The organism is Dyella sp. OK004, assembly GCF_900114495.1.
Classification (GTDB): Bacteria; Pseudomonadota; Gammaproteobacteria; order Xanthomonadales; family Rhodanobacteraceae; genus Dyella_D.
This window is the reverse complement of the sequence record NZ_FOZI01000007.1, coordinates 6,606-121,829: the sequence shown is the minus strand read 5'-3', so window position 1 is coordinate 121,829 and position 115,224 is coordinate 6,606. Positions and strand designations below refer to the sequence as shown.

The 115,224-nt window shown below is 62.8% G+C and carries 85 protein-coding genes; 56 read left to right on the top strand and 29 right to left on the bottom strand.

The annotated features are described in order from the left end of the window. Window positions 1-390 precede the first annotated feature (390 nt). On the bottom strand, window positions 391-1,797 hold the full coding sequence (locus BM338_RS21215) for an ATP-binding protein (RefSeq protein ID WP_177229438.1): 1,407 nt from the start codon (window positions 1,795-1,797) through the stop codon (window positions 391-393). Continuing rightward, complete coding sequence (locus BM338_RS21210; RefSeq protein WP_090454733.1) at window positions 1,797-2,462, bottom strand: response regulator transcription factor; 666 nt, start codon at window positions 2,460-2,462, stop codon at window positions 1,797-1,799. The genes BM338_RS21215 and BM338_RS21210 overlap by 1 nt, the downstream gene beginning before the upstream one ends. Window positions 2,463-2,646: 184 nt before the next feature. On the opposite strand from BM338_RS21210, the gene BM338_RS21205 reads away from it, so the two are divergent. Together BM338_RS21205 and BM338_RS21200 are read left to right on the top strand one after the other, a co-directional pair. Continuing rightward, window positions 2,647-3,246, top strand: a complete 600-nt coding sequence (locus BM338_RS21205) for a (2Fe-2S)-binding protein (RefSeq protein WP_218156411.1) — start codon at window positions 2,647-2,649, stop codon at window positions 3,244-3,246. A gap of 80 nt (window positions 3,247-3,326) precedes the next feature. Next, window positions 3,327-4,154: a MipA/OmpV family protein gene (locus BM338_RS21200; RefSeq protein WP_090454731.1), complete on the top strand. Its 828-nt coding sequence runs from the start codon at window positions 3,327-3,329 to the stop codon at window positions 4,152-4,154. Here BM338_RS21200 and BM338_RS21195 read toward each other — a convergent pair. Beyond that, window positions 4,142-5,644, bottom strand: coding sequence for a MocR-like pyridoxine biosynthesis transcription factor PdxR (locus BM338_RS21195; RefSeq protein WP_090454728.1), 1,503 nt, complete (start codon window positions 5,642-5,644; stop codon window positions 4,142-4,144). The genes BM338_RS21200 and BM338_RS21195 overlap by 13 nt on opposite strands. A gap of 536 nt (window positions 5,645-6,180) precedes the next feature. On the opposite strand from BM338_RS21195, the gene fabV reads away from it, so the two are divergent. Together fabV and BM338_RS21185 are read left to right on the top strand one after the other, a co-directional pair. Continuing rightward, entirely contained in the window at window positions 6,181-7,380 is a 1,200-nt protein-coding gene (gene fabV, locus BM338_RS21190) for an enoyl-ACP reductase FabV (RefSeq protein WP_090454726.1), read from the top strand. Between the two features lie 382 nt (window positions 7,381-7,762). After that, window positions 7,763-11,335, top strand: a complete 3,573-nt coding sequence (locus BM338_RS21185) for a two-component regulator propeller domain-containing protein (RefSeq protein WP_218156410.1) — start codon at window positions 7,763-7,765, stop codon at window positions 11,333-11,335. 38 nt (window positions 11,336-11,373) lie between these two features. Here BM338_RS21185 and BM338_RS21180 read toward each other — a convergent pair whose 3' ends face one another. Beyond that, window positions 11,374-12,294 (bottom strand): LysR family transcriptional regulator, encoded by a 921-nt coding sequence (locus BM338_RS21180; RefSeq protein ID WP_177229437.1) that lies wholly within the window; start codon window positions 12,292-12,294, stop codon window positions 11,374-11,376. A gap of 207 nt (window positions 12,295-12,501) precedes the next feature. Here BM338_RS21180 and BM338_RS21175 point away from each other — a divergent pair, with 207 nt between their 5' ends. The 6 genes from BM338_RS21175 (at window position 12,502) to BM338_RS21150 (ending at window position 35,470) form a co-directional block, all read left to right on the top strand. After that, on the top strand, window positions 12,502-13,278 hold the full coding sequence (locus BM338_RS21175; protein WP_090454718.1) for a response regulator transcription factor: 777 nt from the start codon (window positions 12,502-12,504) through the stop codon (window positions 13,276-13,278). A gap of 1,285 nt (window positions 13,279-14,563) precedes the next feature. After that, complete coding sequence (locus BM338_RS21170) at window positions 14,564-20,119, top strand: DUF11 domain-containing protein (protein ID WP_177229436.1); 5,556 nt, start codon at window positions 14,564-14,566, stop codon at window positions 20,117-20,119. After that, window positions 20,116-23,703, top strand: coding sequence for a hypothetical protein (locus BM338_RS21165; protein WP_090454712.1), 3,588 nt, complete (start codon window positions 20,116-20,118; stop codon window positions 23,701-23,703). The genes BM338_RS21170 and BM338_RS21165 overlap by 4 nt, the downstream gene beginning before the upstream one ends. A 1,056-nt stretch (window positions 23,704-24,759) precedes the next feature. Next, window positions 24,760-25,743 carry a helix-turn-helix transcriptional regulator gene (locus tag BM338_RS21160; RefSeq protein ID WP_177229435.1) on the top strand — a complete coding sequence of 328 codons (984 nt, stop codon included), beginning with the start codon at window positions 24,760-24,762 and terminating at the stop codon, window positions 25,741-25,743. A gap of 539 nt (window positions 25,744-26,282) precedes the next feature. Continuing rightward, window positions 26,283-34,613, top strand: coding sequence for an ESPR-type extended signal peptide-containing protein (locus BM338_RS21670; RefSeq protein WP_090454708.1), 8,331 nt, complete (start codon window positions 26,283-26,285; stop codon window positions 34,611-34,613). 35 nt (window positions 34,614-34,648) lie between these two features. Then, window positions 34,649-35,470 (top strand): OmpA family protein, encoded by an 822-nt coding sequence (locus BM338_RS21150; RefSeq protein ID WP_090454706.1) that lies wholly within the window; start codon window positions 34,649-34,651, stop codon window positions 35,468-35,470. A 411-nt stretch (window positions 35,471-35,881) separates the two neighbouring features. Here BM338_RS21150 and BM338_RS21145 read toward each other — a convergent pair whose 3' ends face one another. Beyond that, the gene (locus BM338_RS21145; RefSeq protein WP_090454704.1) at window positions 35,882-36,460 is read right to left on the bottom strand and encodes a TetR/AcrR family transcriptional regulator; all 579 of its coding nucleotides are present in this window, start codon (window positions 36,458-36,460) and stop codon (window positions 35,882-35,884) included. Window positions 36,461-36,613: 153 nt separating this feature from the next. On the opposite strand from BM338_RS21145, the gene BM338_RS21140 reads away from it, so the two are divergent. Together BM338_RS21140 and BM338_RS21135 are read left to right on the top strand one after the other, a co-directional pair. Next, window positions 36,614-37,348, top strand: a complete 735-nt coding sequence (locus BM338_RS21140; protein ID WP_090454702.1) for an SDR family NAD(P)-dependent oxidoreductase — start codon at window positions 36,614-36,616, stop codon at window positions 37,346-37,348. Between the two features lie 18 nt (window positions 37,349-37,366). Beyond that, window positions 37,367-38,041: an NADPH-dependent F420 reductase gene (locus BM338_RS21135; protein WP_255367414.1), complete on the top strand. Its 675-nt coding sequence runs from the start codon at window positions 37,367-37,369 to the stop codon at window positions 38,039-38,041. Between the two features lie 246 nt (window positions 38,042-38,287). Here the strand turns inward: BM338_RS21135 and BM338_RS21130 are convergent, their stop codons facing one another. Then, window positions 38,288-41,059: a TonB-dependent receptor gene (locus BM338_RS21130; RefSeq protein ID WP_255367413.1), complete on the bottom strand. Its 2,772-nt coding sequence runs from the start codon at window positions 41,057-41,059 to the stop codon at window positions 38,288-38,290. Window positions 41,060-41,336: 277 nt separating this feature from the next. On the opposite strand from BM338_RS21130, the gene BM338_RS21125 reads away from it, so the two are divergent. From BM338_RS21125 to BM338_RS21085, 9 genes are all read left to right on the top strand, one after another. Further along, on the top strand, window positions 41,337-42,458 hold the full coding sequence (locus BM338_RS21125) for a phosphatidylinositol-specific phospholipase C1-like protein (protein ID WP_090454700.1): 1,122 nt from the start codon (window positions 41,337-41,339) through the stop codon (window positions 42,456-42,458). Between the two features lie 68 nt (window positions 42,459-42,526). Then, entirely contained in the window at window positions 42,527-43,780 is a 1,254-nt protein-coding gene (locus BM338_RS21120; protein ID WP_143109355.1) for a histidine-type phosphatase, read from the top strand. A gap of 178 nt (window positions 43,781-43,958) precedes the next feature. Next, complete coding sequence (locus tag BM338_RS21115) at window positions 43,959-44,390, top strand: hypothetical protein (RefSeq protein WP_090454695.1); 432 nt, start codon at window positions 43,959-43,961, stop codon at window positions 44,388-44,390. 244 nt (window positions 44,391-44,634) lie between these two features. Next, window positions 44,635-45,048, top strand: coding sequence for a VOC family protein (locus tag BM338_RS21110; protein ID WP_090454693.1), 414 nt, complete (start codon window positions 44,635-44,637; stop codon window positions 45,046-45,048). 370 nt (window positions 45,049-45,418) lie between these two features. Beyond that, window positions 45,419-47,095, top strand: coding sequence for an FAD-dependent oxidoreductase (locus BM338_RS21105; protein WP_090454691.1), 1,677 nt, complete (start codon window positions 45,419-45,421; stop codon window positions 47,093-47,095). Window positions 47,096-47,132: 37 nt separating this feature from the next. Continuing rightward, window positions 47,133-48,509, top strand: a complete 1,377-nt coding sequence (locus BM338_RS21100; protein WP_090454689.1) for an FAD-containing oxidoreductase — start codon at window positions 47,133-47,135, stop codon at window positions 48,507-48,509. 25 nt (window positions 48,510-48,534) lie between these two features. After that, window positions 48,535-50,142, top strand: coding sequence for an MFS transporter (locus tag BM338_RS21095; RefSeq protein WP_090454687.1), 1,608 nt, complete (start codon window positions 48,535-48,537; stop codon window positions 50,140-50,142). 113 nt (window positions 50,143-50,255) lie between these two features. Further along, window positions 50,256-50,711: a TraR/DksA family transcriptional regulator gene (locus tag BM338_RS21090; RefSeq protein ID WP_218156409.1), complete on the top strand. Its 456-nt coding sequence runs from the start codon at window positions 50,256-50,258 to the stop codon at window positions 50,709-50,711. Window positions 50,712-50,732: 21 nt separating this feature from the next. Beyond that, window positions 50,733-51,404, top strand: a complete 672-nt coding sequence (locus BM338_RS21085; RefSeq protein WP_255367412.1) for a hydrolase — start codon at window positions 50,733-50,735, stop codon at window positions 51,402-51,404. A gap of 33 nt (window positions 51,405-51,437) precedes the next feature. Here the strand turns inward: BM338_RS21085 and BM338_RS21080 are convergent, their stop codons facing one another. The 3 genes from BM338_RS21080 to BM338_RS21070 all read right to left on the bottom strand — a co-directional run bounded on the left by BM338_RS21080 (window position 51,438) and on the right by BM338_RS21070 (window position 54,497). Further along, window positions 51,438-52,571 (bottom strand): FAD binding domain-containing protein, encoded by a 1,134-nt coding sequence (locus BM338_RS21080; RefSeq protein WP_090454680.1) that lies wholly within the window; start codon window positions 52,569-52,571, stop codon window positions 51,438-51,440. A 13-nt stretch (window positions 52,572-52,584) separates the two neighbouring features. After that, window positions 52,585-53,778: an MFS transporter gene (locus tag BM338_RS21075; RefSeq protein WP_255367411.1), complete on the bottom strand. Its 1,194-nt coding sequence runs from the start codon at window positions 53,776-53,778 to the stop codon at window positions 52,585-52,587. A 161-nt stretch (window positions 53,779-53,939) separates the two neighbouring features. After that, the gene (locus BM338_RS21070; protein WP_218156408.1) at window positions 53,940-54,497 is read right to left on the bottom strand and encodes a MarR family winged helix-turn-helix transcriptional regulator; all 558 of its coding nucleotides are present in this window, start codon (window positions 54,495-54,497) and stop codon (window positions 53,940-53,942) included. Between the two features lie 247 nt (window positions 54,498-54,744). On the opposite strand from BM338_RS21070, the gene BM338_RS21065 reads away from it, so the two are divergent. The 14 genes from BM338_RS21065 to BM338_RS21000 all read left to right on the top strand — a co-directional run bounded on the left by BM338_RS21065 (window position 54,745) and on the right by BM338_RS21000 (window position 76,362). Beyond that, window positions 54,745-56,097 carry an MFS transporter gene (locus BM338_RS21065; protein WP_090454676.1) on the top strand — a complete coding sequence of 451 codons (1,353 nt, stop codon included), beginning with the start codon at window positions 54,745-54,747 and terminating at the stop codon, window positions 56,095-56,097. Window positions 56,098-56,118: 21 nt separating this feature from the next. Continuing rightward, complete coding sequence (nirB, locus tag BM338_RS21060) at window positions 56,119-58,689, top strand: nitrite reductase large subunit NirB (protein ID WP_177229434.1); 2,571 nt, start codon at window positions 56,119-56,121, stop codon at window positions 58,687-58,689. 20 nt (window positions 58,690-58,709) lie between these two features. Continuing rightward, window positions 58,710-59,045 (top strand): nitrite reductase small subunit NirD, encoded by a 336-nt coding sequence (nirD, locus tag BM338_RS21055; protein WP_177229433.1) that lies wholly within the window; start codon window positions 58,710-58,712, stop codon window positions 59,043-59,045. Between the two features lie 277 nt (window positions 59,046-59,322). After that, window positions 59,323-60,579, top strand: coding sequence for an NAD(P)/FAD-dependent oxidoreductase (locus BM338_RS21050; RefSeq protein ID WP_090454672.1), 1,257 nt, complete (start codon window positions 59,323-59,325; stop codon window positions 60,577-60,579). Next, window positions 60,576-63,287: a nitrate reductase gene (locus tag BM338_RS21045; RefSeq protein WP_090454669.1), complete on the top strand. Its 2,712-nt coding sequence runs from the start codon at window positions 60,576-60,578 to the stop codon at window positions 63,285-63,287. The genes BM338_RS21050 and BM338_RS21045 overlap by 4 nt, the downstream gene beginning before the upstream one ends. A 22-nt stretch (window positions 63,288-63,309) precedes the next feature. Beyond that, window positions 63,310-64,749, top strand: coding sequence for a siroheme synthase CysG (gene cysG, locus BM338_RS21040; RefSeq protein WP_090454667.1), 1,440 nt, complete (start codon window positions 63,310-63,312; stop codon window positions 64,747-64,749). A 36-nt stretch (window positions 64,750-64,785) separates the two neighbouring features. After that, on the top strand, window positions 64,786-65,625 hold the full coding sequence (locus tag BM338_RS21035; RefSeq protein WP_090454665.1) for a uroporphyrinogen-III synthase: 840 nt from the start codon (window positions 64,786-64,788) through the stop codon (window positions 65,623-65,625). Between the two features lie 204 nt (window positions 65,626-65,829). Then, window positions 65,830-66,183, top strand: coding sequence for an antibiotic biosynthesis monooxygenase family protein (locus BM338_RS21030; RefSeq protein WP_090454754.1), 354 nt, complete (start codon window positions 65,830-65,832; stop codon window positions 66,181-66,183). 107 nt (window positions 66,184-66,290) lie between these two features. Beyond that, window positions 66,291-66,605, top strand: a complete 315-nt coding sequence (locus tag BM338_RS21025) for a hypothetical protein (protein ID WP_090454663.1) — start codon at window positions 66,291-66,293, stop codon at window positions 66,603-66,605. Between the two features lie 99 nt (window positions 66,606-66,704). Beyond that, window positions 66,705-67,172, top strand: coding sequence for an SRPBCC family protein (locus BM338_RS21020; RefSeq protein ID WP_090454660.1), 468 nt, complete (start codon window positions 66,705-66,707; stop codon window positions 67,170-67,172). 190 nt (window positions 67,173-67,362) lie between these two features. Beyond that, window positions 67,363-69,129, top strand: coding sequence for a chloride channel protein (locus tag BM338_RS21015; RefSeq protein WP_090454752.1), 1,767 nt, complete (start codon window positions 67,363-67,365; stop codon window positions 69,127-69,129). Window positions 69,130-69,207: 78 nt separating this feature from the next. Continuing rightward, on the top strand, window positions 69,208-70,107 hold the full coding sequence (locus BM338_RS21010) for a LysR family transcriptional regulator (protein ID WP_090454658.1): 900 nt from the start codon (window positions 69,208-69,210) through the stop codon (window positions 70,105-70,107). A gap of 166 nt (window positions 70,108-70,273) precedes the next feature. After that, entirely contained in the window at window positions 70,274-74,572 is a 4,299-nt protein-coding gene (locus BM338_RS21005; RefSeq protein WP_090454655.1) for an Ig-like domain-containing protein, read from the top strand. Between the two features lie 164 nt (window positions 74,573-74,736). Continuing rightward, complete coding sequence (locus BM338_RS21000; RefSeq protein ID WP_090454750.1) at window positions 74,737-76,362, top strand: family 43 glycosylhydrolase; 1,626 nt, start codon at window positions 74,737-74,739, stop codon at window positions 76,360-76,362. Here BM338_RS21000 and BM338_RS20995 read toward each other — a convergent pair. Next, window positions 76,359-77,024 carry a response regulator transcription factor gene (locus BM338_RS20995; RefSeq protein WP_090454653.1) on the bottom strand — a complete coding sequence of 222 codons (666 nt, stop codon included), beginning with the start codon at window positions 77,022-77,024 and terminating at the stop codon, window positions 76,359-76,361. The genes BM338_RS21000 and BM338_RS20995 overlap by 4 nt on opposite strands. After that, the gene (locus BM338_RS20990; protein WP_090454748.1) at window positions 77,000-78,136 is read right to left on the bottom strand and encodes a sensor histidine kinase; all 1,137 of its coding nucleotides are present in this window, start codon (window positions 78,134-78,136) and stop codon (window positions 77,000-77,002) included. Before BM338_RS20990 ends, BM338_RS20995 begins: the two co-directional genes overlap by 25 nt. Before the next feature lie 147 nt (window positions 78,137-78,283). Between BM338_RS20990 and BM338_RS20985 the strand changes: the two genes are divergently transcribed. After that, the gene (locus BM338_RS20985) at window positions 78,284-79,399 is read left to right on the top strand and encodes a serine hydrolase domain-containing protein (protein WP_090454651.1); all 1,116 of its coding nucleotides are present in this window, start codon (window positions 78,284-78,286) and stop codon (window positions 79,397-79,399) included. A gap of 42 nt (window positions 79,400-79,441) precedes the next feature. On the opposite strand, the gene BM338_RS20980 is transcribed toward BM338_RS20985, so the two are convergent. Beyond that, window positions 79,442-80,437, bottom strand: a complete 996-nt coding sequence (locus BM338_RS20980) for an AraC family transcriptional regulator (protein WP_177229432.1) — start codon at window positions 80,435-80,437, stop codon at window positions 79,442-79,444. A 79-nt stretch (window positions 80,438-80,516) separates the two neighbouring features. Here BM338_RS20980 and BM338_RS20975 point away from each other — a divergent pair, with 79 nt between their 5' ends. Next, entirely contained in the window at window positions 80,517-81,365 is an 849-nt protein-coding gene (locus tag BM338_RS20975; protein WP_090454647.1) for an SDR family oxidoreductase, read from the top strand. A 61-nt stretch (window positions 81,366-81,426) separates the two neighbouring features. Here the strand turns inward: BM338_RS20975 and BM338_RS20970 are convergent, their stop codons facing one another. The 3 genes from BM338_RS20970 to BM338_RS20960 form a co-directional block, all read right to left on the bottom strand. Next, window positions 81,427-81,801, bottom strand: coding sequence for a cupin domain-containing protein (locus BM338_RS20970; protein WP_090454645.1), 375 nt, complete (start codon window positions 81,799-81,801; stop codon window positions 81,427-81,429). A 77-nt stretch (window positions 81,802-81,878) separates the two neighbouring features. Then, a complete protein-coding gene (locus BM338_RS20965; protein ID WP_090454643.1) occupies window positions 81,879-82,880 on the bottom strand; it encodes an aldo/keto reductase in 1,002 nt (333 codons plus the stop codon). Between the two features lie 5 nt (window positions 82,881-82,885). Next, on the bottom strand, window positions 82,886-83,224 hold the full coding sequence (locus tag BM338_RS20960) for a carboxymuconolactone decarboxylase family protein (RefSeq protein ID WP_090454641.1): 339 nt from the start codon (window positions 83,222-83,224) through the stop codon (window positions 82,886-82,888). An 875-nt stretch (window positions 83,225-84,099) separates the two neighbouring features. On the opposite strand from BM338_RS20960, the gene BM338_RS20955 reads away from it, so the two are divergent. After that, a complete protein-coding gene (locus BM338_RS20955) occupies window positions 84,100-84,342 on the top strand; it encodes an XAC0095 family protein (RefSeq protein WP_090454639.1) in 243 nt (80 codons plus the stop codon). 35 nt (window positions 84,343-84,377) lie between these two features. Here BM338_RS20955 and speB read toward each other — a convergent pair whose 3' ends face one another. Next, window positions 84,378-85,238 carry an agmatinase gene (gene speB, locus BM338_RS20950; RefSeq protein WP_090454636.1) on the bottom strand — a complete coding sequence of 287 codons (861 nt, stop codon included), beginning with the start codon at window positions 85,236-85,238 and terminating at the stop codon, window positions 84,378-84,380. 95 nt (window positions 85,239-85,333) lie between these two features. Here speB and BM338_RS20945 point away from each other — a divergent pair, with 95 nt between their 5' ends. Then, window positions 85,334-86,224: a LysR substrate-binding domain-containing protein gene (locus tag BM338_RS20945; RefSeq protein WP_177229431.1), complete on the top strand. Its 891-nt coding sequence runs from the start codon at window positions 85,334-85,336 to the stop codon at window positions 86,222-86,224. A gap of 7 nt (window positions 86,225-86,231) precedes the next feature. Here the strand turns inward: BM338_RS20945 and BM338_RS20940 are convergent, their stop codons facing one another. After that, window positions 86,232-86,825 carry a class I SAM-dependent methyltransferase gene (locus BM338_RS20940; protein ID WP_090454631.1) on the bottom strand — a complete coding sequence of 198 codons (594 nt, stop codon included), beginning with the start codon at window positions 86,823-86,825 and terminating at the stop codon, window positions 86,232-86,234. After that, the gene (locus BM338_RS20935) at window positions 86,822-87,487 is read right to left on the bottom strand and encodes a DedA family protein (protein WP_177229430.1); all 666 of its coding nucleotides are present in this window, start codon (window positions 87,485-87,487) and stop codon (window positions 86,822-86,824) included. The genes BM338_RS20940 and BM338_RS20935 overlap by 4 nt, the downstream gene beginning before the upstream one ends. 158 nt (window positions 87,488-87,645) lie before the next feature. On the opposite strand from BM338_RS20935, the gene BM338_RS20930 reads away from it, so the two are divergent. Both BM338_RS20930 and BM338_RS20925 read left to right on the top strand, forming a co-directional pair. Beyond that, window positions 87,646-88,311 carry a response regulator gene (locus BM338_RS20930; protein ID WP_090454626.1) on the top strand — a complete coding sequence of 222 codons (666 nt, stop codon included), beginning with the start codon at window positions 87,646-87,648 and terminating at the stop codon, window positions 88,309-88,311. Beyond that, a complete protein-coding gene (locus BM338_RS20925; protein ID WP_090454623.1) occupies window positions 88,308-89,645 on the top strand; it encodes a sensor histidine kinase in 1,338 nt (445 codons plus the stop codon). The genes BM338_RS20930 and BM338_RS20925 overlap by 4 nt, the downstream gene beginning before the upstream one ends. Window positions 89,646-89,687: 42 nt before the next feature. Here the strand turns inward: BM338_RS20925 and BM338_RS20920 are convergent, their stop codons facing one another. The 11 genes from BM338_RS20920 to BM338_RS20870 all read right to left on the bottom strand — a co-directional run bounded on the left by BM338_RS20920 (window position 89,688) and on the right by BM338_RS20870 (window position 99,049). Beyond that, a complete protein-coding gene (locus BM338_RS20920) occupies window positions 89,688-89,909 on the bottom strand; it encodes a hypothetical protein (protein ID WP_090454621.1) in 222 nt (73 codons plus the stop codon). Between the two features lie 194 nt (window positions 89,910-90,103). After that, window positions 90,104-90,556 carry a fasciclin domain-containing protein gene (locus tag BM338_RS20915; RefSeq protein WP_090454619.1) on the bottom strand — a complete coding sequence of 151 codons (453 nt, stop codon included), beginning with the start codon at window positions 90,554-90,556 and terminating at the stop codon, window positions 90,104-90,106. 364 nt (window positions 90,557-90,920) lie between these two features. Further along, window positions 90,921-91,922: a YVTN family beta-propeller repeat protein gene (locus BM338_RS20910; protein WP_090454617.1), complete on the bottom strand. Its 1,002-nt coding sequence runs from the start codon at window positions 91,920-91,922 to the stop codon at window positions 90,921-90,923. A 304-nt stretch (window positions 91,923-92,226) separates the two neighbouring features. Next, the gene (locus tag BM338_RS21710; protein ID WP_090454615.1) at window positions 92,227-92,442 is read right to left on the bottom strand and encodes a hypothetical protein; all 216 of its coding nucleotides are present in this window, start codon (window positions 92,440-92,442) and stop codon (window positions 92,227-92,229) included. Between the two features lie 54 nt (window positions 92,443-92,496). Further along, entirely contained in the window at window positions 92,497-93,792 is a 1,296-nt protein-coding gene (locus BM338_RS20900; RefSeq protein ID WP_090454613.1) for a S8 family serine peptidase, read from the bottom strand. Then, window positions 93,789-94,427, bottom strand: coding sequence for an anti-sigma factor family protein (locus tag BM338_RS20895; protein WP_090454610.1), 639 nt, complete (start codon window positions 94,425-94,427; stop codon window positions 93,789-93,791). Before BM338_RS20895 ends, BM338_RS20900 begins: the two co-directional genes overlap by 4 nt. Further along, complete coding sequence (locus BM338_RS20890; RefSeq protein ID WP_090454608.1) at window positions 94,424-95,023, bottom strand: RNA polymerase sigma factor; 600 nt, start codon at window positions 95,021-95,023, stop codon at window positions 94,424-94,426. Before BM338_RS20890 ends, BM338_RS20895 begins: the two co-directional genes overlap by 4 nt. 730 nt (window positions 95,024-95,753) lie before the next feature. Further along, the gene (locus tag BM338_RS20885) at window positions 95,754-96,563 is read right to left on the bottom strand and encodes a TorF family putative porin (protein WP_255367410.1); all 810 of its coding nucleotides are present in this window, start codon (window positions 96,561-96,563) and stop codon (window positions 95,754-95,756) included. Window positions 96,564-96,674: 111 nt separating this feature from the next. Then, complete coding sequence (locus BM338_RS20880; protein WP_255367416.1) at window positions 96,675-97,025, bottom strand: c-type cytochrome; 351 nt, start codon at window positions 97,023-97,025, stop codon at window positions 96,675-96,677. Window positions 97,026-97,101: 76 nt separating this feature from the next. Then, the gene (locus BM338_RS20875) at window positions 97,102-98,394 is read right to left on the bottom strand and encodes a cytochrome C (protein ID WP_255367415.1); all 1,293 of its coding nucleotides are present in this window, start codon (window positions 98,392-98,394) and stop codon (window positions 97,102-97,104) included. Window positions 98,395-98,524: 130 nt separating this feature from the next. Beyond that, window positions 98,525-99,049: a cytochrome b gene (locus tag BM338_RS20870; RefSeq protein ID WP_255367409.1), complete on the bottom strand. Its 525-nt coding sequence runs from the start codon at window positions 99,047-99,049 to the stop codon at window positions 98,525-98,527. A gap of 489 nt (window positions 99,050-99,538) precedes the next feature. Here BM338_RS20870 and BM338_RS20865 point away from each other — a divergent pair, with 489 nt between their 5' ends. From BM338_RS20865 to BM338_RS20795, 15 genes are all read left to right on the top strand, one after another. Then, a complete protein-coding gene (locus BM338_RS20865) occupies window positions 99,539-99,982 on the top strand; it encodes a sugar 3,4-ketoisomerase (RefSeq protein ID WP_090454602.1) in 444 nt (147 codons plus the stop codon). After that, window positions 99,967-100,632, top strand: a complete 666-nt coding sequence (locus BM338_RS20860) for an acetyltransferase (protein WP_090454598.1) — start codon at window positions 99,967-99,969, stop codon at window positions 100,630-100,632. Before BM338_RS20865 ends, BM338_RS20860 begins: the two co-directional genes overlap by 16 nt. 7 nt (window positions 100,633-100,639) lie before the next feature. Further along, the gene (locus BM338_RS20855) at window positions 100,640-101,593 is read left to right on the top strand and encodes a glycoside hydrolase family protein (protein ID WP_090454596.1); all 954 of its coding nucleotides are present in this window, start codon (window positions 100,640-100,642) and stop codon (window positions 101,591-101,593) included. Further along, the gene (locus BM338_RS20850; RefSeq protein WP_090454594.1) at window positions 101,580-102,509 is read left to right on the top strand and encodes a GNAT family N-acetyltransferase; all 930 of its coding nucleotides are present in this window, start codon (window positions 101,580-101,582) and stop codon (window positions 102,507-102,509) included. Before BM338_RS20855 ends, BM338_RS20850 begins: the two co-directional genes overlap by 14 nt. After that, window positions 102,509-103,621, top strand: a complete 1,113-nt coding sequence (locus BM338_RS20845; RefSeq protein WP_090454591.1) for a DegT/DnrJ/EryC1/StrS family aminotransferase — start codon at window positions 102,509-102,511, stop codon at window positions 103,619-103,621. The genes BM338_RS20850 and BM338_RS20845 overlap by 1 nt, the downstream gene beginning before the upstream one ends. Further along, a complete protein-coding gene (locus BM338_RS20840) occupies window positions 103,618-104,892 on the top strand; it encodes an O-antigen translocase (protein WP_090454589.1) in 1,275 nt (424 codons plus the stop codon). Before BM338_RS20845 ends, BM338_RS20840 begins: the two co-directional genes overlap by 4 nt. Then, the gene (locus tag BM338_RS20835; RefSeq protein WP_255367408.1) at window positions 104,889-105,818 is read left to right on the top strand and encodes a glycosyltransferase family 2 protein; all 930 of its coding nucleotides are present in this window, start codon (window positions 104,889-104,891) and stop codon (window positions 105,816-105,818) included. The genes BM338_RS20840 and BM338_RS20835 overlap by 4 nt, the downstream gene beginning before the upstream one ends. After that, window positions 105,815-106,969 (top strand): hypothetical protein, encoded by a 1,155-nt coding sequence (locus tag BM338_RS20830; protein WP_090454585.1) that lies wholly within the window; start codon window positions 105,815-105,817, stop codon window positions 106,967-106,969. The genes BM338_RS20835 and BM338_RS20830 overlap by 4 nt, the downstream gene beginning before the upstream one ends. A gap of 18 nt (window positions 106,970-106,987) precedes the next feature. Next, the gene (locus BM338_RS20825) at window positions 106,988-107,827 is read left to right on the top strand and encodes a Wzz/FepE/Etk N-terminal domain-containing protein (protein WP_255367407.1); all 840 of its coding nucleotides are present in this window, start codon (window positions 106,988-106,990) and stop codon (window positions 107,825-107,827) included. 706 nt (window positions 107,828-108,533) lie between these two features. Further along, a complete protein-coding gene (locus tag BM338_RS20820) occupies window positions 108,534-109,337 on the top strand; it encodes a class I SAM-dependent methyltransferase (protein ID WP_255367406.1) in 804 nt (267 codons plus the stop codon). 3 nt (window positions 109,338-109,340) lie between these two features. Then, the gene (locus BM338_RS20815) at window positions 109,341-110,558 is read left to right on the top strand and encodes an amidohydrolase family protein (RefSeq protein WP_090454583.1); all 1,218 of its coding nucleotides are present in this window, start codon (window positions 109,341-109,343) and stop codon (window positions 110,556-110,558) included. After that, window positions 110,555-111,253, top strand: coding sequence for a class I SAM-dependent methyltransferase (locus BM338_RS20810; protein WP_090454581.1), 699 nt, complete (start codon window positions 110,555-110,557; stop codon window positions 111,251-111,253). Before BM338_RS20815 ends, BM338_RS20810 begins: the two co-directional genes overlap by 4 nt. Before the next feature lie 36 nt (window positions 111,254-111,289). After that, complete coding sequence (locus BM338_RS20805; RefSeq protein WP_090454579.1) at window positions 111,290-112,804, top strand: B12-binding domain-containing radical SAM protein; 1,515 nt, start codon at window positions 111,290-111,292, stop codon at window positions 112,802-112,804. Between the two features lie 12 nt (window positions 112,805-112,816). Next, the gene (locus BM338_RS20800) at window positions 112,817-113,932 is read left to right on the top strand and encodes a glycosyltransferase family 4 protein (protein ID WP_090454577.1); all 1,116 of its coding nucleotides are present in this window, start codon (window positions 112,817-112,819) and stop codon (window positions 113,930-113,932) included. Further along, window positions 113,929-115,041, top strand: coding sequence for a glycosyltransferase family 4 protein (locus BM338_RS20795; protein WP_090454575.1), 1,113 nt, complete (start codon window positions 113,929-113,931; stop codon window positions 115,039-115,041). The genes BM338_RS20800 and BM338_RS20795 overlap by 4 nt, the downstream gene beginning before the upstream one ends. Window positions 115,042-115,224: the final 183 nt, after the last annotated feature.

The following is a 115,224-nucleotide window of genomic DNA, read 5'->3' as shown; positions in this document are numbered from 1 at the left end:
TGAGGGGTGGGTGCTCGAGACAGTGTTGCTAGTGATCACGTCGTGATCACCCGACAGCCAAAGTAGGAAGCCGCGAACCAAGGGCTTACCCCTCCCCAACCCTCCCCTGTCCCACGGGACTAGCTTCGCGTCGCAAGCAGGGGAGGGAGCGAGGCGAAAGACCATCCCAACGTCTGACACTGGAAGAGGCGTAGCTACGAAGCACATCGCGCTCTTCCGACCATTTCTCTTTGGTTACTTTCTCTTTGGGTCAGCAAAGAGAAAGTGACTCGGGCGCCGGCAGGCGTCCGAAATGCCCGCTGCATAAGCGGCCAGGCCGCAGTAACGCATCGATTGTCGCGAACACAAAGCCCCCTCAGCACCACTCCATATCAGATTTCGAGCAGCCTCTCAGGCAGGCAGCAACGGCTTCGTCGACACCGCACCAGGCTCGCTGACACGCTCCTGCAGCGCAGGAAACACCACCGTAATGCCAAAGCCACGGCCATCGATGCCTTCACCGATCTCGATCGTCGCACCATGCGATTCGGCGATGCGCGCGACCAGCGACAGGCCGATGCCGCTGCCGCGCTCGTTGCTGCCGGCAACACGAAAGAAGCGGTCGAAGATGCGTGCATGATCGTCCCGCACCACGCCGGGACCATCGTCCAGCACTTGCAGCCGCACGACCTGCGCGACGCATACGCAGCACACCGCTAGACGCCCACCCGTGCCGGTATAGCGCACGGCGTTATCGATGAGGTTGCCAATCAGGATGCCGAGATCGTCGACGTTACCTTCGATCTGGCACGGCTCGGTATCGAGCGTGATCGACTGGCACTTGGCCGTCGCCGCGGTTTCGAATTCGTGGGTGATCACCGCGACGATGTCGGCCAGTTCGATCGGGCCGCGCTCACTGATGTGGCGTTCCGCATCGAGCCGCGCCGAATCGAGCAACTGCTGCGACAGGCGGGCGCTGCGCTCGACACCGCGCACTAGTTGCTGCAGTGGCGCCTTGGCTTCATCCAGGCTCTTCGAGCGCAGCGCGACTTGCGCGTGAGTCAGCAGGGCGGCGAGCGGCGTGCGCAGTTCATGCGCGGCTTCGGCCAGGAACTGCCGCTCGTTCTGCATGGCGCGATCGAGCCGGCCGAGCAGGCGGTTGAAGGATTCGACCAGCGGGCGCACTTCATCGGGCAGGCCCTGGCTGGGCAGGGGATCGAGATCGCGCGCGTCGCGCACGGTGATCGCTTCCTGCACCTTGGTCACCGGGCGCAGTGACCAGCGGATCACCAGCTTCATTGCGATGCCAAGGATGATCAGCAGCAGCGCGGTCGTGCCCAGGCCGATACGTACCCAGCGGCGCGTTTCGGCAACCAGTTCGGAGGTCGGCTTGGCGACCTGCACCTGCACTTCGTTCTGTACATCGGAGATAGCGTAAACACGCCATTCCTGGCCGTCGATCATGCGTGTCGCGTAGCCATCGACAAAGTCCGGCTTCAATGGCCCGGGACTGGAACCCGGCGAGCGCACGACGTTGTCGCGACGCGTCTTGATCCAGACCTGAAAGCTCAAGGTCCCGTGTTTGAGCGCACGGGGCGGATTGGCTTCGGCCAGATGCAAGTTCGACGCGCCCGACAGCTGGCGTATATCGCTGGGCATCGAAAGCAGGATCTCTCGTCCGATGTCGCCCAGGCTGCGATCCCATACACCGGTGCGCTCGCGCGCGAACTGCATGCCGAGGCAGATCAAGGTGATCGCCCAGGCGATCACGAAGACGCCAAGCAGCACGACAAACAGGCGCGAACGCAGGGAGTGCATCATCGTTCCTCGCCCAGCCGGTAACCGTAGCCATGCACGGTGGCGATCACATCATCGCCGAGCTTGCGGCGCAGCTGATGCACGTAGACCGCGATGGTGTTGCTTTCGATCGAGCCGGAGCCTCCATAGATCAGGTCTTCCAGCAGGTCGCGCGCCACGGCCCGGCCTTGCCGTTCCATCAGCGCGAGCAAGGTGCGGTACTCATGTGTGCCCAGGCGCACATTGACGCCATCGCGCGTCACGGTGCGCCGCGCCGGATCGATGGTGATGCCTTTCCAGTTGAGCACGGGGGTGACACGGCCTTCGCTGCGCCGGATCACCGCGCGCAGCCGGGCCAGCAATTCGTCGATCTGGAATGGCTTGACCAGATAGTCGTCGGCACCGGCATCGAGGCCGCGGATGCGGTCGCCCAATTGATCGCGCGCGGTGATGATCAGCGCCGGCGTGGTGTCGTAGCGCTCGCGCATGGCGCGCAGCACATCGAGGCCGGAACCCTGCGGCAGGCCGAGGTCGAGCAGGGCGGCGGTATAGGCATGGTCGGTCAGCGCAATGCGTGCGGCCGCTGCGTCGCGCGCGCAGTCGACTTGCCAGCCATCCTGCTGCAGCGCCGTGGCGATGGCGTCGGCGAGCATGCGGTCGTCTTCGACTAGCAGGATGTTGGGCAAGGCGACCTCGGTGGACCAATGTGGCTGTGGATGGCGTGCAGCCTACGTTTCGCGCTTTAAAGAATTCTTAAATTCGGCCGGCCAGACTGCCGGATGCCAGGTCATGCCTGTCGTCGCGAAACCCTCCGTGCCCGGCGCATGACCGGGTGCCGCTGGACTTGGCTCCGCTAGCAGAGGCGAAACCATGAGTGCTCCCACCCACAGCAAGTCCCTTCTTGCGCCGGCTTTTTCCGGCCATTCCTCGTCCGTGGCCCCGGCACCGGAGGTGCAGCTGCGGTTCTTTCCGTCTCCCGCCGGGCACCAGCCGCAGGCCATGAGTCTAAGCGTGAATGGCCGCAACCATGTGATTCATGCCGATCCCGAGACCACGCTGCTGCGCGTATTGCGCAAGGATTTGCAACTGACCGGCACCCATTTCGCCTGCACCAACGGCCGTTGCAGCGGCTGCACGGTGCATGTGAACGACCGGCCGACGCGCTCCTGCCGGATTCCCGTACACGTGGTGCTGGGTGCTGAGATCGTCACCATTGAAGGGCTCGCCGCGCGCGAAGGGCTTTCCTCGCGCGAGCTGCATGCGGTGCAACGCGCCTGGATCGACGAAGGTGTGCCAGCGTGCCCCTGCCAGGCCGGCATGATCATGGCTGCCGCCGCTCTGCTGATGGAAAACCCCGACCCGAGCGTGGCCGATATCGAGGCTGCGATCTTCCTCGATTGCCGCTGCGGCGTCCGTCCGCACGTGCTGCGCGCGATCTTTTCGCTGGCGGAGCGCCTGAAGTCCTGGTGATCGATCGCGGGTGATCCGCAACGCGTTCCTTGTCGCACGTAGTTACCGCCGTCAGACCCTTTCCCCCTTGGAGTCGCTTTATGCATCTGGCACGTCGTGGCGCACGCATTTCCTTGTTCACCTGTCTCTCCATCACCAGTGTGGCCGCCTATGCGGACGACACCTCCACGCAAAACCAGTCCCCGAAAAACTGGGCGGACGAGGGTTGGCACGTCGTCGTCGGTGGTGGTGCGGCGGACATCCCCAAATATCCGGGCAGTTCATCACGGCGCAGCGTGGTGGTGCCTGTGGTGAGCGCGACCTATGGCCGTTATTTCCTGGGCGGTGTGCCGGGTTCCGGTTCGCCGGCGGGGCTTGGCTTCTATATGCATCAGGACAGTCACTGGCGCCTGGGCATGTCCTTCGCCTACGACTTCGTGCAGCCGCGCAAGGCTTCCGATGACGCGCGTCTGCGTGGGCTCGGCGACATCAAGCGCACCGCGCACGCCACTGCGTTCGCCAGCTACACCGCTGGCTGGCTTACGGTGCGCGGCAATGTCGCCTCGGATATCGCGGGTAATCACCAGGGCACCACGGCCTCGCTGGATCTTGAAGGCAAATATCGGGTGACCGATAAGCTCACCTTGCAGGCAGGACCCGGCGTGACTTGGGCCAACAGCCAGTACAACCAGACCTTCTTCGGCGTCGACGCGACGCAGAGCCTCCACTCGGGCTATGCCATCTACACACCCAAGTCGGGCATTCAGTCGCTGCGCTTCTCCGTCGGCGCCGACTACCGCATCAGCGACCGCTGGAGCGCTGGCGTGCGCGCCACCGCGGCCCAGCTGCAGGGCGATGCGGCCGACAGCCCCATCGTCGAGAAGAAAATGCAGAACATCTACAGCGTGTACACGTTCTATCGGTTCTGAGCCGTGGGGCGAAGCGGCAGGGTAGCGAGCTTTTTTATACCCTCGCGAATGTCCGCCACGCTCGCGCCGCCGTAGCCAAGAATCAGCCCGCCTCGCACAGGCGGGCTGTGATAGCAGATAGACAGCGGCCGCGCCGATACACCGAGCGCGGCCGCCTGCACCGACACCGCTATGTCGTCGATGCCGGGCGGCAGCAAGGCGGTGACTTGCATGCCTGCTTCCGCGCCGATCACTTCGAGTGTTTCGCGTGCGTATTGGTCGATGGCTTCCTGCAACGCCTTGCGTCGTTCCATGTAGAGCATGCGCATGCCGCGGATATGCCGCGCAAAATGGCCCTCGCGGATAAAGTCCGCCATCACCCGCTGATACAGATTGGAGGAGAAGGTATCGCTGGCATCGCGCACCGCGGCGAACAGCGGCAGTAGATCCTTCGGCACCACCACGTAGCCGATGCGCAGCGAAGGAAACATGACTTTGCTGAGCGTGCCGACGTAGATCACACGGTGATCGGTATCCAGACCCTGCAACGAGGCGAGCGGACGGCCGCCGAAACGGAATTCGCTGTCGTAGTCGTCCTCGATGATCCACGCACCGCTGCGCATCGCCCAGCTCAGCAACTGCATGCGCCGCGCCGCACTCATCGTCACACCCAACGGAAACTGATGCGAAGGCGTGATGTACGCGATGCGCGCATCCGGCGCACGGCGAATACCTTCCGCGACATCCAGCCCTTCCTGATCGACCGGCACCGGCACCTGCAAAGCGCCGACCGCCGTTAGCGCCTGTCGCGCACCGGGATACCCGGGATCCTCCACCCACGCCTGCTCACCGACATCCAGCAACACCTGCGCCGCCAGTTGCAGCCCCTGCTGCGAACCCGTGGTTACCAGAATCTGCGACGCATCGCAGCGCACCGCCCGCACTGCACCGAGGTACTCGGCAATCGCCTCGCGGAACGGCAGATAGCCCATTGGACCGCCATAGACCATCGCTTCCAGCGGCGGCTTGCGCGCATGGCGATTCACCAGCTTCGACCACGTCGCCGCAGGAAAACGATCCAGCGCCGGCAAACCAACGCGAAACGCTCCCTGATTGGCCAGCCAGGTCGGCGCAGGCTGACAAAGCGCCGTTGCACGCTGAGCAACACGACGCGGCGCATCGACCATCGCAGGCTGGGCAGACCGGCGCCGCATAGCAGCGGACGGCTTCAAGGCATCATCCGGAATAGCCTGAGCAACGCGGGTGCCCGCACCCACAAAGGTCTCCAGATAACCCTCGGCACACAACTGCTCGTAAGCACTCAACACCGGAATACGCGACACCTTCAACTCACGCGCCAGCGTACGACTCGAAGGCACCGACTGCCCCGGCCGCAACTTACCCTCGGCAATAGCGCAGCGAAACCAGTCCGACAACTGCCGATACATCGGCGTCGCACTTTCAACATCAAGCGAAATCGGCAACACAAAACCGGCAGAACTGCGGGTCATCGCGGCGGGTCCGAGTGGTTGAGCCGCATCTTAGGGCAGAGCTCGCGAGCAAAGACTGCGGGCCCTCCAATAAAGTCGAATGCTGCGCAAAATGCTGCGACAGGTCAGGTCGAGGGCACAGCGCGATGCTCCGTGCGCTCTCGATCTCCAGGCCCCAGCGCGGCGATGAGTACTGGACAATCAGGCCGGAGAGAGCCATCCCAACGCCTGACACTGGAAAAGGCGCCGCTACAGAGCACACCGCCTGCTCTTCAGGCCATTTCTCTTTGGTTACTTTCTCTTTGGGCCAGCAAAGAGAAAGTGACTCGGACCGCGGCAGCGGTTCGAAAGCCCGCGGCAGGCGAGCCAGGGCACGCAGACGCGACAACCAGGCGATAACGCAACTGGATTCCGGCCTACGCCGGAATGACGAAGTAGGGGGCACCTTCATCAGCCGACCAGCATGGGCCACAGCCCCCACCCACCTCCCTGCGGAAGCGTATGGACCCCCAACCCCATTAGAATCCCTACCCTGTTCGCATCATCAGGGATTCTTCGTGATCATCCACCCCAAGGTTCGTGGCTTCATCTGCATTACTGCGCACCCGCTCGGCTGCGAGAAAAACGTCGCCGACCAGATCGCCGTCACCCAAGCCGCCGGCGTTTCCTCCACCGGACCCAAGCGCGTGCTGGTGATTGGTGCATCCACCGGCTACGGCCTGGCCTCGCGCATCACCGCGGCCTTCGGTTACGGCGCAGCGACCCTGGGCGTGTTCTTCGAAAAACCCTCCAGCGAAGCCAAACCCGGCACCGCCGGTTGGTACAACTCCGCCGCGTTCGACAAGCTGGCCAAGCAGGCCGGCCTGTACAGCCGCTCGATCAACGGCGACGCCTTTTCCAACGAAACCCGCGCCCGCGCGATCGAGATGATCAAACAGGACATGGGCGGCCCGATTGACCTGGTCGTTTATTCGCTGGCCTCGCCGGTGCGCAAGCTGCCGGACACCGGCGAAGTGGTGCGTTCCGCGCTCAAGACCATCGGCGAAACCTTCACCGCCTCCTCGGTCGACACCAACCGCGACATGGTGGTGCAGGCCACGGTGGAGCCGGCGACCGAGCAGGAGATCAAGGACACCGTCATCGTGATGGGTGGCGAAGACTGGGCGCTGTGGATCGACGCGCTGAGCAAGGCCGGCGTGCTCGCCGAGCATGCCAAGACCGTCGCCTATAGCTATGTCGGCACCGAGATCACCTGGCCGATCTACTGGCACGGGACGCTGGGCCAGGCCAAGCAGCATCTCGACAACACCGCCACGCAGCTGCGCGTGCGCCATCCCGGTCTCGAAGCCTACGTCGGCGTGATGAAGTCGGTGGTGACCCAGGCCAGTGCCGCGATTCCGGTGATCCCGCTCTACGTCTCCATGGTGTTCCGCATCATGAAGGAGAAGGGCGTCCACGAAGGCACCATCGAACAGATCAACCGCCTGTTCCACAGCGCCCTCTACCGCGAAGACGGCAAGGCCCCGCAGACCGACGGCGAAGGCCGCCTGCGCCTGGACGACTGGGAGCTGCGCGAAGACGTGCAGCAGGGCTGCAAGGCGCTGTGGCCGACGGTGACCACCGAGAACCTGCGCGAGCTGACCGACTACGCCGGCTACAAGCATGAGTTCCTGCGCCTGTTCGGCTTCGACCGCCAGGACGTGAACTACGAGGCGGAGGTCAATCCGGACGTCCATTTCGACGTGGTCGAACCCTGAGACTGCGGGCGCATAGTCGCCTGTAGCGATGGCTGAAACTCAAGCCCGGGACCGCAAGGTCTCGGGCTTTTTCGTGCTGTGCATGGAGGAAAGAGGTTTAGGCAATTCAGCCGAGCCTTGATGAATGGGCCGGGCCGCTACACGATTTAGATGTCTAAATCGTTATGGATGTCAGCGCTGTTTCGAGACCGCGAACCCATCCATCATTCAACAAGCAGACCCTGACTCGTGGCCCTGGCATTCCTGGGGCCGACGGTGTTGTACTGCGCGCTTGGGTTTGCCAAGAGCAGACTTGTTGAAAGCGTTGGCTAGATGGTCCGCGCTCAGGGGGCTCCATTCGTGGGCCAGGTGATTGCCGTTCACCGACGTAAGGCTCTCATTTGTGATTTCTATCAAGGGCAGGTCGCTGGCCTCGCATTTGCACTCATCCGGCAGTGAGGATCGTCTGCGGGCGGCGGACGTCCGCCGATACCGGCGCTGGTGCTCCTTGCTGTTTATGGGATGGCTGTCGCTGTGCGGACTGATCGCGCCGATGCCAGGGCAGGCGGCCCAGCTTCCGCTCACGGTGTATGACCAGGGCAGTGGTCTCACCAGTCTGTCGGTCGTGCGCATCTATCAGGATCGCGAAGGTTTCGTCTGGGCCGGTACGGAGAAGGGGCTGTATCGGTTCGATGGCGTGGCCTTCAGTCAGGTTGGTGCGGAGCAGGGCTTCCAGGTGTCCGAGGTGATCAGTTTCGCCGAGGATGCGAACGGACGCCTGTGGGTGGGTTCGCGCGCGGGTCTGCAGCGGCGCGAGAACGAACGCTTTGGCTGGGTGCGCCCGGATGACAAACCCTTGCTGGCCGATCGCGGGCAGACGCTGGCCGCGGACGAAGGCGGCGGCATGTGGCTGGTGAGTGGCAACCGCCTGTTGTTGCTCACTTCGAATGCGTCGGGTCATTGGCAGGCCAGGTCGCCTTTCAGCAGCGAACAGTTGCAAGCCTTCCCCGGACTCAGCCAGGTCAGCGCGGTGTTCCATCGCCACGGCTCCACCTGGTTTGGTTGCGGTACTGAACTATGTCGCCTGCGTGGTGGACAGTTGCGTCGCTACGGTCCGGACGCGGGTATCCCGGCGGACAAGTGGCTGGGCCTTCTAGGCGCCAGCGACGGCAGCCTGTGGGCGCGCGGCATCCACGCCGTGCGGATGCGCGTGGACGGTACGGACGCCTTCGTCGCGCGCGACATGCCAGGCAACAGTGCGGACGTGGCGGCCTCCAGTATCGATATCGCGCAGGACCGCCAAGGTCGCGTACTGACGCGCAGTTCGACCGGCCTCGCGCGCTGGAACGGTCAACGCTGGGAGCTGTTCGGTACCGACGATGGCCTGCCGAAAGTGGGCGTGTCGTCGTTGATCGCCGATCAGGACGGCACGATCTGGATCGGCACCTACGGCCGCGGCCTGCTGCATTGGAGCGGCCGCGATGCCGTCGAGAACTGGACGGAAGCGCAGGGCTTGAACGGTTCATTGATATGGTCGATCACGCGCGCAAGCTCGGGCTCGGTGTGGGTGGCCGACGACTGGGGCGGCAGCGTGATCGCGCCGTCCCGGGATCGCGCGCAATCCTGGCCACTGACCGTTGCGCTGCCGCACCAGACGCGCACCGTGCTGGCCGCGGCGGACGGCTCGGTGTGGTACTTCCTGTTCGACGGCCGTGTGTTGCGCTACGAACCCGCGAGCGGCCTCACCCGCGTGATGGCGACGCTGCCTTTCCTGGTCCGGGGTGCGTTTCAGGATAGCCATGGACAGTTCTGGGCTTACACGCTGGGCGGTTTGTATCAGGTGGACGCGCAGAGTGGCCGGATAGAACGCGCCGCGCCGGGTCTGATTCCCACCGCGATGTGTTCGGATCTGGCGGAGGACACCGCCGGCCGCCTGTGGCTGGCCTGTAGCACGGGCCTGTTTCGCTATGCCGCCGGGCGATGGAGCCAGGTGCACGTTCTGCCCCAGGAAAGCCTTGGTGGATTCGAGAACGTGGAAGCCACCGCCGACGGAAGGCTGTGGTTGAGTTCGCTGCAACCGGGTTTGCTGGTCGGCAACGTAAGCGATGCGGACAGCGTAAATCTCACGCCCGTCGCCGATCCGCTGTTGGCGGATTCGCGCGTCTACTTCCTGCGCTCCGATCGCCGCGGACGTCTGTGGGTGGGTGGCAACAACGGCGTGGACGTACTGGATGGGCAACGCTGGACACGCCTGACCACGCGCGACGGTTTGCTGTGGGACGAAACCAACCACGGCGCATTTTTTGCGGACGACGACGGGTCGGTGTGGATCGGCACGCCGGTCGGTCTCTCGCATTTGCTCAAGCCGGAGGAATTGCTGGCGCCGCGCCAGATCCATCCCTGGCTTGTTTCGGCGCAGTACGACGGACACGAACTCATCGGCCAGAACGCGCCGGTGGATTTCGACCTGGCCGGCGCGCTGGTGCTTCGCTTCGCTGTGCTCGGCAACAGTTCGGGCAGCCCGGTGCGCTTTCGTTATCGCTTGTCGGATATCGACAGTCATTGGGTGGAAGCGTCGACGCGGGAGCTGCGTTACGCCTCGCTGCCGCCCGGAAGCTATCGTTTTGAATTGCAGACCATCGACGAGAATCAGCGCCGCCAGTCCGCGCCGATCAGTCTGTCCTTCACCCTGAAGCCACCGTGGTGGCGCAGCGGAGCCGCTTATGCGGCCGCCGCAGCGCTGCTGCTGGCCGCGATCGTGATGGCCTGGCGCTGGCGGGTGCGCCTGCTGGTGAAGCATGCCCAGCGGCTGGAGCAGGCGGTGGCGGTACGCACCGGGCAGCTGCAGAACGCCATGCGTGCGCGCAGCATGTTGCTGGCGCGCATCAGCCACGATCTGCGTTCGCCGCTCGCCGGGATCATCGATGGCGTGCGGCAATGGCGCGCGGGCGATCGGCAGCGCGACTATCCGGGTCTTATCGAAAGCAGCGCGCACCAGCAATTGGACCTGATCGATGAGCTACTGGAATTCTCCAGAGACGAACTCGCCGAACTGGAACTGGTCGACGCGCCCGGCTATCTGCATGCCTTTTTGCAGGGTCTGGTCGAACATGCCGCCTTGCTCGCTGAAAAACGCGGCAACCGGTTCGAATACCGTCACGCCGACGATTTACCCGCACTGGTCAAGCTGGATTTCCGGCGACTGCGCCAGGTGTTGATGAACCTGATTGGCAATGCCGCCAAGTTCACCGACGACGGCTACATCCTGTTCGCGGTGACAGCGACACCGGCGGCGCACGGAAAGGTATCGCTTCATTTCATGATCGAAGACAGCGGCATCGGCATCGAGCCGTCCGAACAGGAACGCCTGTCGCTGCCGTTCGCGCGCGGCAGCAATGCCGCGCAATACAACGGCTACGGTCTGGGGCTGGCCATCGTCACTCAGATCCTGGAACGCATGGATAGCCGCCTGAATATCGAAGCCGCTCTCAGCGGCGGCAGCCGCTTCGGTTTCGTGCTGGAAGTGTCGCTGGCCGAGGAGGACGAGCTGGAGCCGGAGCTGTTTGAAGAGGAGGGCGCCGCTGGCGAGATCAGCGGTGCGGGTCAAACCATCCTGGTGGTTGACGACCATGCGCAGAGTCGCGAGATGCTGTGCGACCTGCTCGATGGTTTTGGTTTCGAGAGTATGTCCGCCGCTGATGGCGAACAGGCGCTCGCTTTGTTGCGCGAGCACGCCGTCGGCCTGATCGTGACCGACCAGGCGATGCCTGGTATGGATGGCTGGGAGCTGTTGCTGGCGGTACGGCGCGATCATCCTCGGCTGCCGGTGATGCTCTATTCGGCACTGCCGCCACGGCGCCCGCCAGGCTTCGAAGCGCTGGAATTCAACGATGCGTTGCTCAAGCCAGCCAGCGGAAAGCAGTTGCTGGTCCGCATCGGCCGTCTGTTGGTGCAGGCAACGGAGCTGAGTACCTGACAGGCTCGTTCGGCCATGCCAACGAGCCGTCTATCCGTCTATCCCTTGTCCACCACCACGCCAGGCAACCGGGTCAGCAGCAGCTGGTCCCGGATGCTGCGGATGACGCTGCGTGTGGTTGGGGTGAGAGCCAGCCCGGAGAGGCTGAGCAGATGCAAGCGCATCGGCTCGGGCTCGTAGGGCTGGAATACTTGTTGCAGCCGTTGTGCGTCGAGATCGTCGGCGCAGGCATGCAAGGGGAGCTGGGCGACACCGGCGCCTTCGCGGGCCGCGACAAGCAAGGTCGATAAGTGGCCGGTGCTTAGCGGGTTCGCGGGTTTGCGTACGCGCGCGCCGCGGAACGTCCAGTGACGCCGTCCGTCCGGACCGAGATACCCCAGGCAATGCCGCTCTTCGAGCTGATCGGGATGGGCAGGGGAGCCCAGCTTCCGGAACAGCTGCGGGCTGGCTACCGTAACCAGGCGCACGTGGCACAGCCGGTGTGCCACGACATCGCTGCGATCCGGCAGCTTGTCGTCCATGCACAGCGCCAGGTCGACGCGTTGTGCCAAGAGCGCCTCGACACCGCCATTCATGCTTAACGAGAGGTGCAGGTGCTCATGTTGGCCGGCCGCGGCGATCAGCGCCTGCGACAGCAAGTGACCCATCAGGTCGGGGGTGTCGACGCGTATCTGGCCACCCAGGTTGCCGCCCGCATCCTGCACGACACGGATAGCCTCCTCGGCGGCCTCGCACATGATCAAGGCATGGCGATAAACCTCATTGCCGAGCGGCGTCACCGCAAAGTGACGCGCGTTGCGCAGCAGCAGTTGCGCCCCCAGGCGTTGTTCGAGGCCAACGATGCGCCGGCTCAGCAGCGAGCGGGTCATGCCAGTCTGGCGGGCGGCCGCAGCAAACCCGCCCGCTTCGATCACGCGGGTGAGCAGATAGAGGTCGCTGAGGTTGTCAGTCAGATCCATAGCGAAGGCAGGGCTTAGGCGTGCCGATATCGGCAAGACAAGAGATGCGCGGAGCATAGGCCGGCCGGGAAGGCATGACTTTTGTCCGGGCGGATAGCTGTTTTGCTGGAGCGGACGGCGATCGAAAGCAGGGTTACAATCGGGCGCTTGCAATGCCGGAGTGGCCGCAAGTTGTACGCAGCGGCGATAGCCGCGACAGGGGGAACGATGCCTGCGAAAGAATCACCGCATGTCCTGGTGATAGATGACTCGCCGGAAGAGCTTCGCGCATTGCAGAACGTGCTGCGCGGGCATGGCTATCGCGTGACACTGGCCACTGACGGGCGTCAGGGTTTTCAACGCGCGCTGGCCCTGCAGCCGGACCTGATCCTGCTGGATGTGCGCATGCCGGCGCTGGATGGCTTCGCCACCTGCCGCCTGTTGAAGGAAGCGCCGCGCACGCAGGACATTCCTGTGATTTTCCTCAGTTCGGCCGGTGCGCTGGAAGAGCGCCTGGAAGGTCTCGGCCATGGCGGTGTCGACTACGTGCTCAAGCCATGCCATCCCGATGAAGTGTTGGCCCGCGTGCGCATCCATCTGCAACTGAGGCCGCGTCCGGCGGAGCCGGCGGCTGATGAGCCGGAAGCGTTTCTGTCCCAGGACGAGATCATGTTGCGGGCGGCGGTGCGCCTGATCAGCGAGCAATTGGCGTCTTTGCCGTCGCTGGAAGATATTGCCCGCAAGGTGGGCACGCATGACAAGCGGCTTTCGGCGGTTTTTCGGCAACACATGGGTACTACTGTGTTCGCCTGGATCCGCGAGGAGCGGTTGCGGAAGGGCCGCATGTTGTTGATGGAGACCTCGCTGAGTCTGCAGGACGTTGCGGAGAGCGTGGGCTTTCGCAGCGCCTGCAATTTCATTACGGCGTTCCGGGAGCGGATGGGTGTTACGCCTAATCAGTTTCGCAAGGCGTCTAGAGCTGATGCGCTGGAGACGGTGGGCTAGCGGAGTGCGCTCCTCTCCCTACGTGCAGGGAGGCAATTGTGTTGAGAGTTTGGGTCTTGAGCCATTCCCTCCTGCTTCGTCATTCCGGCGCAGGCCGGAGGCGCTTCACAACAGCGAAGCTGGTCATCCAGTGCCTTATCGCTCGGTTTTAGCGTCTGCGTGCGCTGGCTCGCCTGCCGCGGGCTTCCGAACCGCTGCCGCGGCTCGGGTCACTTTCTCTTTGCTGGCCCACGCACCCGCAGGAGCGGGTGCGAACAGCGCAGCTGGCCCGAAGGGCGGAGGGCATGGATGCCCGGAGTAAAGAGAAAGTAACCAAAGAGAAATGGCCTGAAGAGCAGGCGGTGTGCTCTGTAGCTGCGCCTTTTCCAGTGTCAGGCGTCGGGTGTGTTCTCTTCGGGGTTTTTCGTCCAGCCCACTACGCTCGATTTTCTCCTCCCCCTGCTCGCAGGGGGAGGCTGGGAGGGGGTAAGCCCTTGAGAAAACCTTACCCGAAACGCTTTCTCAAGTACTCACCCCTTCCCAACCCTCCCCTGCGAGCAGGGGAGGGAGCGGGTCGCTGACACTCCACGCCAAGCAGATGGTGTGATGCGTTTCTCCAGTTTTGACATCCGCAATGGCGCACATGACAGCCGCCTCAGCAAAACTGCTGCGTGGTTGCACTGACGCGGCCCGGCACTGTGAAAACCGCATCCTTTCTTCTTTCCACACCTGCTTTCCGTCACACCAAAGTTTTGCCGCAGCGATGCAGCGTCCTATTTTCTGACACGCAAATTCCTGTGGCGGCGGCTTCTGTATCGCCTGAGTCACACCTACCATCCTGCCCGCCAACGACACCTCATCGGCATCGATGGGAAATGCTGACATTGGTGTGGCCTTCTACGTGATGAATCGCGAGAAGGACATGCCAAAGGGGGACGGGTGTCGTTGGCATGGCTGGTCACACTGAGGCAGTGGTAGCAGGCGCAAGGATCGTCGCCGCCACGTTCTCGCCCATCTCAAGCCTACAGAAGGGTGCATCCGTCCTGCTTTCGGGCAGCGATGGCGCAGGCGTTTTTGTCGCGTACACGCGCCTCCCTGGGAACAGGGAGGCGGGTACGGCTGCGCCCCTTTTCAGGCGATTGCACATCGCCACCGAACGGGGTCGGCCTTGTTGCAACGAGGCGGCCTCCACCGGTTGTGCCTGCGGGACGCCGGTGTCACGCGTGTGAGAGCTAGGGATATGTCTGTACTACTGGATCGTTGTCGCGGGTATTTCGGAAGCGGCGCAGGGCGAACCCACAGAAAGGTGTTCGCGCTGCTGGCCCTGTTGCTGCTGGGGCTGGTCAAGCCCGCAGTGGCGGTGGCCAATGAGTGCCGTATGGCTGACCCAAATTCCAAGGGCCAGCATGTCGACGAAATCTGCTGGCTGCAGCTCGATGGTGTGACCTTGAACGCGGACGGCTCGACGCCGCTAACGTTCTCGCTGCCGGATGGCTCGAGCATGACGTTCACCGCCCAGGTGAGCAATGTGGGCAACAGCGCCGGCCTCAAGGGTGTGCAAGCGCCGAGTTGGAGCGGTTCGCAGTTCAGCGGCAGCACCGGCTACTACACCATCTACAAGCCGAATACCGCCGCGCTGTACACCAACAACGGTTCGGACAACCACACCACGGTCACGCTGAAGGACATCCATCTGTTCGGCCCCAACGGGGTCGAGAGCACTAATCCATTTGAGATGGTGGTAGCCGACGGCGAGAGCACCAACAGCAATGAGCTGCTCGATTTCGGCGTGGTTTCCGGCGGCAGCAAATTCAACCTGGTGGAATGGCTTGGCGCCTCGTCAGGCAACAACCTTGTCTTTGGCGCGCCGGGCAGCGCCGGCGTTCCTGCGGCGCCGACCTCAGGCTGTGCCGGCATGGTCGATTGCGTTCGCCTGGTAGGCAAGAGCGGCACGGCGAATGCCGGCGTGTTTTCCACCACGCGCACGGGCAGTCCGTTTTCCGTGATGGGGCAGGTGCACACCAATGGCACCAGTCTGCAGGGCTTTGCCTTTGGCGTGCGCTGGGGCGGTGTCCGTCTGCGCAAGGCGTTGCCCGCGGGGCGCATGGATAGCAGCGACCAGTTCACCTATCGCGTGATCAACGTGAAAGGCCAGGAGATCATCAATACCTCCACCAGCGGAGCTGTCGCGGGCAATTACCCGTACATCAGCGGCCAGGCGACGATGCCGGGCAACGTGCTCACGCTCAAGGAGGAGATGGCTACCGGCAGCAAGTCCAGCCTTCAGCAATACGACAGCACGATCACCTGCACCAACGGCAATGTGGGTTCCGCCACGGTATTGCCCAACGGCGCATTCAATCCCGCCAGCCTGCCAACGGTCGACCTGCAACAGCTGGGCGACCGCGTGGACTGCACGTTGACCAACGTGCCGCGCATCGTGGATCTGAAAATGGTGAAGTCCGGCCCCGCGACCGTGCAGGCCGGCCAGCCGCTGAGCTACACGCTGGCGATCAGCAACAACGGCACGCACACGGCGACCGGCGCGGTGTTTACCGACACGATGCCGGTCGGCGTCACGGGCGTTACCGCCGGTGGAGTCACTTGTGGCAGCGCCGCCAATGGCGCGGTATGCGGCGCGCTTGGCGTGAGCGTCACCGGCAGCGACAGCGCCGGCTATACGCTGACTGGCGCGGTGCAGAGCCTGCCGGCCAACAGCAGCGTCGTGATCACGATCAACGCGGTGGCGCCGGTCAACATCGCAGGCACCATCACCAATACCGCGACGGTGAAGCTCGCCACCTCCGACACCACCGTTGGCGAGCCCACCGCCAATACGGCGGACAACACATCGACCGCGCAGACCACCGTGCAGGGCACGCCCGCGCTCCAGGTGAACAAGACCGCCACGCTCAACGACGGCAATGCCAACGGCAAGGCCGATGTGGGCGAGAGCATTGCCTACGCCATTACCGCGACCAACAGCGGCAACATCGCACTGAGCGGATTGACGGTGTCTGATCCCATGGCGGGAAGCACGCCGCTGAGCTGCACGCCGACCACACTCGATCCGGGCAAGAGCGCCAATTGCGGCAGCTTTACCTACACCGTGACCCAGGCCGATGTCGACGCCGGTGTCGCCATCCACAACACCGCAACCGTAAGCGGCACGCCGCCCAGCGGCTCGCCGATCACCGCAACGGGAACCACCGATACACCGATCGGCGATGTCGCGATCGTCGCTAAAAACGACAGCTATAACGTCCCCAACGGCGCCGCCGGCGGCAGCACCGGCAACGTGGTGGCGAACGATCAGCTGGGCACCGTGACCGGCCCCGCTATCGGTACGGGCAAGGGCAACGTCACGTTGACTTGGGGCGCCGTCAGCACGGTGCCGGCGAGCGGTGGTTTCACCCTCAATGGCGACGGCACGATCACGGTGAAGCCCGGCACACCGGCTGGCACCTACAAAATTCCCTATACCTTGTGCGATGCCGTCCATCCGACGAACTGCGCCACGACCGAAGCCACCGTCACCGTGGGTGCGGCGGCGATCGCGGCGACGCCCGATGCTTACACCGGCATCGACGGCGGCACGGGCCACGCCAACGTCGGCAATGTGCTGGACAACGACACGCTCAATGGCGTGAAGACCACCCCATCCACCGTCAACGTGACGGTCACCACGCCAGCCAGCAACCCGAACGTCACGCTCGATCCGGCCACCGGCGAAGTATCGGTTGCCGCGGGCACGCCAGCCGGTACGTACACCATCGGCTATCAGATTTGCGAAAAGCTCAACCCGGCCAATTGCGCCACAACCACCGCCAGCGTGACGGTGGTCGCCGGCAAGATCGCCGCGACCAACGACAGCTATACCGGCATCAACAGCAGCGTCGGTAATACGCAGGTCGGCAACGTACTGGACAACGACACGCTCAACGGTGTGAAGCCGACGCCGTCGACGGTCACCGTCTCCGTCACTGCGCCTGCGAGCAACCCGAATGTGAAGCTCGATCCGGCCACCGGCGAAGTGTCGGTGGCGCCGGGCACACCGGCGGGTACGTACACCATCGGCTACCAGATCTGCGAAAAGCTCAACCCGTCCAACTGCGCCACGGCCACCGCCACGGCCACCGTCGTCGCCGGACCGATTACCGCAGGCAGCGACAGTTACACCGGCGTGTACGGTGCCGGTAATCCGCTCGTCGGCAATGCGTTGGATAACGACACGGTCAATGGTGTGAAGGCCACGCCGTCCACGGTCACCGTGACGGTCACCACGCCGGCCAGCAATCCGAACGTGAAACTCGACCCTGCTACCGGCGACGTATCGGTGGCACCCGGCACGCCAGCCGGCACTTACACCATTCAGTATCAGATCTGCGAAAAGCTCAATCCGACCAACTGCGCCACGGCTCCGATCAGCGTGACGGTGGCCGCCGGCAAGATCGTCGCGACCAATGACAGCTACACCGGCATCGATGGCGGCGCGGGCAATACGCAAGTCGGCAACGTGCTGGACAACGACACGCTCAACGGCGTGAAGACCACGCCGTCCACCGTCAACGTGACGGTCACTACGCCTGCCAGCAATCCGAACGTGAAGCTCGACCCGGCGACGGGTGAGCTGTCCGTAGCACCGGGTACGCCGGCCGGCACGTACACCGTCGGCTACCAGATCTGCGAAAAGCTCAACCCGACCAACTGCGCCATGGCGATGGCCAGCGTCACGGTGATCGCCGGCAAGATCGTTGCGAGCAACGACAGCTATACCGGCATCGATGGCGGCGCCGGCAACACGCAAGTCGGCAACGTGCTGGACAACGACACGCTCAATGGCGTGAAGACCACACCGTCCAGCGTCAATGTGACGGTCACCACACCGGCCAGCAACACCAACGTGAAGCTCGATCCGACCACCGGCGAAGTGTCGGTGGCACCAGGCACGCCGGCCGGCACGTACACCGTCGGCTACCAGATCTGCGAAAAGCTCAACCCGACCAACTGCGCCACGGCCACGGCCAGCGTGACGGTGACTGCCGGCAAGATTGTCGCCAGCAACGACAACTACAGCGGCATCGATGGCGGCGCTGGCAACACGCATGCCGGCAACGTGCTGGACAACGACACGCTCAATGGCGTGAAGACCACGCCATCCACCGTCAACCTGACGGTGACCTCGCCGGCCAGCAGCACGCATGTGACGCTCGACCCGACCACCGGCGAGGTATCGGTGGCGCCGGGCACGCCGGCTGGCACCTACACCATCGGCTACCAGATCTGCGAAAAGCTCAACCCGACCAATTGCGCCACGGCGACCGTCACCGTCACGGTGGTGTCGCTGCCGCTTCAGGCCGTGGACGACGATTACCGCCAGGTGCCGGTGAACGGCGCTACCGGCGGAACGCCGGGCAAGGTGCTCGGCAACGACATGCAGGGCGGGGTGGTCATCACCGACCCGAGCCGGGTCAGCATCACGCCGGTCAACAAGGGCGGCATCAACGGTGTGACGATCGCTCCCGACGGCAGCATCATCGTGCCGGCAGGAACGAGTCGCGGCACTTACACACTGACGTATCGCATCTGCGACACGCTGGCGCCCAGCAATTGCAGCACAGCATCGATCACGCTGGTGGTCAGCGACGACGCCTTGCTGCACGTCACCAAACAGGTCACACCGTTGACGGCCAAGGTCGGCGATGTGGTGCGCTACACGGTGACCATCCAGAACCCGGGCCAGGCAGACGTCCATAACGCCGTGCTGGCCGATACGCCGCCGGTCGGTTTCAACCTGGTGGCGAGTTCCCTGAGCGTGAGCGCGGCCAATGGCGGCCACTTGGCCGGCAGCAGCCCGATCCGTGTTGAAGGCATCGATGTCGCCGCCGGCAAGAGCGCCACCGTGGTTTACATGATGCGTGTCGGTCCGGGCGCATCGGCACGCGGCGAATACATCAATACCGCGCAGATGCTGTTGAACGGCATCCGCACCAGCAATGTGGCGCAGGTTAGCGTGCGGCGCGATGCCGATCCGTTGTTTGAAGACAGCCGCGTGTTCGGCACCGTGTTCGACGACCGCAACGGCGATGGCTGGCAGGCCAGCGCCACCGCTCATGATCTGCACGTGCAGGGCGGTTTTGCGCCGGCTGCTTACGTGGCCGGCTCCACCACGGTGGACCGTGGGCAGGGGCCGCAACCCGAAGCCGACGCCAGTGCGCCGCTGTTGCACGGCATCGCGCTGGGCGAATTGCGTGGCCGGAATAGCGTGGCGCAGCCGGAAGACACACAGCGCATCGTGATCTCGCAGCGCCTGCGTCGTGCCGACTTCACTGGCGATCTCGTACTGACCAGTGCGGGTGGTACCTCGGTGCGCATGCGTGCCGACGGAAGCAGCGAGACGGTGCTGGCGGGCGATGCCGCCAAGGGGCAGTCCGCCGAAGCGCTGAAGGTGGAACGCCACGTATCGCCGGAAGCGGATGGTGGTCTGCGTGTCGATTACGTGGTCATCAACCGCGGCATCGACGAGCGGGGCATTCCCGGCGTACGCATCGGCACGGTTGAAGGCAATGTCATTGAGACCGACGCCTTCGGCCGCTTCCATCTCGAAGGCATCGACGTGCCAAACATGGCGCGCGGCCACAACTTCATCATGAAGGTCGACCCCGCGACCTTGCCGCCCGGCAGCACCTTCACCACGCCCAGTCCGCAGGTGAAGCGCATCACGCAAGGCGTGCCGGCGCGTTTCGACTTCGGCGTGCAGCTGCCGGTGGCGGTGATACCGGTAGAGCAACCCGTTCCGCCACGCGCGGACGCGGAGGGTGCCGCCACCCATGGCGATGCAAAGAAGGAGGTGCAGCCATGAACGCGCGCCGCTCCCTCGCTCCGACCAAGGCAATCAGCATCATGCGAATCAGGACACTGGACGCCGCCATCCTCGGCGTTCTGATGATGGGCATCGGAATGCCCGCTTACGCACAGTCAACGTCGTCGGCTACATCCGTGACGACAGCGACTCGGTCGCCAAACACCGCGACGCCAGCCAGGTACAGCGTCGACCTGCCCAACGGCGGCCTGATCTGGGCTACTGAAGATCCGACCCTGACCACGCCCTTGCTCAACGTGCAAGGCAGCGCTGTCGCGGCGTTCGAGCACGGCCAGGTCACCGAGCCCGTGCACTTCCAGATCTACAGCAACTACGACGCCTTCATCCGCAAGATGCAGGTGACCATCTATCGCGGCGACGACACCGATCTGGTCACGCCGCTGGCGGTGGTCGACGTAACGCCGGGCGCCGTGGTGCAGGCCACGTGGGATGGCAAGCTGCCGGCAGGCATTGTGCTGCAGCCGGGCCAGCAGCTCAGTTATGTGCTGCGCGCGTGGGGCGAGGACGGCAGCGTCGACGAAACCTATCCGCGCAGCTTGCAGCTGGTGCGGCCGGTGGATCGTCAGCGTTCACTGGATCAGCTCCACCAGGGCGCCACCAGCGAGTTGCGCGCGTTGAGCGCCAGCGAGCTGGAGGATCGCGAACTGCTCGACAGCACCTTCGGCAACAATGCGCTGCGCCAGCAGAACATCACCATCCGCGGCTCGCGGGTGCGCGTGTTCGGCCAGAACGTGCCGGAGCAGTACACCGTCACCATCGCCGGCCAGAGCGTGCCGGTCGACCAGCAACGCAAGTTTGTCGCCGAGTATCTGCTGCCGACGGGATCGCACACGCTCAACGTCGGCCTGCGCGGCGCGGCGGGCAAACAGGTCGACTACCCGCTGGCCGTCAATGTGCGGGCGAACTATCTGTTCGCCATCGCCATCGCGGATATCACCGCCTCGAAGAGTTCGGTGAGCGGTAATGGTGCATCCGCGCTGACAACGGATTCGCGTTACCGCGAAGGTTTCCTCGATGAAGGGCGTCTGGCCTTCTATCTGAAAGGCAAGCTGGAGGGGCGCTACCTGTTGACCGCCCAGGCCGACACAACGGAGCGCACCACCGGCAGCCTGTTCAACGGCTTCTTCAAGGCTGACCCGAAGGATGTGTTCCGCCGCCTCGACCCGAACATGTATTACCCGGTCTACGGCGACGACTCGACGACCTATCGGGATATCGATACCCAGGGCAAGCTCTACGCCCGGCTCGACTGGGACAAGAGCCAGGCCTTGTGGGGCAACTACCAGACCGGCTTCACCGGCACCCAATACGCGCAATACGTACGCAGCCTTTACGGTGCAGCGCTGGATTGGCGCAGCCGCACCAGCACGCCGCTGGGCGATCCCAACACGCTGCTGAAGGCATTTGGTTCGGAAGCACAGACGGTGCTGGGCCATACCGAGTTTCTCGGCACCGGCGGCAGTCTGTATTACCTGCGCCACACCGACATCCTGCCGGGTTCGGATCAGGTGGTGCTGGAGATTCGCGACCCGACGACGGGCAGCGTGGTGTCGCGCGTCAACCTGGTGCGCGGCATCGACTACGACATCAACGAGATGCAGGGCCGCCTTCTGCTCACTCGCCCACTGGCGCAGATCGCCCAGGGCAATACCAGCACGCTGTTCCGCGACCGTCCGCAAGGCGGCTATGAAAACCATCTGCTGGCCGATTACGAGTACGTGCCCAGCGGCTTCGACAGCAACAACGTGACCGCCGGCGTGCGCGCCAAACATTGGTTCGGTGAGCATGTAGCGGTGGGCGGCACTTATGTCGATGAAGGACGCGCCAGCGACGACTACACGCTCAAGGGTGCGGACGTCACCTTGCAGGCGGGACGCGGCACCTACCTGAAGGTGGAGCGCTCGCACAGCGATGCGGCAGTAGCGCCGATCTTCTATTCGGATAACGGTGGCCTGAGCTTCATCCGCACCAACCCCGTGACGCAGGGCGCCCGCAGCGGCAATGCGACGGCGGTCGATGCGCGCGCGAACTTCCGTGAGCTGGGCTGGACCACCAGGGATTGGACCGTCGGTGCGTGGTGGCGCGATGTCGATGCCGGCTATTCGGTGGCACGCGCGGACCAGGGTCTCGCCATCCATGAATACGGCGCGGAGTTCTCCGGGCAACTGCGCGACGACCTGAAGTTGTCGGGTCGCTACAGCTACGCGGAACAAGGCCACGACGCGCTGGAGCAGGGGCAGGCGCAGCTGGACTGGCAGATCGCCGAGAAGTCCAACCTGATCGCCGAGATCCGCCGCGTTACAGAGCAGTATCAGCTACACACCGGCACCGGCACGCTGGGCGCTTTGGGCTATACGCAGCGCATCGGCAGCTCGCTGGATGTCTACACCACCGGGCAGCTCACGTTGGCCGATGACGGTGGCGCGTATCCGAAGAACAATGCCGCCACCGTCGGCGCCAAGTACCAGTTCGGCGACCTGTCCAGTGCGGGTGCGGAAGTCACCAAGGGTTCGCGTGGCGATGCGGCGCAGGTCAACGGCGAATACCGGCTCAGCCAGGATCACTCGCTGTACGGCGCCTACACCTACTCGGTCGATTCCACCGCCTTGTACAACGACTCCCGTCTGTTGTCGCAAACGCCGGACGGCTTGACCCTGGGCCAGCGCTGGCGCGTGTCCAACCGGGCGAATGTCTACAACGAAAGCCAATGGCTGAAGTCGGGCCCCGACACCGGCATTGGCCACACCTTCGGTATGGACTTCTATCCGAGCATGGGCTGGACGCTGGGTTTCACCCTGCAGGACGGCAAGCTCAATGCGGCCAGCGGGGCAGGCAGCGTCAATCGGCATGCCGCCAGCATCAATGGCGGACTGACCAATGCGTCGACGAGTTGGTCGAGCAAGCTGGAGTATCGCCGCGACAGCGGTGCGGAACAGCGCGACCAATGGGTCACCACCCATCGGCTCAGCTACAAGATCAACGATTCCTGGCAGATCGCCGGACGTATCAATTGGTCCAGGACGCGCGACCAGGTCGATCCGAGCAACAACGCGCGCTTCAACGAAACCAATGTCGGTTTCGCATGGCGTCCGTGGAACAGCGTGCGCTGGACGGTGCTGGGCAAATACACCTACCTCTACGACCTGTCTTCGCCGGGTCAGACCGAGTCCAACAGCTACTACGACCAGCGTTCCAGCGTGTTCTCGCTGGAGGGCGTGTATCGGCTGGATACGCAGTGGGAGTTCGCGGCGAAGCTGGCGACCCGTGAAGGCGAGGCCCGTGCTGGACGTGGCAGCGGCGACTGGTACGACAACCGAGCCACCATGATCGCCGGCCAGGCACGCCGCTACGTGATGGGCGGGCTGAGCCTGATGGGCGAATACCGCGTGCTGCGCGCTTCGCAAGGCGGTACCCGCAAGGGCTGGCTGGCCAGTGTCGACTACGACGTCAGCAAGCATTTCCGCATGGGCATTGGCTACAACTTCACCGAGTTCAATGACGACATGACCAAGCTTGGCTACCGCTACAAGGGCGTGTTTCTCAATGCGGTGGGGTACTACTGAGGTCCTGATTAGCGTCGAATCTCAGCTAAGCGCGCTTTTCTCCTCCCCCTGCTCCCGACGCGAAGCTAGTCCCGTGGGACAGGGGGAAGTCGGGAGGGGGTGAGCTCTTGTGAAAACCTCTCCTGGATCAGAGCATCCCTGATGGGCGCCCGAGCAAAATCGCAGCGCAATAGCCATGCTCGGCGCCAATCAGAAAAGCTTTGGCACGTCGGCACTACGTCCTATTTTTCTGCGTGCAATGTCCTGCGTGGCCACCTTTTTCACCGCCTGGGCCACATCTACCATCCAGGAGCGCCGACGATAGTCGTCGATGATTTGTGCTCCCCGGTTGACCCATCTTTCCAGATCAGCGCGTGGTGCGCGGATTGCGCGAAGCCAATGACGACGTAATTCCTTGAGTTGCTCAAGGCGGGCGAGCTTGCGCCAAGCTTTAGGAGGTGGCCAGGAACTGAATAATGGATCGAGTGAAATGTGCGTCGCTTCACGTTATTCCCGATCTCTGCCACTAACGCATTTTTTCTTTCGATGCCATTCTTTCGCCGCGATAAAACGATTTCATCGAGGCACGGATACGTCACTCAGCAAGGAGTGCATGGTGGCATCGCAGCCTTGAAACACAGAGGTATGGCGCAACCCCGGGCGAAGCAAACAGGGCCGGCTTCCATCGTCCCGTTCGTTCGCTGAGTCCCAACCTGAAAAGAGGGTCGGCACAGGGGGCAGTAGAGGCAGGGCACATGTTGGATGAGGTTTTAAACGTTCATGCCTGGGCATGAGCGCAAGACGGTTTTGTCCTGCGCTTGAGTCTCGCGGTATGCGCGGCGGGTTGTTGCGTCAAAAAATTGACGGCAGCCGACGACATGCCAAGAGGAAGAAATGAGAGTGCTTTACGGCCTTTCAAATTTCATAACTTTGAATGGTTGATATCGCAATTCATGCGGCACGCAATCGTCTGGTTTTGCCCATGGTGTTGACGTAATGAGCATGTCGAGATCCATAGGTTTTCATTTGCGCGACATCGCAAGTGTGAGCAATGCGTCGAATAAGAGGACACAGGGGATGGCGGTTTCAGTCGCCTTAGCAGATCGCAAATTTCCTTTGCCGGGCATCCATGTCCTGGGCAGGGTGTTTGATCTGTGCAAGCTGGAAGCCGTTTCCCTGCAAGAAGGCGGCATGAGCGGCATGGTGGGCAGCCATCAGCACGGCGATGCCACGTTATGCAGCTTCGTGGTCGACTTCGCCTTTCACGGGCGCTTTGTGCTTCCTGCGGGGCGCCAGTTGATCTGTCACTTTCATCGGGTGGCGCCAGGGAGTTGGTGCGCAGGCATGCCGCTGCATGCCGACACGGTGCTGATCGTGTTGCCGGAAAGCCCTTGCGAGCTGATGCTTGGCCCAGGGTCCAGCGTCAGCATGGTGATCGCGCCATTGCAGGCGGGCGCGTTGCGGGCTATCGAGAAAAACCGCGACTCGTATGGCCCTGCCGGAAAGCAGTTCTCGCTGTTCCGGCCCGAGGGTCATGCCGGCACGTTATGGAGCGCGCGTTATGGGGCGATGTTCGAGAGCCTCGCGGGCGATCCGGGGCGCGAGGCGGCCGGATTGGTGGGAAACGGTTTCGCGGACATGCTGACCGATGAAGGCAACCTGCATGACTTGTTCGCGCATGTCGTGCCGCATGTGAGGCATGCCAGCGCCCGCCGGCCGCATTACTCCACCTTTCGCAAGACGGGGTATTTCATGCGAACCCAGTTGCAGCGCGACATCTATGTCGAGGAAGTGGCAAAAGCCGCACAGGTGAGCGATCGCACGTTGCGCCATGTGTTCGATGATTTTCTCGGCGTGTCGCCAACACGCTACCTTTCGTTGCTCCGGTTGCACGAAGCAAGTCGCCAGCTCTCCATACGCAACATGGGCAAACTCTCCATCAAGTCGGTGGCGATGAGCTGCGGCTTGTGGGATCTGTCGCGGTTCGCGGCCAGTTACCGTCGAGCGTTCGACGAACTCCCCAGCGATACGCTGATGCGCGCCAGCGGTTGCGCCGCATAAACCTTTCATTCTTTCTTCACCTTCATGCTTTCGCGCCACCTGCTTTTCCGATTTTGCGCAGAGTTTGCCGGAGACGCTTGGTCTGCTTTCCGAATTTGTGCGTCGCTTGCTGCATATGATCGCTTCAATGGAAGCGTGGAGCTGTAGGACAAAAGCTTTTATGGCTTTGTTCCAGGACGACATTGCAGGGGCGGTTAATCATGTTCATCTGTCTTCCATCGCAAGGGCTGACATCCGGCTCTCCGCAGCAAGGACTTTCGCGCGAATGCACAAGAGCGTACGTGCCGCCGCGAAGATGTAGTTAGTGACATCCCCCGGCTGATGCGGCGATTCCCCGCGTACGCACTTTCAGCCATCGATCCCTTTGAGAAGTCTTCCCGCATGTCGCAGAGGCGTGTGCTGGCGCGCTTGTGCCGGCAGTTGATGGTTTCCCCTGGAGCACCTCGCTTTGACTGTTCTCCTGCCGGGATGTCGTGGCCATCGAGCAACGTTCTTTCTTCCCCGTATTTCGAGCCCGAGCGGTTTTTTTGGAGATCCCCATGAACAGGATTTACAGCAAAGTATGGAATGCCTCGCTTAACCAACTGGTGGTCGCTTCGGAGATAGCCACATGCCATCGCAGCGGCGTGGTCGACCGACGCGGGGGACGTCATCGGCTAGCCCCGAGCCGACTCAGCCTGGGCATTTTGACCGTGCTGATGGCACTGGGTGGGGCGGGATGGGTTGAGCGGGCGGATGCGCAGGCTGTGGACTGCAGCAATACGCCCTGGAACGTCTATAACGGCACCGCTTCGTGCATGGGCCTTCAGTCTGCGGCCAGCGGTACTGGAGCCACCGCGATAGGATCGCTTGCGCACGCCAACGTACTGGGTGCATTGGCGGTGGGCTACAACTCTCTTTCCACCGGGCAGAACGGCATAGCCCTGGGTTTCCAGGCCTATACCAGCGCCATCAATTCCGTCTACCTCGGCGCGCGTACCAGTCCTTCCACGGGCGCTACCGCGGGTGGCGCGATCGGCATTGGCACGGATGTCACGGCTTCCGGTGCCAATGCCCTTGCCATGGGATCTCTTTCGATCAGTGCCAGCACCAATAGCGTTGCTTTTGCCAACACCAGTTCGGTGGACGCGAACTCGGTCAACAGCATCGCCATCGGTTATCTGACCAAGGTCACCAACTCTAATAATGCCGTTGCCATCGGCTCGGGCTCGGTCGTGAGCGGCGGAACCCACGCGACAGCCGTGGGCTGGCAAGCCAATGCGTCCGCTCTGAACGCAATCTACCTGGGCGCGCGCACTATTGGTGTAGGTGCATCCGGCGCATCGGCCGTCGCGATCGGTACGGATGTGAGCGTTGCCGGCGACGAAGGCATCGGCATGGGATTGCAGGCGAATGCGAGCACTACGGATGCGATCGCCATCGGCACGTCGTCCGCTGCTTCAGGCAGCCAGTCGACCGCGGTAGGCAGGCAGACTTCGGCCACTGCGCAGTACGGCACGGCCCTGGGTAGCAATGCGGCCGCCTCGGCCGTGGGGGCAACAGCAGTGGGTGCCAATGCCCAGGCTTCGGGCATCTCCAGCGTCGCGGCAGGCCAGAACAACGTGGCCAACGGCGACCAGTCGATCGCCATCGGTGTTTCGACCCACGCCTCGGGGACAGCTGCCATCGCTATCGGCGGCAATACGACCGGGGGCGCTACATCGTCGAGCACCAACACCATTGCCGTAGGCGCTCAATCAACAGCAACGCAAGGCAGTGCCATTGCCGTCGGTCTGCTGGCGAACGCCACCGCGACCAATGCAGTCGCGATGGGCGCTGCGGCCAATGCGTCGGCCGTCCAGGCTGTTGCGCTGGGATATGGCACTGCCGCGAGCGGCACCAATGCGGTAGCCATCGGCCTCAATGCTGCCAGTAGTGGTGCGAATGCCGTTGCGGCGGGCAATGCGTCCAAGGCGCTGGCGGCATCCACGGTGGCCTTCGGCGACAGCAATACCGTCGCCGCCGCGTCCGGAACGGGCTCCATCGCCGGCGGCCACAACTCGCAGGTGAAGGGCGGCACCGGTGCCGTTGCGCTGGGTGAAGGCCAGACCGCCAACGGCAATGGCGCGGTGGCGATTGGCGATCCGAACACCGCACTCGGCACCGGCGCGGTGGCGATGGGTGCCAACAATCTCGCCGCAGGCGATGCCGCTGGGACAACGCAGGCGAACGGCGCCGTCGCCATCGGCAACAGCAATCAGGCCATTGGTCAGGGTTCGGTCGCGCTCGGCAATGCGAGCAAGGCGTTGGCTGCCGGTGCAGTGGCCTTTGGCGACACGGCCACGGCGAACAACGCGAAGGATGTGGCGCTGGGCTCAGGCTCCACCACGGCGGTCGCCGTCGGCACGCCGAACTACACCATCGGTGGCACCACTTATGCCTTTGCCGGCACCACGCCGACCAGCACGGTGAGCGTGGGCGCATTGAATAGCGAACGCACTATCACCAATGTCGCAGCGGGACGCATCAGCGGCAGCAGCACGGATGCGATCAACGGCAGCCAGCTCTACGCGACGAATCAAGCCATCCAGGCCATCGCGGCCAGCACGCCCACGCACTACATGAGCGTCAACGATGGCGGCTCACAGCAGGCGAACTACACCAACAACGGCGCCACGTCTCCTAATGCCATCGCGATAGGCCCGGGTGCCGGCGCTTCAGGCACCTATGCCACTGCCATCGGCATGAACGCAAAGGCAGGCGGCGATTGGGCCACGGCGCTCGGCCAGAACACCACGGCTACGGTGCAACAGGCAACAGCCCTCGGTGCAGGCAGCACGGCCACCGCCGGTTTCGCGCTCGCTACCGGCTTCCAGACCACTGCGAGCGGTGTGGGCGCCTCAGCGGTGGGTTTTCATGCCAACGCATCGGGCCAGAACGCGGTGGCGATGGGCAACGGTGCTGCCTCATCGGCGGTCGACAGCATCGCCATTGGTACGAGCGCTGTTTCCACAGGGCCATTGGGAGGCGCCATCGCCATTGGACCCAACGCCAATGCGTCGGGCTCTTTCACCACGGCGATCGGTACCGGTGCAGTGGCGAATGGCGATTGGGCAACGAGTCTCGGCCAAGGAGCGAATGCGTCAGTCCAGCAGGCAACTGCCCTTGGCTCGGGCAGTAGTGCTACCGCCAATTTCGCGCTCGCTACAGGTTTTCAAGCCTCTGCCACGCAAGTCGCCGCCACGGCGCTTGGCCTTCACGCCAACGCTTCTGCGCAGAACTCCATAGCGATCGGCAATGCGGCGACTTCGTCGGCGGCCAATGCGACCGCAATCGGTAACGCCTCGCAGGCACTGGCTGCTTCCACGGTAGCCTTCGGCGACAGCAACACGGTGGCGGCGGCTGCCGGCACCGGCTCCATCGCCGGCGGTCACAACTCGCAGGTGAAGGGAGGCACCGGTGCCGTCGCGCTGGGCGAGGGGCAGACCGTCACCGGCAACGGCGCGGTGGCGATCGGCGATCCGAATACCACCAACGGCAACGGCGCTGTGACGATGGGCGCCAACAATGTCGCGGCGGGCAATGCCGCCGGCACCACGGCGGCGAACGGCGCCGTAGCGATCGGCAACACCAACCAGGCCATTGGCCAGGGCTCGGTCGCGCTGGGCAATACCAGCAAGGCGCTCGCTGCCGGTGCGGTGGCGTTCGGCAATGCGGCAACCGCCAATAATGCGAACGATGTGGCGCTGGGTTCCGGCTCGACCACAGCGACCGCTGTTGGCACACCGAACTACGTCATCGCCGGCACCACCTATAACTTCGCCGGCACCACGCCGACCAGCACGGTGAGCGTCGGTGCATTGAACACCGAGCGCACCATCACCAACGTCGCGGCGGGCCGCATCAGCGGTGGCAGTACGGATGCGATCAACGGTTCGCAGCTCTACGCGGTGACGCAGGCGGTGCAATTGCTGGCGACCAATACGCCGCTCCATTACTACAGCGTCAACGATGGCGGCACGCAGCAGGCGAACTACCTCAACAACGGCGCGACCGGTAACAACTCCATGGCAGCTGGGGTCGCAGCGAGCGCATCCGGCAACAGTGCGACTGCGGTAGGCCAAAATACTTCGGCAACGGGCGAAGATACAGTAGCAATCGGCGGCAATTCGGTAGCAGGCAGCGCTGCTAAAGCTGCCGCCATAGGTTCAGTAGCAATCGGCGGCGGCAGCATATCCAGTGGTCAAAGCGGCGCTTCCGTTACCGCCGCTGGCGAGAATGGCATTGCTATTGGCACCCTCAGCTCCGTCTCCGCCAAAGGCGGTACCGCCATTGGCCAGCAGGCTGCGGTAACCGGGAACTCCTCGGTTGCGATTGGCGACATTGTCACCGCATCAGGTGTCGGCTCAGTCGCAATCGGTCCGAATGTTGTCGCCAGTGGCTTGTTTGCGACGGCCATGGGACAGGGCGCCGCCGCCACCGCAGCAAACTCGACCGCATTGGGCAACGGCTCAACGGCCAAGGCGGCCTCCACCGTCGCCTTCGGCGACAGCAATACTGTCGCAGCCGGCGCCGGCACAGGCTCCATCGCCGGCGGCCACAACTCGCAGGTGACCGGCGGCACCGGCGCAATCGCATTGGGCGAAGGACAGACAGCCAACGGCAATGGCGCGGTGGCGATCGGCGATCCCAACTCCGCTACCGGCAATGGTGCGGTCACGGTGGGTGCGAACAACACCGCCAATGGCGACGGCGCGGTGGCCTTGGGCAATACCAACAATGCGCAGGGTTTGGGTTCTGTCGCCATCGGCAACACCAGCAGCGCACTGGCCGCTGGCGCGGTGGCTTTCGGCAACGCGGCAAAGGCGAACAACGCAAACGATGTGGCGTTAGGCTCCGGCTCGACCACTGCGGTCGCCGTCGGCACACCGAACTACACCATCGCCGGCACCACCTATAACTTCGCTGGCACCACACCGACCAGCACGGTGAGCGTCGGTGCATTGAACACCGAGCGCACCGTCACCAACGTCGCGGCCGGTCGCATCAGCGGCAGCAGCACGGATGCGATCAACGGCTCGCAGCTGTACGCCACTAACCAGGCGGTGGACAACCTGAGCAGCGTGGTAACCGCCAACGCCACGCACTACTACAGCGTGAACGACAATGGGACACACGGCGGCAACTACACCAACAACGGTGCGACCGGTATCAATGCACTGGCAGCCGGCGTGGGTGCCGTGGCAACAGCGGACAACAGTACGTCGTTGGGTCAGAACACGAACGTATCGATACTGGGTGGTGTGGCGTTGGGTTCGGGCGCGGTATCCGATCGCCCGATCGCGCCGAGTTCCGGCTCGATCCTCGTGGGCACCAATGTGATTCCGTACAACACGACGGACCGCAACCTGCTTGGCGCCGTGTCGGTAGGCAACGCTGCCGACTTCCGCCAGATCACCAATGTGGCGGACGGCACGACGGATCAGGATGCGGTGACGCTGCGTCAGCTCAAGGGTGCGATGAGCTCGTTCTCGGTCACGCCGATCAAGTATTTCCACGCCAATTCCGCCGCTACCGATTCGGCGGCGATCGGTGCGGAGTCTGTCGCCATCGGTCCGCAGACCACGGTGAACGGTGACAACGGCATCGGCATGGGCAACGGCGCGATCGTGCAGCAGACAGCGCCGGGCGGCACGGCGATTGGCCAGAACGCCACGGTGAATCTGGCCGATGGTGTAGCACTTGGCACTAACGCTACGTCCAACGGCATTCAGGCGATGGCGCTAGGTGCGGGTACGCAGGCAGCGTTTGCAGGCAGTGTGGCGCTGGGTGCGGGATCGAAAACGGATGCGGCCGTAGGTACGCCCAGCACAGTTGTCGCTGGCACCACCTACAGCTTTGCCGGCACTACGCCGGGCTCGACCGTGAGCGTGGGCGCGGTGGGTACGGAACGCACCATCACCAACGTGGCGGCGGGGCGGATCAACGGCGGCAGCACTGATGCGATCAACGGTTCGCAGTTGTTCGCCACCAATCAGGCGGTGGACAACCTGAGCAACGTCGTCACCGCTGGCGCGATCCACTACTACAGCGTCAATGATGGCGGCACGCAGCAGTCGAACTACGCCAACAACGGTGCGACGGGAGTCAACTCCCTCGCAGCCGGTCCTGGCTCCTCGGCGGCTGGCGCCGGTTCGGTCGCCATCGGCCACAACTCGAAGGTACAGGGCGGCATCGGCGCGGTAGCGATCGGCGAAGGCCAGACGGTGAACGGCGATGGCGCGGTTGCTATCGGTGATCCGAACACCGTCATCGGCACGGGTGCGGTCGGCATGGGCGCCAACAACACCGCCAACGGCAATGGCGCGCTGGCGTTGGGCAACGGCAACAACGCGCAGGGGCAGGGCTCGGTGGCGTTGGGCAATGCCAGCAGTGCGCTGGCTGCTGGTGCCGTAGCCTTCGGCAACGCGGCCGCCGCCAACAACGCGAACGATGTTGCATTGGGCTCCGGTTCCACCACGGGCACCGCCGTAGGCACCCCGAACGCCGTCATCAACGGCACCACGTATGCCTTCGCGGGCACTACGCCGACAAGCACGGTAAGCGTCGGCGCATTGAACACGGAGCGCACCATCACCAACGTGGCCGCCGGCCGCATCAATGGTGGCAGCACCGACGCGATCAACGGTTCACAGTTGTTCGCCACCAACCAGGCGGTGGGCACGGTAGGCACCATCGTCACCAAGCTGGGTGACTCCATCGCCAACAGCTACGGCGGCAGCACCACCTACGACCCAACCACCGGCACGCTCAACACCAACATCACTTACGCAGGCAATACCTACAGCTCGCTGCAGCAGATCTTCAACCAGATCAGCGGCGTAGTGGACGGCGGCGGCATCAAGTACTTCCACGCCAACTCCACCCTGGCGGACTCCAATGCGGCCGGCACCAACAGCGTGGCGATCGGTCCGGTCTCCACCGCCAGCACGACTAACGCAGTGTCGATCGGCAACGGTGCTACCGCCGGCACGAACGCCGGTGACGTGGCACTGGGTGCAGGCAGCACCACCGGCGCCGTGGTGACCACTGCCGGCGGCACCATTGATGGTCATGCCTATACCTATGCCGGCACCACGCCGACCAGCACGGTGAGCGTGGGCACGGTGGGCGGCGAGCGCACCATCACCAACGTGGCGGCAGGCCAGGTGAATGGCAACAGCACCGATGCCATCAACGGCTCGCAGCTGTTCGCCACCAACCAGGCCGTGGACAACCTGAGCAGCACCGTCACCGCCAATGCGACGCACTACTACAGCGTGAACGACAACGGCACGCACGGCGGCAACTACACCAACAACGGCGCGACCGGTATCAACGCGCTGGCGGCAGGTGTGGGTGCTACGGCGACGGCGGACAACGGTACGTCGTTGGGCCAGAACACGGGCGTCTCGATAGTGGGCGGTGTGGCGCTGGGTTCGGGCGCGGTGTCTGATCGCCCGATCGCACCGACCTCGGGTTCGATCCTCGTGGGCACCAATGTGATTCCGTACAACACGACGGATCGCAATCTGCTCGGCGCGGTCTCAGTGGGTAACGCCACCGATTTCCGCCAGATCACCAACGTCGCGGACGGCACGCTCGATCAGGACGCAGTGACCTTGCGTCAGTTGAAGGGTGCGATGAGTTCGTTCTCGGTGACGCCGATCAAGTACTTCCACGCCAACTCCACCGCATCCGATTCATTGGCGGCGGGTGCGGAGTCGGTCGCCATCGGCCCCAAGACCACCGTCAATGGCGATAACGGCATCGGCATGGGTAACGGCGCCATCGTGCAGCAGACCGCACCAGGCGGCACCGCGATTGGTCAGAACGCCACGGTGAATCTGGCCGATGGTGTGGCGATGGGCACCAACGCTACGTCCAACGGCATTCAGGCGATGGCGCTGGGTGCAGGTACGCAGGCGGCCTTCGCAGGCAGTGTGGCGTTGGGTGCGGGGTCGAAGACGGACGCGGCAGTGGGTACGGCCAACACCACCATCGCTGGTACCACCTACAACTTCGCCGGCACGACACCGGGCTCGACAGTGAGCGTGGGCGCAGTGGGTGCGGAACGCACGCTCACCAACGTGGCGGCGGGGCGGATCAGCGGTAGCAGCACCGATGCGATCAACGGCTCGCAGTTGTATGCCACCAACCAGTCGCTGTCGGCGTTGTACACGCAGTTCAACAACCTCTCCACCGTCGTCAACAATCTGCCGAAGGGCGGTGGTGGCCCCACCACCGTCAACAACAACTTCCAGACCAGCACCGACAACACGACGCAGGCGACTGCCGCGGGCAATAACTCGACCGCGGGCGGCGCCGGTTCCAACGCGTCGGGCAACAACAGCACGGCGGTCGGTGCGAACTCCAGCGCGACGGGCGACAACAGCGTGGCGATCGGTGCGGGTTCGGTAGCATCGCAGGCCAACTCAGTATCGGTAGGTTCGGCAGGCCATGAGCGCACGGTCACCAACGTGGCCGCCGGCACGGCCACCACGGATGCGGTGAATGTGGGCCAGTTGAACGATGCCATCGAGTCCGCCAAGAACTGGTCCAAGGACTACGTGGATCAGCGCTTCCAGACGGTGAACCGCGATCTCAATCGCATCGGCAATCGCGCCAACGCTGGCGTCGCCTCGGCGATGGCGATGGCGAGCCTGCCACAGGCCTACCAGCCGAATCAGAGTTCGGCGGCGGTCGCGGTGGGCAGCTTCCACGGTGAGAACGGCATCGCGGTCGGTGTGTCCACCATCACCGAAAGCGGCCGCTACGTGTTCAAGCTCAATGCCACCACCAATTCGCGCGGCGACACCGGCGGTGGCGTGGGTGCGGGTGTGGTCTGGTAATGGGCGCCGTTCAAAAGCATCAAGGAGCTATCGATATGCGTAAGTCTTGGAAACAGATCACCGTGGCGGTCGCCGTCGCACTCGCACTCACTGCTTGCGGCAATGTCAGTCGCGATGTGGCTAAGGACGGCGGCTCGGCCAGCGAACTCGTATGGCCGACGCCCGATAGCGTCACCCCCATGCACAAGGGCGGCACCTTCCCCAACCTGGCCAATCTTCGGCAGATGAGGTCGGGGCTCAACAAGCCGCAAGTCTCCGATCTGATCGGCTACCCGCATTTCAGCGAAGGCGTGTGGGGCGTGCGCGAGTGGAACTATGTGTTCAACTTCCGCAAGCCCGGCAGCGACGAAGTGACGGTGTGTCAATACAAAGTGCTGTTCGACGACAACAAGCTGGCACGCAGCTTCTATTGGAAACCCGAGTCGTGCGCGGCCTTGCTTGCCGAACCGGCACCGGCCGCACCCGCAGTGGCGCCCGCGCCGAATAAGTCGCGGGTACTTTCCGCGGATGCGTTGTTCGCCTTCGACAAAGCAACGTTGACCCCGAATGGGCATCGGGCACTGGATGACCTGGCTGCGGAGCTTCACGACCAGGGTGACAAGCTGCACAGCGTGCGCATCGCGGGTTATACCGACCGCCTTGGTAGCGAGGCGTACAACCAGAAGTTGTCGCAACGTCGCGCCGATGCGGTGATGACCTACCTGGTGGAGCAGGGCGTGCCTGCCGGACGTATCCGCGCCGAAGGCCATGGTGCTTCCGAGCCAGTGAAGGACTGCCCGGACGGCCCGCGCGCACCACTCATCGCGTGCCTGGCACCGAACCGGCGTGTGGAAGTGAAGATCGATAGCGGGGATTGAGAGAGCAGTTTTCACTTTGCGGGGAGGTCGAAATCCAACGGCCTCCCCCGACATCGTGTAGGAGCCCACCCTGTGGGCGCCTTGCCTGCGTGGATCGCGCACAGGGTGCGCTCCTACGGGCGATGCGAAGCGAGCATGCCCTTGTGGACAGAACTCCAATAGTCCGTATGTTTTCGCTACCCAAAGTTTGTGCTTAGTAGGGCGCAAGGGCACAAACTATGAGTGCGAGCGAAGCACATAAGTTTGTGCTCAACGCTGAAACTCAGTCAGTTACTGTTCCGCGCAGTATGAAATATGAAGCCAAAAAGACCCCATAGTCTGTACCTCATCCCATCAAACGCTGCGCTCGAAGATCGCGCGGGTCATTCCGCAAGCTGACAATACCCTCGCGCATCCGATCGCCAATCTGATTCAACACGTCGCCTTCTTGACATCGTTGCTCGACGGGTTTGTCAGGATGGCGCTCGCGATAAGGTGAAAAAGATGATCAGCCCGCGGCGCGAATGCGGATTGGCCGGCGAGCCAGGCGAGCGCCGACATCAGGGCGAACAGGTCGTCCCCATCCATATCGGCGCGCGCCGTTCCCTCGGCCTGAGCACGGAGCAGTAGTCGCGCGCCCACTGCGTGCACCGCTGCGCATGAGGCATAAAGCGCGGAGGCCGGGTTCGCGTGGGCGCTCGCCATCAAGTCGACAACGCCGCGATAGCTATGGACGAATGCCACCCCTTCGCGGAACCAGGACACGAGTGCCTCGTCAGGTGGCTTCGCCGCTTCGAGTTCGTCTGCCTTCTGCGCCAGTGCGTCCAGATGCCTACACATCAACGCTTCGAACAAGGCTTCTCGCGTCGGGAAATGACGAAGCAATGTAGCCAACCCAACGTCAGCTCGGCGCGCGATATCTCGCATGGACGCATCGGCACCATGCTCGGTGACGACGTCGCGCGCGACTGCAAGTAGATGGTTGTAATTTTTTCTGGCGTCGGCTCGCATGAGTTGCCTTGACAAGCGGATCAGTGATCCATATATTTGGATCAGTGGTCCGGATGCTGAGAGTCAGGATCTGGATCGGTGATCCACAAGATACAGCGCCCTTGTACCAATGGGAACAGAGACGCTGTCCGACGCGACGAAAGGTGAAAAGTCATGGGAAAGCTTGAAGGTAAGGTGGCAGTCATCACGGGTGGATCGAGCGGCATGGCGCTGGCGAGCGCCAAGCGGTTCGTTGAAGAAGGCGCGTACGTTTTCATCACGGGCCGGAGGCAGGAGGCGCTCGATGAGGCCGTCAAGCAAATTGGCCGGAACGTGACCGGCGTGCGCGGCGACGCGGCCAATCTCGACGACCTCGACCGCCTGTTCGATACGGTCAAGCGGGAAAAGGGCAAGATCGACGTCCTGTACGCGAGCGCCGGCATGGGCGAGGCCGCCCTACTGGGTGAGATTACCGAGCAGCATTTCGATGCGGCCTTCGGCCTGAATGCGCGCGGCACGCTGTTTACGGTCCAGAAGGCGTTGCCGTTGTTCAACGATGGCGGTTCGATCTTCATGACCGGGTCAGTGGCTTCGATCAAAGGGTTTCCTGGTTACAGCGTCTATGCGGCGAGCAAGGCGACGCTGCACGCATTCGCACGCGGGTGGCTCAACGAACTCAAGGGCAGGAATATCCGAGTGAACGTGCTGCACCCAGGGCCGATCGCCACACCGATGCAGGACCAAGTTCTCACCGAGGAGGCGAAGCAGATGTTCGAATCCCTGATCCCGCGGGGAAAGATGGGGCGTCCTGAGGAAATCGCGACGGTCGCGCTGTTTCTTGCTTCAGACGATTCGAGCTTCGTGAATGGGGTGGAGTTGTCTGTCGACGGCGGCTTCTCGGCCATCTGAAATCGCGCTGAAAAACGTGTGGGTGCCTGGCACTCCGGGAAGACGCTTATCTCGTCTGGATCATTCCGGGCGACCAACTTCAACACCGATCGGAAAGACAACATGAGCTACGCAATTGTAGGTTTCGGTGCGATCGGCCAAGCGCTGGCCCGCATGTTCGCCCGTAAGGGCATCGAAGTGGCTGTAGCAAGCAGGCATCCGCCTGAAGCGCTCGCACTGCAGGCAAACGCGATCGGCCCGACGATCATTCCGAAGACCTTGAAGGACGCGCTCGAGGCCGACATCGTCATGCTGGCTGTCCCGTATGGGCAGCACCAAGAGGTCGCGAAGGCACGGGCAAGCTGGGAGGGCAAGATCGTGATCGACGTGACGAACACTCTCGACGATTTGGGCGGCCTTCCTTCTTCTTCGGTCATAGCCCAGGCCCTGCCCGGCGCTCAATTGGTCAAAGCGTTTAACCATCTGCCTGCCCGCGTCCTCGCGGAAGACCCGGTCATCAACGGCGGACGACGGGTTGTATTCCTGTCGAGCGACGATGAAAGCGCGACCACAACGGTCGCCGCCCTGGCCGAGCAGCTCGGCTATGCGCCGGTTAATCTCGGCAAGATCGCGGAAGGCGGTCAGCTCGTGCAGGGGCGAAATGGGATCTGGGCGCCCCTGGTCTTCCAGGATCTGTTCAAGAAGGAGCAGTAACGGATTTACGACCCTGGCGACGGTTAAAGGAGATGGAACTCGTATCGACGAACAACGAACGAATCATTCGGTGATAGGCGCCACCGGAAGGCAAGGAGGCGCCGTCTACCAGTAGCTGCGGAAGAAAAGATTCAAGTTGCGCGCACTGGTGCGCGCCATCGCGTGACCCGTTCTCCATAGTTTGTACATGCGGTACAAACTATGGAGTTCCGTCCACTTGCTCTTGATCTTCGGGTCTCTTTAACCTCAGAACGAATACTTCGCCGTCAACAGCGTAGTCATCCCCGAATCAACCACATCGGAAATCGCCAGGTTATTCCTGCCCACATGCGACCAGTACGAGTAATTCTTGGTCAAGTTAGAGATGGACAGGTCCACCTGAATACCATGGGGAAAAGCATAGCCCGCATGCAAGTCGACACGCGCCGTCGGACGTATCCATAGATTGTCCCAGGACGCACCCTTGCCGAAGTAGTCATAGGTGGACACATAAGACCCGGCGTAGTGATAGCTCAGGTTTACCGAGAAGCCGTTCTTTTCGTAGAACAGCTCCGCGTTCGCCATCAGTTCGGGCGCGTTCTGGATGCGCTCGTGGCGGAAGCCGTCCATGCCAAGGTCCACCGAGGTCCACTGGCGTGTCGCATTGAGGCCCACGCCGAAGCCGTCGAATGGCGCCGGCATGTCCTGGAACTTCTGCCGCACCGCCGCCTCGACGCCGTAGACCTTGCCGTCGCCGCCGTTCTGCGGTTTCACGGAGCGGATCATGCCGGCGTCGCTGGTGCCCGCATTCACCGGGTTGCTGCCCGATTCGTAGATGTAGTTGGAGAGCTGCTTGTAGAAGCCGGCGAGCATGGCATGGCCGCCGTGCTGATTGCTCCACTCGCCGGAGAGATCGATGTTGAGCGACTTGATCGGCTTGAGATCGGGGTTGCCCTCAGTGATGGTGGTGAGGCCATCGGCCGAGACGCTCATCTGCGAGCCACCGCCCAATTGCACGAATGCCGGCCGGGTGTAGCTGGTCCAGATCGAGCCGCGATAGACCGCGCCGTCGCCATCGCGGTAGTTCACGAACACGCTGGGCAGTGGCTCGTCATAGTGCGTGTGGTTCTGGGCGAAGTGGCCGGGCATCTCGTTGCCGGCGGCATCCTGGGGCGTCACCCAGAATGTGTTGCGGATATCAGTGTGCTCGAAGCGCACACCCGGGATGACTTCCAGGTTGCCCCATTTGAAGGTGGCCATGGCGTAGGCCGCCGTCACTGCCTCGCGTGCGCGCTGGGTGTTGCAGTTCCAGTTGTTGACGTAGAGATTGCTACAGGTGTCGAGGTTGGCGTCGGTGACTTTCGCCGCGATCAGGCGTTTCAGCGCGCCCTGGTCGATCTGCGGCACGGTGTAGTTGTACACGCCCGGAAACACCGAGGCGTAGTTGCCATCGATCAAGCCCAGTGAGCCGAAGCTGCGGCCGTCGTTGAACTTGGCCGTAGTCCAGTCGCGATTAGTGAATTCGCGATGGCTGCCGCTGTACTTCAGGCCCATCTGCACCGAGGTCAGCGGGCCGTCCTCGAAATCGTAGCGTGCATCGAACTTGGCGCCGCCTTTCTCTTGTCCGCTGTAAGACTTGGTCAGCTGGCCTGCGCGCCGCGCATACAGCGTGGCCACGCTATTGAGCTGCGCAGTCATCGCCGGAGTCAGCATGGGGTAGGGCAGGTTATCGGAGCCGTAGCCCATCACCGTGCTCGCGCCGTAGGGGAAGTTGGCCGAGCTGTACTGATCGTTGCGCGCCGAGATCTCGACGTGGTCCGGGCGGTCGTTGTCGCCGAAGCTGTAGAACAGGCTTGGCGACAGGGTCCAGCCGCCAAGGGTTTTGTCGCCGCCGACCTGGAAGGTGGCGAGGTCGGCCTTCTCGGGATTGGTTTCGTACCAGAAGCGCGTCGCGATGCGGCCGATCACCGGCTGGTAAAGACCCGTGTTGCCGATCGGCGCATAGCTGACGTTGGCTGGAATGATCTGCAGATAGGTGGTGTTCTGCTCGGTCTTAGCGTAGCCGTAGGTGCCGCGCGCATAGAGATTGAGCGTGCTGTCGACTTTCCAGTCCAGCGACACGTTGCCGCCATAGCGGCGGGTATCGCCCGAGGATGTGCCGATATTCATGCCTGTGCTCATGAGATTGCGCGCCGAATCGTAGCCCGCCGCGTTGGCGCCGGAGGCCGTGGTGCGCGCGAACACCCATGCGCCGTCGTTCAATGCTGAGGCCGCCGCCGCGGCTTCGCTGTTCACATAGCTGCGCTTGTCGTAGTAAGCGCTGGCATAGATACCGAACTGATGGTCCTGGCCGAACTTGGTCTGGAACTCGCCGGCCAGGCCTCCGCCCAGACCATTGTCACCGTAGTCGCGGGCGCGGCTCTCCAGGCGGCCGCTGGCGGTGACGCTGCCGCTGCTCGGTGCGCTGAAGTCGAATGCCGTCGGTGTGCGGAAATCGATGGTGCCGCCAATCGCATCGCCATCCATGTCGGCAGTGGAAGTCTTGTTGAGCACAATGGTCTGCAGGCCAGACGGCGGCAGCAGGCTCAACTGCACGCCACGGCTGTAGGCCATGCCTTGCGCCACGCTGACGCCGTTGATGAGATTGACGTTGTACTCCGCGTTCAAGCCGCGCACCGAAGTGAACATGCCCTCGCCACGCGACGCACCGTCGATGCCGCCGAAGTACGACTGCCCCGTGTTGAACACATTGACGCCGGGTAGCAGGCCGAGCGCTTCCGCCACGTTGTGGACGGCGGTGTACTTGAGATCGTCCGCCGACAGCACGTTGACCGTATTGACCGCATCCATCTGGATCTGGCTGGCGTCGTAGCGGTTGGCCGCTACGGTGATCTTGGCCAGGGTAGTGGCCGGCTTGCCGGTTGACTGGTCAGCGGAGGCGCTGGTGGTGTCGTCGGCGTATGCCGCAGGGATCATCGCTAGGCCGCTGATGGCAACCGCAATGGCGTACGCCAGCCTATGGTTCTTCGTTCGGCACATCTAAACGCACTCCGTGGAAAGCTCAGCGTAGGGGAGGTGATCGATCGACCAGTCATCGGTCGGGCGTGGGAAGCCGGCGAAAGTAGTGAGGCTGCGTGAAAGTTCGATGGCAATGGCGTGAATATCGAGGCACATGTCTTCATCATTTAGACGTCTAAATTACTTCGATGATTTTCATCGCGATGTCACATGAAAGCCCTATATAGATCGATTGAAATCTGATTCCATAACGCCGGTCGAGCGCGCCTTGGCCGCATCTCAGTGCAAAGAGACCGACATGCCAGACAAGCACGCCTCGACGAAGCGCCTGTTCCTGGTGTGGGTCGCCTTGTTCGCGTCGCACGTGGCGGCTGCGGAAGTTCAGTCGCTGCGACTTAATCAGTTGCAATACATTGGCAGTCACAACAGCTATCACGCTGGATTGGCCGCTGGTGAAGCCGCGATATGGAAACGTGTCGATCCCGCCATGTTCGCCATCCTCGACTACTCGCATCCCTTGCTCACGCGGCAGCTCGACGACGGCGTGCGTCAGCTCGAACTGGATATCTATGGCGACGCCAAAGGCGGCCGTTATGCGCACCCGGCCGGCATCGAGCTCGTGCGCAAGGCTGGGTTGCCGGCCGATCCGCCGTTCGCTGATCTCAAGGTCATGCAGCGCCCGGGTTTCAAGGTGATGCATATCCAGGACCTGGACCAGCGCAGCAACTGCCAGCCACTCACCGCCTGTCTGACCGAGATCCGGGCGTGGTCGCGCGCGCATCCCGGGCATCTGCCTGTTTTCCTCCTGCTGGAGACGGTGCAGGCGCCGCTGCCTATGCCTTTTCCAACCGTTGTGCCGGAACCCTTCGATAGCAGGTCGCTCGATACGCTGGATGCGGAGATCCGTTCGGTATTTCCGCGCGGCGAATACATCAGCCCCGATGATGTGCGCGGCGATGCGTCCACGCTCAATGCGGCCATTCTCACGCGCGGCTGGCCGAGCGTTGCCAGCGCGCGCGGCAAAGTGATCTTCCTGCTCGATCAGCGCTCGGTGGGGCCGGACTATTTGAAGGGCCACCCTTCGCTGCGCGGCCGCGTGCTGTTCACCAATGCCGTGCCGGGCGATGGCGATGCGGCGTTCACCGAACTCAACGACGGCGATGCCGCCCGCATCGCCAGCCTTGTACGGCAGGGTTATCTCGTGCGCACGCGCACAGACGCCAATCTCAAGGAACCGGCGCGTAACGACACCACGCGCCGCGATGCGATGCTGGCCAGCGGTGCGCAAATCCTCAGTACCGATTACCCCGAGCGCGAGCCGGCAGCTTCGGGTTATGCGGTCGGTTTCCACGGACAGACGGCGCGCTGCAATCCGCAGTTTGCGAAGACGTCTTGTTCGGTCGCCGATCTATCGCCTTGAATGCCGTGTGCCGCGACGCCCGCACGACGCGGCGCTCATCTTATTTCGCCATCGACCAGAATTTCCTCATGCGTTTGCGTCATTGCCTGTCTGCTGCCTTGATTCTGCTCGCCATGGTTGGCATGGCTTTTTGCGCGACGGCCGCGCACGCCGCGGAAGGGATGCAACTGGAGCGCGTCGTGTTGCTGTATCGGCACGGTGTGCGTACGCCGCTACCCGGCGAAATCCAGCTCGATGAGGCATATGGCGCGGCATGGCCGTCCTGGCCGCAGCCGCCGAGTGAATTGACGCCGCACGGCGCTGTTGGCGCGCGGCTGATGGGCGGTTTTGACCGGCGTCGCCTTGCCGCTGCCGGCCTGTTTCCTGCGCGCGGTTGCCCTGGCGGAGATCAGCTGTGGTTCTGGGCCAATACCGATCAGCGCACGATCGCGAGCGCTGGCGCCTTGGCCGAGGGCTTTGCGCCTGGCTGTGCCATTGCGATCGGCCATCTTCCGCAAGGGAGCGAGGATCCGCTGTTCCATCCCATCGAAGCCGGCGCCACCGCATGGAATGCCGCAGACGCGGTTGCCGCGATCCAATCCACCACTAACGGCCCGGACGCCCTGACCGCACCGCATGCCGATGCGCTGGCTACCATGGCCGCGGTCATGGGTTGCGGCCATGACCGCGATCCCGATTGGTGCTCGCCCGATCACTGGCGCGGCAACCTGTCGCTGTCGCCGGACGAACAGCACATGGTCCTGACCGGCCCCATCGCCACGACCTCCGGCACTGCCGAAGCGATCCTGATGGCTTATGCGGAAGGACGTTCGATGCAAGACGTCGGCTGGGGTCGCGCCGATCCCTCCCGACTGGAGCAACTTTCACAGCTGCATGCACTGCTGTTCGACATTTACGCGCGTCCTGACTACATGGCCGAGCGCGTCGCCTCCGTCATGAGCCGGCGCATCATCGATCTGCTGCAGAACGCCAAGGCGCCGCGCCTCAGTGTGCTGGTAGGCAGCGACAACAACATCGTCGCGCTTGCCTCCGTGCTGGGGCTGCACTTCAAGATGCCGGGTTACGCCAAGGATGACCCGCCGATCGGCGGCGCTCTCGGCATCGAGGTATGGCGGGAACGATCGACTGGTCGACGTCAGGTGCGCGTGTTCTACCAGGCGCAAAGCCTGGATCAACTTCGTCGGCTGCAGGCGCAGGACGGATCTGCCATACCTTCTACGCTTGATCTGCCGCTCGATGGATGCGCTACCGAACGACGTGGCTTCTGCCCGTTGGAAAGCGTGATTTCCCGTTTGCGGCGGGCGTCGATGCGCGCTCAGTAATATTGTCACCACAACATAACTTCTTTTAAGCCTTATCTGGATTGCTTAGGTGGGGAAGGCATTAACGGTCTTTGCGCGGGTATGACTACAAGCAGACGTCCGAGCTTCCATGGTGATACGTCGCTCAAGTTTGGCGACCACCGGCCGATACGGAACCTGCCTTCGGCAAGGATCTCCAGTGAACATCAGCCCCAACACGGTCCCATCGACCGTGCCAGTGACGATTGGCAGCACGGTTACTGAAGCGGGCAACACCGCTTTGCAGGTACCGACGACATCCAGCGCCTCGGCGACCAAGTCGACAGGGGCGAAGGCGGGGAGCGTGAAAGCCTCGGGCGCAGCCGGTGGCGGCGCGAGCATCACCGTGCAGGTCCTGAAGCAGCAGATTGAGCGGCTGCAGAAACAACTTGCCCAACAAGAACAACAGCTGCGTGCCGCCATGTCGGGCCACAGGGGGCGAGATCCGGCCAACATCGCGCGGGTCACGGCACTGCAGTCGGCTGTGGCCACCACCATGGGCCAGCTGGCTTCCACGGTTGCGCAGCTGGTTTCTGCGTTGATGGCCGAAAGTGGCAACAGCAGCGGCACTCTCGTCAGCACGTCGGCCTGACCACCACCGCTGTCGTAGGCCCGGCCACTCTGGACATGCCTGTAGTTCGGATGGGTGACCCTGTTGCATTGCCACCGGACGAGGTGCCAGCGGCGGTATCCGTTGCCGGTACCGTTGGCGCCGGTCATGCCAATGGTGGCGACCTCGTACGCATTTTGTAGCGCTTGTCGATTTCCCGCATGCTCACTCGTCAGTAGGATGCAGCGGCAATCCTGCCGCGGCTTACATAGATAGGGTCGAGACAATGAGCAAGATGATTTTCGTTAACCTGCCAGTGACAGACCTGAAACGATCAAAGGCGTTCTACGAGGCCATTGGCGCGGCCAACAATCCAGCCTTCAGCGACGACACCGCCGCATGCATGGTGTTCTCCGATACGATTTACGCGATGCTTCTCACCCACGACAAGTGGCGCCAGTTCACGAGCAAGCGGATCGTCGATGCGCACGTGGACGCGCAGGTACTGCTGTGCCTGTCAGCGGATAGTCGCGAAGACGTATCCAGCCTGGTCGATAAGGCGAGTGGTGCCGGCGGCAAGGCGGACCCTACGCCCGTGCAGGACTTCGGCTTCATGTACGGCCGCAGCTTCGAGGACCTGGATGGTCATATTTGGGAAGTGATGTGGATGGATCCGAATGCCGTCCCGCCACATGGCTGAGTATGCCTTCAAGCGTTGCAATAGACCTCTCCAATCAGGTGGTTAAGCCAACGCGCGATCAGTGTTTGGCGTTGATTGTCCTCGCGCTCAACGGATCGCTTGTCTGGCTCCCAACCGCCGGGTCAAAGTAAGGATCGACCAATAAGAGTGCCTTGCTCCGGCGGCGGCCGAGACCGGTCGCTGCTGGAGTGGGTGATTTTCCTCGATCGCTCGGAAGAGATCGCGCGATCTACTCGATCGGGGGTATCTCTCTCCATACGCTGCGTTATCTTGAGCAAGTGCCTGATGCGATAGCGCCTCGCATCGAACATGCTCATGCCGTTTCCATCCAAGGCGCCATGGCGTTGCCCACTCGCCGGTGAGACGCACTATGCAAGACGAGACGCGCAGCGATTCGTATAACCCGGGTGATTCCGATACCCACTCGCGCGATGCCCAGCGCTTTCCGCGCCTGACCGGCGAGATGGCTGAGCGTGTCGCCGCCTACGGCAAAGTCGAGCGGGTGGCGGCGGGCACGCTGTTGTTCGAGCGCGGTCAGCGCGGCGCGGATTTTTTTCTGGTGCTGGAAGGCGGCATCGAAATCATCGATCTGGATAGTGAGGGTCTGCCGCGGACGCTCACCACTCATACACGGCATCAGTTCACCGGCGAGCTGGATCACTTCAATCAGCGCAAGATCCTGGTGTCGGGCCTGACCATGGTGGATAGCCAGCTGGTGCGGCTCAGCCGCGACCATTTCCGCCGGCTGGTGAGTGGCGAAACCGATATCGGCGAAATCATCATGCGGGCTTTCATTCTGCGCCGCGTGAGCCTGATCCAGCAGGGGATCGGTGGCGTCGTACTGGTCGGGCCCGGCCACGGTGCGGATACGCTGCGGCTGGAGCGTTTTCTGGTCCGGAACGGTTACCCGCATCGCCTGATCGATACCGATGCCGACCCGACCGCCGCTGGCTTGCTCGATACCTTCGAGATTCAGCCGCATCTCTTTCCGGTGGTGGTTTTTCCTGATCATCAGATGCTGATGAATCCCGCGACGGCAGAACTTGCCGATAGCCTGGGCCTGACCGAATCGATCGAGCCCGGCCATGTCTACGATGTCGCCGTGGTCGGCGCCGGTCCGGCGGGACTGGCCGCGGCGGTGTATGCCGCGTCGGAAGGTCTGGACACCATCGTGATCGAGGGCATGGCGCCCGGCGGCCAGGCGGGTACGTCATCCAAGATCGAAAACTATCTCGGCTTTCCCACCGGCATCTCGGGGCAAGCCCTGGCGGGTCGGGCACAGATTCAGGCGCAGAAATTCGGTGCGCATCTGGCCATCTCGCGCAATGTGACCCAACTGCACTGTGCATCGCAGCCTTACTGCCTTGAGCTGGATGGCGGACAAAGGGTGAGCGCGCGCGCCGTCGTCGTCGCCACCGGTGCCCGCTATCGCAAACTGGATGTGCCTAACTACGGCAAGTATGAAGGGCAGGGCATTCATTACGCGGCCACGCCGATGGAAGGGAAGCTGTGCGGCGGTGAGGAAGTGATCGTGGTGGGCGGCGGGAATTCTGCTGGACAGGCGGCGGTATTTCTTTCGCGCATCGCCACGCACGTGCATATGCTGGTACGCGGCACCGGGTTGGCAGCCACCATGTCCGCTTATCTGATCCACCGCATCGAGCAGTCGCCCCGCATCACCCTGCACACCGAAACTGAGATCGTGGGGCTCGACGGAGACGACCGGCTGCAACGGGTGATGTGGCGCAGCCGGCGTGATGGCGCCAGCGAAACCCACGCCATAGCCAACGTATTCGTGATGGTCGGTGCCGAGCCCAATACGGACTGGCTCCAAGGCTGCCTGGTACTGGACCCGAAGGGCTTCGTGGTCACGGGTGCCGATCTCGATGGCACGGCGGTCTCGTCGCCGTTCGCCACCAGCCGGCCTGGCATCTTTGCCGTCGGCGACGTCCGCTGCGGATCGGTAAAACGCGTAGCGTCCGGCGTCGGCGAAGGTTCGGTGGTGATCCAGGCTGTGCACCGGTTCTTAAGTCCCGATGCGGGATGATCTCCATTCCATTAGTGCCTGGATGCGAGGAGATCCCATGAACCAGCGTTTCGATGCCGTAGTGATCGGTGCCGGGCAAGCGGGGCCGCCACTCGCCGAACGGCTCGGCAAGGCCGGAAAACGCGTGGCCGTGATTGAGCGAAAGCTGGTGGGCGGCACCTGCGTGAACACTGGATGCATACCTACCAAGGCCATGGTAGCCAGTGCCTATGTGGCGCATATGGCCCGACGTGCACACGAATACGGCGTTCGGCAAACGCAGGACGCGCAAGTCGATATGCAGCGGGTGTGGGAGCGTACCCAGGCCATCTCCGGTGCGGCGCGAAACGGTGTCGATCATTGGCTGCGCAACATGCCTAACGTGACTTTGCTGGAGGGGCATGCTCGGTTTGAGTCTCCGACGAGCGTGCGGCTTGGCGATTCGCTTATCGAAGCCGAATCGTTCTTCATCAATGTCGGTGGGCGGGCGTCGGTGCCGGAGTTTCCGGGCATTCACGCCGTTCCTTTCCTGACCAATACCAGCATGATGCAGCTGCGCGAGTTGCCGGAACACCTGATGATCATCGGCGGCAGTTACATCGGCCTGGAGTTCGGGCAGATGTTCCGGCGCTTCGGTTCCAGGGTCACGATCGTCGAACGTTCGCCGCGCCTGCTGCCGCACGAGGATGAAGATGTCTCCATGGCAGTGATGGCGCTGCTTCAGAGCGAAGACATCACCGTGCATCTGGGCGCCGAATGTATTGCGCTGGAAGGCGAGGCCGGCGCGGTGCGGGTGAAAGCGCAAGGCAACACGGTCTGCGAGAAAGCGCTAGGCACCCATGTGCTGATGGCCGTGGGACGCCAACCCAATACGGACGATCTCGGTCTGGACAAGGCGGGTATCGCTGTCGACGCGCGCGGCTATATCACGGTGGACGAGCACTGCCGGAGCAACGTGCCCGGCATCTGGGCCATGGGCGACTGCAACGGCAAGGGCGCGTTTACCCATACGTCCTATAACGATTTCGAGATCGTCGCCGCGGATGTTCTGGAGCAGGGACAGCGGCGCCTTTCCGATCGCATCCTTGCCTACAGTCTGTTTACCGATCCGCCGTTGGCGCGGATCGGCATGACCGAGCAGGAGGCCCGGCAGTCAGGGCGCGAGGTGCAAGTCGGCGTGCGGCCCATGTCGCGGGTAGGACGGGCCATCGAGCGGGGCGAGACGACCGGCTTCATGAAGGTCATCGTTGACGGCGCCACGCAAGCGCTACTTGGTGCGGCCATTTTCGGCGTGAATGGCGACGAGGCTATCCATTGCCTGCTAGACACGATGTACGCCAAGGCACCCTATACCGCGGTATCCCAGGCCGTGCACATCCATCCGACCGTGGCCGAGTTGTTGCCCACGACACTGCAAAGTCTCCGGGCCGTCTGATGCCCGTCAGGAATGTCGAGGCGCGATGAGTAACCGCGATACCGAAACCGGATCGACCTGGGCGCCGTTCAAGTCGGCCATTTTTCGCTGGCTGTGGCTGGCCATGCTGGCCTCCAATATCGGCACCTGGATCAACGACACTACCTCGGGCTGGATGATGACGTCGTTGTCCGCGTCACCGTTGCTGGTGTCGCTGGTACAGACTGCTGGCTCGCTGCCGATTCTCGTGCTGGCGCTGGTGGCGGGGGCGTTGGCGGATATCGTGGACCGGCGCCGTTATCTGATCGTCACGCAATCGTGGATGCTGATCGTCGCCACGGTGCTTTCGGTTACCACTTGGCTACATCTGCTTACTCCGGAATGGCTGTTGCTGCTCACGCTCGGCCTGGGCATCGGTTCCGCCATGAGCATGCCGGCGATGTCGTCGACGACTCCGGAGATCGTGCCCCCTGCGCAGTTGCCTGCTGCTGTGGCGATGACCTCGATCGGATTCAATGCGTCGCGCGCGATCGGCCCGGCGATCGGAGGGCTCATCCTGCTCAGCCTCGGTCCCGCGTTTGCCTATGCGCTGAATGCGCTGTCCTTTCTGGCGGTGATTGGTGTGCTGCTGTGGTGGAAGCGTGAACCCGTGCGATCGGATCTTCCCGCGGAGCAGTTCGTGGGCGCCTTGCGCGCGGGCGTTCGCTACGTAGTCAACTCAGCGGATTTCCGTGGCGTATTGCTCCGGGCCGTGCTGTTTTTTCTGTTTGCGACAGCGACTTGGTCTCTGTTGCCGTTTTACGTGCGCGGTGAGCTGAAGGCGGGGCCGGCGCTTTACGGCGTGATTCTCGGAGCGGCCGGTCTTGGCGCCATCGTTGGCGGGCTCCTGCTGCCGATATGGCGGCGATGGTTCGGCCCTGAGCGGCAGGTGCTGGCCGCGAGTGTGCTTTACGCGCTCACGATGGTGTCGATGGCCTACCTGCGCAACCCGTTATTCGCGTGTGCGGCGATGCTGGTCATCGGCGCGTGCTGGATCACCGTGCTGTCCGCCTTGCAGGTGTCGGCACAGACCACGGTGCCAGCCTGGGTGCGCGCTCGCGCGCTTTCGATATACATCACCGCGTTCTCTGCCGGCCTGGTGGCCGGTAGCGCAGGATGGGGCTGGGTTGCATCCCATCATGGCATTCCCTTCGCGCTTGTCGCGGCGGCGCTCGGTCTCGCGCTCTCATCCATCGCCACCGTACGCGTCAGCTTGAAGGGAAAAACTCCGGGCGACCTCGTGCCGTCGGCGCATTGGCCGCTGCCCATTCCTTCGGAAGAGATAGCGCAGGATCGCGGTCCTGTCTTGATCACGGTCGCTTATTCGGTTCGCCCCGAGTGCCGCGCCGAATTTCTGAAGGCGCTGCATGAGCTGGGTCGGACCCGTCGTCGCGATGGCGCCATCTTCTGGGGCATTTTCCAGAACATCGAGCAATCGGAAGACTTCATCGAGAGTTTTGTCGTGCCCTCCTGGTTGGAGCACCTGCGCCAGCACGAGCGTGTGTCGCACGACGACCAACGCCTGCAGTTGGTCATTGCGGCGCTGATGAGCGAAGGGCAGGTGCCGGCGGTGCACCACTACGTGGGCGGTCGGCAGGTGCGGCCCGTGCCTTGACCTGAATCCGCCATGCCGCTGTCAGCGGCTGTCGAAGATACCGCTTTGGGTATAGGAGGAGAGGGCGAGGCTCCTTAAGCTGGCCGGTGCGCGCATGACTCAAGCAAGCGGGCATGGCTGGCTGGGAATGGCGGGAACCCGCCGGCGTCAGCGACGCGCGGCATCCTCCATCAGAAGGCAACGTCATGACCAACAAACATCCATCCGACAGTGGTCTCGATCCCGTTTTCATCGAGGCGCAGCGAAAGCGTCTTGAAGCGTTGCTCGAGCAGTTGATCGGCAGCGGCGACTACGCGGGAAGCGACGAGCAGATAGCCCAGTACGAATCCGTCGATGAAGTGCGCGACAGCGGCGATAGCGCAGAGACCTCGGCCATCAATGAAAACGACGAGGCGACGGTTCAGTACACGATCCGACGTATGGCGGACATCCGGCGCGCCCTGGAGAAGATCGAGCAGGGCACGTACGGCTTGTCGGACATCAGTGGAAAGCCGATCGGAAAGGAGAGGCTCATGGCCGTCCCCGAGGCCGTTACCGCCATCGCTGAAGCATCGGCCCGGCCGATATAGACCGATAGCCGATGGGCTCCGGTGTCCGACGCAGTTCGCTTTACCCGCGATCGAAAAAGGATTGAAACCATGACTACACCTTTGCTGACACCATCCGAATGCGTGCTCTTGCTTGTCGATCAACAGGCGGGCCTTGCGTTCGGTGTTGGCTCGATCGATCGTCAGTCGTTGCTCAACAACGTGATTGCCCTGGCCAAGACCGCCAAAGTCTTTGGCTTGCCGATCGTCGCGTCGACGTCGGCGTCGAAGGTGTATAGCGGGCCGTTGATGCCAGGCATTCAGGCCGCTATTCCGGATGTCGCGGCGATCGAGCGGCGCAACATGAATGTGTGGGAAGACACTGCCGCGAGAGAAGCCATCCAGGCAACCGGACGCAAGCGGCTGATCGTCTCAGGCCTGCTTACGGAAGCTTGCGTGTCCTTTCCGGTCATCTCGGCGCTGGCGGAGGGCTACGAGGTTTTTGTCGTTGGCGATGCATGTGGTGGTCTGACGCCTGCCAGCCACGACTTGGCGTTGCGACGGATGGAGTCCTTGGGCGCGAAGATGACCTCCTGGATCCAGCTGCTGCTCGAGCTTCAGCGAGACTGGACGCGACACGATACCTACGATGGCGCACGAGCCATTGTCGAAGCCCATGCCGGTGGCTATGGCATCGGGCTTGCCTATGCCCGCGACATGATTCATCCGAGCTGAGTCCATGGCTGCCATCGCCATGGTGGCTACGGATCAGGGCGTGACCGGCATGGACAGCGACTGCCCCAGCCTGCGCCCGTAGTCGACTATGGCGCGGCCTTGGGAAAGGCGCGCCTGTTCGTAAGCGGCCAGCGCTTCGTCCAGCGGCCGACCGACCAGTGCGTTAGCCAGTGCCATCGCATCGCCCGCCGCCTTCGCTACGCCCATCGCGGTATGGGGACGCGCCACAAAGGCAGCGTCGCCGAGCAACACGACGCGACGGTTCACCATGCGTGGACTTTCATAGTCGTAGATCGGCTGCACGAACGGTTGCGCCTCCGCGGCCACCGCAGCGGCGAATGGAGGCGGAAGTTGTGTTTGCGCATCGGCAACCAGCGCTTCGCTCACCGCGGGCGGCAACTCGCCGGGGCCGAGGGAAAGCGCACCGGTACGCTGCGCATCGCTGAGCAGTTCGCGTAGTTGTTCGGCCGGCAACTGGCGATACCACACCCAGTTGTAGCGGCGCTCGCCCATCGCAGTCTGCCCATCGGGGCCGGGCACCAGATAGCCGAGAGCCTGCTCCCCTTCGGCGAAGTGAAAGGCGAAGCGCTCGAAGAGTAGATCCGCCGCCTGTCGTGGCATGGCGTTCTCGGCCACCAGGCCGCGCCATGCCGCGTAACCGACATAGTCGGGCCGAATAATTTTCGCGGCTTCGCCATTCACGATGCTGCGCACGATCGAGCCCTGGCCATCCGCGCCAATCAGCAGATCGAACTCGAAGCGGCGGCCATCGGCCAGCGTGACGTTGACGTGCCGATCGGATGGCTCGATGTCGTTGACCGTAGCGCCAGTCAGATAAAGAGAGTCCGGTAGCAGTTGCCGGAAACCGTCGTAGAGCAGATCCCAGGACATCTGCATCTGCGGGCGGCGTTCGCGCGTCGCCACATGGCCACGCAAATCCAGCACGATGCGTTCGTTCGCCCAGACGCCGGTTTCCGCCACGCGGGGAAGCCCGACCATGCGAAGAATGCGCTCAACCTGTTCCTGCACCACAAGGCCGGCGCCGCGCCGCGCAAGACCGTGCCGGGCACGTTCCATCACGGTTACTTGATGTCCTTGCCGGGCCAGCAGGACCGCGGCAAACAGGCCACCCACCGAACCCCCGGCGATACCGATGCGAAGACTCATGATGATTTCCGGCTCATGGTGAAATACGAGCCACACGGCCGGGACGCCAATGCATCAGGCTCATCGCCAGCGCACCGATCGGCAACACGCCGCCGAGTATCGAGACGCCCATCCATCCATAGCGGTGCCAGGCCGATGCCGCCGCCAGAGAGCCGAGCGCGCCGCCGACAAACATGGTGGTCATGAACAGGGTATTGAGGCGGCTTTTGTATTCCGGATGCAGGCCGTAGATGAGGTGCTGATTAGAGACCAGCGCTATCTGTACGCCGAAGTCGAGCACGATGACGCCGACAACCAAACCCCACAGGCTCGACCACAGACCGAAGATCACCCAGGCCAGAATGGTTGCGGCTGCGCCGAGCGCAATCACAGGTGCAGGGCCTTTGCGATCCGCGATTCGTCCTGCGACCGGTGCCATGGCGACACCGACCGCGCCTACGATGCCGAACAATCCCGCCGTGGCCGCGCCGAGGTTGAGCGGCGGCTCGGCAAGACGAAGCGCCAGCGTGGTCCAGAACGCCGAGAACGAGGCGAACAGCAGCGCCTGAGTCGCCGCCGCGCGACGCAGCACCGGTTCGCCACGCCACAGCTTGCCCAGGGAGGCCAACAGCGTTTTGTATTGAATGGGCTGACGCGGATGATGAGCGGGTAGCGTACGCGCCATCAATATCGCGCCCATCGCCGCCACCGGCACGGCCAGCCAGAACATCGCACGCCAGCCGGCCACGCTGGAAATCACTCCCGCCAGGGTGCGGCTGAGCAGAATCCCTGTAAGCAGGCCGCTCATCACGCTGCCAATAGCCGCGCCGCGCTTCTCGGGCGCGGCAAGAATGGCCGCGAACGGCACGATCTGCTGAGCGACCGTGGCGGCGGCGCCAACCATGACCGAGGCGATAGCCAGCGCGGCCAGGCCCGGGGCTATCGCTGCAAGCATCAATGCCGCGGCCAGGATCAGAAACTGCACAACGATCAGGCGTCGCCGCTCCAGCATGTCGCCCAATGGCAGCAGAAACAGCAGACCGGCGGCATAACCCAGTTGAGTCAGGGTAGGGATCCAGTCGCTGACGCGCGGATCGCCCAGACTGCTGCTCATGACACCGAGCATCGGCTGGTTGTAATAGATGTTGGCAACAGCGAGTCCTGCCGCCAGGGCCATGGCGAAGAGGGTGGTCTTCGACAGATGCGACGACACGTCGTTACCAGACACAGCGAAGCTCCCGGTGGAGAAAGGTAGCGGCATCACTCGCCATCGCGCGTTTGCATGATTGCCGGCGCTTCAATCTAGGGGGTGCTCCAAGGTGGCTCCATACTCAAACGAGTATTTATGCGGCAGGCGGCAACGATCTGTGCCGTGATGCGGCGACGATTTCATTCAACCGTATTGAAGCGGCGGATCATGGCTGTGAAACGTCGCAGTTCGTCGTCACTCCAGGGGCCGGTGCGCTTGTAAAAGGCGAGGCCGCGCTGTTCGGGTGCGAGATTGAGGCGTGCACGTCCCTCACGGGTGAGCGAAAAAATCGCGCCGCGCCGGTCTTTGTCATCGGATGCGCGTGCAACAAAACCGAGCTTTTGAAGTTGCCCCAACAAACGGCTAGTTGCGCTTCGGTCCATGGCTACATGGGCGGCGATGGTGCTTGACGTTGCGGCGCCGTGCGCATGCAGCCAGCGTGCGATGTGAAACGCCGCCGGCTGTAAACCGTCATCGAAGCACGCGGCCGCCTGATTGGCGAGCGCATGGGCCGCGGTGAGCAAGATGTTGAGCTGCTCGCCAAGTTCAAGCTCAAGTGTACGACGCGGTTTTTTTGTGGCGCGCATCTCGTATTGATTGCTCGCGACCGGGCAAGGGCGGACGACACGCGTGTGCTCATCGAGGCGGCGGCTCCGCAATCCCGCGTGGATATATTTTTTGGCGATCTGTCCATGCATCGCCATCCGTCAATCTGATCTACGCCGGAATGATGCACTGCAATGGTGCAAATTCCTCCGGCATGCACTGCCTTTGGTGCACGAGAAACGGCTTTGCCAGCCGACTTTCCTTGTATTTCGCGGCCTGCGCGGGTTCCCGTGAATGGCATGCATGTTGCAAAGCAACATGTCAGGGGCGGACTAAAGGTGGGCGGTGAGCGCAGCCGGTAGGGCGTTGACCGCTTCCTCATCTTCGGGCGGAGGCGATATGTCGGGCAAAGCGACACGGATCGAATTGTTCCAGTGGCGGACGCCACCCATGCGCGCGTTTCATCTCAGCTGGCTGGCGTTCTTCGTCTGCTTTTTTGCCTGGTTCGCCGTAGCGCCGTTGATGCCGTTGGTGAAGGACGAATTCCATCTCAGTGCGGATCAGATTGCCAATATCAACATCGCCGCGGTTGCCGTCACTATTTTTGGACGGCTATTGATCGGTCCGCTATGCGACAGCCTGGGACCGCGCCGCACGTATACCGGTCTATTGCTGTTGGGATCGTTGCCCGTGTTCGGCATGTTGCTGGTGCACGACTATGCCTCCTTCCTGCTGATTCGCATGGCGATCGGCATCGTCGGTGCAGGCTTCGTGGTGACGCAGTACCACACGTCGGTGATGTTCGCGCCCAATGTGGTGGGCACGGCCAATGCGACGGCGGCTGGCTGGGGTAACGCCGGTGGTGGCGTGGCGCAGGCTGCGATGCCCTGGGTGCTTGCCGGCCTGGTGGCCCTTGGTGTGAGCAACGGCCAGGGTTGGCGGGTGGCAATGCTGGTTCCGGGTGTGCTGATGGTGGTCGTGGGCGTGCTGTACTGGAAGTACACGCAGGATGGCCCGCAAGGCGATTACCGGGAACTGCGCGCGCGCGGCGTGGCGGTGAACAGCGGCAAGGGCGGTGGCTGGAGCGCGTTCCGGCTCGCCTCGCGCAACTATCGGGTGTGGATGTTGTTCGTCACCTATGCCGGTTGTTTCGGCATCGAGCTGTTCGTACATGGCGTGGCTGCCGGCTATTACGTTGATCGCTTCGGACTGAATCTCCGTTCGGCGGGACTCGCGGTCGGCGGCTTCGGGTTGCTCGCCTTGTTCGCGCGTGCGCTGGGCGGTCTGGCGTCGGATCGCCTGGCGCGCAGACATGGCCTGCCGGCACGCGCGCGTCTGCTATGCATCCTGATGCTGGCTGAGGGATTGGGCCTGCTGTGGTTCTCGGGAGCGCAGGGCGCCGGTATCGCCGTGACCGCCATGCTTGCCTTTGGCCTGTGCACGCACATGGCTTGCGGCGCGACCTACGCGCTGGTGCCTTTCATCGATCGCAAAGCACTCGGCGGGGTGGCAGGCATCGTGGGTGCGGGCGGCAACGTGGGAGCCGTGGCCGCTGGCTTCCTGCAGAAAGCCACCGGCTCGGTGCAACACACCTTTATGTATCTGGGCGGTTTTGTGATCGCCGGTTCGCTGTGCGCGCTCGCGGTGCGCTTCAGTCATGAGCATGCGGCCCACGAAGAGCGGCTTTATCGGGAATCCTTGCAACAGGGTCGTGCCGATGCATCGGCGCCTGCTGCGCTGGCAATCGACTGACGGGGCGGGGAGGCCATCGAGATGGCGCTGAAGCTTGTCGTGATCGGCAATGGCATGGTGGGACACAAGTTGCTGGAGGAGTTGGTAGCGCTCCAGCTGCATGACCTGGACATCACCGTGTTGTGCGAGGAAAACCGCCCGGCCTATGACCGGGTGCACTTGTCGGAATTCTTTGCGGGCAAGAGCGCGGACGATCTCTCGCTGGTGGCACCCGGATTCTTCGAGCAGCCGGGCCTGCACCTGCGGCTCGCCACGCGCGCCGTGCAGATTGATCGCGCGTTCAAGCGAGTGACGACCGCCGACGGCGAAGTGATCTCTTACGACAAGCTGGTGCTGGCCACAGGCTCAACGCCGTTTGTGCCGCCGATTCCCGGCAACGACCGGCCGGGTTGCCTGGTCTACCGTACGCTCGACGATCTGGAAGCGCTGAGCCAATGGGGCACGAATGCCCGGCATGGCGTGGTGATAGGTGGCGGCCTGCTGGGGCTGGAATGCGCCAAGGCATTGCGCGACATGAGGCTCGAGACCCACGTGGTGGAATTCGCGCCGCGCCTGATGGCGGTGCAGGTGGACGACATCGGCGGGCAGATGCTGCGGCGGTCCATTGAGGACCTTGGTCTCACAGTGCATACGGGAAAGAACACGCAGGCCATCGTTGATGGCGAAACGGCGCGCCATCGCATGACGTTCGCCGATGACAGCCAACTCGAGACCGACCTGATTGTGTTCTCCGCCGGTATTCGCCCGCGCGACGACCTGGCGCGACAGAGCGAACTAGGTGTGGGCCAGCGTGGCGGCATCATGGTCGACAACTTCTGTCGCACACGCGATCGCGACGTCTACGCCATCGGCGAGTGCGCACAATGGGGCGGGAAGATCTTTGGCCTGGTAGCGCCGGGTTACGAGATGGCGCGAGTGGTAGCGAACCATTTGCATGCGTTGCTCACGCGCAAGCAGGCGCCGAGCCTGCCGGAGTTTGCCGGGGCCGACATGTCCACCAAGCTCAAGCTGATGGGCGTGGATGTGGCCAGCATCGGCGATGCCCATGGCACGACGCCGGGCAGCCGTAGCTACCAGTTCAGCGACGAGCGTCGGCAGATCTATAAGAAACTGGTGGTTTCTGGAGACGGCAAGCGGCTGCTGGGTGGCGTGCTGGTGGGCGATGCCGCCGAATACGGCACGCTGCTGCAGATGATGCTCAACGGGCTGGAGCTTCCCGAAGCGCCGGAGTTTCTCATTCTTCCTTCGTCCGACGGCAAGGCCAAGTCGGGACTCTCCATCGATGCGTTGCCGGCTTCCGCGCAAATTTGTTCGTGCAACAACGTGTCCAAGGGGCAGTTGTGCGATGCCGTCATGACCGGCGCGACTTCGGTCGGCGCCTTGAAGGCCGCGACGCGCGCGGGCACGACGTGCGGCGGCTGCGTGCCGCTGGTCACCCAGGTCATGAAGGCGGAGATGAAACGCCAAGGCTTGGCGGTCGACAACCATCTGTGCGAGCACTTCGCGTATTCGCGCCAGGAGCTGTACCACCTGGTACGCGTGGAGCGCATCCGCCGCTTCGATGAATTGCTCGCGCGCCATGGCAAGGGTTTGGGCTGCGATATCTGCAAACCCACTGCGGCGAGCATCCTGGCTTCATGCTGGAACGAGTTCGTGCTGCAGAAGGAACATGCATCGCTGCAGGATTCCAACGACTACTTCCTCGCCAATATTCAGAAGGATGGCAGCTACTCGGTAGTGCCGCGCATGCCGGGTGGGGAGGTGACGCCCGACGGGCTGATCGCTGTGGGCCAGGTGGCCAAGAAGTACGGCCTCTACACCAAGATCACTGGTGGCCAGCGCGTAGACATGTTCGGCGCGCGGTTGGAGCAGCTGCCGCTGATCTGGGAGGAGCTGATCGCCGCCGGTTTCGAATCGGGGCATGCCTATGGCAAGTCGCTGCGCACGGTGAAGTCCTGCGTGGGTTCCACCTGGTGCCGCTATGGCGTGCAGGATTCGGTAGGCACCGCGATCGATCTGGAGAACCGCTACAAGGGGTTGCGTTCGCCGCATAAGCTGAAGTTTGCCGTGTCAGGGTGCACCCGCGAGTGCGCCGAGGCGCAGGGCAAGGACGTGGGCGTGATCGCCACCGAAAAAGGCTGGAACCTCTACGTGTGCGGCAACGGCGGCATGAAGCCGCGTCACGCTGAACTATTGGCGGGCGACCTGGATACGGCCACCCTGGTGCGTTACATCGACCTCTTCCTGATGTTCTACATCAGCACGGCCGACCGGCTCCAGCGCACCAGCGTATGGCGCGACAACCTCGAAGGCGGGATGGACTATCTGCGCAGCGTCATCATCGATGACCGCCTGGGTATCGCTGCCGAGCTGGAAGCGCAGATGAAGCTCGTGGTGGATACCTACGAGTGCGAGTGGAAGCGCGCCGTGAGCGACCCGGAAACACGTCGCCGCTTCCACCACTTCGTCAATAGCGACGCCAGCGACGACAACGTCGTCTTCGTGCCGGAGCGCGGACAGATACGCCCGGCAACGGCAGAAGAGAAGCGCGGCCGGCATGCCCGCATACCGGTCACGGTGCTGGCGGAGTGACGACAATGAGCGAGCTCGGCATGAATAACGAATGGATGGCCGTTTGCGGCATCGGCGACATCGTTCCGGATACCGGCGTGTGCGCTTTGGTGGACGGCGAGCAGGTGGCGATATTCCGGGTCGGGGAGGGCGACTTCTACGCCATCGCCAATGTCGACCCGCATTCGCAGGCTGCGGTGCTGTCGCGTGGTCTGGTGGGCAGCCTGGGCGAAAGCATCGTGGTGGCGTCGCCGATCTACAAACAGCATTTCGATCTGCGCAGCGGCGAATGCCTGGAATCGCCGGAACATGCAGTGCGTACCTGGGAGGTGCGCCTGCAAGATGACCGTGTATGGGTCAGGCGCGATAGCCGATGACCGGAAGGCGGTCAAGGGCGACGCTGATGAAGTATCGCCATCGTCACCAGCCCTGTCTGTTCGCGGGCCATAGGGCCGTCGTCGAAAGCAGACTGGTGGTCTGTCGAGACGGCGGACCGAAGGCCTGCGAACAGACAGGGCTGGCCCCAGCGGATGACATTTCAAATGACGGGGTGATGCCTGGAAGGCTCGCAGGCCGCGCCGCGCGGCTTGCCAAGACGACCAGTCTTCCCTGCGCCACGCGGCGCGGCCTGCGAGCCTTCCAGGCATCATGACGATGGCGATACTTCATCAGCGTCGCCCTCGGCTGGTGGTCATCGGCAATGGCATGGCCGGCATCCGCACGGTGGAGGAGTTGTTGCAGCTCGCGCCGGATCTGTACGACATCAGCGTGTTCGGCGCCGAGCCCTACGGCAACTACAACCGCATCATGCTTTCGCTGCTGCTCAGCGGTGAGAAGCAGGCGGACGACATCATGCTCAATACGCCCGAGTGGTATGCCGCGAATGGTATTGCGCTGCACGCAGGCGACCCGGTGGTGGCGATCGATCGCGTGCGCCGGCGCGTGCGGTCGCGTGCCGGTGTCGAGCTCGCCTATGACCGCCTGCTGATCGCCACGGGTTCGCAGCCAGTGATGTTGCCGGTGCCGGGCAACGACTTGCCGGGCGTGGTCTGCTTCCGCGGCATCGACGATGTGGAACGCATGGTGGCGGCTGCCGATACCTACCAGCGTGCCGCGGTGATCGGTGGTGGCCTGCTGGGCATCGAGGCGGCCAACGGTTTGTCCCGGCGTGGCATGCAGGTGAGCCTGATCCATCGCAGCCATGTATTGCTCAACCAGCAGCTCAACGCCGACGCGGCGAAGTTGCTCGCCAGCAACCTGCAGGCGCGTGGCCTCACACTTCAGCTCGATGCGGAGACGGTTTCGCTGTATGGCCGCGAGCGCGTGCAAGGCGTCGCGCTGGCCGATGACAGTCGCATTGACGCCGACCTGGTGGTGATGGCCGTGGGGGTACGTCCCGACATGGCGCTGGCCCAGTCGAGCGGCATTTATTGCGAGCGCGGCATTGTGGTCGACGACACCTTGCAAACCTACGATCCGCTGATCTATGCGGTCGGCGAGTGCGTGCAGCATCGCAAAGCGACCTTCGGCCTGGTGGCGCCGGCGTGGGAGCAGGCGCGGGTCTGCGCGGCGCATCTGGCGCGCTTTGGGCATCGCCGCTATCGCGCAGCGGAAAGTGCTACCCGGCTGAAGGTCACCGGCATTGATCTGTATTCGGCCGGCGACTTCATCGGCGGCGCCGGCACCGAGGACCTGGTGTTGCGCGATCCGCGCCGTGGCGTCTACAAGCGGCTGGTGCTCAGGGAGAACCGTCTCGTCGGTGCGGTGCTGTATGGCGACGCGAAGGAGGGCGGCTGGTATTTCGAGTTGATACAGAACGGCACGGACATTGCGCCATGGCGCGATCGGTTGTTGTTCGGCCGCAGTTATTGCCAGACACCGGTTGCCGGAAATACCGGGATAGCCGCATGAATGGCGCAGTGGCCACCACCTGTCCGTATTGCGGCGTCGGTTGTGGCGTACTTGCGAACGTCGGCGCCGATGGTGTGGTCAACGTGACGGGCGATCCCCAGCATGGTTCCAATTTCGGCCGCCTGTGCGTGAAGGGCGCAGCGCTAGGCGAGACCATGGGCATGGAGGGACGTCTGCTCCAACCGAAACTGCGCGAGCTGGACGGGGCGCTTCGGCAAGTGGATTGGAGTGAAGCACTCGATCGTGTAGCCAGCGGTTTCCGCCAGATCATCGACAGTCATGGCCCGGATGCAGTGGCCTTCTACGTGTCTGGTCAGCTGCTGACCGAGGACTACTACGTCGTCAACAAGTTGGCCAAGGGATACATCGGTACCGCCAATATCGACACCAATTCACGCCTGTGCATGTCCTCGGCGGTAGCCGGGCACAAGCGCGCGTTCGGTGAGGACACGGTGCCGGGTTGCTATGAGGACCTGGAGCAGGCGGAGCTCATCGTGCTGGTCGGCTCGAATACGGCGTGGTGCCATCCGGTGATCTTCCAGCGCATGGTCCAGGCCAGGGAGCAGGGCAGCGGTACGCGCATCGTGGTGATCGACCCGCGCTTCACCGCGACCTGCGAGTCGGCGGACTTGCATCTGCCGGTAAGGCCGGGCACCGACGTCTGGCTGTTCAACGGCCTGCTGTCGTTTCTGTTCCGGCACGGTGCAATGGACGCCGCCTTTGTCGATGCGCACACACAGGGGCTGGCACAAGCGCTGGCGGCAGCCGATGCCGATGCGGGCGACCCTGCAGAGGTGGCGCGTATCTGTGGCGTGCAGCTGGCCGACCTGCTGACCTTCTATCGCTGGTTCGCACGCTACGAGAAAACCGTCAGCCTGTTCTCGCAAGGTGTGAACCAATCGTCCAGTGGCACGGACAAGGTCAACGGCATCATCAACTGCCATCTGCTCACCGGGCGCATCGGCAGGCCGGGCATGGGGCCGTTCTCGATCACAGGACAGCCCAATGCCATGGGTGGGCGCGAGGTGGGCGGGCTGGCCAACATGCTTGCCGCGCATATGGAGCTGCACGAGGCGGTGCATCGCGACATCGTGCAGTCGTTCTGGGATTCACCGCGCATCGCCTCCCAGCCGGGGCTGAAAGCGGTGGAGCTGTTCGACGCGGTGCTGCAGGGGCAGGTAAAAGCACTGTGGATCATGGGCACCAATCCGGTGGTGAGCCTGCCCGATGCAGACCGCGTGAAACGCGCGCTGGAAGCGTGCGAACTGGTGGTGTGCTCCGACATCGTCGAAGCGACGGACACCAATGCGTTCGCCCACGTGTTGTTACCTGCGCTTGGCTGGGGCGAGAAAAACGGCACCGTGACTAGTTCCGAACGACGCGTCTCCCGTCAACGGCCGTTCCTGCCTGCGCCGGGGGAAGCACGGGCCGACTGGCGCATGGTCTGCGACGTTGCGCAACGGCTGGGTTTCGGGCGCGGTTTCCAGTTCGACGGACCGCACGATATTTTCGTGGAGCACGCGCGGCTCACCGCCTTCCGCAATCGCGAGCCGCTCAGCGACGGTCAGCCTGCTGCGCCACGGCAGCTCAACCTGGGTGCCCTTGCGACATTGAGCCAGCAAGGCTACGACGCACTCATGCCGGTGCAGTGGCCGGTGATGGAGGATGGCAGCGGAACGCAGAGGATGTTTGCGGACGGATGCTTTGCGCACAGCGATCGCCGCGCGCGTTTTATCGCCACGCCCGGCCGCGCGCCCGTGCATGCGCCCGACGCCGAGTATCCGCTCGTGCTCAATACCGGCCGCGTGCGTGATCAATGGCACACCATGACGCGAACCGGAAAATCGCCCCGGTTAGCGGGACATATCAGCGAGCCGTACATCGACATGCACCCCCATGACGCGTTGCGCTTCGGCGTGCGCGAAGGCGAACTGGCACGGGTGCGTTCACGCTGGGGGGCGATGGTCGCGCGTGTGCGCCATGGCGGCGGCATTCTTGTCGGCCATGTGTTCGTGCCGATTCACTGGAACGACCAGTTTGCCTCCGATGCGCGTGTCGGCGGATTGGTCAATCCGGTAGTGGATCCGGTTTCCGGCGAACCGGAGTTCAAGCACACGCCGGTCTGGGTAGAGCCGTTCCCGGTGCGCTGGTATGGCTTTGCATTCGGACGACGAGCGTTTCCACCTTCCGGGCCGAGCTATTGGACGCTCATTCGCGGCGAGCGTTTTCTGCGCTACGAGATCGCCCATCGCGATCGGCTGGCGGATTGCGGCGCGTGGGCGCGCGCATGGCTCGGCGTCGACGATCCTGACGCCGACTGGCTGGAATACGAAGACCGCAGCACGGGTGTCTATCGCGCCGCGTACGTCATCGACGATCGCATCGAATCGTGCATGTTTCTTTCCGCACGTCAGGACCTGCCGGCGCGCCAATGGCTGGCGGGCCTGTTTGCGCAGGAGCGCCTCGATGAAAGTGATCGCGTGGGTCTGTTGGCCGGCGAGCCGCCCAATGCGGATGGCGACAGCGGGCCCATCGTGTGCTCGTGCTTCGGGGTGGGGCGTAACACGCTCTGTGCCGCGATTCGCGAGAAGCGACTGGAAACGCCTGCGCAAATTACCGCCAGCTTGCGCGCGGGCGGCAACTGCGGCTCTTGTGTGCCGGAGTTGCGACAACTGATTGCCGAGGTGCAAGCGGAGGCGGGCGCGTGAGGCAACGACCGAGGGGCAAATCATGAAGCTGTATCCGCTATTTGCTGACCTGAAGGGGCTGCCGGTGCTGGTGATCGGCGGTGGCGCGGTGGCTGAGCGCAAGGTCGCTGCTTTGCTCGCTACTGGTGCGAAGGTGCGGGTGGGCGCACCACAATTGAATCCCGCTCTGGCACGGCTCGCTGGCGGCGGCCAGGTAACGTGGCTGCATGATTGTTATCAGTCGGCATGGCTCGATGATGTGTGGCTGGCGATAGCTGCCACGGACGATCGCGCCCTCAATGCACAGGTTGCCGCGGACGCTGCGGCGCGGCGCCTTCTGGTGAACGTGGTCGACGATGCATCGCTGTCGCGTTTTCATGTGCCTGCAGTAGTTGATCGTTCGCCGCTGATGGTGGCCATCTCCACCGCCGGTGCGGCGCCGGCGCTGGCGCGCCGCGTGCGCGAGACGCTGGAGCGCGTGCTGGACCATGCGCTCGGGGCGCTGGTGACGCTCGCACAGCAGCATCGCAGCAGCATCGTGCATCGCTTTCCCGGGCTGGCGGAACGTCGTGGCTTCTATGACTGGCTGCATGATGGTCCGGTCCTGCCGCTGCTCCGTCGCGCCCAGCCTGCCGAGGCTGAGCACGTCATGCTGGATGCGTTGAGCGCGCTCGGTGTCGAGCCGGCCAGGGGTTCGGTGACGCTGGTCGGCGCCGGCCCAGGCGATCCCGGGCTGCTGACGCTACAGGCGCTGCGCGCACTCAACCAGGCCGACGTGATTCTCCATGACCAACTGGTCAGCGCCGACGTGCTGGCGATGGCGCGGCGCGATGCCGAATGCATCGACGTCGGCAAGCGTTGCGCCGGCCGCCATGTGCCGCAGGACCATACCCATCAACTTATGCTCGCCCATGCGCGGGCAGGCAAGCGTGTGGTGCGGCTCAAGGGTGGCGACCCGTTCGTGTTCGGCCGGGGTGGCGAGGAGATGGCCTTCCTGCGCAGGCATGGCGTCGATTGCGAGATCGTGCCCGGCATCACCGCCGCGGTGGCGTGTGCGGCCTATGCGGGCATTCCATTGACCCATCGCGACTATGCCCAGTCAGTCTGCCTGCTTACCGCGCATGGCAAGGACACGACCGATACGCTGGACTGGCATGCACTGGCCAACCACCGCCTGACCCTGGCCGTCTATATGGGCGTGGAGCGCATCGACGTATTGACCGCCAGGCTGCTCGAATACGGTCGCCGCGCAGATACGCCCTTCGCATTGATCGAGAACGGCACGCTGCCACTGCAGCGCGTGATCACTGGCGCCCTCCACGCTTTGCCGGCCCTGGCAAGGCAGCACGCAGTGGGTACGCCGGCGTTATTGATCATTGGCGAAGTGGCCGCCATGGCGCGCGATCATGCGTGGTTTGGCGAGCTCGTATCCCATCGGTCGGGCACGACGGTTACACAGGATGCGTGTGCTGAAACGGTATGAGTCTTGCCCCCAGCGCTTTCCTTGCGGGAGTGATCCATGACGCTGCCTGTCGAATCGAACCATGCCCTGGCAGGTCGGTGTATTGCGGTTCCCGAATCGCGTGAGCTGGATGTGTTTGCCTCCTTGCTGGAGCGGCGCGGGGCGGAGGTCTGGCGTTGCCCTCTGGTCGACATCCGCGATGCGCCGGACCCGGCGCCGGTGCTTGAATGGTTGCGCATGTTCAACGGTGGGGGCTGCGACGACCTGCTGCTGTTTACCGGCGAAGGATTACGTCGCCTGTTGAGCGCTATCGATCGGCACGCACCTGAGTGGCGAGAGCGTTTCATCGAACGACTCAGCGAAATACGTATCGTGGCGCGAGGCCCCAAGCCCGGGCGTGTGCTTCGCGAACTGGGGTTGCGCCCGACGCTGGTGGCCGATCCAGCAACGACGGCGGGCATGATCGTGATGCTGCGAGACCTGGATCTGCGTTATCGGCGCATCGGGGTGCAGCTCTACGGAAGCGATCCCAACACGCTGTTGATGGCGTTTCTTGACGAAGCGGGTGCGCAAGTGCTGCCAGTGGCACCTTACGTCTATGCCGACGCCGCCGACGATGCCGACGTCATGGCCATGATCGAGCGCATGCGGGGAGGCGGCATCGATGCGATTGCTTTCACCAGCCTGCAGCAGGTGGAGCGCCTGTTCCGCGTGGTTGAAGCGCAGCAGCAGAGTGCTGCATTGCAAGCGGCGCTGGCGCGGGTCGTCGTGGCCGCCGTGGGTCCATTGGTGGTCGATGCATTGGCGGCACATGGCGTGCGAGTCCAGGTGATTCCTTCGGAGAGCTACTACCTGAAGCCGCTCACCACAGCGCTGATTGGCGCCTTGGCGCGCTGAGAGACGGACGGAACCTGACTCACACACGTTTGTAAGCCGTGTCCGCCTCGGGGTGTGGACATGATCGCAGCAGGACAAGTAACGTCATGCTGAATCGGCTCCGGTCGCCACCCAGCGCGGACATTCCCGGCAGGTGCCATGACATGCCTGCAGTTGAGGGCACGGAAGCGCGAAGTGAAACTACCACTGCTGCCAGAGTCAGATATGGATAACGCCACCCCAGCCTTCTGCGCCATCTACCGTTGGCGCCTGCATCCGGGATCCGAAGAATCGTTCGTCCGAGCTTGGGCGCGAGTTACAGAGTTGCTCTTGACCGAACGTGGCTCGTTAGGCTCGCGCTTGCATCGTGGTCCCGACAATATTTGGTACAGCTATACGCAGTGGCCGTCGTTGGCGGCAAAAACGGAGGGTCTTGCTCGTCCGTCGGTCGACCCGGAAGCCTGGCAACAACTGCGAGAGGCCATCGCTGAAAGCTTGCCGGAATTGATCCTTGAGCCCGTAGCTGACTTCTTGGCTCCACTCCCACGAGATGGTTCATCGGGTAATCCGACGAACTAAGTTCTTCTGATGGACGCCCCGTGTTGCGGGTAGGATGTGCTTGATGGTCTTCTGGTTGCCACTGGCAAGTGACCATCTTTATCCGATCTACAAAACAGGGGAGGGATATGGGTTTCTGGGGTGCAATCATCATCCTTCTCGCAGTGAACGTGGTTAAGAACCTCGGCCATCCGGAGTTGGTGCTTCCCGCCATTGCCTTTGTTGTTGGCTTGCATTTTCTCCCGATGGCTTTTGCCATTCCGTTCAAGCCGTTCTATGCGCTCGGCGTTGCCTTGATCGTTGCGTCGATCATTGGCGGATTTTTGTCACCCCCACTGGGGGGCGCTTTCGCTGGGCTCGTTGCAGGGTTCTGCCTGTGGACGGCCTCCGCTCTCGCCATGCGTCGAGAAATGAGCTGGGCTCCAATGGCGGTCAAGAAATAACCGACGCATCTCCTGACCATGGCCAAGCGGATCTTTCGGCCGAGCGCTTAGGGACACGTCAGTCCGCCAACATGCCGTCAGCCGAACTGGGATACCCGCATGCCGCAACACTTCACCGACACCGTCGTCATCGACGCACCCGCTGCGGCCGTCTGGGAAAGTCTGACCCGCGTCGACAAGATGCGGGAGTGGATGGGCGAGCCCGAGATGATGATCGAGGTGGAAACGGACTGGAGGGTAGGGCGCCCGATGGTTGTTCGCGGATTTCACTACGGGCGTTTCGAGAACACCGGTGTGGTGCTCGCGTTTGAGCCGCAGAAGAGGCTCAGCTATACCCATCGCAGTTCGGTATCGCGGCTTGCTGATGAGCCGCAGAGCTACACCACCATGACCTTCGAGCTGGATGCCGCGGGCGACTGCACCGCGTTAACCCTGGTGGCTGCCAACTTCCCGACGCCGACCATCTTCAAGCACCTGGAGTTCTACTGGGCGGGGACGCTCAGGGTGCTGAAGCAGTACGCCGAGCGTGAGTGGCAGCGCGGTCTGGATGCTGATGCGCGAAGCTGAAGCCGGCGGATGGCCGATCCCGTTTTGGACGGCCATTCATTTTCCAGCCAGCTACTGAGCCTCCAAACGCGTACTCTTGCGCGGCCTCGGTTCTGAGTCGCCTTTCATGCATGACACCCCTAACGATCCGCACTCGCGTGCGGCGATTCCGCTTGCCCCTTCGCTGGATCCGGTACTGGCCGAGGCTCATATGCCACGGCGTTTCCGGCCGCTCGATCGGCGGGTGCTATGGATTTCTGCCATGGCGATCGTGCTGGGCGCGGTCATGGCCGGCGTGGCGCGCGCACTGACCGCGCTGATCGGGCTCATTACCAATCTTGCGTTCTATGGCCGCTGGAGCGATGCGTTTGTCAGTCCCGCAGGCCATGCGCTTGGACTGTGGGTCATCCTGGTGCCCGTCGTTGGCGGCCTGATTGTCGGGGTCATGGCCCGCTGGGGATCGCAGGCCATTCGTGGGCACGGGATTCCCGAGGCGATGGAGCAGGTGCTGATCAATGAGAGCCGGATCAAGCCGCGCCTCACCTGGCTCAAGCCGGTCTCCTCCGCGGTGGCCATCGGCACGGGTGGCCCGTTCGGCGCGGAAGGCCCGATCATCGCCACCGGCGGTGCGCTGGGTTCGCTGCTGGGTCAGTTCGTGCAGGTCACCGCCGATGAGCGCAAGACATTGCTCGCAGCGGGCGCGGCGGCCGGCATGGCGGCGGTGTTCTCCGCACCGGTGTCCGCGATCCTGCTGGCTATCGAGCTGTTGTTGTTCGAACGCCGCGCTCGCTCGCTGATTCCGGTGGCGCTGGCCGCCTTCATCGGCACCGGTGTGCGTTACGTCATAGAGGGCAGCGAGCCGATGTTCGCCATGCCGGCATTGAGTGCTCCCGGGTTGTCCGCGCTGGTCGTCTACGCCTTGCTCGGGCTTTTGACCGGTGTCGTCAGCGTCGGCATCACGCGGCTGACTTATGCCATCGAGGATGGTTTCGAGAAGCTCCCAATCCACTGGATGTGGTGGCCGGCGCTGGGCGGACTGGCGGTGGGCGTCGTCGGTTACATCGCACCACTGACCCTAGGTGTGGGCTATTCCAATATAGGCGCCGTGCTTTCGGGCGAACTGGGCCTGAGTGCCATGCTGGCGCTGTGCTGCTTCAAGCTGCTGTCCTGGTCGATAGCGCTCGGCAGTGGTACGTCGGGCGGTACGCTGGCACCGCTCTTCACCATCGGCGGGGCGTTGGGCGGTGTGCTCGGCGTTGGGCTGCTGCATGTGGCGCCATCGCTGCAGATCGATCCGCGCATGGCGGCGCTGGTGTGCATGGCGGCGATTTTTGCCGGAGCGTCGCGCGCCTTTCTCACTTCGATTGTCTTTGCTTTTGAAACGACCTTGCAGACCCATGCGCTGTTGCCGTTGCTCGGCGCATGCACAGCGGCTTACCTCGTTTCGGGTCTGATGATGCGGCACACGATCATGACCGAGAAGATCGCCCGGCGCGGCGTGCGCGTGCCGAGTGAGTACGCCGCCGACCATCTCGACCGCATCCTGGTGCGCGACGCCTGTAGCCGCGAAGTGGTGAGCCTGCGGGCGAATGATGCACTGGCAACGGTGCGTCAATGGATGGAAGGCGGCGGCGCCGCCACCCGGCATCAGGGTTTTCCGGTGCTGGATGAGCAGGATCGGTTGGTCGGCGTGATCACTCGGCGTGATCTGTTCGATCACCCAGTCTCCGAGACGCAGGTGGGCTCGCTGATCAAGCGACCACCGCTGGTCGTGGACGAAAGTCACTCCTTGCGCGAGGCAGCGGACCATATGGTCGAGGCCGATGTCGGGCGTCTGGTGGTGGTCGACCGTTCCAGCGCGCATCGCATGACCGGCATCATTACCCGCGGCGATCTGCTTGCAGCACACGCACGCCGGTTGCGCGAGGCGCGGGAGGTTCATCGGCACTTTGCAGGCAAGGCGCCCATCCGTCGCTGAGGCGCCTATGGAATCTATGTGCGCGGACGCCTGTGATTAGGTGGCACAATCTCATGACTCTATGAGTGGAGCTCATGAATGGCGCGCGATAATCTCAGCGATCTGCTCGCCTTTATCGCGGTGGCGCGCGAAGGCAGCTTCACCCGGGCGGCGGCGCAGCTCGGGGTATCTCAATCGGCGCTCAGCCATACCATTCGCGCGCTGGAAACCCGTCTTGGACTGCGCCTGCTGACACGCACCACGCGCAGCGTCTCGCCCACCGAAGCGGGCGAGCGCCTGCTGCTCACGGTGGCGCCGCGCTTCGAAGAAATAGATGCCGAACTGGCAGCGCTGAGCGAGTTTCGCGACAAGCCGGCCGGCACCATCCGCATTACTACTGCCGAGCATGCGGCCAATACGATGTTGTGGCCGATGCTGGAAAAAGTCCTGCCGGGTTACCCCGATATCAAGGTCGAAATCACCATCGACTACGGCTTGACCGATATCGTCGCGCAGCGCTACGACGCCGGCGTACGCCTGGGCGACCAGGTGGAGAAGGACATGATCGCCGTGCGCATCGGGCCGGATCTGCGCATGGCGGTGGTCGGTGCGCCCGCCTATTTTTCCCATCGCCCGCGGCCGAAGACGCCGCACGATCTGGCCGAGCACAGCTGCATCAATCTACGCCTGCCCACGCATGGCGGTCTCTATGCGTGGGAGTTCGAACGCAAAGGGCGCGAAGTGAAGGCGCGTGTGGAAGGTCAGCTTGTTTTCAATAGCGGCTACCAGATTCTCAGGGCGGCATTGGCCGGGTTCGGCCTGGCTTATCTGCCAGAGGACAGAGTGTTGCCGTACATCGCCGAAGCACGCCTTGTGCGCGTGCTGGAGGATTGGTGCCCGCCGTTTTCCGGTTACCACCTGTACTACCCGAGTCGCCGTCAATCATCGCGCGCGTTGGCGGTGCTGGTGGAGGCACTGCGTTATCGCGGGGCGCCGTAGACGCGCGAGTGAAGATGCACCTCGGCGTGTCCCCTGGGATTTTTGGTTGCCCGGCGCCAACGCTTGGCGCGAATTCGCACCGGGCGTTGAAGCGTGATTAAATAATCAGACGTTGACCACAGTCGCATGATGCGCGCGGTTTCAACGGCTACAGGGGAAATCAGTCATGCTGGAACGTCGCGGTCTGGGCGCGCGCTTGTCGCGCGCGTCGTTGGGTATTTGCCTGCGGGTAATCGTGTTTCTCATGGCTGCGCTAGGTTGCGGCACTGCGTTGGCCGTGCCGGTGGCGACGGTCAATGTAGTCAACAGCTCACTGAAAGCGGGCGATACCAGCACCGTCACATTTACCTTTCTCAAGGCAGTCACCGGTTTCAACAACAGTGACATCGTGGTGGCCAACGGCACGCTGAGCAATGTCAGCTCCGCGGATGGCGGTGTGACCTGGACGGCCACCTTGACGCCCGTGGACGGTATCAATGCTGTCGGCAACCTCATCACGGTGAACAACACGGGTATCAGTGATGTCGACGGTTCGGGTAGCGGGGTGAGCACCAGCAATAGCTATGCGATCAATACGGTGCGCCCCACGGCTACCGTCATCGTCGCGAACAGCAGACTGAAGATCGGGTCAACCAGCGGAGTCACCATCACGTTCTCCGAGGCAGTCGCCGGCTTCAGCAACGCCGACTTGTCCATCAGCCACGGTACCCTGACCGGCGTGAGTTCCAGCGATGGTGGCATCACCTGGACCGCCACATTCACGCCGTCCAACGGGATCGTCGCTGCCGCCAATGTCATTACGCTGGACAATTCCGGCGTCACGAATGCGGCGGGCAACACCGGTACGGGCACGACCTCAAGCAATAATTACGCGATCGACACCCAGCGGCCCACGGCGACTATCGTCGTGGCGAACGCCAATCTGGGCATAGGTGCCACCTCGCTGGTCACCATCACGTTCTCCGAGGCGGTCACCGGCTTCAGCCTCGCTGGCATGACCACCGATAACGGCACCCTGTCTAACCTGAGTACGAGCGACAACATCACCTGGACAGCCACGCTGACCCCGGTTCCGGGGCTCACCCACAGCGGCAACGTCATTGTGCTGGACAATACCGGTGTGACAGATGTAGCTGGCAACTCGGGCACGGGTACCACCAGCAGCAACAACTACACGATCGATGCCCAACGTCCCACCGCTGCCATCGTTCTATCGGACAGCGCGCTGACGACAGGCAAAACCGCGCTTGTCACCATCACGTTCTCCGAAGCGGTTAATGCTTTCAGCAACGCTGCGCTGAGCGTCTCCAACGCGACGCTTTCCGCCTTCAGTCCCGGCAACGGTGGCGTGACCTGGACGGCCACGCTGACACCGACGCCAGGGGTGTCCAGCAGCAGCAACGTGATTACGCTGAACAACACCGCCGTGACGGATCTGGCCGGCAATGCGGGCACAGGCACGACTACCAGTGCCAACTACACCGTGCAAACCGGCACGCAGACCATCACGTTCCCAAACCCCGGTGCACAAAATTTCGGTACGTCGCCCACATTGACGGCGACCACCGATGCCGGCCTGGTGCCAACGTTCACTTCGGCCACCACGGCGGTGTGCACCATTACGCCGACCGGTCAGCTCACCTTTGTCAGTGCGGGCACCTGCACCATTCATGCGGATCAGGCGGGCAACGGCACCTATCCGGCCGCACCGACGGTGACCCAATCCTTCTCCGTGAATGCCGTGGTGCCAGGCGCGCCGACCATCGGCAGCGCAACAGCGGGAAACACCCAGGCAACCGTGACGTTCACCGCGCCCGCAAGTAACGGCGGTGTTGCCATCACCGGTTATACGGCGACGGCCATGCCGGGTGGCTTCACGGGTACCAGCAGCAGCAACTCCATTACGGTGACCGGGCTCACCAACGGTACCGCCTACACCTTTACCGTGAGCGCGACGAACGGCGTGGGTACCGGCGCGGCGTCGGCCGCTTCCAACAGCGTGACGCCGATGGCCACTCAGATCATCAGCTTCGCCAACCCCGGGACTCAGTACCTGGGCACGTTGCCCGTTCTGTCGGCGACCACCGATTCGGGCCTGACGCCGACCTTCAGCTCAGGCACCACCGCGGTATGCACGATCACCGCCGGTGGCCAGCTCACCTTGGTCAGCGCGGGCAGTTGCACCATCCACGCCGACCAGCCGGGCAATGGCAACTACCTTGCCGCAGCGACAGTCAGCCAGACGTTCGGTGTCAACACGGTGGTCATCACGGTGACGCCGTCTGCACTGGCGACATCGACCGTTGGCGTGGCTTATAGCCAGCAGCTCGGCGCCAGCGGCGGCAACGGCACTTACACCTATAGCGTCACCAGTGGTGCTTTGCCGGCGGGCCTGAGCCTGAGCGCGAGTGGCGTGCTGTCGGGCACGCCCAAGACAGCAGGGCGCTTCAACGCCACCGTCACCGCCACGGACTCGCGGGGCTTCACCGGCAGCCAGGCCTTTACCTTGGTGGTGGCTGATTCGGCGCCGGTGGTGGTGAATGACACGGCGAGCACACCGGCTAATGCCGTGGCAACGATTGCGGTGACGGCCAACGACACCGGCCCGATCACCAGCATCGCGATCGCGCAGGCACCGGCGCATGGCACGGCGGTCATCAGCGGCTTGAACGTCAGCTACACGCCGGCGCATGACTACTACGGCAGCGACAGTTTCACTTACATCGCGACAGGCCCGGGCGGCAGCTCGACGCCGGCCACGGTGACGGTCAAGGTGACACCGCTGGCGGTGCCGGTGGCGCAAGCACAAAGCGTCACCGTGCTGGCCGGCAAGGCGGTGACGATCCATGGCGCACAGGGCGCCACCGGTGGTCCGTTCACAACGGTCAACGTGATTGCGCCGCCATCGACCGGCATCGTTACCGTCAGCGGCACCGATCTGATCTACACGCCTGCCGCCGATGCGACAGGCGCAGTGAGTTTCGACTACACGCTGAGCAACGCTTTTGGCAGCTCGCTGCCGGCACGCGTAAGCATCACGGTGAACCCTTTGCCGGTGGCACCGGCGCTGAGCGCTGGCGTGCTTGCAGGCTCTTCAGTGCAGGTGGACCTGACCGCCACCGCGCACGGCGGGCCTTTCACCGCGGCCAGTGTGGTGTCGATCTCGCCAGCCAATGCCGGCAGCGCCAGCATCCATGTAACGGCCAATGGTTATGCGCTGGACTTCACGGCTGCAAGCAGCTTCAGCGGTGTTGCCCAACTCAACTACACGCTCAGCAATGCGTACGCGACGTCAGCGCCTGGCGTTGTCACGCTGACGGTCACGGCGCGGCCTGATCCCTCCAAAGATGCCGAAGTGCTCGGCATCCTCAATGCGCAGGTCGACTCGGCGCGCCGCATGGCGCAGGGCCAGATCGGCAACTTCCAGCGCCGCCTGGAGAGTCTGCACAACGACAGCCGCGCCGGCGGTTTCACCAATGGCATCACGCTGACCTCCGCCAGCCAGCAGAACCGGGACCCGATGCAGCGCCTGCGTGGCGAGGGCGATACGTGGAGCCGCCGTTATCTGATGCAGCCCGATGAACCCGCTGCAGCGCCGGTCGGCGCGGCCAACGGCAGCTTGCCCGGCGGTATCACGGTATGGACCGGCGGCGCGGTGAACTTCGGCAAGACCCAGCCGGGCACCAGCAACAACGGCATTGATTTCACCACCACTGGCCTGAGCATGGGTGCGGACAAGCGCATCAACGATGCGCTGGCCGTAGGCGCAGGCCTGGGTTATGGCCATGATGCCTCGGACATTGGCCGGCACGGCAGCCGCAGTACGACGGACAGTTACAACCTGGCGTTCTATGCCAGCTACCATCCGGCCGCCAATCTCTACGTGGATGGCCTGCTTGGCTACCAGTGGCTGTCATTCGATGCGAAACGCTACGTCACGGGTGATGCGAGCCTGGTCACCGGTCAGCGGGACGGCACCCAGTGGTTCGGCTCCGTAGCACTTGGCTACGAGCACCGCAGCTCAGCGCTGCTGCTGTCGCCGTATGCCCGACTCGACGTGGCCCATGGCCGGCTCGACGGCTATACCGAATCGGGTGTCGCGGGTGACACGCTCAGCTACCAGAGCCAGACGGTGAAGACCACGACGGGCAATCTGGGTGTGCGTGCCCAGTGGACTATCAAGCGCGACTACGGCAACTGGCTGCCTACGCTGCGCGCCGAGTACGCGCACGACTTCCAGGGTTCCGGTGTGGCGGCGATGCGCTACGCGGACTTGCTCGCCGGCCCGCTGTATCAGGCATCGCTGCAAGGCCAGTCACGCAACCGCACCTTGTTGGGGGCAGGCGTGCAACTGCAGACACTGGGAGGCTGGATGCTCCGCTTCGAATACCAGAACCTGCTAGAGAACAGCAGCCGCGACAATCAATCGGTGCTGCTTGGCGTGGAGAAGAAATTCGAGCCGTAGCTATGGCTGGCGGCATCAGCGTGTTGGCATGGATGCCGCAGCTCCGTCCTCTGTTCGCCCAAAAACGTAAGCGTCGATGACAGGAATCGTAAGTCGCGCTTGGCCGAAGATGCGCGGAGATGCTGGTAGGTTTCTGCATTCGCTACAGACAAGAGAGTGCAGGCATGGTGGACAGCTCACGTCGCAACACCTTCAAGTTGCTGTTGGCCGGAGCGGTGTCCGCGCCTTTTGTCATGAACCCGGTCAAGGCTGCTCCATGCATCGGGGGTAACAGACGCCCTCTGTGGAAGCCGGGCATCGAAGGCCAACGAAAAGCCGATCTCGGCGATGGCACCTATCTGAATCCGATCATGGCTGGCGATCATCCCGATCCCACCATCCTCAAGGATGGCGACAATTACTACATGACGTTTTCGTCGTTCTACGCCTACCCGGCGGTGATCCTCTGGCACTCCACCGATCTGGTGAACTGGGCACCCATAGGCCCGGCAGTGACCAAGTCGCTCGGTCCGATCTGGGCGCTCGACCTGTGCAAGCACAATGGCCGCTACTTCATCTATATCCCTGCCAACCCGGGCGACAAGGGATGGTCGATCTTTGCGATCTGGGCCGATCGCATCGAAGGTCCGTGGAGCGATCCGGTTGATCTGAAAATCCCCGACTGCATCGATCCCGGCCACGTCGTGGGCGAGGACGGCAGACGCTATCTGTTCGTCAACGGCATACGCAAAATACGTCTTGCTGATGACGGCCTTGCCACCGATGGATCGCTGGAACCGGCCTATAAGCCGTGGCGGTATCCGGACGACTGGGTGGTAGAGAACTTCGCGCCGGAAGGGCCAAAACTGCTTCGGCATGGCGAATGGTTTTATCTGATCACCGCTGTCGGCGGCACCGCGGGTCCGCCGACAGGCCACATGGTGATCGCTGCGCGTTCCCGATCGATCCACGGTCCGTGGGAGCATTGCCCACACAATCCGCTGGTGCGCACCACGAGTGCCGATGAGCCGTGGTGGTCGCGCGGACATGCGTCGCTGGTGGAAGGCCCGGCCGGCGATTGGTGGATGGTCTACCACGGCTACGAGAACGGCTTTCGCGCGCTCGGACGCCAGACGCTTCTTGAGCCCATGGAATGGACCAGCGATGGCTGGTTCCGCGCAAAAGGCGGCGATCTCTCCAGGCCGTTACCGAAACCCAAAGGAGGGAAGGGCGGGCCGTCGGGTCATGCGCTGTCGGATGATTTCAGCACCAACAAATTCGGTGTGCAGTGGTGCTTTCACGACCCGGCGCCGGACGAGATGCAGCGGGTTATCTATGAAGCTAAAGGGCTACGCATCGCCGCCAAGGGACACTCGCCAATAGACAGCACACCACTGACCTGCATCGTCGGTGATCGCTCGTATATCGCGGAAATCACCATCGATCTCACCGGCAAGGCCGAGGGCGGACTGCTGCTTTTCTACAATCACAAAGCTTTTGTCGGCATCGGCTTCACGCCTGACGGCATGAGGACCTATGAATACGCCGAGGAACAGCCCTGGATGCGCGCCGCGATACCGACATCCAGCGTGCGGCTAAGGCTGACCAACGACGACAACGTCATCACCTTCCACTACTCGCACGATGGCGGCCGAACCTGGGTACTGCATGGACTGCGTATGGAAGTTTCCGGTATCCATCACAACGTGTTCGGTGGGTTCCTCAGCCTCAAACTGGGCATCTACAGCGCGGGCGAGGGAAGCATTCTGTTGCGGGATTTCAGTTATCGCGCGCTCGGCGAACCAAGCTAGATGATCTTCAGGGTGATGGCCTTCAGCACGGCGCGCGTTCGATCGCGCGTGTCCAGCTTGTCGAAGATATCGATGAGGTAGTTCTTGACGGTGCCTTCCGCGATATGGATGGCCTGTCCTATCTCCCGGTTGGTGTATCCGCCGGCCAGCAGGCGAAGGATGTCGACCTCGCGCTTGTTGAAGCGTCCGCTTGGCGCGTTGTCGTCGTGATAGGCATAGCGTGTGCGCAGCAGGTCGGTAGAAATGGGGGCTATCACGGTCCGCCCGCTGGCGACTTCCTCGATGGTCGCGACCAGCTCCATCGGAGAGGCATCCTTCAGCAGAAAACCATCCGCACCGCCTTCGGCGGCACGAAGGGCCATGTCCGGATCATTGAACGTGGTCAGCAGGATGACCGGCGGAGACTTCGGCAGTCGTCGCAGGCGTTCGCAGAGACCGAAGCCGTCCAATCCAGGCATGCGGATATCGGAGAGCACGACATCGACGGTCGTCTTCGTCATCTGCTCGAGCAGTGCCTCGCCGCTATCGGCCTCGATGACTACCTCGAGCTGCTCGAAGCCACCCAGTAGCGCCTTGAGGCCGCAGAGCACCAGCGCCTGGTCATCCGCCAGTGCGATGCGAAGGCGCTTGGCACCGGTCACGACCACGCTACCGGCAGCCATGCACGCAGTTGGAAGCCGGCATCGCCGGAGTGCTGGAACTCAAGATCACCGCCCAAGGCCTGAAGGCGCTCCCGCATGCCGTTGAGTCCATGCCCGGCCTGCACGGGGCCGCGCCCGCGTCCGTCGTCCCGGATCATCAGCCGCACCTGGTCGCCATCGCGGGACAACGTTGCCCAGACCTGCGTAGCGTCGCTGTGGCGCGCCGCATTGGTGAGTCCTTCCTGGAAGGTGCGCAACAGGGCCTCGGCCTGGTCGAGCCTGGCAACGCGTGCATCGTCGGCAATATCGAAAAGCACGCGGGGCCGGGGAAAGGGTTCCGCGAGCCGGCGCAGCGTGGCGCCCAGATCCAGTCCGTCATGCAGCCGCAGTTGGTGGACCATGCCGCGCAGGTCGTCGAGCAGCTCCTCGGTCAAGCGTGAGCACAAGGCGACGGTTGCTACTTGATCCAGATGACGGTTGTGGGTGATCGCGGCGAGGTTCAGGCGCAGCGCGGTGAGTTTGTGTCCCGCTACATCGTGCAACTCGCGCGACAGGCGCAGGCGTTCCTGGTGCCTGGCGGACTCGGCCAGCATGCCGCGCGTGGTGAGCAGTTCGGCATGTGCGCTCGCGAGCATATCCCGCGCCTGCTCTGCCTTCTGGGCGAAGCGCGCGACCATAACGGCGAACAACTGGAGGCTGGCATGCAGGCCGACATAAGTCAGTGGTGCGTCCATTTGCCGGAACATCAGAACGATGGTGAGTAGCAGCGCGTTCAACACCACATAGACGACTGCCAGCCTCTGAATGCTCAACAGCCGTGCGAACGTCAGCATCGGCACGATCAGCAACGCGGCGGCGGAGTTATAGCGATAGAGCGCTACCAGGGCCAGCGTGATCGCGCTGAGCGCGGCGGCTAGCGCTAGCTGGACGGCATCGTGGCCGCGTATGCCGAGCGATGCCAGGAACACCAGAAGAAATAGCGCATGCAGCGATCTCGATAAACCGTGGACCGGAAACGGTGCGCCCAGCGCAGTAGCCGCCAGCGGGCCGGACCATAACTCAAGTCCAATCGCCGCCCAAGCCACGAAGCCTGCCACCGCAATCGCCGATTGGGGAGATATCGCCAGCCTCATGCGGCTAGCATTCCGTCTGACTGGGGGAAAGGCAAGCGGAAACGGAAAGAGGTGACTTTCGTCACCCGCTCTGGTGACTTTCGATGCCTGACGGCTTCAGCGCGCTTGACCAGACTGCACGCCACATCTGGATAGAGGTCTGGCGAAATGAAGATAAAGCTGGCGCGTGTCGCGAAGATCGGTGGTCTCATGCTTTCCCTGCTGGTCGCTATCGGTTTGATAGTCACCTCGCTACCAGTCATCTCACGCGGAGAGCGCAACGCATTCGCCACCACGCTGTGGCCCGCACCCGTCAAGGACCAAAAATTCATCGAGCAGGCTTATGCCTACCTACCGCAGAAGACTCAGTTCGACGCTTTCGTCGCGCTGAAAGACGGCGGGCAGCTGGCGCAATGGGGAGAGGCGGATCTTCCGATCAACACACATTCGGTCAGGAAGAGCCTGCTCAGCGGGCTTTATGGCATCGCGATCGCGCGCGGCTACATCCGCCTCGACCAGACCCTGGGCGAACTGGGTATCGACGACAAAGTGAAACCACTCACTGCGATGGAGAAGTCGGCGACGGTGCGTGACCTGCTGATGTCCCGCTCAGGCATCTATATCGAAGCCGCCGGCGAAGCGAAGGGCATGAAGGATGGCCGCCCTCGCCGCGGCTCGCATCGGCCGGGCGAATTCTTCTACTACAACAACTGGGATTTCAACGTGCTCGGCGTGATCTTCGAACGCCGCACCGGTCTCAGCATCGGGCAGGCCTTTTACGAGTGGATTGCCAAGCCGACCGGCATGACCACCTTCAAGCCGGGGCATGTCATCTACGACCAGCCCGGTTATACCGAGCATCGCCAGTTCGTGATCTTCATGAGTGCCGCGGATCTCGCGCGATTCGGCGTGCTCTATGCCAACAACGGCACCTGGAACGGGCACCAGGTGATACCCGAGGCGTGGATTCGCGAGAGCACACAGCCGTATTCGGAGATTAAGGACATGCCGCCCTTCGACGCTTATGGCTATCTCTGGTGGCTCGATCGTCGCAACAGCGTGGTGTGGGCCGATGGGTGGGGCGGCCAGTTCATGATCGTCGATACCAAGCATCATATGGTCGTCGTCGCCCGCAACGATACGGGGCGCAGCCTGTTGCAGATGGGCCTGTTTGCTGCGTTCGGCAAAGACGGATGGCGCAGTCACTTGCAGCGGCTGCACAAGATGATGATCGAGGCGTCCGATGAGCCGATGCACCCGCGGGATACTTCAGCATTTCGCTAGGCGGCCGACGGATGAATGAATTGGCTCGAGCGCGGCATTCCTCTATTCCACAAAACCACTTTCGGCCTGGGTGGTTCTTTCCGTCCGCTGCTTCGCATGCCTCTGCCGATGCTGTCCTGGCGCCAGGCCGCGAATGCGCTTGAACGCCTTGGCGAACGCAAACTCATTTTCATAGCCGACGCGGTCGGCGACGTGCGCTATAGCGTGTCCGTCGGCGAGCAGGCCTGCCGCCACGGTCATGCGCCAGCGCGTGACGTAGCTCAACGGCGGTTCTCCCATCGCTTGCTGGAAGCGCCGGGCAAAGGCCGCTCTCGAAAGCCCGGCACGCTGCGCCAAGTTTTCGACCGTCCAGGCGTATGCGGGGTCGCCGTGTACGGCATGCACGGCAGGCCCGACAACCGGATCTTGCAGCGCGCCGAACCAGGTCTGCGGACTGCTCGCATCCTGCTGTGCGGTCCATAGCCTGAGCGCGTAGATAAACAACAGGTCGACCAGCCGGTCGATGATCAGGGCAGTGCCCGGAGCCGCGCCGTTTGCTTCTGCCGCGAGCCATTGCATTGCTGCTTCAAGCGGCGTGTTGCGCAGCTTTTCCGCGGACAGATGCAGCAACTGCGGAAGGCCGCGCAACAATGGATTGGTGCCATCCGGTGCAAACGAATAGGAACCGCACAGCACGCTGGCCGGCGCGCCGCTTCCCGCGTTCGGCAGGCTCATGCGCTGGCCCGGTGCGAGGTTGCCGACCGCTTCGTGAATCTCGATGCTGGGCGTGTCGGGCTGGTCGGCCAGTACATGTCCGGCGCCATGGGGAAACACCACGATATCGCCCGCGCCGAGTTCTACCGCATCGGTGGTGCCATCCAGCAGCACGCAGCAACGCCCCGCGGTGACCACATGAAAGCCTGCGCGCCGGTTGGTGTCGGCGAAGTGCAAAGCCCAGGGCGCACCAAGCTCGATACGCGCCGACAGGGCGCGGCCGAGGTGGGCGGCCTCAAGCACCTGGGCAAGGACATCAAAGCGAGAATCGAGACGTTCGAACATGCATTCGAGCTTTTCACCCATTCATGCGCGCGTCAAGCGGCCGTAGCCTGTCATCTCACCCACCACATCGAGATGCCCCATGACCACCACCGCGCTCGTACTCGGCGCCACCGGAAAATCCGGCCGCCGCCTTGTTCCCTTGCTTCAGGCTCGCGGCGTCACCGTGCGTGCCGCCAGTCGGCAGGCCAGTCCACATCACACGCTGTTCCACTGGGACCAGCCTGAAACGCATCAGGCCGCGCTCGACGGCGTCGATGCGGTGTATCTGATCGGCCCGGATTTTGTAGAAGACCCGTCGAACGTCATCGCCCCCTTCCTTGATCGTGCGAAGCAGCTTGGCGTCAAACGTGTCGTCGCCATTTCCTCACTTGGAGTCGACTTTCCTCACGAGCCAGCAGATTCCGGGCGGCGCAAAGTGGAGCAGTTAGTGATGGCGTCGGGTATGGAATGGACGTTGCTGCGCCCGGGTGGTTTCTCGCAGAACTTCTCCGAGTCGTTCTTTCTGCCCGGCATTCTTCACGCGGATGCCGTGGCTACGGCTACGGGCGACGGTGCGGTTGCGTTCGTCGACGCGGGGGACATTGCGGCCGTTGCTGCCGTCGCGTTGACAGAGCGCGGCCATGCGCCGGCCATCTATGACATCACCGGCCCGCAGTCGCTCACCTTCGCGCAAGCCGCCGCCATCATCAGCAAGGCAGCGGGGCGAGAGATCAGCCACCGGAAGATTTCCTCGAACGAGTTCGCCACGATCCTGCAAGGCGGCGGTGTTCCCGCCGACTACGCGGCAGTGGTAGTGCGTGACCAGGAGGCGATCCGGGATGGTGCGGGTGCTGTCGTCACGGATATCGTCGAGCGGGTGACTGGGCGTCCGCCGATGTCGTTCGAGACGTATGCGGCGAATGCAGCGGCTGCGTGGACGCGGGGGTAAGTGCTTCGTCTGGCGGAGTCATTTTTCTATCACCGAAAAATGACTCCGACTCTTTTGCCCGTTACACCGGACGCAACTGCTCACTTAACGAACGTGTCTTCTCAGTCACCACATCGCCCGTGTGCTGCGTGGTCTTGCGCTCGATCAGCATGAGCTGGCATTCGTTCTCGGCGACGGGGTTGTGCCGCACGCCTTTGGGAACCACGAACATCTCGCCTTCGCCGAGTTCCACAACACCATCATCCATTTCGATGCGCAGACGCCCCTTCAGGATGAAGAACAACTCATCCTCGCCTTCGTGGCTATGCCAGGCCAGCGAGCCCTGCACTTTGGCGACCTTGATGTAGGCATCGTCTACTTCCGCAACGACGCGTGGTGACCATAGTTCGGTAAGCGATTCGGCGATCTGCCTGGGCGATTTGACGGGTGATGACATGTTGCCTCCTGGGGAAAGGTGCCAGGTGAGCATGGCGCCAACGGGGGCCGGTTGCCAGATGTCTTATCGGCTACTCATCATGTTTTACGCCCCTCGATGGGATACCCCGGATCGGTGTAGCCCGGTGTCGAAGCATGGCCCGGCCGCACCAGGCTATCGACGAATTTCTCGTCCTCGGGACCCAGTTGCACCTTCAGGGCTTCGACGTAGCTGTCCCAATGCGCTTCGGTTCGCGGGCCGGCAATGATTGAACTGACCAAGCGGTTCCTGAGTACCCAGGCCAGGGCGAATGCGATGGTGGTGGTGCCGCGCTCGGCAGCATACGCGGCAATCGCCTGCGCGATCTTCAGCGATTCCGGGCGCCACTCGGTTTGCTGGATGCGCTTGTCGCCGCGTGCGACCCGGCTGTCGGGCGGCGGCGGTGCGTCCACTGCGTACTTGCCGCTGAGGACACCGCGCGCGAGGGGACTGTAGGGCACTACACCCAGGCCGTAGTGACCGGCCACCGGCAGCTGTTCGACTTCGGCGGTGCGGTCGACGATGTTGTAGAGCGGCTCGCTGGCGACGGGGCGATCGATGCCAAGCTGGTCAGCAAGGCGCACCACTTCGGCGATACGCCAGCCGCGGAAATTGGAGAGGCCGAAGTAACGCACTTTGCCCTGGCGGATCAGATCGCCGACAGCGCGCACGCCTTCTTCCAGCGGCTGCTCGGGTACAGCGCGATGGAAGTAGAGGATGTCGATGTAATCGGTGCCGAGCCGTTTGAGGCTCGCGTCGACCGATTGGTAAATCCACTTACGCGACTGGCCCTGTTCGTTGGGACCTGGTGTGGCGGGAAAGCCGAACTTGGTGGCGACCACCCAGTGATCGCGACGATCCGCGATGGCGCGCCCCACGACTTCTTCCGCGCGGCCGGCGTGATAGACATCCGCGGTATCGATGAAATTCACACCTTGCTCGAAGGCCTTGTCGATGATGCGCTTCGAGGTGGCTTCATCGGTTTCGCCACCGAACATCATCGTGCCTAGGCACAAGGGCGACACTTTGAGAGCGCTGCGGCCGAGATAACGGTAATCCATGGTTGCTACTCCTTCGGACTGGCATCCGCTTCGTCAAACACGCGCTGCGCAATCGGCAGCGCCGAGGCAGCGGTGGGCCAGCCTGAGTAGAAGGCGAGGTGGGTGATCGCTTCGATCAGCTCGTCCTTGCTCAGGCCGTTCTCAAGCGCCTTCTTCATATGGAAGGGGAGTTCGTTGACGCGATAGAGCGAGATCAGGCTGGCGACGGTGATCAAGCTGCGATCGCGCGGCGAAAGCCCCGGCCGTTCCCAGACATCGCCGAACAGAACATTGTCGGTGTAATCGGCAAAGGCAGGGGCGATATGGCCGAACGCTTTGCGGCCGTTGGTGGGCTTCTCGGGCATGGGGGAAATCTCCGGATGGGGCGATCGAAAGGATGCGGCAGGGATTCGACCGCAATGAGGTGTTAGCGAGCCCAGTGTTAGCGCACGGTGTAGCTGCTGTCGATGGCGAGTGCATGGACGATCGAAGAAGCGGCGGATGGGATCTCAACCACCTGCGCTCAAGGCGACGAACCGGAACGGGCAGCTCATCGACAGCATAGGTGTGGCCTGGCCTGCTGATAAAGGCCGGAAAAGCGAATGCCTCTATGAAGCGGATTCATAAATGGCGGGACCAACTACGCCTTCGCTCGTCATCGCGCACGCTGCCTCGGCGGCATACGCAAGAGCAGTTCAAGAGATGACACGCATTGCACACGCTATGCAGGTGAACACTTACAGACGAGCGTGTTCTCTTTTGCTAGTTTCGGCGCGTTGCCTGCGGAGTCGTAGAAAGTCGACGCAGGCAACCATTGCAGCGATGCAGTGTAGAAGCGCGAGCCAAGGGTGGTGACACACCCCTGACCCGCTAACCAAACCAACTTACACAGGAGTTGATATGGCTAAGCCAGATCATACGGCAGTCGCTCGCCCGCCAAACCCCTCGGCGGCACCCTCAACGATAAACCGGCCGGTTCGCGTTATCAGCGAACACGATTGAGGAACCGCGGCGCTGCCGTTTCCATGCGAATCCACTTAAGCCGTTGCACCCGGCGCATTGCCGTGTGCCGCGACGGAAAGGGTGGACGCTGCGGCCCACTTCCTCGATTACCTGTGCCGGCACTCAGTCAAGAGTCGTCGGTGAGCCTTTGAGGCCGTTGATCGTCCCGCGGCACACCGCGTGTTGAGCGCGATGTGCCGCACCTGGGCGAAAGGCCTTCGTGCAAGGAGATGTCGCCATGGCGAGCACCGCGTCCGACACAAAAACCATCGCGCTGCACTACTGCCTTCCCGAGTCCGCTCATCGCCAGTTGTGCGACATGCGTGATGCGCTTCAGCAATTGGCCGACCTAGCTGCCTGTTCCGATCCCAAGGCGAGGCCGTTGAAAGTCGACGCTCGTCCCATCTTTACCTGCTTCGCCAACTACGCGAGCGAACTCACTTCCATTCTTGATAGTGGGCAATGGCGTCGTTCTGACTGATGGTGCGTTGGTGCTTCGCGGAATCTGTAGGCAAGTCACCGATGTGCGTGCGGATCAGGATAAGGGGCTTGCCGTGATGGGTGGGCAGCCATGCTTTGGCTCCCCTTTATCATCATTCCAGCCATTTCCTTGAGCAGTTTTGCCGCCACCGTCGCAGTGAGGTTGGAGATATCGCAGCGTGGGTTGTACTCGACGATGTCGGCGGCCACGATGGGTTGGTCGATGCTTTGAATCAAGTTGATCACCTGGCGCGGAGAGAGGCCGCCGGGCTCGCGATGTGATACGCCCGGTGCATACGCGGGATCCAGTGCATCGATATCCATCGACAGGTACACCGGTGTCGTTATGTCGAGCCGGTGGCCTGCATGCCAGTCGCCAGCCGCGATCGTCTCAACACCAAAACGCCTGAACTGCTCGCGATGGTGGTCGTTGACGGTGCGCAAGCCGATTTGAATCAGGCGATCGGCCAGCTGCTCCTCCATGATCCGGGCAAATGGCGAGGCGTGCGATCTCGGGTTGCCTTGGTAGGCGTGATAGATGTCGGGGTGCGCGTCGATATGGATGATCGTGAGGCTGGCATGCCGGCGGCGTACCGCACGCATGATGGGATGAGTGATGGCGTGATCGCCGCCAAGGCAGATCAGTGGGTCGCCCGGATCCATCAGGCGGGCCACATGCTGTTCGATAAGATCCCATGCATCGTGGCTGCCATCGAACGAGATATCGCCATGGTCCACGAGCCTGCCTTCCACGCCCAGGTCGACGCCGGTCTCGCTCCATAGGCTGTACGCATCGGAGTAGAGCTCGTGGCGGATCAGCGAGGGAGCTTCCGATGCACCCTTCAAGTGCGACGAGTTGTCATCGTTGGGTATCCCCAGGAGGGAAAGTCGGGTCATGACGGTTTGCCTTGGCGATGGGTCATGCCGACTTTATGGATGACCTTTGCGCAGGTCTACTTCATGAATTTAATCATGTGTGTAAGAATTTCTTGATGATTGACCTGGCCCGTCTTCGCCTCCTTCGGGAGCTTGCCCGTCGCGGCACCATGACCGCGGTTGCGAATGCTTTTGGGCTGACGTCGTCGGCGGTGTCGCAGCAGTTCGCAACGCTGGAGCGCGAAGTGGGCGTTGTATTGCTGGAGCACATCGGACGGCGGGTGCATTTGACGCCGGAGGGTGTACGGCTGGTGGCGCACGCCGAAGTCATTCTCGAAGCAGCCGAGGAGGCCGAGCGTGATCTGCGCACGGTGAGGCGAAAGCCGCGAGGGGAGCTGGAGATCGCCTGCTTCTCGACCTTCGCCAAGGCGCATCTGCTTCCGGCCATCGTGCGAGTCCGCGAGCGTTTTCCGCTGGTGCGCATCTTTATCCGGGAACTCGAATCGCCGGATGCCATTGAGGCCGTGCGTGACGGGCGTTGCCAACTTGCACTTACATTTACCTACAACCTTGTGCCTCGGGACAGCGCTGCGGATCTCGTCTCGCAGCAGGTGCTGGAGGAGTCGATGCTATTAGCGCTCCCGGAAACGTGGCGCAGCGAGCGGGGACCGATCAGCCTGGAACGTCTGGCACGCGAAAGCTGGATTGTCGGGTCGAGACAGGCTGATGACCGGCTGCTGGCGGAGCGTGCGTGTGCCGCATTCGGTTTTGTGCCGCGAATCAATCACACCGTAGATGATTACGATCTGCTGCTTAGAATGGTGTCCGCTGGATTGGGCGTGGGGTTGGTGCCGGATCTGGGGCGGCGCTTTTCGAGTGCCAAAGTGGTGGTCCGCAAGCCGGGCGGCACAGCGCTAAGCCGTCAGGTTCATGCGCTGACGCGAGGTGCGCTCACGGGCTCACCGCTGGTACTGGCCATGACCTCGGAACTGGCGAACTTGACCTGATCCTTCCCTAGATAGCCATGCTGATCGATGTGCGGCGGCGGAAGCGATAGACCGACGCCGGTGGCAAGTTCAGAAGGGCGCTGCCCATGTGCGTTGCCTCCAGGCCCAGTTCGCTCAGCTCATCCGGTGGCAACGGACAGCGCGGTCCGTAGGTGAATTGATGGAACGTGCCGTCCTTGCGCAGTTGGCGCGAGAACAAACCTTCGACGATGGCGAGAGCTTTGTCCCGTGGCATCGATAGCAGTGGCAGTCCACTGACCACCGCGCCAGCGCGCTCACTGCCGAACAGCGGCTCGGACAGACCGAGATGGGCCGCATCCATGTTCAGCACGCGCGTCGCCGGAAAGCGCTGCGTCAGTGTGTTGGCAAACGTCGGGTCGGCTTCGATAAGGGCAAGCCGATGCGCAGGTACGCCTCGGTCAAGCAGGGTCTGGGTAAACACGCCGGTGCCGGGTCCCAGTTCGATGACGGGACCGTTGCGAGGATCAACGTCTCGGGTGATCAGCCGTGCCAGTGCGGCTCCCGATGGCGCTACGGCGCCGATCATGGACGGATCGCGCAACCAGGCGCGCAAGAACAGCAACGTATCGGTGAAGGTCATGGGGCGGAATTCCGTTGGGGATCGGGATGCCTGGTGGCCAACCATCGCCATGTGGCGACGATGAAGATTTCGCATGCCAGCAATACGACGAATGTCTGCAACGCGAGCGCGGAAGCGTTGACCGAATCCGCCCATCGCCCAGCGAGGTGGCCGATGCCGATGAACAACAGATTCCACAGCAACAGACCCGGCAGCGTGCAGGCGATGAAACCCAGGGGACGCAGGCGCAGCAGGCTGGCCATGCCCGGAGCGATCAGGCGCACCACCGGAATCAATTGAGCGATGAAGGCGTAGCGATGCTGATTCGCGCGCAAACCATGTGCGATGTTTTGCACGGAGGCGGGCGGCAATCGCATCAGTCGGGCGGAGCCGTCGATGAGTGCGGCGGCGCGATGTTGGCCCAGCATCATGCCGACCGAGTAGAACAGCAGGCATCCAGTCATGCCGCCCACGCAGGTCGCGGCCAGCGCCTCCGGCAGCGACCATTCGCCGTGCGCGGCGCCGATCCCGACGGCGACCAGCACCGCGTAGGAGGGCAGCACTGGAATTAGCCGTTCGGCGATCGCCAATGCGGCCAGCCCCAGCAAGCCGTGCATGGCGATCCATGCCATCAGTTGGCCCACGGGATCCGCGGCAAGCGTCATCATGGCGGCAGCCGCCATGAACGTTCGGTAGGCAGAACAACAACAGGCATGGTAGGGAACCTCGATGCGCAGGTGCTCGTGAATGGGCGCATCGTCGGCTACGGGTTTTAAGGCCGTCTTAATCGCGCAACGGCAAGCTGCTGGGCATTCGGCATAGACAAGGGAGGGCATGGCCGATGCAGATACTGTTGGTGGAAGACGACGCCATGCTGGCCAAGGCGGTCGGCGACGGCGTGCGCCAGCAAGGCTGGGGACTGGACTGGGTCGCCAACGCTGGCGCGGCAAAAACCGTGCTGGTCGAGCACAGCTACAGCGCGGTGCTTTTGGATCTGCATCTTCCCGGCAGTTCCGGCCTAAGCGTGCTGACAGCGCTTCGCGAACGCTACGACACCACTCCAGTACTGATCATCACCGCCCGCGACCAGTTGAGCGAACGCGTACGTGGACTCGATGCGGGTGCCGATGACTATGTCGTCAAACCGTTTCAGCTCGACGAGTTGTACGCGCGATTGCGCGCCGTGATGCGGCGAAGCCAGGGCCGGGTTGCACCGTTGTTGAGCTGCGGCGAGGTGCAGCTGGACCCAAGCCGGCGCGAAGTCACGTTCCGCGGCCAGCCAGCTGCCTTGAGTCTGCATGAGTACCGCACGCTGTTCGCGCTGATGGAGCGGAAGGGCCGCCCCGTGACGCGCAGCCAGCTGGAGGATGCGGTTTACGGCGGTAACGGCCATATCGAGAGCAACACCATCGCGGTCTACATCCACCAGCTCCGGCGCAAGTTCGGCGAAGAGCTGGTGATTACCGTGCCCGGTCTTGGCTACCGACTGGGCGAGGCCTGCACATGAACTCGTTGCGGCGGCGTTTGTTCGTCATGCTGTTGCTGTGCTTCCTGGCCTTCTGGGGCTTGTGGGTGGGGGTGTTTGGTGCGTTCTTTAGACATGAAGGCACCGGTCTATGGGACAACTCGCTGTTGACCCATGCGCAGGAGATCGTGCAGTTCATGCCGAAGGACTATCAGCTGCTGGCGATTGCGCCGGTCACGGGTCTGTCCGCCAAAACCTGGATGCGTGACGACATGAGTTACCAGGTATGGGTGGATGGACGGCTGCTGATTCGTTCGCCGGGCGCACCAGAGGTGCCATTGAAGCCGGATTTCCGCGACGGCTTCGTACGTCGTCCTGTCCAGGGTGAGCCGTGGCGGATCTACGCCTTCAGCGACAAAGCGCGGCACATCCAGGTGCAGGTAGGTAAACCGCAAAGTGACTACGAAACCATCTACCTCTGGCTGGCCGGAGTCACCTTGACCAGTCTGGTATTGATGATGGGGTTACTGGGATTGGCCGTGCGCTGGGGCATCCGCTGGTCGCTCGCGCCCGTCATGACATTGAGCAAAACCATGCAGAGTCGCGCTCCGCTCGATCTGACTCCATTGCCTGCGGCTACGTTGCCAGCAGAACTCCGTCCCTTGCTGGATGCCTTCAACGATCAGCTGGTGCAGCTGGATCGGGCCGTGCAGGCCGAGCGGCGTTTCATTGTGGATGCCGCACACGAGTTGCGCACGCCGATGGCGGTGCTGTCGGCCAATGCACAGGTCGCCCTGCACACCACCAATGTGATGCAGAAGGATGCCAGTCTGCGGCAATTGCTGGCGGGGGTGGAACGTAGCGCGCGGCTGTCGGAGCAGTTGCTTGATCTGGCGCGGCTCGACGCGACGCGGCATGCCCGCCCCCGCGTGCCGGTGGATCTGGCCGAGCTGATCACCATCGTGATTGGCGATTTTGACATCCTGGTGCAGCAGAACAATCAGCGCATCGTGTTGCAGATCGAGCCGACGCACATCGTCGGCGACGTCGATGAGCTCGGTATCCTCATGCGCAATCTGCTGGACAACGCCACTCGCTACGGCGGCAAGGGTGCGTGCATCGAAGTAGCCTGCGGACATGACGCCGACGGTACCGCACGGCTGCGCATCGCTGATGACGGTCCCGGCGTGCCGCCAGAAGAGCGCGAGCGCATCTTCGACCGTTTCTACCGCGTTGCCGGCACCGATCAGCGCGGCAGCGGCATCGGTTTGTCCCTGGCGGCGCGTATCGCGCAGTCGCATGGTGCGCGTATCGAGATGGGGGCGGGCGTGGGTATGCGGGGTCTTGGTATTACTGTCTTGTTCGGCGCCGCATAGCTTGCCGATGGCACCGACAATGAAACGGTCGCGCGATGTTGCTCACATGGCGGGGTAAGGCATACCTTGTCGCGTGCAAACCTCATCGACCATCACAGCTAGCCAGTCATCGTCTTCATGATGGGCGTTGCTGAAGACACTGGTGAAGATGCTGTCGGTCGATTGAAAGAACTTCGCGTCATTGGCATAGCGGAGTCGAAGGACGGATATAGCCGCTTCAATGCGGCTTACCGTGCCACGTAACTCTTGTCTGGACATGCTCATGGCTCTGCCTCTATCGCTAGAAAATCGCCGATGGTCTGCGGCACCGGACCCGGTGAGACCGAAATCCGAGGTGGCGCGGAAGTTCTATTGAGCGTCGCAGTGGTTCTTCCATGGATGTGATGCGGGTGACTTGTGCCACCACAGATAGCGAGTTCTTGTGGTGAGGTTTACCCCCACCACAAGGCTCTTGCCAGTTATTGCTTGGTCGGCACGATGACGGTGTCGATCGCATGGATAACGCCGTTGCTCGACGCGATATCACGCTCAGTAATGCGGGCGCCGCCGATGCTGAGCTTGTCGCCATCTTTCCTGATGGTCACTGTCTGGCCCTGCATCATTTTCGCTGCGGTCAACTTTTCGACCTCAACGGCGGGCGTCCTGCCCGGCAATACGTGGTACTTCAGTACCGAGATCAACTCCGCCTTGTTTTCCGGCTTCAGCCAGTTTTCCAGCGTGCCTTTGGGCAGCTTTTCGAATGCCGCGTCGGTAGGGGCAAAAACGGTGTAGGGGCCTGAACTTTTGAGCACGTGGGTTAGCTCGGCTGCTTCGAGAGCATTGCTTAACGTATGGAAGGAGTCGTTGGCCGCTGCTGTATCGACGAGATTCTTGGAGGACGCGCTAGAAACGTTGGAATCATGATTGGACATGGGGCTGCCTTGAGTGGTGATCCGCGTGGCGGATCTTGGGCGGACAAAACCGCAACTCCGATGCAGATCGGAGAAGTACTCAGATGGCGTTAGGGAGAGGACCGCGTGGCTGAGACGCCTGCCAAGGAGGAGACATACTTTCCTGGCGCCGTCGCAGCATGCGCTTGTAGTTGTTAGCTAGGGGTAACGTACTTGAGTATGCGGGTTATCCATATCCGGCGCTGGATTACGTGCGGGGAGGTTGCCACGTATCCTGCTTGCTGCACAGAAACGCCCACTCGTAAAACGGCCATCTCGAGAGAGATGGCCGTTTGCTTTTGTTTTCGTAGTGGCTAGCGCTGTCGAGGCAGGCTGCTACTCACCATCATGGCTGGATCGCCACGGCCGTTGGACCCCTGCCTGCGTTTACTGTGGCGATCACCTTATTGGTGAACGGGTTGATCACAGAAACGGTATTGGAGCCGACATTGGCTACATACACGCGACCGGAATGGCGGTTGACCGCTATGGCCCCTGGATATTCTCCCACCGGCACCGTGGCGATTACGGTTTTGTTGAACGGGTTGATCACGGAAACGGTGCTGTCAGTGAAATTGGCTGCATACACTGGGATGCCGATAGGGCTGATCGTTATGGCATCAGGACCGTTCCCAGCCGCCACCGTGGCAGTCACCGTGTTGGTGGACGTATCGATCACGGAGACGTCGTTGGAATCAAAACTGGCTACGTATAGACGAGCGCCCAAAGGGCCGACCACTACGCCATAAGGAGTGGCCGCCACCGGTACCGTTGCGGTCACGGCATGGGTAGCCGTGTCGATAACGGAGACGGTATTGTCACCCGCGTTGCCCGTATACACATGAACGCCATCGGGGCTGACCGCTATGGATAGAGGCACGCTCCCAACCGGCACGGTAGCGATGATGGTGTTGGTGGCCGTATCGATCACGGAGACGGTGCTGGCATTGGCATTGGCCACATACACATCAGCTCCATTAGGACTGACCACTACCGCCGCAGGGGCCTTCTCTACCGGCACCGTGGCGGTCACAGTATTGGTGGCCGCGTTGATCACGGAGACAGTGTTGGCATTGGCATTGGCAACATATACGACGCTGCCATCGGGACTGACTGCAATACCCAGAGGAACGGTCCCTACCGGCACCGTGGCAGTCACGGTATTGGTGGTCATATCGATCACGGAAACCGTGTTGCCAAATTGATTGGCCACATAAGCATTGTTGTTGTGGGCCGATGCAGGCAGTACCACCCACGCCATCAGGAAGGGAAGGGCGCAGCGAGCCGTGCGTGCGAGCCAGCGGCGTGCCGTTGGGTGCGTCTTGAACGTCAGTTGTTCAGTCGTCATGGAATACCTCAGTAGAAGATTATGGGCGCCATGGTGCGCCCGCCATGAAGCTATTTCGCTGCGACGGCATTCGAACCGTTAGACAATACTTTTCAGTATCCAGATGGCGACACCACTCGCCATCCTGCTATGCGGCCCTTAGACAATGGTTGGAACGAGGAACATCCCCTTTGGCGCGCATGCCGGCGCTCAACTTATCTCGCTTGTAATGGTGATCATTTTGCGGACAAACACCTACTGGTAGCGCATGGTAGAAGCCGACTGGCAAACGCATTTCTTGCGCCGATCTCATGCTTGCGCGCGATCATGCTATAGCTATGTCGAGCGGCGTCAAGCGCAGCGCCTCGCCCGTTCCGCAGCCGGCATCCAGTACGCGCATGCCTGGCCGTAGCTCGAGGCTGGCGATGGCGTTGCGCAGCTCGGGCTCGGCGAAGGCATTGAATAGCTGCAATTTGCGCGAGTAGTCCCGCGCGGCGCTATCGCCAAGCGGTCCGCCAGACAGCGCCGGCGCGGATCTCATGCGGAGTTCCCTTCGATATCAGGCACGACTACGGGCATGCAGTGCATGACGGTGTCAGTGCGGGCTCTTCTGTCGTGCGCGCAGCATGGCAATGGCGGCAGCTGCATTCACCTGGAGCATGTGATTGGACACCTTGCTGCTATCCAGCATCAGCTCGTGGATGGCGCGCGCATCCAGTCCAGGCGTCAACGACAACAGCAATGCAGCGATGCCGCTCACATGCGCGGCGGCCATCGACGAGCCTGAGGTGAAGTCGTAGCCGCCGTTGGGTTGCGTGGTGAGTATGTCTTTGCCGGGCGCGCTGAGAACGCCCGGCGGAGCGGTTGACGCGTTGCTTGCGCGCACCACGATGACGCCGGGTACATCGTTGGGAAAGCCGCCCGAGTCACCCTCTGGCGGCGATGCCGCAATAACGATGCGGCCCTGACGCAGCAGATGGCCGAGTAACTGGTTGAGCAGGGGATCGGCCGGACCGCCAAGACTCAGATTGACGATGCGCGCCTTGGTGTCGATCACGGCAGCCAGCGCCTTGGCGAGCGTAAAGGAGTTGCAGTGCGCGCCGCTCTGCGCAGAGGGCGGATACCAGCATGCCTTGTAGATGTTGAGTGTCGCGCCAGGTGCCATGCCAACGATGCCCTGGTGATTGTCGCCCACCGCGGCAATGATGCCGGCCACTTCCGTGCCGTGGCTGTCATGGTTGAATGCGGGGGCATCCGCGTCCACGAAGTCGCGCACTTCCCCGATGCTTCCCTGGAGGTCGGGGTGAGCGGTATTCGCACCGGTGTCGACGATCGCGATATGGACGCCGTCGCCCCGGCTAACGTTGTGGGCGACGGCCGCATCGGTTTCGACGAAGCCGTGCTGCAGATCAGCATAGGGATCGTTATAGCGATGCCCGTCTTCCTGTGTGTCGGCGTAGACGGCGTAGTCCTGCAACGGTTGCGCAAGCTGCACGCGCGCATCCTTGGCGAGCGCCGCCAGCAAGGCTTCGCGGGTCATGCCCGCCGGCGGCTCCAGCACGATGCAGTACAGATCCAGCGCCTTGATGGGCCAGCCGGTGATCTGCCGGATCCCATAAGTTTTTTTCAGTGCCGTCAGCGTGGAAACCGCGCGTTGTCCGGCGCCGTAGTTGCCGGCGGGAGCGTAACCGAGCACGCTCGAACCGGCATGCGTGGCGGGCGGCTCGAGTGGATTGGCGACGGCCAGCACGATGTCGCGTGCGGGGTCCATGGCCAGCACATGGTCGGTGCTGGATTCGACGGATGTAGGCCGTGGCGTCGTCGGACGTGGCAGCGTGCAGGCGCTCAGCGCCGCCGTCACCACGAGCATGGCGAGGACGGCCAGCTTCATGGGGGCGGGGCGACGGGTTCCGCCAGGCGGATGCCGCGACTTGCGCGCAGCTTCCGCAGCGTGTCCGGTGATGACGACGCGCCGTTGGCCGGCACGACGGTGTAGGCCCCTACAGCGTTGGGACCTCTCGTCACCTGCAATTGCAGTTCATGCAGCAGGGCGTTCCAGTCGGCCAGCTTCATCGTAGCGTCCGGCACGACATGGATTGCGCCAGGTGCTGCTGGCGGGGCGTTCTGACTGAGCGTGCGATACGGTTGATGCGCTTCCTGTTCGGACCACAGCCTGGCACCCAGCACGCCAATGCCCACCGCCTGCACCAGCACGGCAGCCACCAGCGCACGTGTCACCCAGCTAGTGGGGCGTGCACGGGTAGGCATGTCATCGGCATCCGTCGTATCAAGCCGTGACATCAAGCGCCGCAATCCAGCCTCGACATCGACCGGCACGTCCGATGGCAGCGAAATGGCCATCCGCAGCCGGCTCTGCTGCTCGAATTCCGCGCGGCAGGATTCGCACTGCGCGAGATGCTCCATCAGCCATTCGTGCTGTCCCTGCGGGTTGTTTTCCTGCAGCGCCCAGGGCATGGCCTCCCAGGCACGGGCGCAATCTTTGCCGGTGTCGATGGGCAAGTTCATGGCATGCTCTCTTTCTGTGTTTGCTCTTTCTGTATGGGCGTGTCGCCGGCAAGCGCCGGCAACGTATTGCGCAGCCTGACCCGCGCGTGGAACAGGCGTGCCTTCACCGTGCCGACCGGGCACTGCATGATCACGGCAACATCGTCCAGGCTATGACCCAGCCCATAGACAAGCTCGACGGCCAGTCGCTGGTCCGCCGAGAGACGGTTGAGTCCCTGCGCCAGCCAGTCGCGAAGCTCGCGCTCCTCGTCCGGGCAATGGGATGGATATCGCGCTTCCGACCGCGCGTCGTCCTCGAGCGGCTCGTCGCCGTGCTGGCGTAGCGCCTTGAGTCCGCAACGGTAGGCGATGCCGATGATCCAGGTGGATACGCGCGAGTCCCCGTGGAAGCTGCCGGCTTTCTGCCAGGCAATCCAGAAGCAGTCATTAATGACCTCGTCGATCACATCGGGGCGACGCGTCAGGCGGGAGAGGAACCGGCACAACCGCCCGTGGTAGCTCCGATACAGCATGGTCAAGGCGGCACGATCTCCTGCTGCCATGCGTTGAAGCAGCATGCGGTCGGTCGCGTCTGCATCAATGTCGACGTCGTTCATGGTCGTTTCTGGAGAGGTTTGGATGCCGTGAGTGCTCTGCCAACGGGAAAAGGTTGCTTCTGATTCTGTATTGATCTGTTTGGCGCCTCTGCTGGCGGGGTAAGCGTTTGGCTCGTGGCTTCTTGCTTTGATGTTGGGTTATCGCGACCTGGCCGCTTATGCAGCGGGCATTTCGAACCGCTGCCGCGGCTCGGGTCACTTTCTCTTTGCTGGCCCAAAGAGAAAGTAACCAAAGAGAAATGGCCTAAGGGCAGGCGGTGTGCTTTGTAGCTACGCATCTTCCAGTGCCAGACATCTAGATGGCTTCTCCCTTTGCTCCCTCTCCCCTTTGGGGAGAGGGTTGGGGTGAGGGGTGGGTGCTCGCGACGGCGTGGCTAGTAGCACATCGCGATAAACCAACACCCAAAGTAGGAAGTCGCGAACCAAGTACTTACCCCTCCCCAACCCTCCCCTGCGAGCAGGGGAGGGAGCAAGAGCGAAGGTGAGAGAACCATTTCGACGCCTGACACTGGAAAAAGCTTAGCCACGAAGCACGCCGCGCTCTTCGGACCATTTCTCTTTGGTTACTTTCTCTTTGGGTCAGCAAAGAGAAAGTGACTCGGGCGCCGGCAGGCGTCCGAAATGCCCGCTGCATAAGCGGCCAGGTCGCGATAACCCAGCACCCAAAGTAGGAGGCCGCGTACCAAGGACTCACTTCATATATCCCCGCACAGAGATTTTGAACAGGTTCTTAGAAAGAGAACGATACCGTCGCGACCCAGGGGGCCGTCTCGAGACTGTTCCGGGGACGCTTGAGCCCGCTCGTCAGTATGCGATCAAGTTCCAGGTGCCAGGACTCATATGTCCACATTAGGCCGACATGGCCATAGCCGTAGCTGTTCCATCGTGTGTAGGAGTAGTACGTCACCCCGTCATATTCGTATGAACTTGCGTGATCATGTTCGTAACGGCTGTGATAGGTCACCTGAGACTGGGCGATACCGGCTCCGGCTGAAACGCCGAAGTGCCCAGGCAGCGGCCAATGAAAGCCGACGTCAGCGGCGCCGCGCAGCCGGTGGTCGCCTGAGCCCACCCCATAAATCGCTGACAACCCGAAGGTGAGCACGTCCCGGTACACCCAGCTCAGACCACTTTCGACCCGGTCGTAGACGCGTGCCTCCTTGGGACCTGGGTAGTCGTAGTAGCTCAGGCTGGCTCCCATCTGCCAGTCGGGTGCGAGTGTCCAGTAGCGCGCCGCTTGCGCGAACGTTTCAGTGAGGCGATCCAGCTTCCGCGCTTCCGCGCTTGCCGACACGCGCAGCGACCAGCCCTGGGGCGACGCCCAGGATACGGCGCCCTGCACGATGGGCGTCTCGGAGGTGACAGGTAATCCCCGGTCCACCAGCTGCGAACTCAGCGCGACGGTACCGCTCAGATTCGCCGATTGGGCATGAAGCGCCATGGGCAGGCATGCACCGATGGCCAGCGATGCGCAGCCGAGACCCTGGCGAAGGATGCGCGCCCGCCGGATGCGGGTGTCTGCCATGACCGGATCAGGCATGCGCCATCTCAGCGCCGTGAGGCCCTGAAGGCATCGAAGAGGGTGTGGCCGTACCCACCGCTTAGTCATGCGTCTCGCAACATCGGCTCATCGTCTGAGTGCCCCGTAAAACTAGTGGAACGTATCCAGGTACGAGATGAGATCTTCGAGCTGCTTGGGATCGTCCAGGCCACTGTACTTCATCTTTGTGCCAGGGTTGGCCTTCCTGGCAGGCTGCGAAAGATAGCCATGGAGTTTATCGGTGGTCCATGTCCAGGGCGCCTGATGCAGGGCATCGGAGTAGTGATAGTCGGGGAGGCTGCCTGCCGCCCGCCCGACGATGCCGAACAGGCTGGGTCCTTTCTTGTTGTGCCCTTGCTTCGCGCTGTGGCACTCGGAGCACTCGCTCTTGAACACATCGGCGCCGGCCTGTGCATCGCCGGCCTGTGCATAAGGTGAGCCTGTCATCCACAGCATGAACATGCCTGCGATAGTCATGCCTCGCAGGGCCCTGGCCAAAATCAATCGGGTCACTTACTTGCTCCTGTCTGGCGCGCTGCTAGAACGCGACGCTTGCGGAAATGGAGAATTGGTCCAGATCCCGTGCGTTGGTCACAGGAACACCTAAACCAGGGGCGACGCCAAAGATGTTGTTACGGACGCCGTTGAACTTGGTAAAGCGGAACCAGGTGGCCGCAAGCTTCAGATTGGCAAAAGGCGACCAGGAGTCCTCCTTGCCAAAAGGTGCCCAGAACAGGGTGATGAGCTGGCTGGTCGTGGCCGGATCGCCGTAAGGCGGATACCGCACAGGGTCGTGCGTACCGGTACTTTTCAGGTAGGCCAGCGTGATGCCGTAGCTTTGCTTGAAGGTATAGGTCAGACCCAGTGTCTGATCGTGCGCGGCGACATGTTGCTTGGTCGATAAGCCTGGTGCGAAGGGCGCAGAGAAGGTGCTGCCATAGTCGCGCTGCTCGAGAATATTGACGTAGCTCAGTTGCAGAATGTGTTCCCGGTTGCCAATGAACTGGTAAGTGAGGTCATAGCCGAGATCGGTGATGTCGTCCTCACGCGCGTTGCGGGGAAGCTTGCGCTTGGTAGTCAGCGCGACCACGCCCGCCGAGAAGAATTGATGCTTGAATTCCTTCATATAGGCTAGGCGCAGATAACCGGTACCGCTCAGCTTGCCGGGGTCATCCGAAGGGCGATAACCGACGTCCGATAGCGTGGATCGCGGCATGGCCATGTAGGTGCCTACGGCGCCGAGCCAGCTTGAATCGAGCACACCGTAGGCCACGGCGCCGATGACGCGCGTCGCCAGTGCATTCGGGCTCGATGGGTTGAGCAGCGTGCCCGAGATGGCCGGCGGGCCGAAGTTCGACGCATTCGGCAGGGCGCCGATCGGGTCTTCGAATCCCGGGCTGTTGTTGATGCTCACGCCCAGCGTGGCGTCGCGGCCGCCAAGCTTCAGTTCCTTCGCGACATAGCGAACATCGACGTTGCTCAGCTTGGTGTGGAAGTGGTCGTTGCCGGTGTTGTCCGTTTCGACTTTGACGTAACCGCCGATGTGGTCGGTGATGCGTCCCGCCAGATAGAGATCGGCTTCGGTGAGTTGCGTCGTGTTGTTGCCACGGGTCGGCACCGTATGCGTGCCGATAAGCTGGATGGCCGCAGGAATGCTCGAACCCTTGCCGCCGGTGTCGGTATAGCCATTGAGCTTGAAGCGCATGCCGTAAGGCGTCAGCGCAGGACCATAGGCGCCGGCATGACAGTCCGCGCACGGCGAGCCAGTTTGCCTGGCGTAAGCGGGAGTAGCGTGCACACTATGGCTCGTCAATAGCAGAGCCATCGCCATGCCAAGCCACACGCGGATAGCCATGGGATGACGTATCGATAAGTGCCAGCGCTTCGCGAATGAAATCAGATGGGTTGGCATGGAGTGTCGTTGCCCCGATGAGATGGCATGGAAGAGAGCCATGGCCGCGTCAACCCCGGCGATGCGGCAGCATCATCCGCAGCACCCGGTCCTTGAGAATGAAGTGGTGCCACAGCGTCGCGACCACATGCAGCGTTATCAGGCCAAGCAACAGCCAGGCGACTGATGCGTGCCAGGTCGTCAGCGTGTCCGCCAGATCCTCGTCAGAGCCGACCAGCGCAGGCAGCGTGATGCCGAAGAAATGCACCGGCTTGCCCTCGGCGTTGCTGAGCGCCCAGCCAAGCAGCGGCTGGACCAGGATCAACACGTACAGCGCCAGATGCGTCATGGCGGCAGCGGCGCGCAATGGCCACGCGGTGTTGCCCTCTGACGGAAGCCGGCCCAGCCGCCAGCGAAGCACCGCGCGCACGAAAAACAGCAGCAGCACCAGCAAGCCGAAATGGCGATGACCTTCGAGCAGCCATAGACGCATGGTGCGTCCGTCGACTTGGTCGCGAATCAGGATCAAGGTCACGCCAAGCAGCAGGAAGAGTGCGGTCAGCCAGTGCAGGATCATCAAGGAACGTGGCCGCATCAACGGAAGGGATTCGTCATTGCGAACCGCGGACAGCGCGCTGCCCTGTGATGGGTCATGTCGGTCCATATCCGAATTGTTCTTGTGCCCCGCCATCGTTCCGTGGTCCCCGTGCATGGTCAGTGCCATGGCTGTGTTGCCCCGGAGGGTTGGTGCCGGCTGAGCTGTGAAAGGTTGCATACGCCGACAGCGGGGTCTCTCGACATCACCCGATTGGCGTCGACTTTGAATTGCTCCTCCCCCTGCTCGCAGGGGGAGGTTGGGAGGGGGTGAGCTCTTGCGAAAACCTCTCCTGAAAAGTTTTCTCAAGTACTTACCCCTCCCCAACCCTCCCCTGCTAGCAGGGGAGGGAGCCAACAGCTTGTGTCGCCGGAACTCGACACTTGTCAGTGCGGTGTCGGGCCATCTCGATATCACGCAACCTTTTGCCGAGCGCCCGGCACTCAGGAAACGACAACCTCATCCACCGTCCAGTGCCTGGCTGCGGACATGAAAATCGAGCGAATTCAGTTGCAGCAACATGGCGACAGCCGCGGCATGCTTATCGCCTTGGAGCAGGATCGCAACGTGCCGTTCCAGATACGGCGTGTGTATTACCTGTTTTCTACGAAGTGCGATGTGCATCGCGGCATGCACGCGCATCGCAACCTGATCCAGCTGGCCGTTCCGGTGCGTGGGCAGGTCACCTTTCTGCTGGACGACGGGGAGGGCCCGTGCGAAGTGGTGCTGGATGATCCATCGCAAGGTTTGCTGTTGCGACGCATGGTCTGGCGCGAGATGTACAACTTCAGCGAGGACTGCGTACTCATGGTCCTTGCCGATCAACTCTACGATCCCGCGGACTACATCACCGATTACGCCGCGTTCCTGCGCGATGTCCATGTCAATGGCAATGGTTACCAGGGAGACATCGCGGCATGCCTCGGCCTCTAGTGCTTATCGGCGCGGGCGAGTTTGCGCAGATAGCCCGGGAATACTTCGAACACGACAGTGATTACGACGTCGTCGCCTTCAGCGTCGAACGCAGTTACATCGATCAAACGCAGCTCAACGGTTTGCCAGTCGTCGCCTACGAGGAACTCGAGACGCTCTATCCGTCCTCAGAGGTCGAGGCCTTCGTCGCCATTCCCGCCAGCCAGCTGAACCGGCTACGCACGCGTTTCTATCTGGATGCGAAACGCCGGGGCTACCAGTGCGCCAGTTATGTGAGCACCCACGCTTTCGTATGGCGCAACGTGGAGATCGGCGAGAACAGCTTCATCTTCGAGAACAACGTGATCCAGCCGTTCGTCCGCATTGGCAACAACTGCGTCCTCTGGAGCGGCAACCATGTGGGTCACCGCACGGTGATCCGCGATAACGTGTTTATTGCTTCGCACGCGGTGATTTCCGGCTACTGCGATATCGGCGAGGGCAGTTTCATCGGGGTCAATGCGACCTTCAACGATCACGTGAAAATCGCACCGGACAGCGTCATAGGTGCCGGTGCCCTGATGACACGGGACACGGAGTCGGGACGGGTCTACGTAGGATCGCCAGCGCATCCGCTGCCCGACCGTTCCAGCTTCGACGTGAAGTTGTGAGGGCTGGATGACTGTCTGGACCAAGAAAGGCCTGGTGTTCGAGACCTCGCGGCAAGGTGTGGGCGGATGGATGGCTCATTCGGCATTGACCCCCACGCCGTACCGGATCGGTGACGATCTCATCCGGGTCTATGCCGGCTTCCGCGACGCCGACGGCGTGAGCCGGATCGGCTATGTCGATGTGCGTGCCGCCGACCCCTCGCGCGTGGTTCGCGTCAGCGCCAAGCCGGTGCTCGACATCGGCAGGGGCGGCTGCTTTGACGACAACGGCGTCATTCTTGGCGATGTCGTCGATGCACCCGGCGGCCTGCATATGTTCTACGTAGGCTTTCAGCGCGTGGCGAAGGCCAAGTTCCTCGCTTTCAGCGGTCTGGCGATTTCCCGTGACGGTGGCGATCGTTTCGTGCGTACCCAGGAAACGCCGATCCTGGATCGCGCGCCAGGGCGAAGCACGATCGGCGCGATCCATACAGCGGTGCACGAAGCGGGTCGCTGGCGGCTTTGGTATGCGGTCGGTGATGACTGGGAGCAGCTCGGCGGGCAACCCTTTCCCCGCTATCACATCCGTTATGCGGAGACGTCTGACCTCGCGGTGATACCCCGGGAAGATCACGAGTGCCTGCGTCCGCGCGGTAGCGAATACCGCATCGGGCGCCCGCGCGTGTATCGCATCGATGACGGCTACGTCATGTACTTCACGCGGGGCAACACCAACGGCGAGTACTTCCCCGGCGTGGCCTATAGCAACGACGGCCTCCATTGGGAACGTCGTGACGAGGCGCTGGGGCTTCCGCTTTCGCCCACCGGATGGGATTCGCGCCAGATCTGCTATCCCGCACTGATCCGGCAGCGCGACCGGATGCTGATGTTCTACAACGGCAACGACATGGGCGTTGATGGTTTTGGCGTGGCGGAAGCGCCGCAGGTGCAGATCAACGGTGACAGCCATGCTGGCGGTTAGGCCTTACTCGCCGGTGGATGCCGCCGCCTGGGATGCCGTGGTCGCACAGTCGAGGAGTGGCAGCCTGTTGCACCTGCGCGATTATATGGACTACCACGCCGACCGCTTCGTCGACCGGTCGCTGCTGATCGAACGCAATGGCGAGGCGGTAGCGGTCTTTCCTGCCAACCTCAAGGGAAACACCGTGGTCAGTCATGGTGGACTGACCTATGCGGGCCTGCTCAGCACGCCAGCACTGCGCACCGAATCGACGCTCGACGCGTTCGAAAAGATCGGCGCGTTCTATCGGACACTGGCGGTGGGGCGGGTGATCTACAAAGCGGTGCCGCACGTGTTCCACCGCTATCCCGCGGATGAAGACCTGTACGCACTTCACCGACTGGGCGCACGCCTGCAGCGGCGCGACATCTCCTCGGTAATCGCGCTGCGGGAACCCTTTCGATTTACGGAAGAGCGGCAGCGTGCCGTCAGCAAGGCACGGCGCCTGGGGCTGCGTGCGAAGGCCAGCAACGAGTTGGCGGATTTCCACAGCCTGCTGACCAAGGTGCTGCACAAGCACGATGCCACGCCGACACACAGTCTGGACGAACTGCAGCTATTGCAGTCGCGGTTTCCCGAACAAATTGTGCTCTATGAGGTGCGCCGCGAAGGCGAGCTGTTGGCCGGGGCCGTCATCTATGACTTTGGCCGGGTGGTGCATACGCAGTACCTGGCGGCCTCGGACGAGGGCAGGCGTCTTAACGCACTCAACTTCCTTCTGGCTGAACTGATCGACGTCTACGCCGACCGGCATTACTTCTCCTTTGGTATTTCCACCGAGCAGGAAGGCAGGTCGATCAACAGCGGCCTCGTCTCGCAAAAGGAGTACTTCGGCGCGCGCGGGGTGGTGCACGACTTCTACGAGTGGTTGCTCTGATGAACGTCCCGTTCCTCAGCCTCAAGGAAGTCAATGCGCGCTACGCCGACGAACTGAAGGCGGCGGTGGGACGCGTCATCGACTCCGGCTGGTACATCCTTGGGGAAGAGGTGGCTGCGTTCGAAAGGGAGTTCGCTGCCTATTGCGGTGCACGCCACGCCGTGGGCGTAGGCAATGGCCTGGATGCGCTGTCGCTTATCCTGCGCGGCTACAAAGAGCTCGGCGTGCTGCGCGAAGGCGACGAAGTCATTCTGCCGGGCAATACCTTTATTGCCAGCTTCCTCGCGGTGACCGAGAACCGGCTGGTGCCGGTGCCGGTAGAGCCCGATCCCTCGACCTTCAATATTGATCCGTCGCGCCTGGAAGCCGCCATTGGTCCGCGGACGCGCGCGATCATGGCGGTGCATCTGTATGGCCAGCTGGCCGACATGCCGTCGCTCGCTGCCATAGCGCGGCAGCATGGGCTGCTGTTGATCGAGGATGCCGCACAGGCCCATGGTGCGGCGATCGGGGAACGCAAGGCCGGTGTGCTCGGCGATGCGGCGGGCTTCAGCTTCTTCCCCACCAAGAACCTGGGGGCCTTGGGCGATGGCGGCGCTGTAGTCACCGATAACGCCGCCCTGGCCGAACGCGTGGCCGCCCTGCGCAACTACGGGTCGGAGGTGAAGTACCACCATCCCTTCCAGGGCGTGAATTCGCGACTCGACGAAATTCAGGCCGCGATGCTGCGCGTGAAGCTGAAGTATCTGGATGGCGAGATCGCACGGCGCCGCGAGGTGGCACAGCGCTATCGCGAGGCGATCGCGCATCCCGACATTCTGCTGCCGGGCGTGACGCAAGAAGATCAGCATGTCTGGCATCTCTTCGTGGTGCGCAGTTCGCGACGCGATGCCTTGCAGCGGCATCTTCAGGACTGCGGTGTGCAGAGTCAGGTGCACTATCCGGTGCCGCCGCACCGGCAACCGGCCTGCACCGCATTGCAGGGATGCCAGCTGCCGTTGACGGAGCAACTGCATCGCGAAGTGTTGAGCCTGCCCATGGGGCCCACGCTGCAGGCGGACGCTGTCGAGCAGGTGATTGCGGCCTGCCAGTCGTTTGGAGGCGCGCGATGAATCTGGTGCGCGCCAGTGTCTATACCGCGGCCGCGACAGCTGCCCGTCTGCTCGCCGGCCTGGTGGTGATCAAGCTGGTGGCCTGGTTCGCCGGGCCGGAGGGTGTGGGAAAGCTGGGACAGTTCATGAGTCTGATGTCGTTGCTCGCGGTACTCGCGGGCGGCGGCATCAGTGCGGGTGTAGTGAAGTATGTCGCCGAGTACCGCCACGACCCCCGGCGTCTGCGGCGCCTGCTTGGCGCGGCGCTGTGGTATGCGCTGGGCGCGTCGCTGCTGATGGGTGGATTGACGCTGGCCTTCAGCCCGCAGATCGCCTATTGGCTGCTGGGCGATCTGCGCTACACCAGCCTGATCCGCGTGCTCGCATTCGCGCAACTGGGGATCGCCCTGGCGAACTACATCCTGGCAGTGATCAACGGTTTCATGGACGTGCGCCGCTTCGCCTTGGTGCAGGTGGGCGGATCCATCCTCAACGTGGCGATGGTGGCGTGGCTTTCGCAATGGCTGCATCTGTATGGCGCATTGCTGGCCCTGGTGCTCGGCCAGGCTCTGTGGCTGGTGGTGGGATGGCCTGCGTGGAGGCGTAGTCCGTACTTCCGGCGCAGCATGCTGCGGATGCGCTTTGATCGCGAGATGGTGACGAAGCTCGCGGTGTTCTCGACCATGACGCTCACCTCTGCGCTGTTGTCACCGTTGGTCAATATTGCGATCAGGGATCACCTGGCCCTTCAGTTCGGCTGGGAGCAGGTGGGTTACTGGCAGGCGGTAAGCAAGGTGTCGGACGCGTATCTGCTGTTCATTACCACCGCCATCAGCGCCTATTACCTACCCAGACTGGCCTCGATCAACGATCGGGCGGGGCTGACGTTCGAGTTTCGCCACGCGTACCGCTTCTTCCTGCCGCTGGTGGTCGCGGTCGCTCTGGCGATCTATGTCGCGCGGGACTGGGTCACGCTGCTGCTGTTCAATGCGGACTTTGTGCCAGCCAACGGCTTGTATGGACCGCAGTTGATAGGCGATGTGATCAAGGTCGCTTCGTTCGTTCTTTCCTATCTCATGCTGGCCAAGGCGATGACGCGCTTGTTCATCATCTCCGAGTGCGTGTTCGCGGTGAGCTACGTCGCACTGGTCTACATCTTTGTCGCGCGCTTTGGTCTGGTAGGCGCGGTCTACGCATTCGCGGTCAATTACAGCTTCTACCTGGTGTTCAACATCGTTGTGGTGCGGCGCTATCTGGGAGGACTGGGACAATGGTCGGCGCAGTACCCATGAAGCCGACGGAGGCGCCGCTGGTCTCGGTGCTGATCCCGGCGTACAACCACGAGCGCTATGTGGAGCGCTGTCTGGACAGCGTGCTGGAGGACCCGTATCCGTCGAAGGAACTGATCATCATCGACGATGGTTCCACCGATAACACGGGGGAGCTGATCGCGGAGTGGATAGCGCGCCATCGCGGTGAGATACCGGTCGAGTACGTGCGCCGCGATAACCGCGGTATTGCGGCTACCTTGAACGAACTTGCCGCCCGCGCGCATGGCGAGTTTCTGCGGCTCGGCGCGAGCGACGACTATCTCTTGCCCGGCGGCCTGGACACCCAGGTGGGCTACCTGCTGGCACACCCGCGGAAGTGGGTGGTGATCGGCGACTCGATCGTGGTGGATCGCGAGGGCAGGCTGATGCACCAAAGCGGCATGCGCGACCTGCACCATGCCGATTTGCGCTTATACAGCACCGACGAAGGCATCCGCGTCGCGGTCATCAGCCAATGGGCGATCGGTGGGCCGGTGGCCCTGGTCCGGAAGCGCGCGCTTGAAACCGTAGCCGGCTGGAACGAGACCCTTTGCATCGATGACTGGGATTTCTTCCTGCGCCTTGCGGCGCACGATGCGATCGGCTTTATCGATGCACAGGTCTGCGCGTATCGCATCCACGGCGAGAACATGAGCCGGACGCGCGATAGAAAAGCCAGGATTCTCAACCTGACCGAATCGCAGGACGTTGCCTTGCGTCGGCAAGCGATGTTCAGCGAACCGTATCGCACCTTGCTGCGGGCGGAGTCGCATCACATCAGCGCCAAGATCTCGTTCCTGAAAGGCGAGCTCTGGCCGCTCATGGTCCATATGGCCGCCTATCTTTCGCTGGGCGTGGTGTCCCGATTCAAGATGCGAGCCACGACGCATGTGGTGGAGCACGCATGACAAACCTGCTGCGCCTCCCCTCGGCTTATCTGACGCTGCCGGTAGCCGTCTCCTGCGGCCTCACGTTGCTCAGCTATGACCTGCCATCCGGGTACCTGGAGGGAATCATCCTGCTGATGAGCACCTCGCTGGCGATCATGTTGTTTGACCTGGCCGCAGGGTTGCGGCTGCCGGAGCTGGCGCGGTTTCGCGCGAAGAGCTACGTCGGCACGCGGGAATCTTTCGTCGCGCTGGGCTTCGCGGCCTTCATCATCCTGTTCTGCATCTTCGACCTGGTGCTGTTCCCGATTCCGCTGATCGATGCTCCTGCGTCCTACGCCAGGATGGAAGGCGGACGCGAACACGTAAGGCATATCTCGGACATGTGCTGGGTGCTGCCGCCGATCGGCTTGCTTTGCACCAGGAACAAATGGCTTCGCGGCGCGCTGATGTTCATTGGTCTGGCCTTTCCGGTACTGGTGATCGATCGCAACCGGGTCTTTGCGGCCCTGTTCGCGACGGCGCTGGTGCTGGTGTTCCGCCGGGACGAGCGTGCGCCGCTGCCATGGAAGACGGTCGGCCTGCTAGGGATCGCGGGGGGCACCATCTTCTCGGTACTGGGCATCTTGCGTTCGGGCACGCTGGACACGGTCACGCTGCCTTTCAGCGACTTCTATCGAGCGGCGCCGGTCGGCGTCCGCTGGCTGCTGCTGTACGCCGGTGCCGGTCCGTACAACTTCGCCGCTTTGCTGGCCAAGCACTATGCCAATGCCAGCTTTCTGATCAATCAGCTGGTACCGATGGCCGGATCGATCGCGACGGCCGGCACGGATATCCCGCTCGATGCCTCGAATATCAACGTGGGTTCGGAGTTCCTGCCGTTCCTGCTCGCGTTTGGTCCCGCCGGCGCGGTGTTCTCGATGGTTGCGCTGTACGCCATGCAGCGGTGGAGCGTGCGCCGCCTTTATCCGCAGGTGTCGTTGTTCGCGCTGCTGATCTTTCTTCGCATGTCCTACGTCTGTGTGATGTCGCCGTTCGCGCCACAGGCATTTACCTGGACCAATGCCGGCTTCATCGTCCTCTGTCTACTGCTTCAGGCGCTGGCGTTGTTATTGCCCAACCGGCGCACTGGCCTGGTGGTCGAGGCGAGCCTGCGGAACCCTTCTTCGTGACACCTGGGGTGAGTCGAAATGATGGAAAGAGATGAGGTCTACCTGGTCGACATGTGGCGGATACTCCTGCGCGAGTGGCGATGGTGGCTGACGGTGCTGGTGCTGGCCCTCGCACTGACGTTCGCTTTTACGCATCTCGCCAAACGCCAGTGGGAAGCCACCGCGTGGATACAGATCGGACAGGTCGGGGCGGTACCGGGGGGACAGGATCCGAAGGTGGAGCCACTGGCCCGGGTGCTCGAGCGGTTGCAGACCGCGGCTTTCCAGAATGAGGTGATGCAGAGTCTCGGCTTCACGCCCGAGTCGCGCGAATCGCATATCTATCGTAAAAGCCTGAAGCTGGAGCCGCTGCCTTATGCGGGGCCTCTGGTGAAGCTGACAGTGCGCGGCAGTTCGCCGCCACAGGCGCGCCAGTTTGCGGAGGCCACGGTGGCCCGGCTGCACGCGATCCACCAGGGGCTGGAAGCCAAGCCACTGGCGCTGGCTCAGGCGCGACTGAATGAAGTCCAGTCGGAGTTGAGTGGCGCGGTGACCGAACGCGAGCAGTGGCTGCAGACGGCGGGTCGCAATGACGCCGCTAGCAAGGCAGGGCAGGGCATGGCGTTGACCGGTGTGCTGGCAGCCAACATGCGTAGCGAGATCTATGGGTTGACGGCGGCGAGGAGTGATCTTTCCACGCGGCTCAGTACGACGTACACCTATGAGACGTCATTGCTCTGGCCGGTTTATGTGCCTGAGCATCAGGCGTTTCCCAATCCGGTGTTGTGCTGGGGTGTCGGTATTCTGGGCGGCTTGTGCCTGGGGGTGTTCGCCGCGATGGTTAGGAATGCGATGCGGCGTCGGAACTCGCGGAAGTAGGCCTTTGGTTCGCGGCTTCTTGCTGTGATGTTGGGTTATTGCGACCTGGCCGCTTATGCAGCGGGCATTCCGCCTCGCTGCCGCGAGCCGGGTCACTTTCTCTTTGCTGGCCCAAAGAGAAAGTAACCAAAGAGAAATGGCCTGAGAGCAGGCGGTGTGCTCTGTAGATGCGCTTTTTCCAGTGTCAGACGTTTGGAGGGTTTTTCTTTTCTCCCTCTCCCCTCTGGGGAGAGGGTTGGGGTGAGGGGTGGGTGCTCGCGACGGCGTCGCTAGTGGCTGCGTCACGATCAACCGACACTCAAAATAGGAAACCGCGAACCAAGTACTTACCCCTCCCCAGCCCTCCCCTGCAAGCAGGGGAGGGAGAAAGAGCAAACCCGACGCCTGACACTGGAAAAGGCGTAGCTACAAAGTACGCCGCGCTCTTCCCGACCATTTCTCTTTGGTTACTTTCTCTTTGGGTCAGCAAAGAGAAAGTGACTCGGGCGCCGGCAGGCGTCCGAAATGCCCGCTGCATAAGCGGCCAGGTCGCGATAACCCAACGATTGTCGCAAACAACCAAAGCGCCCCAGATAGGCACTCACCGGTTACACGAAAGCAGCGCACCGATGAGGCATCGATGGATATGAGCGGACAATACGGAATCGGCCGCGATAAGCAGCGCCGGTCTTTCGGATGGGGTTCGCAGCCTCCGTACCAAAGTCCATTGGACGAGGGACAGCTGCTCGATACGCAGAAGGCATTCGACAGCGTTGCCGCCGACTACGACGGTCCGCGCGGCAACAACGAACTGATCCAGCGCATGCGCGTTGCCCTGTGGGAGACCGTGCTCAGCACGGTCCCGGTGGGATCGAGCCTGCTGGACCTGGGTTGCGGCACCGGCATCGATGCCATCGAGTTTGCCCGGTTCGGTTACCAGGTCGAAGCCACCGACTGGTCGCCGCAGATGGTTGGGCGTACCCGCTCGCGTGTCGCGGTGGCTGGCATGGAGTCCCGCGTGACGGCTACGCATCTGGGCATCCATCAGCTCGACCAGTTGCAGGGGCAGTTTGACGGCATCTATTCGAACTTCGGTCCGCTCAACTGCGTGCCGGACATGCACGTAGTCGCCAACGAGTGCGCGCGGCTACTCAAGCCCGGCGGGCATCTGGTGTTCTCGGTGATCGGCCGGATATGCCCGTGGGAGGTGGTGCATTACACACTGCGCGGCCGCTTCAAGCGGGCCGCCGTGCGTACCCGGCGCGGTGCGCTGGCGGTGGGCATGAACCGCCACACGATCTGGACCTATTACTACCTGCCACGCGAGTTCTATCGCGTTTTCGAGGAACACTTTGCGCTGCAGAGCTATCGCGCGTTGAGTCTGTTCCTGCCGCCGCCTTACCTGGTCGACTACTACCGTCGTCACCAGCGCCGGTGCGAGCGGCTCGGCTGGCTCGACGACCGCCTGGGTGGATTGCCGGTGCTGCGCAACATGGGCGATCACTTCCTGATCGTGATGCGGCGGCGTTGAATCGTGAGCGCCGTGCCGTCCACCGCGAATGTCACCCTTTGCGGCGCGGCCACGATCACATCGGCTGGCATCTCGCGCGCCCCGTTGCCGGTACGGCGCGGGCGGGTGGCTGCGTCGCCGGCAAGCCCCAACTATCGTGTCGATCTGCGCGACCATCTGATTTTCCCCGGCCTGATCAATGCGCATGACCACCTGCACGTCAATAGTGTTCCGCCCTTGCGGAACGGCGCACCGTTTTCCAACAGCTACCGGTGGATCGAAGCGTTTCAGCCGCACTTCGATCAACCGGATGTTGCCGCGGCCCTGAGCTGGCCGAAGGCACTGCGGCTGCGACATGGAGCGCTCAAAAATCTGCTGGCGGGCACCACCTGCGTGGCCCACCACGATCCTTGGGATGCGGCGCTCGATGCCGCCGACTTCCCTGTGGCGCTGCTGCGCGATTACGGCTGGAGCTATGCCTTGGGCTGGTTGAGTTATGGGCCACCGGTACGCGAGAGTTTTCTCGCGACGCCGACCGAGTGGCCCTGGCTGATTCACCTGGCCGAGGGTACCGATGCAACGACGCAAGCGGAGTTGTCGATGCTGGATCAGCTCGGCTGCCTGGCGGCCAATAGTGTGCTGATCCATGGCGTCGGTTTGAGCGAGAAGGATGTCGATCGCATCGTTGCTGCGGACGCCGCGGTGATCTGGTGTCCGGCGAGTAATCTCTCACTGCTCGGCCGCACGCTGGATCCACGCCGGCTGGCGGCGGCGGGAAGGCTTGCTTTGGGTACGGATTCGCGATTGAGCGGAGCGCGCGACCTGCTCGATGAAATGCTGGTGGCCCTGGCACTGGGCGAGCTGTCCCCTCGACAGTTGCTGGAACTGGTGACCACGCGCGCTTCGCAGATTCTCCGCTTGCCATGGCGTGGCCATCTGGCCCCTGGCGCACGCGCGGACATGGTCATCGTTGCGGATGGCGGCGGTGATGCGGCAGCCAGTCTTGTTGGTGTGAGGCGTGCCGACATCCGCGCTGTGGTTCGCGACGGTATGCCGTGTATTGCCGATCGTGATTTCGCCGATTGGTTTGCCGCGTTTGGCGTGGAGACGGTGCCGGTGACGCTCGACGGCAAGCCCAAGCTGCTGGCGTGTTCACTAGCTGACCCAGCGTTGATGGCGATGGAGCCGGGGCTGGAGCTATCCGCGCATCGCGATGTTTCTGCCGAGGCATGCCACGTATGAGCGACACACCCATCCTCGAACCTGCCGAGGCTTACACACTATGGGCGCCACACTATCCTGCGCGCGCGCACAATCCGGTGATGCAGGCGGAGCAGAACGCCATGCTGGCCCTGATGCCGGCCGAACTGGCGGGATTCAGCGTGTTCGATGCCGGATGCGGCAGCGGTCGCTATATGCGGCACGCGCTGAATCGTGGCGCGACGCGTGTCACCGGAGTAGACCCTTCGGAGGCGATGCTCGACCGCGCACGCGACGAATTGGCCGACCTCCGCAGCGACGCTTTGATCGAGCTGGTGCAGGGCAGCCTGGATGCCTTGCCGATGCCCAGTGCCTGGGCGGATCTCACGGTCTGCGGCCTGGTTCTTGGCCATCTCGATCATCTGGAACAGGCACTGGCCGAGCTGCGCCGCGTCACGCGACCGGGCGGCATGTTGTTGTGCAGTGACGTGCATCCCACCGGTCACGCGCTGGGTTGGCTGCGCGATTTCAAGGCGGGCGAAAAACGCTACGCCGTACGCCACACAGCGCATCTCTATAGCCACTGGCATGCCGCCTGCGCGGCGCTGGGCCTGGAGATTGAGCAGGTCGTCGAACCCATGCTCGATCCGGTGGACATTCCCGTAGAAGCGCGCTTCGATCCGATCGCCTTGCGGGTGCCGGTGGCACTGGTCTTCCAGCTCAGGCGCACACCCTGAATCACTTCAGCCGAATGACTGCAGGCAGAGCTTCGTATGCCCAACCCGCCCAACACCTTGCTCGTCAATCCGACCATCACCCGCCGCGCGAGCGCACGGTTTCCGCTGGCACTGCTGAACCTGTCCGCCACGCTGGATCGAAACGGCAGCAGCCGCATCATCGACGGCAATATCGACCGGCATGTCGTGGCCGCCACGCTACGTGCCCTTGAGGAGGAACGGTTCGATGCGGTGGGCATCAGCGTCATGGGCGGCCCGCAGACCGCACCAGCCATCGCTGTTTCGCAGGCGATACGCGAACGCTTTCCGGCCTTGCCGATTGTGTGGGGTGGATATTTTCCGACGCTCTATCCGGACGTGGCGTTGTCCGCCCCCTATGTCGATTACGCCATCCGGGGGCAGGGCGAGCAAACTCTGCAGGAACTCGTTACCGCGTTGAGCGCGGAATCGCCGGTGGCGCCGGCGCACATTGCCGGGCTGTCGTGGAAGCGGCAAGGTGCCGTTGTGCATAACCCTAGCCGTCGCTTCACCTTCGCCGATCCGGGGCGTGTCTTGCCCTACGACAAGCTGGGCGATCCGCGGCAATACCTGGCACGCACCTTCCTTGGCCGGCGTACCGCGGCGCACCAGGTGGCGATCGGTTGCCGGTTCCATTGCACGTTCTGCGGTGTGGCGGCGATGTTCGGCGGCACCACCATGCTGCCGGCCGCTGCGCGTCTCGAGCGCGATCTCAGCTATCTGAAATACAAGCTTGGCGCCGACTCGATCCAGTACTTCGACCATAACTTCTTCGATCGGGAAGAAGACATGCTTCCGCTGCTGGAAGTCATGGCCAAATACGCGCTGCCATGGTGGTGCTATGCTCGTGCGGATGCGCTGCTGAACCTATCGGACGACGCCTGGAAACTGGTGCGCAAGAGCCGATTGAAGATGGCCTACATCGGTGCGGAATCACCCAATGGCAAGATGCTCAAGGAAATCCGCAAGGGTACGCGGCCGGACCAGACGCTGGCGGTGGCGGAGTTGTGCCGGCGTCACGGCGTGATTCCCGAACTCTCCTTTATGGTTGCGCCGCCAGAAAATACGGAAGAAGAGACCGAGCACACTTTCGAGTTCATCCGCGAGCTGAAGCGGATCAATCCGCAGTCCGAGATCATCGTCTATGTCTACACGCCGCTGCCGGAAAGCAGCCGCAACGAGAAGGATCGCGGCCGGCGACCTGCCACGCCATTGCGTGATATCCACGGCGAGCCGGTGATTTTTCCCAGCACGCCGGAAGAGTGGACGCAGCCGCAATGGGTGAACTACGCCTGCCACGCCGACGCCCCCTGGCTCGACGACAAAATGCGCCGGCGCATTCACGATTTCGTGACCGTGCTGCGTTGCCGCTATCCCACCGTGCAGGACATGAGTTCGCCACCCTGGGCCAAGCGGGCACTTAGTGCCACGGCATCCTGGCGCTACCGCTTCCGCCGCTATGACCGTCCGTGGGAACTCAACCTGGCTAACCGGCTCGTGCGCTTGCGCATGCCCCAGGTTTCAGGCCTGTAGACGGAGGCCGCTTTGCACGTCGCGCAGATCAACTTTCTACCGTCACCGAAAGGCCAGCGGCTGGCTGAGACGCTGGAGCAGTGGCCGTCGCTGGCGGATATCGCCGAGCTGGTAGCGGGCTCCGGCACACGGGTGTCTGTAGTGCAGGTGGCAGCACACGCTGAGCGCTTGACGCGCGCGGGCGTCGACTACCATGCCATCGACTGTACCTGCGATAGAGGACATCGAGGCAAGCGGGTTGCCGGCTTGCTCGATGAGATCCAGGCCGATGTGCTTCACGTTCACGGCCTGGGCTTTGCCGAGGACATCTATACGGTGTCGCAGCATCTGCCACGACGGCCGGTGCTGCTGCAGGATCATGCCGACCGCGTGCCCGGTTACTGGCATCGCCGACAGTGGCGACGATGGTACGCGGTAGCTTCGGGTGTTGCCTTCACCGCGCCAGTATTGGCGCAGCCGTTCGTACGGGCAGGCATGTTCGCGCCTTCGGCGCGTGTGTTCGCCATACCGGAGTCGAGCTGTCGATTCACGCCGGGCAGTCGCGCCGAAGCATGCGCCGAGACCGGCCTCAACGGCAGTCCATCAGTACTGTGGGTAGGGCATTTGAGCGAAGGCAAGGATCCGCTGACCGTGCTTGACGGTATCGCGCTCGCCGCTGAGCGCCTGCCCGGATTGCAACTGTGGTGCGCGTTTGCCACATCGCCGCTGCTGGGCGCGGTGCAGCGGCGCATCGCCACCGATCCGCGGCTTGCGGGGCGCGTGCACTTGCTGGGCAAGGTCGCGCACGCGAGGGTGGAGTCGCTCATGCGGGCGTCGGATCTGTTTGTGTCTGGCAGCCTCGCGGAAAGTTGCAGCTATGCCGTGTTGGAGGCGATGGCGTGCGGCGTCACGCCGGTGATCACAGACATTCCTTCCCATCGCGCACTCGCCAGCGGTATCGGTGCGCTGTGGCCCTGCGGCGATGCCCATGCCCTGGCTGAAGCGCTGGTGCGCATGGCGGCCGATCACACGTCTTCCGAACAGGTGCGCGCTCATTTCGATGCCAACCTGTCGTTTGCAGCAGTGGGTCGGCAATGGAAAAGCGCGTATGCGCAATTGCTGGATCACCAGTACCGGGTGGCGCCATGAAGCTTGCGCTGGTGGTGCCGGGTGGTGTCGATCGATCGGGCGAGTACAGGGTGATCCCGGTGTTGCTGGCACTGATCGAGCGGCTGGCGCGGGAGCATGAGGTGCATGTGTTCGCCCTGCATCAGGAGGCGCAGCCCGCGTGCTGGCAACTTGTCGGTGCTCATATCCACAATATCGGCAATCGCCGCACGCGCCTTCGTGCCATCCAGGCAATTCGCAGCGAACACAAGCGCGAACCGTTCGACCTGATTCAGGCGTTTTTTTCGGGGTCGTGCAGCCTGATCGCGATTGTGGCGGCGGCGCTGTTGAATCTGCCCAGCCTGGTGCACATCGCCGGTGGCGAGCTGGTCGCGTTGAACGACATAGGCTACGGCGGACGGCGTTCGTGGAAGGCCCGGCTACGCGAGGCGCTGGTCTTGCGAAGTACGGATGTGATCACCGCGGCCAGCGAGCCGATGATCGATGCGGTCGAGGCACTCGGCCTGCGCGCCCGCCGGATTCCACTCGGGGTGGATCTGCGGGGATGGCCCCCGCTGGCTCCCCGCCGGCGGGGGACAGAGCGGGCACGCTTGATCCATGTCGCGAGCCTTAATCGTGTCAAGGACCAGGCCACGCTGTTGCGCGCGCTGGCGTTGCTGGTCAAGTCGGGATTGTCGTTCCAGATGGATATCGTCGGCGTCGACACACTGCAAGGCGAAGTGGAACGCCTGGTGCGCGAGCTGGGACTGGAGACGCATGTCCGCCTGCTGGGATTCAAGACCCATAGCGAGCTGCGGCCCTTGATGGAAAGCGCCGACGTACTGGTGATGTCTTCGCGACACGAGGCTGGCCCGCTGGTTGCGCTTGAAGCTGCGGTGGCGGGTGTGCCCACCGTTGGCACCGCCGTGGGGCATATCGCGGAATGGGCGCCGTGGGGGGCGCTCGCCGTCCCGGTGGGGGACCCGGAAGCATTGGCCGATGCCATTCGCGGCTTGCTTGTGGACGAGGAGTTGCGGTTGAGGCTGGCTATCTCTGCGCAGCGCAGGGCCATCGTCGAAGACGCGGACCATACCGCGCGTGCTTTCGAGGCGTTGTATTTGCAATTGCTGGCGACTGATTCGTCGCGTTGAATCGGGAGTCTGTTCGAGATCTCTACGCTGGGGGATGTGGGGCAGGCTGCCGGGGGGCTTTTGTGTTCGCAACAATCGTTGGGTTGTCGCGACCTGGCCGCTTATGCAGCGGGCATTCCGCCTCGCTGCCGCGAGCCGGGTCACTTTCTCTTTGCTGGCCCAAAGAGAAAGTAACCAAAGAGA

Excerpts from the sequence above, each read along its gene's own strand:
- BM338_RS21215 (WP_177229438.1), bottom strand. The coding sequence starts at position 1,797 with ATGCACTCCCTGCGTTCGCGCCTGTTTGTCGTGCTGCTTGGCGTCTTC.
- BM338_RS21205 (WP_218156411.1), top strand. The coding sequence starts at position 2,647 with ATGAGTGCTCCCACCCACAGCAAGTCCCTTCTTGCGCCGGCTTTTTCC.
- BM338_RS21200 (WP_090454731.1), top strand. The coding sequence starts at position 3,327 with ATGCATCTGGCACGTCGTGGCGCACGCATTTCCTTGTTCACCTGTCTC.
- BM338_RS21195 (WP_090454728.1), bottom strand. The coding sequence starts at position 5,644 with ATGACCCGCAGTTCTGCCGGTTTTGTGTTGCCGATTTCGCTTGATGTT.
- BM338_RS21180 (WP_177229437.1), bottom strand. The coding sequence starts at position 12,294 with ATGGATCTGACTGACAACCTCAGCGACCTCTATCTGCTCACCCGCGTG.
- BM338_RS21175 (WP_090454718.1), top strand. The coding sequence starts at position 12,502 with ATGCCTGCGAAAGAATCACCGCATGTCCTGGTGATAGATGACTCGCCG.
- BM338_RS21165 (WP_090454712.1), top strand. The coding sequence starts at position 20,116 with ATGAACGCGCGCCGCTCCCTCGCTCCGACCAAGGCAATCAGCATCATG.
- BM338_RS21160 (WP_177229435.1), top strand. The coding sequence starts at position 24,760 with ATGGCGGTTTCAGTCGCCTTAGCAGATCGCAAATTTCCTTTGCCGGGC.
- BM338_RS21670 (WP_090454708.1), top strand. The coding sequence starts at position 26,283 with ATGAACAGGATTTACAGCAAAGTATGGAATGCCTCGCTTAACCAACTG.
- BM338_RS21150 (WP_090454706.1), top strand. The coding sequence starts at position 34,649 with ATGCGTAAGTCTTGGAAACAGATCACCGTGGCGGTCGCCGTCGCACTC.
- BM338_RS21145 (WP_090454704.1), bottom strand. The coding sequence starts at position 36,460 with ATGCGAGCCGACGCCAGAAAAAATTACAACCATCTACTTGCAGTCGCG.
- BM338_RS21140 (WP_090454702.1), top strand. The coding sequence starts at position 36,614 with ATGGGAAAGCTTGAAGGTAAGGTGGCAGTCATCACGGGTGGATCGAGC.
- BM338_RS21130 (WP_255367413.1), bottom strand. The coding sequence starts at position 41,059 with ATGTGCCGAACGAAGAACCATAGGCTGGCGTACGCCATTGCGGTTGCC.
- BM338_RS21125 (WP_090454700.1), top strand. The coding sequence starts at position 41,337 with ATGCCAGACAAGCACGCCTCGACGAAGCGCCTGTTCCTGGTGTGGGTC.
- BM338_RS21120 (WP_143109355.1), top strand. The coding sequence starts at position 42,527 with ATGCGTTTGCGTCATTGCCTGTCTGCTGCCTTGATTCTGCTCGCCATG.
- BM338_RS21110 (WP_090454693.1), top strand. The coding sequence starts at position 44,635 with ATGAGCAAGATGATTTTCGTTAACCTGCCAGTGACAGACCTGAAACGA.
- BM338_RS21105 (WP_090454691.1), top strand. The coding sequence starts at position 45,419 with ATGCAAGACGAGACGCGCAGCGATTCGTATAACCCGGGTGATTCCGAT.
- BM338_RS21100 (WP_090454689.1), top strand. The coding sequence starts at position 47,133 with ATGAACCAGCGTTTCGATGCCGTAGTGATCGGTGCCGGGCAAGCGGGG.
- BM338_RS21095 (WP_090454687.1), top strand. The coding sequence starts at position 48,535 with ATGAGTAACCGCGATACCGAAACCGGATCGACCTGGGCGCCGTTCAAG.
- BM338_RS21090 (WP_218156409.1), top strand. The coding sequence starts at position 50,256 with ATGGCTGGCTGGGAATGGCGGGAACCCGCCGGCGTCAGCGACGCGCGG.
- BM338_RS21080 (WP_090454680.1), bottom strand. The coding sequence starts at position 52,571 with ATGAGTCTTCGCATCGGTATCGCCGGGGGTTCGGTGGGTGGCCTGTTT.
- BM338_RS21070 (WP_218156408.1), bottom strand. The coding sequence starts at position 54,497 with ATGCATGGACAGATCGCCAAAAAATATATCCACGCGGGATTGCGGAGC.
- BM338_RS21065 (WP_090454676.1), top strand. The coding sequence starts at position 54,745 with ATGTCGGGCAAAGCGACACGGATCGAATTGTTCCAGTGGCGGACGCCA.
- nirB (WP_177229434.1), top strand. The coding sequence starts at position 56,119 with ATGGCGCTGAAGCTTGTCGTGATCGGCAATGGCATGGTGGGACACAAG.
- nirD (WP_177229433.1), top strand. The coding sequence starts at position 58,710 with ATGAATAACGAATGGATGGCCGTTTGCGGCATCGGCGACATCGTTCCG.
- BM338_RS21050 (WP_090454672.1), top strand. The coding sequence starts at position 59,323 with ATGGCGATACTTCATCAGCGTCGCCCTCGGCTGGTGGTCATCGGCAAT.
- BM338_RS21045 (WP_090454669.1), top strand. The coding sequence starts at position 60,576 with ATGAATGGCGCAGTGGCCACCACCTGTCCGTATTGCGGCGTCGGTTGT.
- cysG (WP_090454667.1), top strand. The coding sequence starts at position 63,310 with ATGAAGCTGTATCCGCTATTTGCTGACCTGAAGGGGCTGCCGGTGCTG.
- BM338_RS21035 (WP_090454665.1), top strand. The coding sequence starts at position 64,786 with ATGACGCTGCCTGTCGAATCGAACCATGCCCTGGCAGGTCGGTGTATT.
- BM338_RS21030 (WP_090454754.1), top strand. The coding sequence starts at position 65,830 with ATGGATAACGCCACCCCAGCCTTCTGCGCCATCTACCGTTGGCGCCTG.
- BM338_RS21025 (WP_090454663.1), top strand. The coding sequence starts at position 66,291 with ATGGGTTTCTGGGGTGCAATCATCATCCTTCTCGCAGTGAACGTGGTT.
- BM338_RS21020 (WP_090454660.1), top strand. The coding sequence starts at position 66,705 with ATGCCGCAACACTTCACCGACACCGTCGTCATCGACGCACCCGCTGCG.
- BM338_RS21015 (WP_090454752.1), top strand. The coding sequence starts at position 67,363 with ATGCCACGGCGTTTCCGGCCGCTCGATCGGCGGGTGCTATGGATTTCT.
- BM338_RS21010 (WP_090454658.1), top strand. The coding sequence starts at position 69,208 with ATGGCGCGCGATAATCTCAGCGATCTGCTCGCCTTTATCGCGGTGGCG.
- BM338_RS21005 (WP_090454655.1), top strand. The coding sequence starts at position 70,274 with ATGCTGGAACGTCGCGGTCTGGGCGCGCGCTTGTCGCGCGCGTCGTTG.
- BM338_RS21000 (WP_090454750.1), top strand. The coding sequence starts at position 74,737 with ATGGTGGACAGCTCACGTCGCAACACCTTCAAGTTGCTGTTGGCCGGA.
- BM338_RS20995 (WP_090454653.1), bottom strand. The coding sequence starts at position 77,024 with ATGGCTGCCGGTAGCGTGGTCGTGACCGGTGCCAAGCGCCTTCGCATC.
- BM338_RS20990 (WP_090454748.1), bottom strand. The coding sequence starts at position 78,136 with ATGAGGCTGGCGATATCTCCCCAATCGGCGATTGCGGTGGCAGGCTTC.
- BM338_RS20985 (WP_090454651.1), top strand. The coding sequence starts at position 78,284 with ATGAAGATAAAGCTGGCGCGTGTCGCGAAGATCGGTGGTCTCATGCTT.
- BM338_RS20980 (WP_177229432.1), bottom strand. The coding sequence starts at position 80,437 with ATGTTCGAACGTCTCGATTCTCGCTTTGATGTCCTTGCCCAGGTGCTT.
- BM338_RS20975 (WP_090454647.1), top strand. The coding sequence starts at position 80,517 with ATGACCACCACCGCGCTCGTACTCGGCGCCACCGGAAAATCCGGCCGC.
- BM338_RS20970 (WP_090454645.1), bottom strand. The coding sequence starts at position 81,801 with ATGTCATCACCCGTCAAATCGCCCAGGCAGATCGCCGAATCGCTTACC.
- BM338_RS20965 (WP_090454643.1), bottom strand. The coding sequence starts at position 82,880 with ATGGATTACCGTTATCTCGGCCGCAGCGCTCTCAAAGTGTCGCCCTTG.
- BM338_RS20960 (WP_090454641.1), bottom strand. The coding sequence starts at position 83,224 with ATGCCCGAGAAGCCCACCAACGGCCGCAAAGCGTTCGGCCATATCGCC.
- BM338_RS20955 (WP_090454639.1), top strand. The coding sequence starts at position 84,100 with ATGGCGAGCACCGCGTCCGACACAAAAACCATCGCGCTGCACTACTGC.
- speB (WP_090454636.1), bottom strand. The coding sequence starts at position 85,238 with ATGACCCGACTTTCCCTCCTGGGGATACCCAACGATGACAACTCGTCG.
- BM338_RS20945 (WP_177229431.1), top strand. The coding sequence starts at position 85,334 with ATGATTGACCTGGCCCGTCTTCGCCTCCTTCGGGAGCTTGCCCGTCGC.
- BM338_RS20940 (WP_090454631.1), bottom strand. The coding sequence starts at position 86,825 with ATGACCTTCACCGATACGTTGCTGTTCTTGCGCGCCTGGTTGCGCGAT.
- BM338_RS20935 (WP_177229430.1), bottom strand. The coding sequence starts at position 87,487 with ATGGCGGCTGCCGCCATGATGACGCTTGCCGCGGATCCCGTGGGCCAA.
- BM338_RS20930 (WP_090454626.1), top strand. The coding sequence starts at position 87,646 with ATGCAGATACTGTTGGTGGAAGACGACGCCATGCTGGCCAAGGCGGTC.
- BM338_RS20925 (WP_090454623.1), top strand. The coding sequence starts at position 88,308 with ATGAACTCGTTGCGGCGGCGTTTGTTCGTCATGCTGTTGCTGTGCTTC.
- BM338_RS20920 (WP_090454621.1), bottom strand. The coding sequence starts at position 89,909 with ATGAGCATGTCCAGACAAGAGTTACGTGGCACGGTAAGCCGCATTGAA.
- BM338_RS20915 (WP_090454619.1), bottom strand. The coding sequence starts at position 90,556 with ATGTCCAATCATGATTCCAACGTTTCTAGCGCGTCCTCCAAGAATCTC.
- BM338_RS20910 (WP_090454617.1), bottom strand. The coding sequence starts at position 91,922 with ATGACGACTGAACAACTGACGTTCAAGACGCACCCAACGGCACGCCGC.
- BM338_RS21710 (WP_090454615.1), bottom strand. The coding sequence starts at position 92,442 with ATGAGATCCGCGCCGGCGCTGTCTGGCGGACCGCTTGGCGATAGCGCC.
- BM338_RS20900 (WP_090454613.1), bottom strand. The coding sequence starts at position 93,792 with ATGAAGCTGGCCGTCCTCGCCATGCTCGTGGTGACGGCGGCGCTGAGC.
- BM338_RS20895 (WP_090454610.1), bottom strand. The coding sequence starts at position 94,427 with ATGAACTTGCCCATCGACACCGGCAAAGATTGCGCCCGTGCCTGGGAG.
- BM338_RS20890 (WP_090454608.1), bottom strand. The coding sequence starts at position 95,023 with ATGAACGACGTCGACATTGATGCAGACGCGACCGACCGCATGCTGCTT.
- BM338_RS20885 (WP_255367410.1), bottom strand. The coding sequence starts at position 96,563 with ATGCCTGATCCGGTCATGGCAGACACCCGCATCCGGCGGGCGCGCATC.
- BM338_RS20880 (WP_255367416.1), bottom strand. The coding sequence starts at position 97,025 with ATGTTCATGCTGTGGATGACAGGCTCACCTTATGCACAGGCCGGCGAT.
- BM338_RS20875 (WP_255367415.1), bottom strand. The coding sequence starts at position 98,394 with ATGGCGATGGCTCTGCTATTGACGAGCCATAGTGTGCACGCTACTCCC.
- BM338_RS20870 (WP_255367409.1), bottom strand. The coding sequence starts at position 99,049 with ATGCGGCCACGTTCCTTGATGATCCTGCACTGGCTGACCGCACTCTTC.
- BM338_RS20865 (WP_090454602.1), top strand. The coding sequence starts at position 99,539 with ATGAAAATCGAGCGAATTCAGTTGCAGCAACATGGCGACAGCCGCGGC.
- BM338_RS20860 (WP_090454598.1), top strand. The coding sequence starts at position 99,967 with ATGCCTCGGCCTCTAGTGCTTATCGGCGCGGGCGAGTTTGCGCAGATA.
- BM338_RS20855 (WP_090454596.1), top strand. The coding sequence starts at position 100,640 with ATGACTGTCTGGACCAAGAAAGGCCTGGTGTTCGAGACCTCGCGGCAA.
- BM338_RS20850 (WP_090454594.1), top strand. The coding sequence starts at position 101,580 with ATGCTGGCGGTTAGGCCTTACTCGCCGGTGGATGCCGCCGCCTGGGAT.
- BM338_RS20845 (WP_090454591.1), top strand. The coding sequence starts at position 102,509 with ATGAACGTCCCGTTCCTCAGCCTCAAGGAAGTCAATGCGCGCTACGCC.
- BM338_RS20840 (WP_090454589.1), top strand. The coding sequence starts at position 103,618 with ATGAATCTGGTGCGCGCCAGTGTCTATACCGCGGCCGCGACAGCTGCC.
- BM338_RS20835 (WP_255367408.1), top strand. The coding sequence starts at position 104,889 with ATGAAGCCGACGGAGGCGCCGCTGGTCTCGGTGCTGATCCCGGCGTAC.
- BM338_RS20830 (WP_090454585.1), top strand. The coding sequence starts at position 105,815 with ATGACAAACCTGCTGCGCCTCCCCTCGGCTTATCTGACGCTGCCGGTA.
- BM338_RS20825 (WP_255367407.1), top strand. The coding sequence starts at position 106,988 with ATGATGGAAAGAGATGAGGTCTACCTGGTCGACATGTGGCGGATACTC.
- BM338_RS20810 (WP_090454581.1), top strand. The coding sequence starts at position 110,555 with ATGAGCGACACACCCATCCTCGAACCTGCCGAGGCTTACACACTATGG.
- BM338_RS20805 (WP_090454579.1), top strand. The coding sequence starts at position 111,290 with ATGCCCAACCCGCCCAACACCTTGCTCGTCAATCCGACCATCACCCGC.
- BM338_RS20795 (WP_090454575.1), top strand. The coding sequence starts at position 113,929 with ATGAAGCTTGCGCTGGTGGTGCCGGGTGGTGTCGATCGATCGGGCGAG.